Source organism: Paucibacter sp. KBW04 (genome assembly GCF_003852425.1).
In the GTDB taxonomy this organism is placed as follows: domain Bacteria; phylum Pseudomonadota; class Gammaproteobacteria; order Burkholderiales; family Burkholderiaceae_C; genus Paucibacter_A.
Genome location: NZ_QAJN01000006.1, coordinates 368 through 115,710 on the forward strand (window position 1 = coordinate 368; position 115,343 = coordinate 115,710).

The 115,343-nt window shown below is 65.2% G+C and carries 87 protein-coding genes (1 of these 87 cut by a window edge); 39 read left to right on the forward strand and 48 right to left on the reverse strand.

Going from position 1 to position 115,343, the window contains the following annotated elements; translation table 11 throughout:
- A partial coding sequence (locus DBR47_RS07540) for a YDG domain-containing protein (RefSeq protein WP_124448813.1) occupies nt 1–4,857 on the reverse strand: 4,857 nt, incomplete at its 3' end.
- Between the two features lie 55 nt (nt 4,858–4,912).
- Nucleotides 4,913–6,685 (reverse strand): ShlB/FhaC/HecB family hemolysin secretion/activation protein, encoded by a 1,773-nt coding sequence (locus tag DBR47_RS07545; RefSeq protein ID WP_124448595.1) that lies wholly within the window; start codon nt 6,683–6,685, stop codon nt 4,913–4,915.
- Between the two features lie 194 nt (nt 6,686–6,879).
- Between DBR47_RS07545 and DBR47_RS07550 the strand changes: the two genes are divergently transcribed.
- Entirely contained in the window at nt 6,880–7,731 is an 852-nt protein-coding gene (locus DBR47_RS07550; protein ID WP_231512190.1) for a DNA-binding response regulator, read from the forward strand.
- 8 nt (nt 7,732–7,739) lie between these two features.
- A complete protein-coding gene (locus tag DBR47_RS07555) occupies nt 7,740–10,049 on the forward strand; it encodes a 7TM-DISM domain-containing protein (RefSeq protein WP_197046925.1) in 2,310 nt (769 codons plus the stop codon).
- 106 nt (nt 10,050–10,155) lie between these two features.
- Here the strand turns inward: DBR47_RS07555 and DBR47_RS07560 are convergent, their stop codons facing one another.
- Entirely contained in the window at nt 10,156–10,581 is a 426-nt protein-coding gene (locus DBR47_RS07560) for a MerR family DNA-binding transcriptional regulator (RefSeq protein ID WP_124448601.1), read from the reverse strand.
- Between the two features lie 109 nt (nt 10,582–10,690).
- Here DBR47_RS07560 and DBR47_RS07565 point away from each other — a divergent pair, with 109 nt between their 5' ends.
- Entirely contained in the window at nt 10,691–11,749 is a 1,059-nt protein-coding gene (locus DBR47_RS07565) for an MBL fold metallo-hydrolase (RefSeq protein ID WP_124448603.1), read from the forward strand.
- A gap of 297 nt (nt 11,750–12,046) precedes the next feature.
- Here DBR47_RS07565 and DBR47_RS07570 read toward each other — a convergent pair whose 3' ends face one another.
- From DBR47_RS07570 to DBR47_RS07600, 7 genes are all read right to left on the reverse strand, one after another.
- The gene (locus tag DBR47_RS07570) at nt 12,047–12,952 is read right to left on the reverse strand and encodes a M48 family metallopeptidase (protein WP_231512191.1); all 906 of its coding nucleotides are present in this window, start codon (nt 12,950–12,952) and stop codon (nt 12,047–12,049) included.
- Between the two features lie 13 nt (nt 12,953–12,965).
- On the reverse strand, nt 12,966–13,745 hold the full coding sequence (locus tag DBR47_RS07575) for a 1-acyl-sn-glycerol-3-phosphate acyltransferase (protein ID WP_124448815.1): 780 nt from the start codon (nt 13,743–13,745) through the stop codon (nt 12,966–12,968).
- Entirely contained in the window at nt 13,745–14,401 is a 657-nt protein-coding gene (gene gmhB / locus DBR47_RS07580) for a D-glycero-beta-D-manno-heptose 1,7-bisphosphate 7-phosphatase (protein WP_231512192.1), read from the reverse strand. Before gmhB ends, DBR47_RS07575 begins: the two co-directional genes overlap by 1 nt.
- 37 nt (nt 14,402–14,438) lie before the next feature.
- Complete coding sequence (glyS, locus tag DBR47_RS07585) at nt 14,439–16,547, reverse strand: glycine--tRNA ligase subunit beta (protein ID WP_124448607.1); 2,109 nt, start codon at nt 16,545–16,547, stop codon at nt 14,439–14,441.
- 5 nt (nt 16,548–16,552) lie between these two features.
- Complete coding sequence (gene glyQ, locus DBR47_RS07590) at nt 16,553–17,494, reverse strand: glycine--tRNA ligase subunit alpha (protein WP_124448609.1); 942 nt, start codon at nt 17,492–17,494, stop codon at nt 16,553–16,555.
- A 96-nt stretch (nt 17,495–17,590) separates the two neighbouring features.
- Nucleotides 17,591–19,084, reverse strand: a complete 1,494-nt coding sequence (gene lnt, locus DBR47_RS07595; protein ID WP_124448611.1) for an apolipoprotein N-acyltransferase — start codon at nt 19,082–19,084, stop codon at nt 17,591–17,593.
- Nucleotides 19,084–19,989, reverse strand: a complete 906-nt coding sequence (locus DBR47_RS07600; protein ID WP_124448613.1) for an HlyC/CorC family transporter — start codon at nt 19,987–19,989, stop codon at nt 19,084–19,086. Before DBR47_RS07600 ends, lnt begins: the two co-directional genes overlap by 1 nt.
- A gap of 166 nt (nt 19,990–20,155) precedes the next feature.
- On the opposite strand from DBR47_RS07600, the gene DBR47_RS07605 reads away from it, so the two are divergent.
- The 6 genes from DBR47_RS07605 (at nt 20,156) to DBR47_RS07630 (ending at nt 27,119) form a co-directional block, all read left to right on the forward strand.
- Nucleotides 20,156–21,211: a GTP-binding protein gene (locus tag DBR47_RS07605; protein WP_124448615.1), complete on the forward strand. Its 1,056-nt coding sequence runs from the start codon at nt 20,156–20,158 to the stop codon at nt 21,209–21,211.
- 232 nt (nt 21,212–21,443) lie between these two features.
- Nucleotides 21,444–22,235: an RNA polymerase-binding protein DksA gene (gene dksA, locus DBR47_RS07610; RefSeq protein WP_124448617.1), complete on the forward strand. Its 792-nt coding sequence runs from the start codon at nt 21,444–21,446 to the stop codon at nt 22,233–22,235.
- A gap of 147 nt (nt 22,236–22,382) precedes the next feature.
- Nucleotides 22,383–24,167 carry a hypothetical protein gene (locus tag DBR47_RS07615; RefSeq protein WP_124448619.1) on the forward strand — a complete coding sequence of 595 codons (1,785 nt, stop codon included), beginning with the start codon at nt 22,383–22,385 and terminating at the stop codon, nt 24,165–24,167.
- Nucleotides 24,168–24,249: 82 nt separating this feature from the next.
- On the forward strand, nt 24,250–24,825 hold the full coding sequence (hslV, locus tag DBR47_RS07620) for an ATP-dependent protease subunit HslV (RefSeq protein WP_124448621.1): 576 nt from the start codon (nt 24,250–24,252) through the stop codon (nt 24,823–24,825).
- A 59-nt stretch (nt 24,826–24,884) separates the two neighbouring features.
- Nucleotides 24,885–26,231 carry an ATP-dependent protease ATPase subunit HslU gene (gene hslU, locus DBR47_RS07625; protein ID WP_124448623.1) on the forward strand — a complete coding sequence of 449 codons (1,347 nt, stop codon included), beginning with the start codon at nt 24,885–24,887 and terminating at the stop codon, nt 26,229–26,231.
- A 72-nt stretch (nt 26,232–26,303) separates the two neighbouring features.
- Nucleotides 26,304–27,119 carry a potassium channel family protein gene (locus DBR47_RS07630; protein WP_124448625.1) on the forward strand — a complete coding sequence of 272 codons (816 nt, stop codon included), beginning with the start codon at nt 26,304–26,306 and terminating at the stop codon, nt 27,117–27,119.
- A gap of 1 nt (nt 27,120) precedes the next feature.
- Here DBR47_RS07630 and DBR47_RS07635 read toward each other — a convergent pair whose 3' ends face one another.
- On the reverse strand, nt 27,121–27,912 hold the full coding sequence (locus tag DBR47_RS07635; RefSeq protein ID WP_124448627.1) for a type III pantothenate kinase: 792 nt from the start codon (nt 27,910–27,912) through the stop codon (nt 27,121–27,123).
- Between the two features lie 217 nt (nt 27,913–28,129).
- Here DBR47_RS07635 and DBR47_RS07640 point away from each other — a divergent pair, with 217 nt between their 5' ends.
- The gene (locus DBR47_RS07640; protein ID WP_124448629.1) at nt 28,130–29,920 is read left to right on the forward strand and encodes a methyl-accepting chemotaxis protein; all 1,791 of its coding nucleotides are present in this window, start codon (nt 28,130–28,132) and stop codon (nt 29,918–29,920) included.
- Nucleotides 29,921–29,957: 37 nt separating this feature from the next.
- Here DBR47_RS07640 and DBR47_RS07645 read toward each other — a convergent pair whose 3' ends face one another.
- Nucleotides 29,958–31,625 (reverse strand): SulP family inorganic anion transporter, encoded by a 1,668-nt coding sequence (locus DBR47_RS07645; RefSeq protein WP_197046926.1) that lies wholly within the window; start codon nt 31,623–31,625, stop codon nt 29,958–29,960.
- Between the two features lie 351 nt (nt 31,626–31,976).
- On the opposite strand from DBR47_RS07645, the gene DBR47_RS07650 reads away from it, so the two are divergent.
- From DBR47_RS07650 to DBR47_RS07675, 6 genes are all read left to right on the forward strand, one after another.
- Nucleotides 31,977–33,773, forward strand: coding sequence for a DUF885 family protein (locus tag DBR47_RS07650; protein WP_124448633.1), 1,797 nt, complete (start codon nt 31,977–31,979; stop codon nt 33,771–33,773).
- Nucleotides 33,774–33,889: 116 nt separating this feature from the next.
- Nucleotides 33,890–34,780: an ABC transporter ATP-binding protein gene (locus tag DBR47_RS07655; protein ID WP_124448635.1), complete on the forward strand. Its 891-nt coding sequence runs from the start codon at nt 33,890–33,892 to the stop codon at nt 34,778–34,780.
- Nucleotides 34,781–34,789: 9 nt separating this feature from the next.
- Entirely contained in the window at nt 34,790–38,401 is a 3,612-nt protein-coding gene (locus DBR47_RS07660) for a M1 family aminopeptidase (protein ID WP_124448637.1), read from the forward strand.
- A gap of 409 nt (nt 38,402–38,810) precedes the next feature.
- The gene (locus tag DBR47_RS07665; RefSeq protein WP_231512193.1) at nt 38,811–39,440 is read left to right on the forward strand and encodes a cupin domain-containing protein; all 630 of its coding nucleotides are present in this window, start codon (nt 38,811–38,813) and stop codon (nt 39,438–39,440) included.
- A 143-nt stretch (nt 39,441–39,583) separates the two neighbouring features.
- Entirely contained in the window at nt 39,584–39,979 is a 396-nt protein-coding gene (locus DBR47_RS07670; protein WP_197046927.1) for a zf-TFIIB domain-containing protein, read from the forward strand.
- Between the two features lie 133 nt (nt 39,980–40,112).
- On the forward strand, nt 40,113–40,601 hold the full coding sequence (locus tag DBR47_RS07675) for a hypothetical protein (RefSeq protein WP_124448641.1): 489 nt from the start codon (nt 40,113–40,115) through the stop codon (nt 40,599–40,601).
- A 9-nt stretch (nt 40,602–40,610) separates the two neighbouring features.
- Here the strand turns inward: DBR47_RS07675 and DBR47_RS07680 are convergent, their stop codons facing one another.
- The 4 genes from DBR47_RS07680 to DBR47_RS07695 form a co-directional block, all read right to left on the reverse strand.
- Entirely contained in the window at nt 40,611–41,138 is a 528-nt protein-coding gene (locus DBR47_RS07680; RefSeq protein WP_124448643.1) for an FKBP-type peptidyl-prolyl cis-trans isomerase, read from the reverse strand.
- A gap of 141 nt (nt 41,139–41,279) precedes the next feature.
- Complete coding sequence (locus DBR47_RS07685) at nt 41,280–42,560, reverse strand: TRAP transporter large permease (RefSeq protein WP_124448645.1); 1,281 nt, start codon at nt 42,558–42,560, stop codon at nt 41,280–41,282.
- A 14-nt stretch (nt 42,561–42,574) separates the two neighbouring features.
- Nucleotides 42,575–43,171 carry a TRAP transporter small permease gene (locus tag DBR47_RS07690; RefSeq protein WP_124448647.1) on the reverse strand — a complete coding sequence of 199 codons (597 nt, stop codon included), beginning with the start codon at nt 43,169–43,171 and terminating at the stop codon, nt 42,575–42,577.
- A gap of 101 nt (nt 43,172–43,272) precedes the next feature.
- Nucleotides 43,273–44,319, reverse strand: coding sequence for a TRAP transporter substrate-binding protein (locus DBR47_RS07695; RefSeq protein WP_197046928.1), 1,047 nt, complete (start codon nt 44,317–44,319; stop codon nt 43,273–43,275).
- Between the two features lie 138 nt (nt 44,320–44,457).
- On the opposite strand from DBR47_RS07695, the gene DBR47_RS07700 reads away from it, so the two are divergent.
- On the forward strand, nt 44,458–46,500 hold the full coding sequence (locus DBR47_RS07700) for a nitrogen regulation protein NR(II) (RefSeq protein ID WP_124448649.1): 2,043 nt from the start codon (nt 44,458–44,460) through the stop codon (nt 46,498–46,500).
- Nucleotides 46,497–47,114: a response regulator transcription factor gene (locus DBR47_RS07705; RefSeq protein WP_124448651.1), complete on the forward strand. Its 618-nt coding sequence runs from the start codon at nt 46,497–46,499 to the stop codon at nt 47,112–47,114. Before DBR47_RS07700 ends, DBR47_RS07705 begins: the two co-directional genes overlap by 4 nt.
- A gap of 9 nt (nt 47,115–47,123) precedes the next feature.
- On the opposite strand, the gene DBR47_RS07710 is transcribed toward DBR47_RS07705, so the two are convergent.
- The 9 genes from DBR47_RS07710 to DBR47_RS07745 all read right to left on the reverse strand — a co-directional run bounded on the left by DBR47_RS07710 (nt 47,124) and on the right by DBR47_RS07745 (nt 55,453).
- On the reverse strand, nt 47,124–48,002 hold the full coding sequence (locus DBR47_RS07710; protein ID WP_124448653.1) for a LysR family transcriptional regulator: 879 nt from the start codon (nt 48,000–48,002) through the stop codon (nt 47,124–47,126).
- A gap of 23 nt (nt 48,003–48,025) precedes the next feature.
- Nucleotides 48,026–49,111, reverse strand: coding sequence for an ABC transporter ATP-binding protein (locus DBR47_RS07715; RefSeq protein WP_124448655.1), 1,086 nt, complete (start codon nt 49,109–49,111; stop codon nt 48,026–48,028).
- Entirely contained in the window at nt 49,108–50,916 is a 1,809-nt protein-coding gene (locus DBR47_RS07720) for an iron ABC transporter permease (protein ID WP_124448657.1), read from the reverse strand. Before DBR47_RS07720 ends, DBR47_RS07715 begins: the two co-directional genes overlap by 4 nt.
- Before the next feature lie 27 nt (nt 50,917–50,943).
- Nucleotides 50,944–52,314 (reverse strand): ABC transporter substrate-binding protein, encoded by a 1,371-nt coding sequence (locus tag DBR47_RS07725; RefSeq protein WP_124448659.1) that lies wholly within the window; start codon nt 52,312–52,314, stop codon nt 50,944–50,946.
- A 40-nt stretch (nt 52,315–52,354) separates the two neighbouring features.
- A complete protein-coding gene (locus DBR47_RS07730) occupies nt 52,355–53,032 on the reverse strand; it encodes a histidine phosphatase family protein (RefSeq protein WP_231512194.1) in 678 nt (225 codons plus the stop codon).
- A gap of 401 nt (nt 53,033–53,433) precedes the next feature.
- Nucleotides 53,434–53,574: a hypothetical protein gene (locus DBR47_RS24550; RefSeq protein ID WP_156089038.1), complete on the reverse strand. Its 141-nt coding sequence runs from the start codon at nt 53,572–53,574 to the stop codon at nt 53,434–53,436.
- On the reverse strand, nt 53,571–54,305 hold the full coding sequence (locus DBR47_RS07735; RefSeq protein WP_197046929.1) for a MerR family transcriptional regulator: 735 nt from the start codon (nt 54,303–54,305) through the stop codon (nt 53,571–53,573). The genes DBR47_RS24550 and DBR47_RS07735 overlap by 4 nt, the downstream gene beginning before the upstream one ends.
- An 80-nt stretch (nt 54,306–54,385) precedes the next feature.
- The gene (locus tag DBR47_RS07740; RefSeq protein ID WP_124448664.1) at nt 54,386–54,874 is read right to left on the reverse strand and encodes a VOC family protein; all 489 of its coding nucleotides are present in this window, start codon (nt 54,872–54,874) and stop codon (nt 54,386–54,388) included.
- A 99-nt stretch (nt 54,875–54,973) separates the two neighbouring features.
- Nucleotides 54,974–55,453, reverse strand: coding sequence for a hypothetical protein (locus tag DBR47_RS07745; protein ID WP_124448666.1), 480 nt, complete (start codon nt 55,451–55,453; stop codon nt 54,974–54,976).
- A gap of 204 nt (nt 55,454–55,657) precedes the next feature.
- Between DBR47_RS07745 and icmF the strand changes: the two genes are divergently transcribed.
- Together icmF and DBR47_RS07765 are read left to right on the forward strand one after the other, a co-directional pair.
- Complete coding sequence (gene icmF / locus DBR47_RS07750; RefSeq protein WP_124448668.1) at nt 55,658–58,948, forward strand: fused isobutyryl-CoA mutase/GTPase IcmF; 3,291 nt, start codon at nt 55,658–55,660, stop codon at nt 58,946–58,948.
- Nucleotides 58,949–59,088: 140 nt separating this feature from the next.
- Nucleotides 59,089–61,203 carry a hypothetical protein gene (locus DBR47_RS07765; protein ID WP_156089039.1) on the forward strand — a complete coding sequence of 705 codons (2,115 nt, stop codon included), beginning with the start codon at nt 59,089–59,091 and terminating at the stop codon, nt 61,201–61,203.
- A 95-nt stretch (nt 61,204–61,298) separates the two neighbouring features.
- On the opposite strand, the gene DBR47_RS07770 is transcribed toward DBR47_RS07765, so the two are convergent.
- On the reverse strand, nt 61,299–62,393 hold the full coding sequence (locus DBR47_RS07770) for a porin (RefSeq protein WP_124448674.1): 1,095 nt from the start codon (nt 62,391–62,393) through the stop codon (nt 61,299–61,301).
- 209 nt (nt 62,394–62,602) lie between these two features.
- On the opposite strand from DBR47_RS07770, the gene DBR47_RS07775 reads away from it, so the two are divergent.
- The 3 genes from DBR47_RS07775 (at nt 62,603) to DBR47_RS07785 (ending at nt 65,389) form a co-directional block, all read left to right on the forward strand.
- The gene (locus DBR47_RS07775; RefSeq protein WP_124448823.1) at nt 62,603–63,187 is read left to right on the forward strand and encodes a TMEM175 family protein; all 585 of its coding nucleotides are present in this window, start codon (nt 62,603–62,605) and stop codon (nt 63,185–63,187) included.
- A gap of 79 nt (nt 63,188–63,266) precedes the next feature.
- A complete protein-coding gene (locus DBR47_RS07780; protein ID WP_124448676.1) occupies nt 63,267–64,406 on the forward strand; it encodes a PQQ-binding-like beta-propeller repeat protein in 1,140 nt (379 codons plus the stop codon).
- Between the two features lie 5 nt (nt 64,407–64,411).
- On the forward strand, nt 64,412–65,389 hold the full coding sequence (locus DBR47_RS07785) for a sugar kinase (RefSeq protein ID WP_124448678.1): 978 nt from the start codon (nt 64,412–64,414) through the stop codon (nt 65,387–65,389).
- A gap of 27 nt (nt 65,390–65,416) precedes the next feature.
- Here DBR47_RS07785 and DBR47_RS07790 read toward each other — a convergent pair whose 3' ends face one another.
- The 6 genes from DBR47_RS07790 to DBR47_RS07815 all read right to left on the reverse strand — a co-directional run bounded on the left by DBR47_RS07790 (nt 65,417) and on the right by DBR47_RS07815 (nt 72,317).
- On the reverse strand, nt 65,417–66,556 hold the full coding sequence (locus DBR47_RS07790; RefSeq protein WP_231512195.1) for an ABC transporter ATP-binding protein: 1,140 nt from the start codon (nt 66,554–66,556) through the stop codon (nt 65,417–65,419).
- A gap of 2 nt (nt 66,557–66,558) precedes the next feature.
- Entirely contained in the window at nt 66,559–67,371 is an 813-nt protein-coding gene (locus DBR47_RS07795; protein WP_124448680.1) for a carbohydrate ABC transporter permease, read from the reverse strand.
- Nucleotides 67,368–68,270: a carbohydrate ABC transporter permease gene (locus DBR47_RS07800; RefSeq protein ID WP_124448682.1), complete on the reverse strand. Its 903-nt coding sequence runs from the start codon at nt 68,268–68,270 to the stop codon at nt 67,368–67,370. Before DBR47_RS07800 ends, DBR47_RS07795 begins: the two co-directional genes overlap by 4 nt.
- An 8-nt stretch (nt 68,271–68,278) precedes the next feature.
- Nucleotides 68,279–69,508 (reverse strand): ABC transporter substrate-binding protein, encoded by a 1,230-nt coding sequence (locus tag DBR47_RS07805; protein WP_124448684.1) that lies wholly within the window; start codon nt 69,506–69,508, stop codon nt 68,279–68,281.
- Nucleotides 69,505–71,808, reverse strand: a complete 2,304-nt coding sequence (locus tag DBR47_RS07810) for a family 20 glycosylhydrolase (RefSeq protein WP_197046930.1) — start codon at nt 71,806–71,808, stop codon at nt 69,505–69,507. Before DBR47_RS07810 ends, DBR47_RS07805 begins: the two co-directional genes overlap by 4 nt.
- Before the next feature lie 71 nt (nt 71,809–71,879).
- Nucleotides 71,880–72,317, reverse strand: a complete 438-nt coding sequence (locus tag DBR47_RS07815; RefSeq protein WP_124448688.1) for a RidA family protein — start codon at nt 72,315–72,317, stop codon at nt 71,880–71,882.
- Between the two features lie 85 nt (nt 72,318–72,402).
- On the opposite strand from DBR47_RS07815, the gene DBR47_RS07820 reads away from it, so the two are divergent.
- Both DBR47_RS07820 and DBR47_RS07825 read left to right on the forward strand, forming a co-directional pair.
- Nucleotides 72,403–73,779, forward strand: coding sequence for an alanine racemase (locus DBR47_RS07820; RefSeq protein WP_124448690.1), 1,377 nt, complete (start codon nt 72,403–72,405; stop codon nt 73,777–73,779).
- Between the two features lie 2 nt (nt 73,780–73,781).
- Nucleotides 73,782–75,215 carry an amidohydrolase family protein gene (locus DBR47_RS07825; RefSeq protein WP_124448692.1) on the forward strand — a complete coding sequence of 478 codons (1,434 nt, stop codon included), beginning with the start codon at nt 73,782–73,784 and terminating at the stop codon, nt 75,213–75,215.
- An 18-nt stretch (nt 75,216–75,233) separates the two neighbouring features.
- Here DBR47_RS07825 and DBR47_RS07830 read toward each other — a convergent pair whose 3' ends face one another.
- The 3 genes from DBR47_RS07830 to DBR47_RS07835 form a co-directional block, all read right to left on the reverse strand.
- Entirely contained in the window at nt 75,234–76,622 is a 1,389-nt protein-coding gene (locus tag DBR47_RS07830; protein ID WP_124448694.1) for a HAMP domain-containing sensor histidine kinase, read from the reverse strand.
- Nucleotides 76,619–76,777: a hypothetical protein gene (locus DBR47_RS24555; protein ID WP_156089040.1), complete on the reverse strand. Its 159-nt coding sequence runs from the start codon at nt 76,775–76,777 to the stop codon at nt 76,619–76,621. Before DBR47_RS24555 ends, DBR47_RS07830 begins: the two co-directional genes overlap by 4 nt.
- A 163-nt stretch (nt 76,778–76,940) precedes the next feature.
- Entirely contained in the window at nt 76,941–79,754 is a 2,814-nt protein-coding gene (locus tag DBR47_RS07835; protein ID WP_124448696.1) for a TonB-dependent receptor, read from the reverse strand.
- A gap of 124 nt (nt 79,755–79,878) precedes the next feature.
- Here DBR47_RS07835 and DBR47_RS07840 point away from each other — a divergent pair, with 124 nt between their 5' ends.
- The gene (locus DBR47_RS07840; RefSeq protein WP_124448698.1) at nt 79,879–80,541 is read left to right on the forward strand and encodes a response regulator transcription factor; all 663 of its coding nucleotides are present in this window, start codon (nt 79,879–79,881) and stop codon (nt 80,539–80,541) included.
- Nucleotides 80,538–82,025, forward strand: coding sequence for a HAMP domain-containing sensor histidine kinase (locus tag DBR47_RS07845; RefSeq protein WP_124448700.1), 1,488 nt, complete (start codon nt 80,538–80,540; stop codon nt 82,023–82,025). Before DBR47_RS07840 ends, DBR47_RS07845 begins: the two co-directional genes overlap by 4 nt.
- On the opposite strand, the gene DBR47_RS07850 is transcribed toward DBR47_RS07845, so the two are convergent.
- The 4 genes from DBR47_RS07850 to DBR47_RS07865 form a co-directional block, all read right to left on the reverse strand.
- Nucleotides 81,989–82,771 (reverse strand): GntR family transcriptional regulator, encoded by a 783-nt coding sequence (locus DBR47_RS07850; RefSeq protein WP_124448702.1) that lies wholly within the window; start codon nt 82,769–82,771, stop codon nt 81,989–81,991. The genes DBR47_RS07845 and DBR47_RS07850 overlap by 37 nt on opposite strands.
- A 102-nt stretch (nt 82,772–82,873) precedes the next feature.
- Nucleotides 82,874–84,127: a lactonase family protein gene (locus DBR47_RS07855; RefSeq protein WP_197046931.1), complete on the reverse strand. Its 1,254-nt coding sequence runs from the start codon at nt 84,125–84,127 to the stop codon at nt 82,874–82,876.
- A gap of 68 nt (nt 84,128–84,195) precedes the next feature.
- Nucleotides 84,196–86,958, reverse strand: coding sequence for a TonB-dependent receptor (locus DBR47_RS07860; RefSeq protein WP_124448706.1), 2,763 nt, complete (start codon nt 86,956–86,958; stop codon nt 84,196–84,198).
- A gap of 77 nt (nt 86,959–87,035) precedes the next feature.
- Nucleotides 87,036–87,812 (reverse strand): chitinase, encoded by a 777-nt coding sequence (locus DBR47_RS07865; protein WP_124448708.1) that lies wholly within the window; start codon nt 87,810–87,812, stop codon nt 87,036–87,038.
- 153 nt (nt 87,813–87,965) lie between these two features.
- Here DBR47_RS07865 and DBR47_RS07870 point away from each other — a divergent pair, with 153 nt between their 5' ends.
- Entirely contained in the window at nt 87,966–88,622 is a 657-nt protein-coding gene (locus tag DBR47_RS07870; RefSeq protein WP_124448710.1) for a response regulator transcription factor, read from the forward strand.
- A gap of 10 nt (nt 88,623–88,632) precedes the next feature.
- Here the strand turns inward: DBR47_RS07870 and DBR47_RS07875 are convergent, their stop codons facing one another.
- The gene (locus tag DBR47_RS07875) at nt 88,633–89,568 is read right to left on the reverse strand and encodes a LysR family transcriptional regulator (protein ID WP_124448712.1); all 936 of its coding nucleotides are present in this window, start codon (nt 89,566–89,568) and stop codon (nt 88,633–88,635) included.
- Nucleotides 89,569–89,668: 100 nt separating this feature from the next.
- Here DBR47_RS07875 and DBR47_RS24690 point away from each other — a divergent pair, with 100 nt between their 5' ends.
- The 4 genes from DBR47_RS24690 to DBR47_RS07895 all read left to right on the forward strand — a co-directional run bounded on the left by DBR47_RS24690 (nt 89,669) and on the right by DBR47_RS07895 (nt 93,563).
- Entirely contained in the window at nt 89,669–89,905 is a 237-nt protein-coding gene (locus DBR47_RS24690) for a DUF1127 domain-containing protein (RefSeq protein WP_197046932.1), read from the forward strand.
- 68 nt (nt 89,906–89,973) lie between these two features.
- Nucleotides 89,974–91,494, forward strand: coding sequence for an AMP nucleosidase (locus tag DBR47_RS07885; RefSeq protein ID WP_124448716.1), 1,521 nt, complete (start codon nt 89,974–89,976; stop codon nt 91,492–91,494).
- Nucleotides 91,495–91,539: 45 nt separating this feature from the next.
- Nucleotides 91,540–92,742 (forward strand): GGDEF domain-containing protein, encoded by a 1,203-nt coding sequence (locus DBR47_RS07890; protein ID WP_124448718.1) that lies wholly within the window; start codon nt 91,540–91,542, stop codon nt 92,740–92,742.
- Nucleotides 92,743–92,849: 107 nt separating this feature from the next.
- Nucleotides 92,850–93,563 (forward strand): GNAT family N-acetyltransferase, encoded by a 714-nt coding sequence (locus DBR47_RS07895; RefSeq protein ID WP_124448720.1) that lies wholly within the window; start codon nt 92,850–92,852, stop codon nt 93,561–93,563.
- Nucleotides 93,564–93,570: 7 nt separating this feature from the next.
- Here DBR47_RS07895 and DBR47_RS07900 read toward each other — a convergent pair whose 3' ends face one another.
- The 7 genes from DBR47_RS07900 to DBR47_RS07930 all read right to left on the reverse strand — a co-directional run bounded on the left by DBR47_RS07900 (nt 93,571) and on the right by DBR47_RS07930 (nt 106,867).
- A complete protein-coding gene (locus DBR47_RS07900; protein ID WP_124448722.1) occupies nt 93,571–94,533 on the reverse strand; it encodes a diguanylate cyclase in 963 nt (320 codons plus the stop codon).
- Nucleotides 94,530–99,752 carry a PAS-domain containing protein gene (locus tag DBR47_RS07905; protein WP_124448724.1) on the reverse strand — a complete coding sequence of 1,741 codons (5,223 nt, stop codon included), beginning with the start codon at nt 99,750–99,752 and terminating at the stop codon, nt 94,530–94,532. The genes DBR47_RS07900 and DBR47_RS07905 overlap by 4 nt, the downstream gene beginning before the upstream one ends.
- 295 nt (nt 99,753–100,047) lie before the next feature.
- The gene (locus tag DBR47_RS07910) at nt 100,048–103,218 is read right to left on the reverse strand and encodes an efflux RND transporter permease subunit (protein ID WP_124448726.1); all 3,171 of its coding nucleotides are present in this window, start codon (nt 103,216–103,218) and stop codon (nt 100,048–100,050) included.
- Nucleotides 103,219–103,229: 11 nt separating this feature from the next.
- Nucleotides 103,230–104,363, reverse strand: coding sequence for an efflux RND transporter periplasmic adaptor subunit (locus tag DBR47_RS07915; protein WP_124448827.1), 1,134 nt, complete (start codon nt 104,361–104,363; stop codon nt 103,230–103,232).
- Nucleotides 104,364–104,410: 47 nt separating this feature from the next.
- Nucleotides 104,411–104,995: a hypothetical protein gene (locus tag DBR47_RS07920; protein ID WP_124448727.1), complete on the reverse strand. Its 585-nt coding sequence runs from the start codon at nt 104,993–104,995 to the stop codon at nt 104,411–104,413.
- A gap of 101 nt (nt 104,996–105,096) precedes the next feature.
- On the reverse strand, nt 105,097–106,383 hold the full coding sequence (locus DBR47_RS07925) for a TolC family protein (RefSeq protein WP_197046933.1): 1,287 nt from the start codon (nt 106,381–106,383) through the stop codon (nt 105,097–105,099).
- A gap of 106 nt (nt 106,384–106,489) precedes the next feature.
- Entirely contained in the window at nt 106,490–106,867 is a 378-nt protein-coding gene (locus DBR47_RS07930; protein ID WP_124448731.1) for a hypothetical protein, read from the reverse strand.
- A gap of 223 nt (nt 106,868–107,090) precedes the next feature.
- Between DBR47_RS07930 and DBR47_RS07935 the strand changes: the two genes are divergently transcribed.
- The 7 genes from DBR47_RS07935 (at nt 107,091) to DBR47_RS07965 (ending at nt 112,153) form a co-directional block, all read left to right on the forward strand.
- Entirely contained in the window at nt 107,091–107,363 is a 273-nt protein-coding gene (locus tag DBR47_RS07935; protein ID WP_197046934.1) for a hypothetical protein, read from the forward strand.
- A 63-nt stretch (nt 107,364–107,426) separates the two neighbouring features.
- Nucleotides 107,427–107,795, forward strand: a complete 369-nt coding sequence (locus tag DBR47_RS07940) for a hypothetical protein (RefSeq protein ID WP_124448735.1) — start codon at nt 107,427–107,429, stop codon at nt 107,793–107,795.
- A gap of 14 nt (nt 107,796–107,809) precedes the next feature.
- Nucleotides 107,810–109,237 carry a TolC family protein gene (locus DBR47_RS07945; RefSeq protein WP_124448829.1) on the forward strand — a complete coding sequence of 476 codons (1,428 nt, stop codon included), beginning with the start codon at nt 107,810–107,812 and terminating at the stop codon, nt 109,235–109,237.
- Nucleotides 109,238–109,258: 21 nt separating this feature from the next.
- Nucleotides 109,259–110,677 (forward strand): multicopper oxidase family protein, encoded by a 1,419-nt coding sequence (locus tag DBR47_RS07950; RefSeq protein ID WP_124448737.1) that lies wholly within the window; start codon nt 109,259–109,261, stop codon nt 110,675–110,677.
- A 16-nt stretch (nt 110,678–110,693) separates the two neighbouring features.
- Nucleotides 110,694–111,227, forward strand: coding sequence for a cupredoxin domain-containing protein (locus DBR47_RS07955; protein WP_124448739.1), 534 nt, complete (start codon nt 110,694–110,696; stop codon nt 111,225–111,227).
- A gap of 62 nt (nt 111,228–111,289) precedes the next feature.
- Nucleotides 111,290–111,772: a DUF411 domain-containing protein gene (locus tag DBR47_RS07960; protein WP_124448741.1), complete on the forward strand. Its 483-nt coding sequence runs from the start codon at nt 111,290–111,292 to the stop codon at nt 111,770–111,772.
- Between the two features lie 27 nt (nt 111,773–111,799).
- Complete coding sequence (locus tag DBR47_RS07965; RefSeq protein ID WP_124448743.1) at nt 111,800–112,153, forward strand: copper-binding protein; 354 nt, start codon at nt 111,800–111,802, stop codon at nt 112,151–112,153.
- A gap of 543 nt (nt 112,154–112,696) precedes the next feature.
- On the opposite strand, the gene DBR47_RS07970 is transcribed toward DBR47_RS07965, so the two are convergent.
- A protein-coding gene (locus tag DBR47_RS07970) for a hypothetical protein (protein ID WP_124448745.1) crosses the window boundary here: on the reverse strand, nt 112,697–115,343 show its 3' portion. Its footprint extends 1,625 nt past the window's final position; 2,647 of the gene's 4,272 nt are visible here — the last part of the coding sequence; its start codon lies beyond the right edge, outside the window — the gene reads right to left on this strand; its stop codon occupies nt 112,697–112,699.

Sequence of the window (115,343 nt, forward strand, 5' to 3'; positions counted from 1 at the left end):
CAAGCCATTCAGCTTGCCGCCACTGACCTCGGCCTTGCGATGGCCGTCGTAGACCTTGGCGGCCACCGCCACATCGCCGGCCGTCAGGGTCTTGGGCGTGATATCGCCCTTGGCGATCAAGGCATCGCTGGCCAGTTGGTAATTGCCGACGTCGGCACCGCTCAAAGCCAGCTTGACCTTGACGTCCTTGGCCTTGCCAGCGTTTTTGTCGGCGAACTCAGCCGCCAGACCCAAGCTCAGCGCATCGCCCTCAACACCGCCTTCGAGCTTGCCGCCGCTGACTTGTGCGTCCGTCTTACCGTCGTAGACCTTGCCGGCCACCAGCACATCCGCGACCGACAAGGTCTTGGGCGTGATGCTGGCCTGAGCTGTGCCGTCAAAGCTGTAATTGCCGGCGTCGGCGCCGCTCAAGCTCAGGCCACTGATGCTGACCGATTTGTCCTTGCCCACATTCTTGTCGGCAAAGCTGGCGCTGCCGCCACTGGTTTGAACATCGTCACCGGCCACCAGACCTTGCAGGCTGACGCGACCCAACTCGGCGCCCAGCTTGCCGTCGTAGACCTTGTCCTTGACCGAGCCCGTCGCCGCGCCCACGCTCTTGGGCGTGATCTCGCCGATGGCGCCGCTGGCCGTGTCGTTCATCAAGCTGTAGCCGTAAACCTCTACAGCGCCCTGCTTGGCCTGGGCAATCGCGATGCCATCGGCACTGACCCCCTTCTCACGCCCCACATTCTTGTCGGCGTAATGCGCTTGGCCAGCCGCCTTGATGTCGACCTTGTCGCCATCGATTGCGCCGCTGACTGCGAAGTTATCCGCAGCCAAACTCGCCTCGGTTTTGCCGTCATAGACCTTGCTGGTCTTGCCCTGCAGGCTCACGCTGATCTGGGGCGCCACGGTGTAGAGGAAGCCATCACCCGTGCCGAGCACGGTGCTGCTGGTGTCCGCCTGATACTGTTTGAACTGATACTCCAGCCCGCCCCGCTCATCGGCCGTGGGCGTGGTCGAGTAGACATGCCAGTCGCCGGCCGTGGCTTGCAAGGCTTGCGCCCCCGCCTCGTTGCGGAAGTTGCGGCCGGCCGCCAGCAGCAGCGGGGTGGCCACGGCACCGACGTTGTCTGCCTTGACGGCCTGCTTCAGCACGATGTCCGAAGCCGCACCTTGGGCACGCACATCGACCGTGCGGGCGGCATGGATACCGTCCAGGCCGTCGGCACTGCCCACGGTCAGGCTGCGATCGGTCTTGAATCCAAAACTACCCACTTCAGCGGCAATCTCGCCCACCTGATGCGTGCTGCTGTTCAGCGTCACATCGCCGCTGCTGCGCAGGGCCAGTTTGCTGGCCTTGATCTGGCCATTGCCCTTGATACCGAGGCCTGCCTTGTCGTTCAAGGACACCGTGCCGCTGCTGGCCGCCAAGCCCTGGTCCAGCTGCAAGCCACCCTGCTCGGCGGTGATGAACAGGCTGCCCTTGTCCAGCTGCACCGAGCCCTGCTGCTGCACCAACAAGCCCGTCACTTCCAAGCGCTCGCCCACCTCGACCTTCAAGGTGTCGATGAACACATGGTCATCGGGCGCATTGATGCGCATCACCTTCACCCCGTTGAAAGCTTGGGCGCTTTTCTCGCTGAGTTCGCTGCTCAAGCCGCCCAAACCGAAGTAGTTGTTCGCCCCCGGCAAGCTGAACTCCACCGTGGCCTTGGACTGACCACTCACCGTGGCCTTGTTCGCGGGATCAAAGAAATCGGCTGCGTTGACGCCATTGGGCGCTTGCAGCTTGAGGGTGCTGGCGGTGTCGTTGAAGGCAATCGGTGCCCTCAGGTCCAGCTGCCCATTGGCATTCAAGATGACCGTGACGTCCTTGCCTGTATTGATGTTCAGGCCGTCCAGGCCGTCCACCGCGCCCAGGCCCCAGCTGCGTGTGCTGCTGCGCACCTCGGTATCGCCACCGACCTTCAAGGCCAGCTTGCTGAAGTTGAAAGTGCTGTCGCTCAGGTCCGCACCGCCCCCGGCAGTGACGGCCAGATTGGCGGCAGCCACGCCGCCGTCCTTGCCAATCACCTTGTTGCCACTCATCAGATGGACGCTCGTGGCCGAGGTGCTGATATCGCTATCGAACACCAGATTGCCGCCATCCGCCCGTCCCACGACCAGGGTCGCCGCTTGGACTTGACCGATGACCGAGTTGTCCAAGCCCGTGCCCAGATGCAACTCATTGGAGGCCGTCATCTGACGCAGCGTGACCTTGCCCGCACCGCCCTTGGCCTCCACCGCCTGGCTGATGCGGATGGTGTCGCCGGTCAGGGTGATATTGCCCGCGGTATTGCTCAACTTGCCGGCGGTGATGTCCACCGTTTTGTTGACCATCTCGAAGTGCCCGCTGGCCTGGAAGCTGAAGTCGCTGGGCACGCTGATCGTGCCAGTGCCGTCTTCACGCCCGATGGTCAGATTCTTAACGCCGGGCAATTTGTCCAAGGTCGCCTTAGAGGCAAAACCGTTGGCATCCCCCATCACCATGTCGGTGCTGGCCGTGGCCGGTTCCAGGCGCAGCGAAGCGGTGCTGAGATTGGATAGCGTCGCCGTGCCCCAGTCGATCTTGCTACCGCGCAGAGTGAGCACACCGTCGCCGGTGTCCATCTGCACATTGACCGCGCCAAACTTGATCTGACCGTCGGTCAAGATGCTGGCGCCGCCCTTCATGGTGAAGTTGGTGTTGACGTCCACATCACCGTTGACGGAGATCACCCCCGACAGGATTTTTGGACCGTTGGGAGGGCGGCCAGGAGCGTAGCGTCCATTTTCATTGTCAAAAGACAGGCGGCCGGTATCCAGCGTGATATTCGAGCGCAAGTCGATGCCGCCATTGCCGGAGGCGATATAGAGATTGCCCCCATTCGTTGTCACCGGCGCGTTGAGGACAAATCCACCGCCTGAGCCTGAATCGGCATCCGCCCACAAACGCACATAGCCGCCCTGGGTGGTGATACTGCCTCCCACGGTAATGCCGTTGGCGCCAAAAAGCGTGACGGTGCCAGGATCGACTGCACCAGGTGCGGCCGTCTTCAACTCATACTCAGGCAAGGCGCCGAGCGGATTCGCCCCCGCGCCGGTGGCGACAAGCTTGGGTACATTGACGATGCTGGCGCTACCGCCGTTGAGAGGATCGCTAACCCCGCTATTCCAGTTGGACGCGATCAGCAAAATGCCGCCCCGGCCATTGACACGGATCTCGTCATTCTTCTGTTCGAAGACGATCACCCCGACCTTGTCGTTTGGATCCGACCACTTCTGCCCCCCTCGCCCGGCCACCACAGTCAAGCTGACATCCGGCTGCAGATTCAGCACACCGTCCACACTGCCCGTCGCCTTCAAATCCTTGAAGGTCACATTGGTCGTGGCCTCCAGAATGATGTTGGCCGTCTGAGCCTCCAGCTGGGTTTCATAGACCACGCTGCCATCGGCCGGGGCCGTGCCGCTGCCGCCTCGGATCGTCAAGGTCGCCGGATCCAAGAGCAAATCGCCCGTCCGCCCCTTGGGCGCCCGCGCATCGGTCACACCGCTGTACTGCAAGACCTGCTTGCCCGACACCTCGGCGCGCCCGCCGTCGCCGCCTTGCGCGCCACCGCGCACCGAGATCTGGCCGGCGAATTGGGTCTTGTCATCGGACCAGAACACGACCTCACCGCCCTTGCCTTGTTCACCGGCATCGGCCACGGCCCGCACGCTGGCGTCGGCCTGCACCTGCTGGGCATTGCGCACGCCAGCGTCCTGGCCTTGCCAGCCACCGCCGACCTGAACTTGACCACCACCGCTGGCGCCGCTGGCATTCAACTGGGCGCCGCCGTCCAGGCGGATCTGCTCGCCCTGCACCGTGATCTTGCCGCCCTGGGCCGCGGCCGAACTGGCATCCAGACGCCCGCTGACATGCACCTCGCCGCGCTCACCGCCGTCCAGCCAGATGCGGCCGCCGCGCTCGACCAGGCTGCTGGCCTCGATCACGCCGCTGTTATTGACCACGCTGGCGTGCAAGGCGTTGGCACTGCGAGCGCTCAAGACCACGGCACCGGCCTCGATCTGGCCGCTGTTGTCCACCAAGGCATCCAAGGCGGCACGGTCGATGTTCAAGGACACCAGGCCGTCACGGCCAAAGTCCAGCGCCAGCTTGTCTCCTGCCCCCATCAACACCTGCTCGGCCTTGATGCTGCCTTCATTGCGCACCACGGGTGCCAGCAAGGCGACCACGCCGCCCTGGGCGCGGATTTGGCCTTGGTTGACGACGCTGCCGGCCAAGCCCTCTGCGGCAAAGTGTGCCTTGCCGCCTGCCATGAAGTCGGCATCCTTGATGTTCAGGCTGCTGGCGACCAGGCCGCCCACATTGACCTGTGCGCCCTTGCCGAAGACCACGCCGTTGGCGTTGATCAGCCAAACCTGGCCGTTAGCGGTCAGCTCGCCCTGGATTTGCGTCGGTGCGCCGCCGGTGATGCGGTTCAGCGCGATCGCTTCGGCATTCGGCTGAGCGAAGGTGACCTTGGACTTGTCACCGATATTGAACTCTTGCCAGTTCAGGATGGCGCGTTGGCTGTGCTGCTGCACGGTCAGCTGATTGCCGTTTTGGGTCACGCTGGCCTGGCCACCGGCCACTTGAGCACCCTTGGGCAGGGCGCTGGAGAGCAGCGTCGGGTCAGGCCCTATCAAGGCCCCACCTGCGGCATGAGCAGCACCCGCCAGCAAAATGCTGGCCAGCAAGCCGCTGCTGGCGCGCTTGCCACGGCCCTTGCAGGTTTCTGCGACGGCCACATACATGCCGGTGACTTCATTCCAAACCAGGCGATAGGCGTGGTTCATGGAGGCTTTTTTCATTGCTTTGTTTCCTCAGAATTCTTTGTTTGATTGGCTTTGACGTGAGTGTCAAAAATCAGAAGCGGGCCTGCACCTGCACCCACAGGCGGTAGCGCTCTTGGCGGCCATCGGCCTCCAGGCCGGTGACCGGGTTGCGGCCGGCGTTCTCACCCAGGGCACGGGCCACGCCGCTGCGCACACTCCAGGACTGGGCGAACAGATTCAGGCCCAGGCCCACGCCATGCAGCGAGTAGCGATTGGGCTGGCCCAGCAGCGAGCCGGCCCAGGGGCGGGCGTGCTGGGTGATCGTGCCGCTGTCCACAAAGCCCAGGGCCTGGGCACGCAGATCGCCGTTCAGCATGAAGTCCTGACGCAGCTCGCCGTTGAAGACCCAGCCGCTATCGCCCACCGCCTCGCCCACGGCGTAGGAACGCACCCCGCTGGGGCCGCCCAGCATGAACTTCTCCGAGGAGTCCAAATTGCGTGAAGCCTGCTGGCCGTTGAAGGCCGCATACACGCTCAGGCCACTGGGGGCCCAATCCGCCGCCACGCTCTGGCTGCGCGCTAGGCGCCAGCTCAGCTTGTGGAAGCCGCCCTGGGTGCGGGCGCTCAAGGCATCGGCAGCTTGGTCGCCCGCATTGCCGGCCAGGTTGACCTGACCCACGCTCAGGCCGGCGCTGAACTCGTTCAGGCCGCCGCCCAGCACGGCGTCCCAGCCAGAACCGCTCAGGCCCGCGCCCAGGCGGTGCAGGCGGCGCTCACGCAGCGACAAGCCCAGAGCCTGGTCGCTCAGCTGCTTGCGCTCGGCGTCCAGGCTGGCCCACAGATTCTGTTCACGGCCGCGCAGCAAGGGGTAGCTGAGGCCAGCCACCAAGGACTGGGCGGAGCCGCTCAAGTCCAGGCGTTTGAGTTCCTGGCCCACGTTGTAGCGCAGATAGGAGCCCGCCAGATTGGCCCGCAAGCCGGCCGGGTTGAGGGCAAAGCCATAGCTCAGCGCCGCCTGCTTGGTGCCTTCGCTGGCACTCAGGCTCAGGCTGGCCACGTCCTCCAGGCCCAGCGGGCGATTCCAGAAACCCTGGGCGCCCACGCGCAGGGCGCCGGTGTAGCGATTGCTGAAATTGTCGGCAAACACGCTGCCCCCCAGGGCCGGCAGTTCCTCGGCCTTGACGATGACGCGGCTGCTGCCGGGCTCCTGGCCCTTGTCCAGGCTGGCGCGGGCGCTGACGCCCGGCACATCGTTGATCAGCAAGATCGCGCGCTCGATCTGCTCGCCGCGCACCGCGCCAGGCGGCAGGGCCGCGTTGGCGATGGCGCTCAGGCGGGTGTTCAGGCCGGTGTCCTTGCCCAGCACCTGCACCCGGCCCGCGTCCGACTCCAAACGCCCCACCAGCACGGCAATCTCCAGCAGGCCTTCGCTGAGGTCTTGCGGCGGCAGATAGGCCCGCGCCAGCATATAGCCGCGCGCCTGCAGCTGGGCCGTTACTCGCGCGGCCAGGGCCTGCAGCTCGGCATGGTTGAGGGAGCGGCCCAGGCGGTCCGCCACCCAGGATTGCAGCTCGGCCTCGCTGGCCAAGCCCTCGGCGCCGCTGAAGCGCACCTGCTTGAGTTGGGCCTTGAAGCCGCCGGACTGCGCCGCTTGGGCGGCCTCGCTTTCCAGCAAGGCCGGCTTGTTGGCGGGCTGCTGGCCGGGCTTGTTCAGGCGCTGCTGCTCGTTCAGCAACTGGCCAGCGTCGGGGGCGGCCAGCGCCAGCGGCGCCGCGGCCAAGAGCCCCAGGGTGGCGCCCAAGGTCGCGCCCAAGGTCGCGCCCAGGTTGGCGTTCCATCGCTTCTTGCTCTTTGTGGTCTTCATGGGATTCCCTCCATCTCGGTGTTAGCAGTCCGCTTTATCGGCGCAGGCTTGGGGCCCGACCTTTGGCAAATTGCTCGTCACTCTTGGCAAAAGGAATAGCGGCGGGAAAGCGGCTCTCAAGCAAGGAAGCAGTCCGCCTAACGCACAAAACAGCCGCCCAAGCCCCCACTCACGGGCTGGCAAGACCTGACCCCTTGCCCGACAATCCGGCTCCTATGTACGCGCCCCTCAGCACTGCCAACCCGCCCGAGCGTCTTGCCGCCGCCGAGGCCGCTGCGGCCTCGGTGCCGCCCCTGATCCTGCTGGTGGACGACAAACCCGAGGAGTTGCGCTGGCTGAACCAGCTCTTGCAGCCCGACTTCCGCCTCGCCCTGGCGCACAGCGGCCAGGCGGGCCTGCAGCGCGCCCAGGCCTTGCAGCCCGATCTGGTGCTGCTGGACATCGGCCTGCCGGATATGGACGGCTATGCCCTGTGCCGCCTGCTCAAGTCCGACCCGCTGACCCGCAGCATCCCGGTCTTGTTTCTGAGTGCGCATAACGCACCCGAGCGCCGCATCCAGGGCCTGAGCCTGGGCGCGGTGGACTTCATCGCCAAGCCCTTCCATCCCGAGGAGGTGCTGGCCCGGGTCCATGTGCATCTGCGCCTGGCCGCACAAATTCGCCAGCCCAAGGCCAGCGAGGCGGCCACCGCGCCGCCCGCCCGCAACCCCGATGAGTTGCTGGTGCAGGCCGCCGCCCAATACATACGCGCCCATCTGAGCGAGATGCCCTCGGTGGCCCAGATCGCCCGCCAGGTCGGCCTGCATGAGAAACGCCTGCTGGCCTTGTTCCGCGAGCACCTGGGCCAGACCATCTCGGGCTTTATCCGCGATGAGCGGGTCAGCACCGGCCAGCGGCTCCTGGCGGACACCGCCATGTCGGTGCAAGACATTGCCTTCACCGTCGGCTTTGGCAACCCTGGCAACTTCGCCACCTCGTTTCGTGAGCGCACCGGCATGAGCCCCCAGGCCTATCGCCAGGCCTTGCGAGAGCCGGGTCCGACTTGAGCGGCCTCTTGGCCCGTTTCCTCATCGGGCTGCTGTTCGCCACGCTGTTCAGCGGCAGCGCCCAGGCGCAGGCCGAGCCCCTGCTGCGGCTGCAGGCGCAAGGGCAGGAGCGCCTGAGTCTGCAGCCCTATCTGCAGATCTGGGTGGACGCCAGCGCCAGCCAGGGCCCCGAAGAGGCCCAGCGCCAAGTCTTCAGGCCCATGCAGATGGGCGACCAGCACCCGGGCTATAGCGGCTCGGCCTTTTGGCTGCGCCTGCAAGTGCACAACCCCGGCCCGCAGCCCCTCGTTCGCCACTTGCTGATGGAACCGGCCCGGCTGGAAGAGGTGGCGCTGTACCGCCCGCAGGCCGAGGGCGGCTGGCGGGTGGCCAGGGCTGGCACCAGCCGCCCCTTTGACGAGCGCGAACTGGCTTTGCGAGAGAGCGCCTTCATCATCGCGCTGGCGCCGGGCCAGACGCAGACCTTGCTGCTGCGTGTGGCCAGCCGCAGCTCGGTGGCGCTGGAGCCCACGCTTTGGGACCCACACGCGCTTCAAAACCATCAACCCGGCGGCCTGTGGCTGGACGGGCTCTTGGTCGGCGTCGCCTTGATCCTGATGCTCTTGACCCTGATGATGAGCCGGGTGCTGCGCGAGCCGGCCGCCCTCTACATCGCCGCCCATGTGCTGCTGGCGATTCTGTATGAATCGAGCATGCGCGGCACCAGCTTCATGATTCTGTGGCCCACAGCCACCGACTGGGCCACCCGCAGCCTGGGCAGCCTGGGTGGCCTGGCCGTGCTCTGCCAGTGGCTGGCGGTACGCCGCCTGCTGCATCTGCGCCGGCGCCAGCCCCGCCTGCATCTGGTTCTGGGCCTGCTCGCCTTCTTCAGCCTACTCAGCCTGGGCCTGTGCCTGTTCGGCGACTACCGCCTGGGCACCGTCAGCAACTCCGTGCTCAACAGCGCCATGCTGCTGGGCCTGCTGCTGGCCTGCGTCCAGGCAGCCCGCTCAGGCCAGCGCCTGGCCTGGGCCTGGCTGCTGGCCCTGGCCACCCAGGCCCTGGGCATGCTGCCGCGCTATCTGGGCTTGCTGGGCCTGCGGCCCCACGGGCTCTTGAGCGACTACGCGCCGCCGCTGATGATGGAGCTGGGCTGCTTGCTGGTGCTGATCGCCCTGATGCGCCGCTTTCACGAACAACACCAGCGCTACGAGCGCGGCCTGGAGGCCGCCGTGGCCGAACGCACCCAGGCCCTGGCCCAAGCCACCCGCCACGCCCAGGCCAGCGATGCGGCCAAGGGCCGGCTGCTGGGCTATATCGGCCACGATCTGCGCGCCCCCCTGGCCTCGGTCGTACATGTGGCGCGTGAGATGCAGGCCGGCGAGGACTTGGAAGGCGACCGCCGCGCCATCGAGCGCAGCGGCCTGCTGCTGCTGGACATGATCGACGAGCTGCAGCGCTTCGCCAAAGCGCCGGAGAGCAGCGCCGCGCTGGAGATCCTGCCCGCCCCCGTCTATCTGCACGGGCTGCTGCACGAGACGGTGGAGCAGGCCCGTGGCTTGGCGCGCAGTGCCGGCTGCCATATCGAGCTGCGCCTGGCCGAGGAGCTGCCCTGCGTGCTTGAGCTGGACGCCAAACGCCTGCGCCAGGTCTTGTTCAATCTGCTCTCCAATGCCACCAAATTCAGCCGCGACAGCGCCATCGTCTTGAACGCCGAATGCTTGGGCAAAGACCGCTTGCAGATTCGCGTCAGCGACCAGGGCCGCGGCATCGCGCCCGAAGACCTGCCCTGGTTGTTCGAGCCCTTTGTGCGCGCCCAAAGCAGCGCCCATCTGCCCGGCCAGGGCCTGGGCTTGAGCATCGCCCGCCAAATGGTGCAGGCCATGGGCGGCGACATCCGCGTGCATAGCCAGTTAGGCCTGGGCAGCGAGTTCACCTTTGATCTGCCCCTGCTGCCGGCCAGCGAGGACGAGGTGCTGTGGCCGCCGCTGCTGCGCCAAGCCCCCATCGCCGAGGGCCAGACCGCCCTGGTGCTCGACCCCTGCGACGCCGCACGCGAGGCCCTGGTGGAGCGCCTGAGCCTGGCCGGCTTCGACTGCCTGCAGGCAGCCGATCTACAAGAAGCCCTGGCGTTTGAAGAGGCCGTGGATCTGCTGATCGTCGAGCCCGAAGCCCTGCCCGGCGCCACGGTTCAGGCCCTGAGCAAGCTGCGCCACCGCCACAGCCGCATGCGCGTGCTCTGCTGCAGCCGTCGCCTCCCGCCCTACCCCGACGCCTTCTGGCTGTGCAAGCCGGTGCAGGAGCAGGACTGGTGGGCGGCGCTGGCCCAGAGCGGCTAACAAAACTCTCCTGGCTGCGTTGAATTGCTTGGCCTTAGGTCTTGTACTGTCTGCGGCAATACGCCTTGCCAGGGCCGCTTCGCTGAGTTTTGTTAGCCGCGCTTCATCAGCCCGCCTCGCTGACCTTTAACAAGCCCACGCAGCGCTCCTCATGCTGGGCGATCTCGGCTAGGGTGACTTCGATGTCATCGAGCTGCTGCTCCAGCTGGCGGCGGTGCTGGCGCAGCACCTCCAAAAAAGCCTTGAGCTGGGGGGCGGCGCCGGTCTTGGCGTCGTACATATCGACCAGCTGCTTGATCTCCTGCAGGGTCAGGCCCAGGCGCTTGCCGCGCAGGGTCAGCTTGAGGCGGGTGCGGTCTCGGTGGGTGTAGACCCGGTTGCGGCCGGCGCGGGCCGGCTCCAGCAAGCCCATGTCTTCGTAGAAGCGGATGGCGCGGGGCGTGATGTCAAACTCGGCCGCCAACTCGGTGATCGTGAACAGGCGCGCTTGGCTTTCGGCACTGGGTGCGAGGGGTGAAGCTTTGGCTGTCATGATGAGGGTGGCTAAACTGGCTGAACTGACGTTAACGTAAACGGCAGTTTAACTGTCGCACAGCGGCCTGCCCCGGCCCTTCTCATCCCCGCCCCAACAGATCCCGACCATGGCCAATCCGCGCGAATCCGAACTCCACTACCCCCTGGGCGACGCCCTGCCCGCCCCCGGCGGCGTGCTGGAGATAGCGCCCGGCCTGCGCTGGGTTCGCATGGGCCTGCCCTTTGCGCTGGACCACATCAATCTCTGGCTCTTGCGCGATGAGATCGATGGCCGCCCGGGCTGGAGCATCGTCGACTGCGGCGTCGCGAACGAGGCGACCCAGGCCCTGTGGGAGCAGGTGTTTGCCGAGCACCTGGACGGCCTGCCCGTGCTGCGCGTCATCGTCACCCACTTCCACCCCGACCATATCGGCCTGGCCGCCTGGCTGGTGGACAAATGGCAATGCCGCTTTTCCATCAGCGCCACCGACTTCAATCTGGCACGCCTGGCCAGCGGCTCTACCGTGGGCATGGGCGGGCAAACGGCGGCGGCCTTCTTCGCCAGCCATGGGCTCACAGACGAAGACTCGCTGGCCAAGATTCGCGCCCGCAGCAGCTATTACCCCAGCATGGTGCCGGCCGTGCCCAGCCGCTTTCATCGCCTGATGAATGGCAACACCCTGCGCATTGGTGAGCATGACTGGGTCTGCATCGCCGGTTACGGCCATGCGCCCGAGCATATAAGCTTGCATTGCCCCGGCCTGGGCGTTTTGATTTCTGGGGATATGGTGCTGCCACGCATCTCCACCAATGTCAGCGTGGTCGATGTGGAGCCCGAAGCCGACCCTCTGAAGCTGTACCTGAACTCGATCGCCGAGATGCTCAAGCTGCCGGGCGAGACCCTGGTCCTGCCCTCGCATGGCAAGCCCTTCACCGGCCTGCACGCCCGGGTCGACCAGTTGCAGGAACACCATCGCGAGCGCCTGGACGATGTGCTGGCCGCCTGCGCGACCAAGCCCTGCCATGCGGCCGAGCTGCTGGAGCTGCTGTTCAAGCGCAAGCTGGACCTGCACCAGACCACCTTTGCCATGGGCGAGTCGGTCGCGCATCTGAACGCCTTGTGGCTGGCGGGGCAGCTCAAGCGAAAGCTGGATGCGGACGGCATTTATCGCTTCAGCGCGGTTTAAACAGGCGCCGCGCAAAAAATAATGCCACCGTCCGAAACCGGACGGTGGCATTGCAGCCCTTCTTTTTGGGATCCATCTCCGAGCAGGCTTGACTGCTGGGCCTGCAAAACTCGGAGTGAAGGCGCCGGACAGGCCGGGCAGCTTCGGGATCTGCGCGATGACAGCGTTGGGGCGAAGTCTGCGCGTCTTGGCGCAAAGCGGCAAACCCCCCATTGGTGGGAAGGGCTTTGCGCACAAAGCTAACGCCAAATTAAAGCGGCGCCGAACAATTCATGCATGCGCCGCGGCATGCCGGACTTACTGGGCGATGATGGACTCGGCGCGCAGCTGCTCGCGAGCGACTTCAAAATCAGGCAGGACCGAGCGCACCTGGGCCCAGAAGCGTGGGCTGTGATTCATCTCGCGCAGATGGGCCAGCTCATGGGCCACCACATAGTCGATGATGCTGGGGCCGAAATGGATCAGACGCCAGTTCAGGCGGATGCTGCCATCCGCGCTGGCGCTGCCCCAGCGGGTCTGGGCCGAGCTCAGGCGCAGCTGCTTCATTTGAACGCCCAGGGCGGCGGCAAAGTGCTGGCAGCGCGGCTCGAAGAAGGCCCGCGCTTGTTTTTGCAGCCAAGCCTGCACCTTTTCGCGCACCAGCTCTTCCTCGGCGTTGACGGGCAGGCCCAGGCTCAGCACGCGCTGGGCTTCGTCCCAATGCAGGCCGACCTGCGCCGGGTCCAGCTTGAGTCGCAGGGGCTGGCCCAGAAAAGCCAGGCTGGCGCCGTCGCGCCATTCGATGCGAGCGGCCTGCACGCGGCGGGCGCGCTCGGTCTGCTCGACCAGCTTGCGCAGAATCCAGTCGGACTTTTGCTGCAGGGCACGCTCGATATCGGCTTGCGGCAGCCAGCGCGGCGCGCTGACCCGCAGGCCTTCGGAGCCCACGACAAAACCGATGCTGCGCCGACGCGCACGCTTCAATTCATAAGCCACCGAATGGCCGCCCAAGCTCATCTCACGCTGGGCGCGCGGATTGGCCAGGGGCGAAGGCTGCCCGGCTGGGGGCAGCTGCGGCGACATGGGCGGCGGACTGGCCGCAGGCGGCAAGGGCACGGCTGCGCCCGCCACACTTTGCAGCAAGGACTGCTCGGGCCCGAACAAACTCAGCTGCGCCTCTTGCAAAAGATTGGCGAGCCGTTTGCCCATGGGTGTCTTGGCCAAAACTTGGCGCTCCTCAGGGGCGGGCCGCCGCCAGGGCCGGGGGATAGGCGTCCGGGTCCAAGCGACGCATCTCGGCCTCGATCCAGGCCTCGACTTCACTCATCAACTCGCCCGGCTCACGGCCGACCGAGGGGATGGGCTTACCAATGGAGATGTCCACCACGCCGGGGCGCAGCAAAAAGCTCTTGCGCGGCCAGCAGCGTGCGGCCGTGGCGGCGATGGGCACAACGGGCACGCCGCTGCCAATCGCCAAGCGGGTGCCGCCGGTCTTGTACTCGCCCTTGGCGCCGCGGGCGACGCGGGTGCCTTCGGGGAACATGATGATCCAGTGGCCCTGCTCCGCCAGGCGTTTGCCCTGGGCCGCCACCTGACGCCAGGCTTCGCTGCGCTTGGCGCGGTTGATGTGGATCATGTCCATGCGGGCCATGGACCAGCCGAAGAAGGGGATGTAGAGCAGCTCACGCTTGAACACGTAGGCGAGCGGATTGGGCATCAGGGCGGGGTAGGCCAGGGCCTCCCAGGTGCTCTGGTGCTTGGACAGCAGCACGGCGCCCACATACTCGCCCTGCTCGTTCTTGGGCAGGTTTTCCATGCCCTGGATACGCCACTTGACGCCGCAGATATAGCGCGCGCCCAGGATGGACACATGCAGCCAGTTGGCGCAGGCCCAGTAGACCGGGTTGCCACGCGCGACCAGGCCGATCAGCTGCACCGCGATGCCCCAGGGGATGACGGTGACGATCAGGAACAGAACGTAGAGAAAAGAACGCAGAGCGGCAAACAGAGTGGCAATCAAGTCAGGTCTCCAGCCCCGGTGGCGGGGCTCATGTTTTCACCGCGCGCGTCCGCTTTGACGCGGCGGTCTTTTTGAATCAAGGTTTCGGCAAAAGCACTCAGGCTGGCATGCACCCGGGTGCCGGGCACCTGGGCCGCCACGGCCGCCAGCTGGGCATCGTCCAGCGCGCCCAAGCGTTCGCTGCGCACCAGATGCGGGATGCAGCCGGCCGCATGCGCCGTCTGCAAATCCCCCAGGCTGGCGCCCACCATATGCACGGTGGACAGATCCACGCCAAAACGATCGCCGATCTGCTGCACCAGGCCGGGCAGAGGCTTGCGGCAGTCGCAGCCTTCTTCCGGCGTGTGCGGGCAGAAGAAGGCGGCGGCCAGGCGCCCGCCCTTCTCGGCCAGCATCTGGTTGAGCCGGATGTGGATGGCGTTCAAGGAGGCCATGTCCAGCAAGCCACGACCGATGCCGGGCTGGTTGGTCGCCATCACCGTGTGCCAACCGGCATGATTGAGCCGCGCAACGGCCTCCAGCGCACCGGGCAGGGGCTGGAGCTCGTCGATGGACTTCACATGGTCGTCCCGGTACTGGTTCAGCGTGCCATCCCGACCCAGGATGACCAACTTCATGGGATGGTTGGCGTGGTGCTCGGTACGGATGGGCATGGTGGTTTGAGGCTCGCGTGTGAGTGGACGTTCGCTGTTATGAGGCCAGGCGGGCCAGATCGGCCACCCGGTTCATCGCTTCATGCAGGCTCTTGAGCAGGCCCAGGCGATTGGCGCGCAGGGCCGCGTCTTCAGCATTGACCATCACGCCGTCGAAGAAAGCATCGACCGGGTTCTTCAAGGAGGCCAGCTCGCGCAGCGAGGCGGCGTACTCGCCCTGGTTGAACAAGTCGTCTGCAATCGGCTGCACATTCTTCAGCGCGGTGGCCAGATGCTGTTCGGCGGGCTCTTGCAGCAGGGCATCGTTGATAGCGGCTTGCACCGTCTCGTCACTCTTCTTCAAGATATTGCCGATGCGCTTGTTGGCGGCGGCCAGTGAGGCGGCCTCGGGCAGGGCCGCGAAGGCGCGCACGGCCGCCAGGCGCTGGCTGACATCACCCAGACGCTGCGGGCGCAGGGCCAGCACGGCATCCACTTCCTGGGCGCTGAAGCCTTGATCGCGCAGCGCGCCAGACAGGCGGTCGAAGATGAAGTCCGCCAGGGGCGCAGCCGGGTTCTGGATCAGGTCGCCAAAAGCCGGTACGGCGGCGGCGATCAAGGCGTCCAGGCTCAAGCTGCCGGCGCGTTCGCTGAGCATGCGCACCAGGCCCAGGGCATGGCGGCGCAGGGCGAAGGGGTCTTTGTCGCCGGTGGGCAGCTGGCCGATGCCAAACATGCCGACCAGGGTCTCCAGCTTGTCGGCCATGGCCACCACCAGGCCAACCTGGTTGCGAGGCAACTCGTCACCGGCAAAGCGGGGCTTGTAATGGTCTTCGATGGCATGGGCGACGGCTTCGCTCAAGCCATCATGGCGGGCGTAATAGCCGCCCATGATGCCTTGCAGCTCGGGGAACTCACCCACCATATCGGTCAGCAGATCGGCCTTGGCCAGATGGGCCGCCTGATCCACCTGGGCGCTCAGCTCAGGCCCGCCCAGCAGGGCCGCGATGGCGCGGGCAATCGCGCGCACGCGCTCCACCCGATCGCCTTGCGTGCCCAGCTTGCCGTGGTAAACCACCTTGGCAAGACCTGGCACCCGCTCGGCCAGGGTCTTTTTGCGATCCTGGTCGAAGAAGAATTTGGCGTCCGAGAGACGCGGGCGCACCACCCGCTCATTGCCGCCAATGACGGCCGAGGCATCGATGGGGCTGATATTGCTGACCACCAGGAAATGGTTGGTCAGCTTGCCCTCGGCGTCCAGCAGGGGGAAGTACTTCTGATTGGCCTTCATGGTCAGAATCAGGCATTCCTGCGGCACGGCCAGGAACTCGGGCTCGAACTGGCAGCTCAGCACATTCGGGCGCTCGACCAGGGCCGTCACCTCGTCCAGCAAGGCTTCGTCCTGGATGGGCTTGAGGCCCAGCTTGGCCGCAGCGGCGTCCAGCTGGCGCACGATGTCGGCGCGGCGCTCGGCAAAACCGGCGATCACGGCGCCCTGCTCGCGCAGCTGGGTGGCATAGCTGTCGGCGCTGTCCACGCTAATGCGCTCGACCTGGGCTTCAAAACGGTGGCCACGGGTTTCGCGGCCGGCCGTCAGGCCCAGGGCGCGCACGGGCAGCAAGTCATTGCCATGCAAGGCCAGCAGACCATGGGCGGGGCGCACAAACTTCACATCGCTCCAGCCATCGGCCAGCTGGTAGGTCATGACCTTGGGGATGGGCAGCTTGGCCAGCGTCTCGTCCAGGGCTTTTTGCAAACCCTGCTCCAGCGTGGCGCCGGCCTGCACGGAATCCAGGAACAAGGCCTCGGCCTTGCCGTCCGGGGCGCGCTTGAGTTGGGCGACGACGCTGGCGTCAAAACCCAGGGCGGCCAGTTTCTTCAGCAGGGCCGGCGTGGCATTGCCGTCCTTGTCCAGAGCCACGGCCACGGGCATCAGCTTTTGCTGCACGGCGCGGTCGGCGGCCTTGGGCGCCACATCGCTTAGATGCAGGCCCAGGCGGCGGGGCGAGGCGAAGGCGGTGGCGGCCGAGTCGGCACCAGCCAGGCCTTGGGCCTTGAGGCTGTCCACCAGCACTTGGGCGAAGGCATCGCCCAGCTTCTTCAAGGCCTTGGGTGGCAGCTCTTCGACGAAGAGTTCGATCAGCAGGTTTTTGTTATTGGCAGTCATGGTGTTCAGGCGGCCTTGGTTTTCTTTTCGATCTGAGCCAGCACTTCCTCACCCCAGGCCTTGGGGGCCATGGGGAAGCCCAGGCGGGCGCGGCTTTCCAGATAGCTTTGCGCCACGGCGCGGGCCAGATTGCGGATGCGGCCGATATAGGCAGCACGCTCGGTGACGCTGATGGCGCCACGCGCGTCCAGCAGATTGAAGCTGTGGCCGGCCTTGAGCAATTGCTCGTAAGCCGGCAGGGCCAGGGCCTGCTCCATCAAGTGCTTGCTTTGCTTCTCGTGCGCGGCAAAAGCCGTCAGCAGGAAGTCCACATCGCTGTGCTCGAAGTTATAGGTCGACTGCTCGACCTCGTTCTGGTGGAACACATCGCCGTACTTGATGTCCGGCGCGCCGTCCTTGCCTTCCACATAGACCAGGTCGTAGACCGACTCCACGCCTTGCAGATACATGGCCAGGCGCTCCAGGCCGTAGGTGATCTCGCCGGTGATGGGCTTGCAGTCGATGCCGCCAACCTGCTGGAAGTAGGTGAACTGGGTCACCTCCATGCCGTTCAGCCACACCTCCCAGCCCAGACCCCAGCAACCCAGGGTGGGGTTTTCCCAATCGTCCTCGACGAAGCGCACATCGTTCTTCTTCAGATCGAAGCCCAGGGCCTCCAGCGAGCCCAGGTACAACTCCAGGATATTGGCCGGTGCGGGCTTGAGCACGACCTGGTACTGGTAGTAATGCTGCAGGCGGTTGGGGTTCTCGCCGTAGCGGCCGTCCTTGGGGCGGCGGCTGGGCTGAACGTAGGCGGCCTTCCAGGGCTCGGGGCCCAAGGCGCGCAGAAAGGTGGCGGTGTGGCTGGTGCCGGCGCCGACTTCCATGTCATAGGGCTGGAGTAGCGCGCAGCCTTGCTTGGACCAGTAGTCCTGCAGGGTCAGAATGATTTGCTGGAAACTCAGCATGTGATGTCGTGGCGCAGGGCCGGTAAAAAAGCAAAAAAGGAAGGGCTGGCGCCGCACAAACAAGCGCTCACCCTCAGACTCAAACTGGGGCAGATTCTACGAGGCTCGCCCAGAGGCTCTGCGCCGCCAGGCCGCCAGGCCCAGGATCGCTAGGAACAGAGCCCACAAAGGCAGCAATCCCCAGGCCTGCAGCCAGCGGGCATAAGGCGTGCTGCCGCTGCGGCCCTCAACCGTGACTTCCAGCACCCCACGCTGCGCAGCGGGCAGACGGGCCGTGATCTCGCCCCGGTAATTCAGTGCGGCGGTGGCGCCGGTATTGGTGGATCGAACAAAAGGCCGCTGGAACTCCAGCGCCCGCATCTGCGAGAACTGCAGATGCTGGTCCTGCACCATCAGCGTCCCGAACCAAGCCAGATTGCTGACATTGAGCAGCACGGTCGCGGCCTCGGGCCCGACCATGCTGTCCACAAAGTCCTCGCCAAACAAATCCTCGTAACAGATCAGCGGCCGCAGGCGCTGACCCGCCACCGCGAGGGCTTGTTGATGCTGGCCACGCTGCTGGTCGTCCATGGGGATGCCCATCAGCTTGACGAACCAGCGGAAGCCAAAGGGGATGAACTCACCAAAAGGCAGCAGATGGCGCTTGCCGTAGTCATAGCGTGGGCTCAGGCCAAAGCTGACCAAGGAGTTGGTATAGCCCTTCTCGTCATCGCCCAAAAACGTGCCCAAGAGCAGCGGGCGCTGGGCGGCGGCCTCTTGCAGGCGCTGCAAATAGTCGGCATCCAGATAAGCCAGCGGGACCGGTGCCACCGACTCAGGAGTTAGCACCAGCTGACCTCGCGCCGATTCGATCTGCTGGGCCAGGCCGTCCAGATTGGCGTCTATCAGGGCCCGATCAAACTTTTGATCCTGCGGCACATTGGGCTGCAGCAAGCTAACCTGGATCTCACCCGTGCTGCGGGTGAAATCCTGCGGCAAGCCCAGCGCCGCCAGGCCTAGCAGCAGGCCCAGGGCCAAGGCCGGTCGCCAATGCCGGCGGCTGGCGGCGGCCAGGGCAAAGGCGGCGGCGGCCGCCAGAGCGCTGATGCCGTAGACGCCGATCCAGGGCGCCCAGGCGGCCAGTGGCCCGCTGCTATGGGCATAGCCGCTGGCAATCCAGGGGAAGCCGCCGAAAAAGGTGGCCCGCGCCAATTCGGCCAGTGCCCAGCAAGCACTCCAGATCAAGCCACGCCAGGCCCAGCCGGTGCCCCGGCTCAGCCAAGCAGCCAGGGCCAGACCCGCGGCGTAGTAGCTGGCCAAAAACGCGGCCAGCAACAAAACGGCCAAGGCGGCCAAGAGCCAGGGGATCTGGCCGAACTGATGCATGCTGATGTGCAACCACCACAGGCCCGCGCTCAACCAAGCCAGGCCGAAGGCGGCGCCCAGGGCGGCGGCACGGCGTGGCGTGGCCTCCCAACTCAGACGCGCCAGGCCGGCCAGGGCCAGGATTTGCAGCCACCAGGCAAAGCTGGGCGCGAAAGACGCCGTGTGGGCCAGGCCCAAACCCAGGGCGGCCAGCAGTGAAAGGGCCCCTGCCCCGCGCCACCGCATCAGGCTTTGTGCGGCTTGGCGGGCTTGCTGCCGGCCTCGGGCTCGGCCAAGCGAGTCACCTTGAACCAGCGCACCGAGCCACCGCGGGTCAGCATCACCGAGAACAGCAAGCCGCCCAACTCCACCGATTCGCCCCGGCGCGGCACCCGGCCATGCTCATGGGCGACCAAGCCACCAATGGTGTCGAAATCGTCCTCGGGCAAGTCCAGCCCGAAGCTGGTGTTGACGGCCGAGATATCGGTGTCGCCCGCCACCCGCTGGCTGCCATCGGCCAGGGTGTAGATGCTGGATTCACCGTCCTTGTCGTCGAACTCGTCCTCGATCTCGCCGACGATTTCCTCCAGCACGTCTTCGATGGTGATCAAGCCGGCCGTATTGCCAAACTCGTCGATCACGATGGCCAGATGGTTGCGGTTGGAGCGGAAGTCACGCAGCAACTCGTTCAAGCCCTTGCTCTCGGGCACGAAAACGCAGGGGCGCAGCAAGGCGCGCAGGCTCAGCTCGGGCGCACGCTGGATCTTCAGCAAGTCCTTGGCCAGCAAGATGCCGATGATGTTGTCGCGGTTGTCTTCATAGACCGGGAAACGGGAATGGCCGGTGGAGATCACCACGCGCAGCAAGTCGTCGTAGGGCGCGTCAATGTCCAACAAGTCCATATGAGGCGTGGCCACCAAGACATCGCCGGCGCTCAGCTCGGCCATGCGCAGCACGCCTTCCAGCATCTGGCGCGACTCAGGTTCGATCAGCTCGCGCTTCTCGGCGTCGGCCAGGGACGCCATGAGCTCGCTCTTGGAATCGGGGCCGGGATGGAGAAATTCCAGCAAGCGCTCCAGAAAACCACGGGGCTCGGCAAGGTTTTTTTGGCCCCCTCGATGAGAGGGCCGACTAGACTGAGGTTCAGACACTGTAGGACTGCGTGTCGTAGTTGCAATGGGTCACAGAATAACCCATTGACATGGCGCGCCTCTTGCAACACAGTCGGCCGCCCCCATCTCCAGGCCTGTTTATTGACAGGGTTTGCCAGCCGAGCGCGGCAACAAATCCCCCATTTTTGAAGATTGCGCATTCATCATGACGAGCACCGCCAAAGGGCTGATCCCCGCCACCATCCTGACCGGCTTCCTGGGTTCCGGAAAAACAACGCTGCTCAAGCGCGTCTTGTCCGAAGCCCATGGTCAGAAGATCGCCGTGATCGAAAACGAGTTCGGTGAAGAAACCATCGATACCGACATCCTGCGGGTCGACTCCGAAGAGCAGATCATCCAGATGAACAACGGCTGCGTCTGCTGCACCATCCGTGAAGACCTGCGCACCACCTTGTCCGATCTGGCCGCCAAGCGCCGCAAGGGCGAGTTGCAGTTCGACCGCGTCATCATCGAAACCACCGGCCTGGCCGACCCCGGCCCGGTGGCGCAAACCTTCTTCATGGACGACGAAATCGCCGAGAGCTATCTGCTGGACTCCATCCTGACCCTGGTCGACGCCAAGCACGCCGAAACCCAGCTGGACACCCGCCAGGAAGCACGCCGCCAGATCGGCTTTGCCGACCAGATCTTCATCAGCAAGAGCGATCTGGTGGACGCCGCCGCCGTCGAGGCCCTGACCCACCGCATCAAGCATATGAACCCGCGTGCGCCGGTGCAAAAAGCCCATTTCGGCGAGGCACCGCTGAGCCAGATCTTCGATCTGCGCGGCTTCAATCTGAATGCCAAGCTGGAGATCGACCCCGACTTCCTGAAGGCCGACGACCATGATCATCACGACCATCACCATGATCACGACCACGAGCATGGCGAGCACTGCGATCACCCCCACCACCACTCGCACGACGACGATGTGAAGTCCTTTGTGTTCCGCTCGGAGCGTGCCTTCAACCCCGCCAAACTGGAAGACTTCCTGGGCGCCATCGTGCAGGTTTATGGCCCCAAAATGCTGCGTTACAAGGGCGTGCTCTATATGAAGGGCTCGGACAAGAAAGTCATCTTCCAGGGCGTGCACCAGTTGATGGGTTCGGACCTGGGTCCGAAATGGATGCCGGGCGAGAAAAAGGCGAGCAAAATGGTTTTCATCGGCATCGATTTGCCCAAGGAAATCCTCTTGCAAGGCATGGAGGGTTGCCTGGTCTGATGCTCGGAGCGAAATAAACCAAAAATTCCACATTTCGGACGCCGCCGTGGCATGGCTACAATCCGCGGCGCCCAAAATGCGTAGATTGAAATAGGACTTGCGCAGAATTGGCCCAGCCATGCACGCCGCCAAGCCGCACCCCCAGGTGCGATGGCCGTGCGAATACTGGGTCGGTTGTGCGGGAGGCCTAACAAGCAAAGCTGGTCCCGATTGATATCTAGCCTGACAGAGCATGGATGCTTGTCAGAGCGAGGAGAGAAACGTGAGCAAGACCCAGGCCCCGAAAACCGCCGCCCCCGTTGCCAACACAACGGCCGCGGTCGCAGAAGCTGCCAGCCGACCCGCTGCCAAAACAGCCAAGTCGGCCAGTACCAAGCCGCCCACCAAAGCGCAGGCCAAGGCCGCTGCATCCGAGGGCACGGGCTCGCCCAGTGTTGCCTTGCTAGAACCCAGCCCGCCGCCGACCGGCAACAGCCGTTTCGCCGACCGATTCGCCCCACCCAAGCCGCCCACGCGACAAATGAATTCACCTGTGATCGAAAGCCCCCTGAACACCAACCGCAATGCCAAGGCCGACCCCAAGCTGGCCAATGCCTGGAAGACCAAGTCCGGCGCCGAACTGAGCGATGCCGAAGTGCTGGCCATGCCCGAAGACGAGTACATGGGGCCTAAGCAAATCGAGTTCTTCCGCGCCAAGCTGACCGCGCTGAAGGATGGCGTGCTGTCCAATGCCGGTGAGACCACCGAGCATCTGCGTGAAGACACTTCCATCGTCCCCGATCCGGCCGACCGCGCCACCATCGAGGAAGAGCACGCCCTGGAACTGCGCACCCGCGACCGCGAGCGCAAGCTGCTGAAGAAGATCATTCAATCGCTGGCCCGCCTGGACACCGGCGAGTACGGCTACTGCGACGAAACCGGTGAACCCATCGGCCTGGGCCGCTTGATCGCCCGCCCCACCGCCTCGCTGTCGCTGGAAGCCCAGCAACGCCGCGAGATGAAGCAAAAGATGTTCGGAGATTGATGCAAGGCAGGGGCGGAAACTTCGCAGGACTGCATAGAAGATGACGAGGCCACGCGAATTCGTCACAAGCGTCGCGTAGAACATGTCCCCCGTTTTGAGGCGGCCCACCGGCCGCCCTAGCCACAGAAAAGAACAGGTCCAAGGCGCATGACAGAACCGAAAGACGGCGAGAGCTTCTTCCGCAAGGTTGCGCGCTTTGTGGCCAACCCCACCACGGACTGGGCCGAAATCAACTCGCGCCAGGACGACCCCGAGGGCGACCAGGCCAAGGCCGAGTTGCGCGCCATGGTGGACCGCAAGCGCCGCAATGACTTTGTGCGCAAGCGCGAACTGGACATGCTGCGCCGCATCCGCCGCGAGGGCTTGAGCCCCGAGCAGTTGGCCGCCCTGGGCTCCTCCTCCTCGCGCATCGACGAGATCGAGCGCAGCAGCGAAATCAATTCCAAGATCGATCTGGGCGTCAAGGCCAAGATCGACCAGATCGAACAGCAAATGGTGGGCGAAAGCTTTGCCCCCACCCTGAACCAGCCGCTGCAGGCCACGGTGGCCCAGCCGCCGGCCTATTTTGAAACCACCACCCGGCCGGTGAATTTCGCCCCCACCGTCCCGGCAGGCGCCGAGCACGCCCATGCCACGCTGAACTTGGCGCCCAGCTTCGCGCGGGTCAGCGAATACGCTAGCGCGGACGAGAGAGAACGCCTGGAGCTGCAGCCCCCGCATGCGGCCGTGGTGATGGGGGCGGCGCTGTCGCCGCTGTCCGACGCCAAGTCCAGCCGCCTGCCTGATTTGCCCCTGCTGGATATGCCGCTGACCTTCTCCTTCAGCGAAGCCGCCCCGGTCGAGCCCCAGGAGCTGGCCCACGATGCCGAGTTGGACGAGGCCGTCATCGCCTTTGCCAATGCCGACAACGACAGCTGCGAACGCATACTGGCCGAGTTGATCCGCCCCGGCGGCGCGCGCAATCTGCAAGGCAGCACCTGGCTGGTGCTGTTCGACCTCTACCGCGCCACCGGCCAGCAAGCCAAGTTCGAGACCCTGGCGCTGGAGTTCGCGCAGATCTTCGGCCGCTCTGCCCCGCAATGGTTCTCCATGCCCAAGCTGGTGGCCGAGGCCCAGCGCAAGGTACGCCCGCCCATGGCCAAGAGCGGCGGCGTCAGCTGGACCGCCCCCGAGGTGATGACGCTGGAGGCCGTGCAGCAACTGCGCAGCCGCAGCCTGCTGATGCCCATGCCCTGGGTGATGGATTGGGCCGCCCTGCACCGCCTGGAACTCGATGCGGCCCCGGCGCTGCGCGAGCTGTTCCGCGAATGGGCAACCCAGGCCCTGGACATGCGCTGGCTGTCCGGCGACCACCTGCTGCAACTGCTGCGCAGCCTGACGCCGGTCTCGGCCCGCGAGATCGACACCTCGCTGTGGATGCTGCGCCTGGAGGCTCTGCGCCTGGCCAACCGGCCCGATCAATTTGACGAAGCCGCCATCGACTACTGCGTCACCTACGAAGTCTCGCCCCCGTCCTGGGAGCGCTGTGCCTGCCGCGTGCGCGTCAGCGGCAGCAGCGTCAGCACCCAGGGCCCGCTCACCAGCACCGCGCCCACCGAGGCCGGCAGCAGTTTTATGGACTCCCAGGTGGCCGAGCTGGGCGGCCAGCCCGGCAATGTCGAGCTGGAGCTATGCGGCCAGCTCAGCGGCGACATCTCGCCCCTGCTGAACCAGATGACCGAGGCCCTGGGCAATTCGGCCCAGGCCAAGGTGCTGTGCGGCAAACTCATCCGCCTGGACTTCATGGCCGCCGGTGATCTGCTCAACTGGGTGCTGGCCCGCCAGAGCGAGAACCGCGCCGTCAGCTTCACCGACACCCACCGCCTTGTCGCCCTCTTCTTCGCGGCCATGGGCATCAACGAGCACGCCAAGATCAAGGTGAGACAAACCTAAGCTGAGGCGGCGCTTTCGTCCAAACGGTATCAATGGGTGAGCAAAGGATTGAAAATCCAGCCCTCACATCCATCTGAGCGCCATGGACTCCTCACAACAACAATCCTCCCCCCTTTTCCACGGCACCACCATCGTCAGCGTGCGCCGTGCCTTGCCGGACGGCCGCATGCAGGTCGCCATCGGGGGCGATGGCCAGGTCACCCTGGGCCATATCGTCGTCAAGGCCAGCGCGCGCAAGGTGCGCAAGCTGCACCGCGACCAGGTGCTGGCCGGTTTTGCCGGCGCCACCGCCGACGCCTTCACCTTGTTTGAGCGCTTTGAAGCCAAGCTGGAAAAGCACCAAGGCCATCTGGTGCGCGCCGCCGTCGAGCTGACGCGCGATTGGCGCACCGACCGGGTACTGCGCAGGCTCGAAGCCATGCTGGCCGTGGCCGACCGCACGGCCTCCCTCATCATCACCGGCAACGGCGATGTGCTGGAACCCGAGCACGGCATCATCGCCATCGGCTCGGGCGGCGCCTATGCCCAGGCCGCTGCGCGCGCCCTGCTCAAGCACAGCGAGCTGAGCGCGGCCGACATCGTCAAGCAGTCGCTCGAGATTGCCGGTGATCTGTGCATCTACACCAATCAAAACCACACGCTAGAAATCCTGGAATGAGAGAACACCGCCGCCGCCACCGCGCGCCCCGCCCTCTCTCCATCTGAAAGCCCGCCCCGATGAGCAGCATGACCCCCCAAGAAATCGTATCCGAACTGGACCGTCACATCGTCGGCCAAAACCCGGCCAAGCGCGCCGTGGCCATCGCCATGCGCAACCGCTGGCGCCGCGCCCAGGTGGACGAGAAACTGCGTGGCGAGATCACGCCCAAAAACATTCTGATGATTGGCCCCACCGGTGTGGGCAAGACCGAGATCGCCCGCCGCCTGGCCAAGCTGGCGGGTGCGCCCTTCATCAAGGTCGAGGCCACCAAATTCACCGAGGTGGGCTATGTGGGCAAGGATGTGGACTCCATCATCCGCGACCTGATCGAGATGGCCATCAAGCAAGAGCGCGAGCTGCAGATGAAGCGCCAGCGCCTGCGCGCCGAAGACGCCGCCGAAGACCGGGTGCTGGACATCCTGGTGCCGCCCCCGCGCTCCGAGGTTGGCTTTGCCGCCGCCAGCGCCAGCAGCAGCCCGCCGGCCGACAACACCGCCCGGCAAATCATGCGCAAACGCCTGCGCGAAGGCGCGCTGGACGACAAGGAGATCGAGGTCGAACTGCTGGAAGCCAAGCCCAGCATGGAGATCCTGGGCCCCCAAGGCATGGAGGAGATGGCCGAACAGCTCAAGGGCATGTTCTCCCAACTCGGTGCCGGCAAGCGCAAGACCCGCAAGCTCAAGATCCAGGAGGCCTTGAAGCATCTGGTGGAAGAAGAAGCCGCCAAGCTGCTCAACGAGGACGAGATCAAGACCGCCGCCCTGGCCGCGGCGCAGGAGATGGGCATCGTCTTCATCGACGAGATCGACAAAGTCACCTCGCGCTCGGACTCCGGCTCCGCCGAAGTGTCGCGTCAGGGCGTGCAGCGCGACCTGCTGCCCTTGGTGGAAGGCACCACCGTCAACACCAAGTACGGCATGGTGAAAACGGATCACATCCTCTTCATCGCCTCGGGCGCCTTCCATCTGAGCAAACCCAGCGATCTGATCCCCGAGCTGCAAGGCCGCTTCCCCATCCGGGTGGAGCTGAGCTCGCTGTCGGTGGATGACTTTGAGGCCATCCTCAGCAGCACCCATGCCAGCCTGGTCAAGCAATACCAGGCCTTGCTGGCCACCGAGGGTGTCACGCTGGAGCTGGACGCATCCGGCATTCGCCGCCTGGCCGAGATCGCCTTCGAGGTGAACGAGCGCACCGAGAACATCGGCGCCCGCCGCTTGGCCACGGTGATGGAACGCCTGCTGGACGAGATCAGCTTTGACGCGCCCAAGTTGAATGGCCAAACCGTCAAGCTCAGCGCAGAGGATGTCAACACCAAGCTGGGCGAGCTGGCCAAGAACGAAGACCTGTCGCGCTTCATTCTTTAACTGCAAACAGCGGCCACGCGCTCTTGATTCATCTCAAGAGCGCGGCGAGACTGAACCCTTAAAGTCAGATCTATGCCGCAGCCACGCAAAGCCCCCCACTTCACCACTCGCAGCTGGGGGCTGGCCCGCCCCTCGGCCTTGAACGCTGCGGCCGACCGGGCGGAAAGAGCCTGGCGCTGGCCGGTGCTGGTCGCCCTGTTCTGCACCATCCCGGCCTTTTACATCGAGCTGCTGGAGAACCTGCCCACGCCGCTGGCCGTGGCCATTTATCTGATCGCGGCCTTGATGACCGCCACCTCGCTGTGGCGGGTCGCGCGCAAGGTCAGCCATCCACGCCAATACCTGCGCAGCAATGCGCTGGATGTGACGCTTGTCGTCGGCCTGCTGACCGCGGCCCTGATCTCGCCCAGCGCCTCCTCCACCGTCTCCCTGGCAATACGCTTGTTCGTGGCCATGCTGACCCTGGTGCGCATGGTCTGGGCCATCAAGTCCTGGGTGACGCGGGGCGGGCTTGGCTATCTGCTGACCCTGGCCTTGCTGGTGCTGGGTTTCTGCGGTGTAGGCTTTTGGGCCCTGGAGCCGCGCGCCCATAGCTTGGGCGATGGGCTCTGGCTGGCCTTCACCACCGCCGCCACCGTGGGTTATGGCGATATCGTGCCGACCACGCCGGCAGCCAAGATCTTCTCCGTCTTCGTCGTGCTCTTGGGTTATGCCGTGTTGTCCCTGGTCACGGCGGCCATCGCCGCCATGTGGGTGGAGAACGCCGAGCGCCATCTGGAACAAGACATCCTGCGCGATATGCATGCACAGCTGCGCAGCGTGCATGAGGAGTTAGCCTCCATCAAGGACGAGCTGGCGGCCGCCCGCAAGGCACAGCGCCCCGACTGATTCAGAGCGCCAGCTTGTGTGACTGCAGGGCCAGCATGCCGTCGAAGATCAGCGACTCGACCAGCTCGTGCGGGATCTCCAGCGTCGGTGACACCTTCCAGCCCGCGCCACCCGTCATCAAGGTCAGCGGCCGGTGACCCACACGCTTTTCCAGGTGGCGATGCATGCGCTCGATGGCGCCGGTGATGGCATAAGTGCCGCCGCTGGTCAGCGCATCCGAGGTGTTGGTGGGGAACTCGCTGACCTCACCAGTGGGCACACGCAGGCCGGCCGTGCCGCCCTCTAGCGCGCGCAGCATGATGCCGTGGCCGGGCAGGATCAAGCCACCCAAAAAGCGCCCGCTGGCGTCCAGCGCATCCACCGTCACCGCCGTGCCTATCATCACCACCAGGGCGGCGCAGGGCGCACTCTCGGCCTCGGTCTTGGCGCCAAAGCGGTTCAGCACATGCCAGCGCGCGCCGATCTGGGCCACAAAACGGTCCACACCCAGGCGGCCGGGCACGTCATAGCCATTGGTGACACCGCCGGCATGGCTGCTCGCCACCACCCAGCGCGGCTCCACCTCCCAGAGCTCCAGCTGCTCCTCGACCCGGCGGCGCATCGCGTCGCCCGCCACATTGCAGCCCAGCACGCTATGGGGCGCGGGCAGATCGCGCCAATCGCCGTCGGCCAGGGTTTCGATGTTTTCCAGGAACACCGCCCCATGGGCCAGCAAGCTCGCGCCGGGTTGCGGCGAGGCATAAAGCGCCCATTTCAGGCGGGTGTTTCCGATGTCTATGGCCAAAAAGCTCATGGTGAGGCGGGGAAAAGCTGGCAAAAGTCACCCAGCCTAACAGCTTGGCAAGCCCGCCCGCCCCAGGAACCCCGCCCATGCACGCAGCGAGCAAAAGCGCGAAGCACTGCCTAAATGCCCCGATTTTCGGATTTGACGCGCACACTTGGCTCGTTATGCTTGGCAGCTGCCGCCCATCGCTGCGGGTAGTTCACTCAAAAACAAGGCAAGGAGCACCATGAAATCTCTTTCCATTGCGACCAAGCTTTGGCTCCCCATCATCGTGCTGGCATTTTTTGTCACGCTGATGGCGGGCGGCACCTACTTCCGCACCCAGGCCTTGCTGGCCAAAAGCATGGTGGCCCAGCAGCAGCAGCAAGACATCTACGAGCTGGCCCTGCGCTGGCGCGGCCTGACCGAGGCCAACTCGGCCCGCGCTATCGCCGGCGTGCTCAGCAGCGACCCGGTGGTGGCCGCGACCTTCAAGCCCGAGATCGAGGCGGCCTCGACCCAGGTGGCCGAGATCCAGAAGCGCCTGGAGTCCCTGGCCGTCAGCGAGGGCGAGAAGAACACCATGGCCAAGATCGCCAAACTACGCGAAGCCTATATCGCGGCACGCGGCGCGGCCATCAAGCTCAAAGAAACCGGCAATGCCGAGGCCGCCGTGGCGGCGCTGAAGGACCAGACCCAACCGGCCCTGAATGCCTATCTGGCGGCGCAGCAAGAGTTTGTCGGCATCGAGCATGAGCGCGCCCAAGCGGCCCGCGAGGCCGCCGGTGCCGAACGCATGCGCACCGTCTGGACGGCGGCCGGCGTGATGTTCACCATCGTCGCCTGCCTGGCTGTGTCCACCTTCTTCCTGACCCGCTCCATCACCACCCCGCTGGCCCGCCTGGTGCGCCAGGCCGAACGCATAGGGCGCAACGATTTGAGCGGCCATATCGAGGTGGACCGCGCCGACGAGATCGGCGAGGTGCAACGCGCCCTCAGCGCCATGCAGGATTCGCTCAATCGCATCGTCAGCGAGGTGCGCCACAGCGCCGACAGCATCCAGACCGCCAGCAGCGAAATCGCCAGCGGCAATCTGGACTTGAGCCAGCGCACCGAGCAGACCGCCTCCAATCTGCAGCAGACTGCCACCGCAATGAGCCAGCTCACCGGCACAGTCAAGCAAAGCGCCGACAGCGCCGCCACCGCCAATCAGCTGGCCGGCAGCGCCGCCCAGGTGGCGCAGCGCGGCGGCGAGGTGGTGGGTCAGGTGGTCTCCACCATGGACGAGATCAACGCCAGCTCCAAGCGCATCAACGACATCATCGGCGTCATCGACGGCATCGCCTTCCAGACCAATATCCTGGCCCTCAATGCGGCGGTGGAAGCCGCCCGCGCCGGCGAGCAAGGTCGGGGTTTTGCGGTGGTGGCCAGCGAGGTGCGCAGCCTGGCCCAGCGCAGCGCCGAGGCCGCGCGTGAGATCAAGACCTTGATCGGTGCCAGCGTGGACCGGGTCGAGGCCGGTGCCCGCCTGGTGCAGGACGCGGGCAGCACCATGACCGAGATCGTCGGCAGCGTGGGCAAGGTCAGCGACATCATCGGCGAGATCCGCGCCAGCACGGTGGAGCAAAGCGAGGGCATTGGCGCCGTCAACGGCTCGGTCGGCCAGTTGGACCATATGACCCAGCAAAACGCCGCCCTGGTGGAGCAAAGCGCCGCCGCGGCCGAGTCCTTGCGCGAGCAGGCCGGCAAACTGGCCGAGCTGGTCAGCGGCTTCAAGCTGCAAGGTGGGCTGGCACGCGAGGCCGCGCCGCCAGCCAGCAACGGATTCAAGCCCAGCCCCGTCTCACCCAAGCCGGCAGCCAGCCCTGCCATCAGCGCTGCCCCCAAGGCGGTGCCCAAGGCTGCGGCAAGGCCATCAGCCAAGAGCACCCCGCCCAAGCCCAACCCACCCGCCAGCAGCCCCGCAACCAGCGCTGGCGCGGCCCCAAGCCCGGCCCCCAAGCCCGCCGCCGATGACGGCGATTGGGAGACCTTCTAAACCTGGTGTGGTGTTTCACACTGTGTGGAACACCGCACTAGGAGCCTCGGCTGGCCTGCACCGCGTCCGCCACGCTCCAGAACATACGCTCCGGCGTGCCCAGGCCTTGCGGGTCCCAGGCTTGCAACAACTCCCGCACCTGTTCCTTGACCCGCGAGAGCAGCAGGACCTGGCCGGTTTCGCGCAGGCGCTGAGCCAGCTCTTGCAGGCATTCCACGGCCGTGCTGTCCAGGTCCGAGCTTTCCTCCAGGCTCAGCACCACGCAGCGCAGGTCCGGCCGCTGGGCCACGCGGTTCAAGACCTCGGCCACCACCCGCTCGGCACTGGCAAAAAACAAGGGCTCCTCGGGCCGCAAGACCAGCAGGCCAGGGCTGGCTTGGGCGCCGTTGCCCTGGTTGATCACAATGAAATTACGGCTCTGCTCCAGTTCACCCAGCTCATGCACCACCGGCTGGCTGAAGCGCTTGAGTGCGGCCACCAATGAAAGGGCGATCGCCGCCAGCATGCCGTGCAGCACGCCGAACAAAAGCACGGCGGCGATGGCAGCCAGCAGCAGCCAGCGATCCCGGTTCATGCGCCAGAGCGCCAGCAAGGGCTTGGGATGCAGGGCATGGGCCAGGGCGCCGATAACGGCGACGGCCAGCACCGGCCGCGGCAGCAGATGCAGGGCCGGCAGGGCCAGGAGCAGGACCAGCACGATCACCCCCAAGGCCACCGCACCGGCGGCGCGGCTGACCGCACCCGCCGCCGCATTGGCCGCCGTGGCCGAAAAGCCCGCCCCCACCGGCATGCCTTGCAACAGCCCCGAGCCTAGATTGCAAACACCCAGCACCAGCAACTCTCGATTGGGGTTGAGGCGATCGCCATGGGCCAGGGCCAGGGTGCGCATGCTGCCCCAGGACTCGGCAAAGATCAGCACCACCAGGCCAAAGGCCAGCTCGGCCAGCGGCAGCCAATCGGCCAGGGGCAGCTGAGGCAGGCCGGGCGCGAAGCGCAGGGGCGGCACGGCGCCAACCTCGGCCACGCCTTGGGCTGCCAGGTTCAGCGCCCCCGCCGCCGCGATGGCCAAGACCATCGCCACCATGGTTCCCGGCACCCTCGGCCAGCGCCGCAGAAGCCAGATGCACAGGCCAGCGAGCAACGCCACGGCCACGCTGGCCCCATGCCATTGCTGGGGGTGGCCAAGGGCATAAAACAGGATGGGCAAGGGATCATGGGCCACACCGGGCGGTAAGACCAAGCCTAAGGCATCGGGCAGTTGCTTGATCACGATGGACAGGGCCAGGGCAAAGGCGAAGCCGCGCAGCACCGGCCGCGAGACAAAGGCCGACAGCTGCCCCTGACCCGCCCAGGCCAGCAGGCACAAGATGAGGCCGGCCAGCAGCACCAGGGCCAACAAAGCCTGGCCGTAAAAAAGCCCTTCACTGGCCCCGGGCAGGCTCAGCACCGCCGCCGCCGACAAGATGGCGGTGGATGAAGTGGGCGAAACGATGGCGAAGCGGCTGCCCCCAAACAAAGCGTAGACCGCCAGGCCGACCAGCACGGCCGTCAAGGCATAGCTGACCGGCAGCCGAGCCAGGCCCGCATAGGCCACGGCCTCGGGCAAGAGAATGCCGGCCACGCAAAAGCCCGCCACCCAGTCGCCCGCCCGCACCGGGCGGGGCGCGGCGGCGCGGCGGGGCAGGTTGTCAAACAGACCGAACATGGGCGAACACTCCAGCGTCAAACACAGCCGGGCAAGCTGGGCCAAGAGCCGCCGTAGGCCCCCGATCCTGAACGAGCGCAAGGTGCCGGGGCCTAGGCCCTGCCTTGATCTTGAAAATGAGCTCGACTGCATCCATGCCTGTACCCGCTGTGTCCGAATCCGGAGAGTCTGCCGCAGATCTGGCGCCATCAACAGCTTGGCGTTTGCCCCGCGTCAAGCTCGCTCAGCGCGCGGGGTAAGCCCTAGGGCTAGGCAGCTGCGCGCCCACCTACATTGCCTTCTCGTAGAGGCCTCGCGCATCGGTTTTGTGCCGGTGCTGCGCCACTGCTACAAAGCCGGGAGACTCGCCCTATGCCCCTCATCTTGTCGCGCCGCCACCTGCTGCAACTGGCAGGCATGACCTTGCCCTGCATGGCCCTTGCCGAAGCTCCCTCGGCGCCAACAAACCTAGGTCAGCGCCTCGACGCGATCGGCAGCCGCTATTTTGAAGACAGCCTCAGGCTCAGCCCCTTGATGGGCAGCGAGTTGATGGGCGGCGAGCGCTTCGAAGACAAGCTGGAAATCGAGATTGCTCCGGCCCACCAGCGCCAGCAAAAAGCCTTGCAGCGGCGTCTGTTGCGTGAGCTGGCAAGCCTGCCCCAGGCCCAGCTCGATGCCCAGCAAACGCTCTCGCTGCAAGTGCTGCGGCAGCAGGCACAGCAGCGGCTGGAGGAGCAGGCCTTCCCCGCTGCGCTGCTGCCCATCGATCACTATGGCGGCATGCCCGTCACCCTGGCGCAGATGGCCTCGGGCCAGGGCACGCAGGCCTTGAACACCCCGCGCCAGTACCGCCACTTTTTGCAGCGCCTGGCCCGCTTGCCGGCCTGGAACGCGCAGGCCATGGTGAATATGCGGGAGGGCATGCGCAGCGGCGTCGTGCAGTCACGCGCCTTGATCGAACAAGCTTTGCTCACCTTGCAGCCCCTGGCCTCCGCGCCCCTGGATCAACACCCCTATGCCCAGCCCCTGCGCCAGTTTCCGGCCAGCTTCAGCGCCGCCGAGCGGGCGGACCTGAGCCGCCGCTATGAGCGCGAAATTCGCAGCCGCCTGCTGCCCTCGATGCAAAGCCTGCTGCGCTTTTTGCGCGAGGACTATCTGCCCCGTACCCGCGCCAGCGCCGGCCTGGGCGGCCTGCCCAATGGCGCGGCCTGGTACGCCCAGCGCATACGCGCCGCCACCAGCACCCGCATGGATGCGCAAAGCATCCATGCCTTGGGCTTGCGTGAGGTGGCGCGCATCCGGGCCGAGATGGGCAAGATCCACGCAGGGTTCGGCGGCAAGGGCAGCTTGACCGAGTTCTTGCGCGAGCAGCCCATGCGGCCCGAGTACCGGCCCTTCAAAAGCGATCAAGAGGTGCTGGACGCCTACGCCCGCATCAACGCACAGGTGCTCGCTGCCCTGCCCCGCCTCTTTCATCGCGGTCCCAAGGCAGCCCTGGAGATTCGCGCCGAACCCGAGATCAGCAAGGCCACGGCCAGCGCGCATTACATGAGCCCGGCCGTCGACGGCTCGCGCCCCGGCGTCTTCTTCGAGGTCATCATGGACCCGCGTGAAATCTCCACCTCGGGCATGACTAGCTTGTTCCTGCATGAAGGCCAACCCGGCCACCACTTCCAGATCGCCCTGCAGCAGGAGCTGCCACTGCCGGACTACCGCCGCTACAGCTCAAACGAAGCCTATGTCGAGGGCTGGGCCTTGTACGCCGAGACTCTGGGTTATGAGATGGGCTTGTACGAGGACCCCATGGTGAGGCTGGGCCATCTGAGCGCCGATCTGCACCGCGCCGTGCGCTTGGTCACCGACACCGGCCTGCACGCCCTGGGCTGGACGCGCGAGCAAAGCATGCAGTACATGCAGGAGACCGAGGGCCTGGACGCGGCCGAGGCCCGTCGTGCCACCGAGAGATACATGGCATGGCCCGCCCAAGCCCTGGCCTACAAGATCGGGCAGCTGAAGATTCTTGAGCTGCGCGAACGCGCTCGCAAGCGCCTGGGCGAGCGCTTCAGCTATGCCGACTTCCACGCCCTGGTGCTGGAGGACGGGGCGCTGCCCTTGGACCTGCTGGAAGCCAAGATCGACAGCTGGCTGCAGGCGCGCGCCCCTGCCTGAGCGGATTGCGCAGTTCGTCCTGCGAAATCTCCCGTTCCTCGCACGCGGATGGCGGCCAAAGGCTGGGCTGAGCACACTGCGCCCTTCTCTTACTTCCAAGAAGAAGCGGCACCGCCATGCTCACCATCCAGGCCCTGAGCCACACCTATCCCAACGGCACCCAAGCGCTTGCCGACGTCAATCTGCAAATCCCCAAGGGCATGTTCGGCCTGCTGGGCCCCAACGGCGCGGGCAAGTCCAGCCTGATGCGCTGCATCGCCAGCTTGCAGACACCCACGCAGGGCAGCATCCACTTCGGCGATATCGATGTGCTGAAGGCTCCCGAGCGCCTGCGCGCAACGCTGGGATATCTGCCGCAGGACTTTGGCGTCTACCCGCGCGTCTCGGCCTACGATTTGCTGGACCATCTGGCCGTGCTCAAGGGCGTGGTCGACCGGGGTGAGCGGCGTGACACGGTGGAGACCCTGCTGGCCCAGGTCAATCTCTGGGAGGTGCGCAAAAAAGCGGTGGCCGGCTACTCGGGCGGCATGCGCCAGCGCTTTGGCGTGGCCCAGGCCTTGATCGGCAAGCCCCAACTCATCATCGTGGACGAGCCCACCGCCGGCCTGGACCCGGAGGAGCGCAACCGCTTCAACAATCTGCTGGCCGCCATCGGCGAGCAGGTGGTGGTGATTCTGTCCACCCATATCGTCGAGGATGTGGCCGATTTGTGCCCGCGCATGGCCATCCTGGCGGGCGGCCGCATTCTGCAGACCGGTGCCCCGCAAGACCTGACCCTGGCCCTGGCCGGGCGCGTCTGGCGCCGCAGCATCGCCAGCGCCGACTTGCCGCGCTATCAGCAAGATCACCAAGTGATTTCCAACCGCCTGCGCGGCGGCCAGACCCGCATCCATGTGCTGGCCGATCAATCGCCCGGCGAGGGCTTCGAAGCCGTCAGCGCTGATCTGGAAGACCTCTACTTCGCCACCCTGGCCCAGGCACGCCGGGCCCAGGCGGCCACGGTTTAAGAGGCCGCCATGCTGACGAAAATCGCCGCCTTCGAGGCGCGCTACCAACTGCGCTCGCCGCTCTTTGTGCTGAGCTTTGTGATCTTTTTTCTGCTGACCTTTGGCGCGGTCACCTCGCCCGATATCCAGATCGGCGGGCCCAAGGGTGCCACCCATCTGAACGCCCCCTTTGCCCTGCTGCAGACCATGGCCGCCATGCATGTGATGGCCATCTTCATCGTCACCGCCTTTGTCGCCAATGTGGTGGTGCGCGATGAAGAAAGCGGCTTCGCCCCGCTCTTGCGTGCCACCCGCATCCGCAAGTTCGACTATCTCCTGGGCCGCTTCATCGGCGCCATGGCCGTGGCCTTTCTCGTCACCCTGGCCGTGCCCCTGGCTTTTGCCATCGGCTCCCTGATGCCCTGGTTAGACGCCGAGCAGATCGGGCCCCTGGTGCTCAGCCACTACCTCTACGCCAGCCTGGTGATGGGCTTGCCCACGCTCCTGGTGCTGGGCGCGGGCTTCTTCGCCCTGGCCACCGTGACCCGCTCGATGATGTGGAGCTATGTGGGCGCCGTGGCCTTTCTGGTGCTGTTCGGTGCCTCGCGCGCGCTGCTGCGCGACCCGGCGTTTAGCATCTTGTCCGCGCTGAGCGACCCCTTCGGTGTCGGCGCCCTGGGCCAGGCCACCAAGTACTGGACCACGGCCGAGCGCAACAGCCTCCTGCCCCCGCTGCAAGGCCTGTTGCTGCAAAACCGATTGATCTGGTTGGCGGCCGCAGCGGCCCTCTTTGCCCTGGCCTACCGCCTGTTCAGCTTCGAGGCCAAGAGCGCACGCCTGAGCCCAAAGAAGGCAAAGACCAAGGACGAGGCGCCGCCCCAACTCAAGCCCCTGGCCTCGCCCACGCAGGGCCGCGGCACCGGCCTGGCCCAGTTCCTGGCCCTGGCTCGCTTTGACATGGCCTTTGTGTTTCGCAGCCCGGCCTTCTTCGTCCTGCTGGCACTAGGCCTGTTCAATGCGCTGGCTTCCTTGCTGATCAGCGGCACGGAGCGTGGCGTCAGCTATCTCCCCGTCACCCGCTCGGTGGTCGAGGTGCTGGAGGGCAGCTTCAGCTTCATCCTCGTGCTGATCGCCGTCTACTATGCGGGCGAGTTGGTCTGGCGTGACCGCGAGCGCCGCATGCATGAGATCGTCGATGCCAGCGCCGCGCCCAACTGGGCTTTCCTCGCGCCCAAGGTCCTGGCCATCAGCGGCGTGCTGCTGGCCTGCTATCTCGTGGCCACGGCCACCGGCATGGCTTTGCAATTGGCCAAAGGCTACTTCGAGCTGCAGCCCCAGGCCTATCTGCTGTGGCTTGTGCTGCCGGGCTTGATCTCGGCCTTGTTGCTGGCGATTCTGTCGGTCTTTGTCCAAGCCCTGTCGCCGCACAAATATGTGGGCTGGGCCCTGATGCTGGTCTTCACGGTCGCCACCCTGGTGATGGCGACGCTGGGTTTTGAAGACAAGCTCTACAACTTTGCCGACACGCCCGCCGTGCCCTTGTCGGACATGAATGCCATGGGCCGCTTCTGGATAGGCCGCGCCTGGCTGCAAGCCTATTGGCTGGCCTTTGGCGCGGTGCTGCTGGTGTTGGCGCATCTGCTCTGGCGGCGTGGGGTGGAGACGAGTCTGCAACCCCGTTTGCAAGCCCTGGGGCACCGCCTCAAGGGGGCGCCTGGCTGGCTGCTGGGGGCGAGCAGCCTGGCCTGGTTGGGCTGCGGCGGCTATGTGTTCTACAACACCCATGTGCTGAACGAGTTTGAGTCCGCTCCGGCCGCCGAGCAAAGACAGGCCGACTACGAAAAGACCTTGTCGCCCTACGCCCAGCTGCCCCAGCCCACCATCACCGAGTTGGAGCTGAAGGTCGATCTCTTCCCGCGCCAGACCCGCGCCGAAACCCAGGGCAGCTATGTGCTGGAGAACCGCAGCGGCCAGCCCATCAGCCAGGTGCATATCGCCTGGACCCGCGGTCTGCAGATGCAGGCCCTGGAACTGGAGGGCGCCACGCTGGAGCAAGAGCTGAAGCGCTTCGACTACCGCATCTACCGCCTGGCCACGCCCATGCTGCCGGGCGAGCGGCGCAACCTGCGCTTTCGCACCCTGGCGGAGGAAAAGGGCTTCGTCAACAACCGCCCGCTGACGCAGATCGTGGCCAATGGCAGCTTCATCAACCACGCCATGCTCACCCCAAGTTTGGGCGTGCAGCGCCGCTACTTTATGGACGACCGGGTCAAGCGCAAAAAGTACGGCCTGCCGCCCGAACAGCGGGTGGCCAAGCTGGAAGACGAGAGCGCCCGCGCCCACAACTATCTGCGCCACGACAGCGACTGGGTGAAGGCCCACATCACCCTCAGCACCGACGCGGATCAAACCCCGGTGGTGCCTGGCGTGGTCGTCTCAGACCGCGTGAGCGGCAGCGGAGCGAGCGCCCGCCGCACGCTGGAGACGCGCAGCGAGGCGCCGGTGGCCAATTTCTTCTCCTTCCAATCGGCGCGCTACAAGATCCAGCAAGAGGCTTGGACGAGCCCACAAGGCAAGCCGGTGGCTCTGCAGGTCTACTACCACCCGCCGCATGAGCACAATGTGCGCCGCATGCTGGACGCGATGAAGAGCTCGCTGGAGGTCTACACCCGCGCCTTCGGGCCCTACCAGTTCAGCCACGCGCGCATCCTGGAGTTCCCTGCTTACGAGCGCTTTGCCCAGGCCTTCTCGGGCACCATGCCCTACTCCGAGGCCATTGGCTTCATCCAGGACTTCAAGGACGAGGACCGCGACGAAAAAGTGGACCTGGTCACCATGGTCACCGCCCATGAGATCGCCCATCAGTGGTGGGCGCATCAGATGAACGGAGCCGACAAGCAGGGCATGACCCTACTGAGCGAAACCTTCGCCCAGTACTCCGCCATGCTGGTGATGGAAAAGCTCTACGGCAAGGCGCAGATCCGCAAGTTCCTGAAGTACGAGCTGGACCGCTATCTGCGCTCGCGCTCCGGCGAGCTGGTGGAAGAGCTGCCCCTGGGCCGGGTGGAGAACCAGCCCTACATCCACTACCGCAAGGGCGCCGTGGCCATGTACGCGCTCAAGGACGCGTTAGGGGAGGAAGTCGTCAACCGCGCCCTGCGCAAGCTGCTGGCCGAGTTCGCCTTCAAGCCCGCGCCCTACGCCGACACCCGCGACTTCCTGCGCCTGCTGCGCGCCGAGGCCGGCCCCCAGCATGAACAGCTGATTGCCGACCTGTTTGAGCGCATCACCCTCTACGACATCAAGGCCAGCGAGGCCTGGGCCAAGCAGCGCGCCGACGGCAAGTTCGACGTCCACTTCACGGTCGAAGCCAAGAAGTTCTATGCCGATGGCAAGGGCCGCGAGACCGAAACACCGCTGCAAAACGAGACGGTGGACATCGGCGCCTTGCAAATAGAGCCGGGCAAGAAAGGCTTTAGCCAAAGCGCTGTTGTGCGGATGGAAAAACAGGCGCTGAAGACCGGCAAACAAGAGATCCATTTGCTGCTGGACCAGGCGCCGGTTTTTGTGGGCGCCGACCCCTACAACATGCGCATCGACCGAAATTCGGACGACAACGTGATCAAGGTCGAGATGCGCTGAAGACTCTGCATAAAAAGGATGTCGGAAAGTAAGGAAGGCTGGATTTCAGAAATAAAGACTTTCCGACTCTGCGACAAATGCCAAGCAAAAAGGCCCGCCGGCTGAAAAACCGGCGGGCCTTTTGCTTCGCCCAAAAACTGCTCAGAAACAGGGCAAACAAGGCCAAAAAACGCGTTCAAAACCATTGAGTCCAGGGCGAGAAAGAGCCTCGGAAAGCCCCAAAAAGCCGGCAAAACCATCGAGACCCCAAAAGTCATCCGGCCAGAAAAAAGGCGGCCCGAAAAAACGCGCCCAAAAAAACGTGTCAGGAAAAAAGTGGCGCCCGCCCCCAAAAAAGCCGCTCAAAACCATTGAGCCCACAAAACTCGCGAGAGCAAAGAAAAAACACGGGGGGCGCCAAGGCCAAAAAATGGGCGGCAAAACCATTGAGTCCAACAAGGGATTCATCAAACGCACGCCCAGCCCGACCCAGGACCCTGACGCCACCCGCGCCGGCCGAGAATCGCCAGCCCCACCCACCCGCAAGAAAAAACACATGAGCGATCGCGCCCTCCACTTGGCCTCGACCCTGATCCGAAATTTCAATGAAGTGCCCTTGGAACGCCTGCTCCGCGCCCCGCTCTACGACACCCAGAGCGCCCGCCTGGCCGGCGGCACCGCCGCCCGCAAGCTGGGCGCATCGATTGATGTGATCGCTCCCGGCATGCGGGCCTGCCCCTATCACCTGCACCGGGCGCAGGAGGAGATGTTTGTCATCCTCGAAGGCAGTGGCAGCCTGCGGGTGGACGGCGAGACCTTGCCGCTCAAGGCGGGTGATGTGGTCTTCATCCCACCCGGCCCCGAGTACCCACACCAGATCATCAACAGCTCCGACGCCCCGCTCAAATACCTCTCCATCAGCACACGCGAAACGCCGGAGATCGTCGAGTACCCTGATTCCGGCAAGTTCCTGGCCGACGCCAGCGCGCCCGGCGGGCGCAGCTTCGAAACCATCCAAACCCTGGGCCCCAGCCTGGACTACTGGTCGCAAGAGCCCTGAGCCAAGGCCTGAGTCGGCGCCGCACGCTGCTCGCCCAGCCGAGCCGCCTCGGCTCTTGCAGGGCCTGAGGCGAGCCCCATCTGCGCCCTGCCATGCCTTGCACGGCGCTCCGCGTTCACGCACCGACTCGCCCTTTCACACCCATGAACTGCCCCAACTGCTATCACGTCTCCCTGCGTTTCTTCGAGCGCCAAGGCGCACGCCTGAACTCCTGCCTGCAATGCGGCGGCCATTGGCTGGCCAAGGGGGAGCTGGAACGCTTGTTGGCCGGCCGACAGCAGCAACAGCAGCAACAGCAGCAGGCGTATGGGCAGGGCGGCTACGGCCCCAGCCAGGGCCAGCAGCAGTACGGTGAGGGGCCCTTCGGCCAGTTCGAGGCCCCGCACAAGCAGCATCGCAGCGCGGGAAAAGGCCTGGCCGGCTGGCTGCTGGAGCGCTTGCTCCAACTGGCGATGAACAAAATGCAGCGGCCCTACGCTTCCCAGCGCGGGCATTACAAACGCAAGAAAAGCTCCTGGCTGCACAAGTTCTTCAAATAGCGCGCTGACCAAGGCCGGGGTCAGGTCTTGCCATCACCCTCTTTATGAGGATGGACGCGACGTGGAGTAACTCGCAAACTCCGCGTCCTCTGACGCGCATTCCGCGCTGCATCCTATTGATGGAAAAAAGAAGATGGCTTTGGTGATCAAGAAGTGGTACGCCTCTGAGGTGCCGAATGAGGAGGGCAACTACGTCCACCTGGTGGGTCGTGAAGCAGGCTTGTTTGCCTGGCTGTTGTCGGTCATTGGCCTGGACCCAACAACCGAGATTCAGATCAAGGACAAGCTGATCATCTTCAGCGCCGCCTCTTTGTCGGGCCGCAGCACCCGCGTGATCCCCATGCAGTCCATCACCTCGGCCTACTACGGCTATGAAAAGCCCTGGAAAGAAGCCTTGCTCATCGCCGTGCTGTTGAGCCCGGTGTTCTTCATTGGCCTCTTGCTCGGCCCTCTGTACTACTTCCTCAACAAGACGCTGGCCATTGGTGTGGTGGAAGCGTCCTCCTGGTCGGGTGGCTTTGCCTTCAAGCGCTCCGTGATCGAAGGTCAGAACATCGACGAGAAGCAGGCTTACCGGGTGATCGAGGTCGTCCGCAAGCTGATCGAAAAGCAGACGACCTGAGCTCGCCCATCAAGGCGTGCTGATGCCCAACAACTCCACCTCAAACACCAGCGCTGTATTGGGCGGGATCTCACCGCCGCCCGCGCCGCGCTCACCGTAGGCCAGGGCCGAGGGGCAATGCAGGCGTGCCTTGCCGCCGACCTGCATCAGCTGCACGCCCTCGGTCCAGCATTTGATGACCCGGCCCAGAGGGAACTCGGCGGGCACGCCGCGCTTGATGGAGCTGTCGAACTCGCGCCCGTCGAGAAAGCGGCCCACGTAATGCACCTTGACCTTGTCGGCCGCCGTGGGGTGAGCGCCCGTGCCTGCGCGCAAGACCTCGTAGACGATGCCCGAGGCGGTGGTGATGGAGCCGGTATTGCCAGCATTGGCCGAAGATGCTGCGGCGGCAGGGGCAACAGGGCTTGAGGCCGCCGCGCTGGCCGGCTTGGCTGCGGCCTTGGCGGCAGTGGGCTTGCTGGCGGCCCAGGCCGTGCCTTGCAAGGCCAAGGCGGTGAACAGAATGCTGAGGGTGTGGATGCTGCGCTTCTGGATCATGGTGTGAGCTGGCTTTGACGAGAAGAGATGCGCACCATCATCGCAGGGCCGCCCTGCGGATCCAGAAGTGATAGCCCGAATGAAGAAAACCCGGAGCCTGAGCCCCGGGTTTTCAAGCAAATCAAACCAAGCTGAAGAGCATCACTTCATCAAAAGATGCGGCAGCCACAGCGAGATCGCAGGCACATAGGTGACCACCAGAAGGATCACCAACATGGTCGCCAACCAGGGCCAAACAGCTACCGTCAGCTCAGAGATGCCCATCTTGGTGATGCCCGAGGCCACGTAGAGGTTCAGGCCCACCGGCGGATGGCACATGCCCACTTCCATATTCACCACGATCAGGATGCCGAAGTGGATGGGGTCGATGCCTAATTTGACGGCCACCGGGAACAGAATCGGCGCCAGGATCAGAATGATGGAGGAAGGCTCCATCACATTGCCGGCCAGCAGCAGCAAGATATTGACCACCAAGAGGAAGGCCACCGGGCCGAAGCCTTGGTTGATCATCCAGTCGGCCATGGCCTGGGGCACGCCCTCGCTGGTCATCAGGAAGCTGAACAGCACCGCATTGGTGATGATGTAGAGCAACATGGCGCTCATGCTGGCCGAGTCCAGCAAGACCTTAGGCAGGCGCTTGAGCGGCAGGTCTTTGTAGATGAACACGGCCACGACGAAGGCGTACACCGCCGCCATAGCTGCCGCCTCGGTGGGGGTGAAGATGCCGGAGTAGATACCGCCCATCACCACCACGATCAGCAACAAGCCCCAGACGCTTTCACGGAAGGCCGTCCAGCGCTCGCCCCAGGAGGCTTTGGGCAGGCGCGGATAGTTGTTCTTGCGGGCGATGAACCAGGTGGTGAAGCCCAGGGCCGCGGCCAGCAGCAGGCCTGGCACCACACCGGCGATGAACATGGCGCCCACCGAGGTGTTGGTGGAGACCGAGTACATCACCATGGCGATGGAGGGCGGGATCAAGATGCCCAGCGAGCCCGAGGTGGTCAAGATGCCGGCGCCGAATTTGTTGGGGAAGCCTTGCTTGACCATGGCGGGCAGGATCACCGAGCCGATGGCCACCACGGTGGCGGGCGAGGAACCCGACACGGCGGCGAACAAAGCGCAGGCCATCACACCGGCCAGACCCAGACCGCCATGCCAGTGGCCGATCATGCTGGAGGCAAAGCGGATCATGCGCCGCGCCACCCCGCCGTGGGTGAGGAAGTTGCCGGCCAGGATGAAGAAGGGGATCGCCATGATCTCGAACTTCTCGATGCCGGTGAACAGCTTCAGGGCCACCGATTCGATGGGCACCTGGGTCATGGTGAAGAGGAAGGTCAGGACGGTCAGACCCAGCGAGATGCTGATCGGCATGCCGGTCAGCATGAGCACGATGAGCAGGATGAAGATGATGGAGGCATTCATGGCAGCGGTGCTCCTCAGGCCTTGTTAGTCTTATTGGCCGCGGCGCCGGCGGCGATCGCTGCTTCCAGCGCGTCGTCCTCCACCCCTTCCACATGTGCGTGGTCGTGATGCGGCAACTCACCGGTCTTGAGGAAGCTCCAAGCCACCTGCAGGAAGCGATAACTCATCAGCGAAGAGCCCAGCGGCACGCAGGCATACACCCACCACATCGGAATCTCCAGATCGGCCGAGGTCTGGTCGGTCTGCGCGATATGCCAAACAAAGTTAGCGCCCAGGGCCGCCACCGTGCCGGTGAACAAGGCACCGGCCAGCAGGCCGAAGATCACCAAGGCCTTGTAGGGCCGGCCCTTGAGCTTGCGCAGCACCACGTCCACGCCCACATGAATGCCGGTGCGAACGCCGTAGGCGGCGCCGAACTTGGCCATCCAGACAAACATAAAGATGCACAACTCCTGGGCCCAGCTCATATTGATCTGGACGGTGTAGTCCTGGATCACGGGGATGCCCGAGGCGTAGCGATGCACCACGGCCAGAAAGATCACAAACGTGGCCGCGCCGATGAGGAAGGCAATCAGCCATTCCTCCAGATGATTGAGGATGCGATTGATCATGTGGGGTCAGGTCTTGCCTGTCCTGTTTTTGTTGTTGTCACGCAAGGGCCCCGGCCAGCAGCTAGCCAAGGCCACTTGCGTTCTTCAAGCCCGTGGCTCGATTACTTCGGCAGGGAGAAACCGGCGGCCTTGTAGGTGGCCTCGATGGTGGCCTTGCCCACGCGCGACTCCATCTCTTTGTGCACGGGGATCAGGGCCTTCTTCCACTCGTTCAGCTCGGCGGCGGTCGGGGTGTAGATGGTGGTCTTGCCGGCGGCCTTGATCTTGTCCAGGGCGGTGGCGTTCTCGGCCGAGGCGATGGCGTTGGCGTAGGTGGTGGAATCCTTCATCGCGCCTTCCAGCTGCGAGCGGATATCGGCCGGCAGGCCGTCCCAGAACTTCTTGTTGACGATCACCGCATAGGCCAGATGGCCGTGGTTGGAGAGGGTGATGTGCTTTTGCACTTCATAGATGCGCTGGGTGTAGAAGTTGCTCGGCACGCCTTCGGTGCCGTCGACCACGCCGGACTGCAGGGCTTGATACAGCTCGCTAAAGGCCATCACCTGCGGGATCGCACCCAGGGCACGCATCTGCGCGTCCAGCACCTTGCTGGACTGGATGCGCATCTTCATGCCTTTGAAGTCGGCCACGGTGTGCAGAGGCTTGTTGGCGCTCATGATGTGGAAGCCGTTGTCCCAGTAGGCCAGGCCCTTGATGCCCTTGGGCTCCAGCTTCTTGAACAGCTCGGCGCCCACGGCGCCATCGGTCACGGCGCGGAATGCCGCATCGTCCTTGAAGATAAAGGGCAGGTCAAAGACCTCGAACTCCTTGGCGCCCAGGGGGCCGAACTTGGCCAGCGAGGGGGCCAGCATCTGCACCGAACCGAGCTGCAGCGCCTCCAGCTCTTCCTTGTCCTTGTAGAGCTGGCTATTGGGGTAGAGCTCCACCTTGACCTTGCCGGCCGTGCGTTGCTCGGCCAGTTCCTTGAAGCGCTGCGCGCCCTTGCCCTTGGGGGTGTCGGGCGCCACCACATGGCTGAACTTGATGACGATGGGGGCTTGGGCCTGGGCCGTCAGCGGCGCGGCCATCATCAGCAGAGAGCCGGTGGCCGCGGCCACCAGGGCGGACAGGCTCAGACGACGTGCCGACTTCGAAACATTCTTGCGCATGGTTTTGTCTCCGGTCTTGTGGGGGAACTTGTTGTGGGCACATTTTGGAAGCGGCCGCGCGCGGCCGGTAGTTGTGGACTTCCACATACTCCCCAAACCGCGGGGCCTGCAGCCTGGCCCCGCCGCTAGACTGAAGCCATGTCCCTGCCCCCGCCCCCGCTGAATCAAGCGCCCAGCCCGCTGCGTCGCCCCGAGGCTTGGTGGCGGCGCGCGCTGTGGAGCCTGCCCCTGGTACTTTCCCTGATCTTCGTGGCCGGCGTGCTGGCCTGGGCCCGCAGCAACGAGATCGAGGAGCGCGAGCTGCAGCGCCAGACCCTGATCTCCGATGCGCTCAGCACCGAGGCCCAGCTGCGGGCCAAGCTGAAGGAGGAGAGCGAACATCTGCGCGATCTGGCGGAGGCCTTGCAAAATGAGCCGGCCACAGTCGAGTCCCTGGCCCGCCACCCGGAGATGAATGCCGGCCTGCGCAGGCTTTGGCTCTCGGTCACCTGGCTAGACAAGCACAACCGCGTTCTGGCCCAGGTGCCCGACCCTCATGAGGCCAAGGTAGAGGGCGACGACGAGGGCTTGTCCTTGCATCTCAGCGCGCCGGTCGGGGCTCATGCAGCGGGCGGCACCCTGGTGCTGCGCTATGCCCCGGCCTTGCTGCTCAAACGCGGCGTGCCCTGGTGGCTGGCGCGCAAATACGATGTGCAGATGGTGGACAGCGCCGATCAGGTGATCGCCTCCATCACCGAAACCCCTATTCGCGCGGCCCAGGGCGAACAACCAAGCTACCGGGTCAACTTCGTCGGCCCCTTCCGTACCAGCCCCTTGACCGAGCTGCCCGACACGGCCGAGGCGGCTTTAAGTGACGCCGCACTTGAGCTGACCCTGCGTGACCCCCAGCCCACCACCATCAAGCCCCTGGCAATGATCCTGATCGCCGGCTTCTTGCCCCTGATCGCGGTGGCCAGCTGGCTCTTGCGCCGCCAGCTGCGCCAGACCTCGCGCGCCGAAACCGCCTGGCGCGAGCAAGCCGCCTGGCGCCAGGCCATGGAAGACTCGGCCCTGGTGGGCCTGCGCGCCCGCGATGGCCAGGGCCGCCTGCTCTACGTCAACCGCACCTTCTGTGAGATGGTGGGCTTGAGCGCCGAGGAGTTGGTGGGCCTGGCTCCGCCCATGCCTTACTGGCCGCCCGAGGCCATCGATGAGGTGATGCAGCGCAACCGCCGCAATCTGGCCGGCCATGCGCCGCGCGAGGGCTATGAGGCGCGCTGGCATCACCGCGACGGCCGGGTGCTGGATGTGATGGTGTTCGAGTCGCCCCTGGTGGATGCGCGCGGCGTGCAGATCGGCTGGATGGGTTCCATCATCGACATCAGCGCCCACAAGCGCCTGGAAGAACGCGAACGCCGGAGAATCGACACCCTGGCCCACCACGCCCGCCTCACCATGCTGGGCGAAGTGGCCTCCACCCTGGCGCATGAGTTGAACCAGCCGCTGACGGCGATTGCCAGCTACAACGCCGGCATCATCAACTCCCTGGCCAAGCTGGGCGTGGACGATGCCGTCGTCCTGGGTGCCCTGCAACGCCTGGGCGCACAGGCCGCTCAGGCCGGCAGGGTGGTGCAGCGCATCCGCGAATTCTTGACCCGGCGCGAGCCCCAGCACGAGGCCTGCTCGCTCAACCAGATCATCAGCGACGCCCTGGCCTTGCTGCGCAAGGAGCAGCAGCGTGCGCAGATCGAGCTACGACTGGACCTGGCTCCCCATCTGCCGCCCCTGCTGGCCGATGCGGTGTTGGTGGAACAGGTGGTGATCAATCTGGTGCGCAATGCAGGCGACTCCCTGCAGGCACGCGCCCATGACCGGCGCATCCAGGTGCGCAGCCGCTTGGTCAGCCGGGCCGAATCCGGCCTTGCAGACTCAGCCCCTGCCAGCGGCCCCGACTTTCTGCGGGTGGACGTGATCGACAACGGCCCTGGCCTGCAAGGCCTCAAGGCGGAGGCCTTGTGCGCGCCCTTCTTCAGCACCAAGGGCGATGGCATGGGCATGGGCTTGGCCATCTGCCGCTCCATCATCGAGGCCCACCACGGCGTACTCGACGCGCAAGAAGCCCCCGAGGGTGGCGCCATGTTCTCCTTCACCCTGCCCCTGCGCCCCTTGCTGGCAAGCGGTAGCCAAGACCCTAACCCATGAACACCAGCCCTGTTTTTCTGGTCGATGACGACCCCGATGTGCGCGATGCCCTGAGCTTTTTGCTGGGCTCACGCGGCCTGAATGTGCAGGCCTTTGACAGCGGCCCCGCCCTGCTGGCCATGCTGGACGCCAGACCCGCTGGTGCGGGCGCTCCGCGAGGCATCTTCATGCTGGATGTGCGCATGGAGCCCATGTCCGGCACCCGCTTGCACGACGAGTTATTGGCCCGCCGCCTGCGCAACCCGGTGCTGTTCTTGACCGGACATGGCGACATCCCCATGGTGGTCGATGCCTTGAAGAAAGGCGCTTTCGACTTTCTTGAAAAGCCCTACAGCGACAACGCCCTGGCCGACCGCATCGAGCAAGCCCTGGCCGTGGACGCCGCCATGCACGCCGACGGCACCCAGGCGGCCGAACGCCAGGCCCGCCTGGCCAGCCTGACCGAGCGCGAGACCGAGGTCATGCAGCGCGTGGCCGCCGGCAAGCTCAACAAGGTCATTGCCGACGAGCTGCACGTTTCGGTGCGCACCATCGAGGTCCACCGAGCCCGTGTGTTTGCCAAGTTAGGCGTTCGCTCGGCGGCGGAGGTGGCGACGCTGTTGGCGCAAGGCTAGCGCCGCGACCTAAGCCCAAACCGACTGCACCGCAGAGTTCAAGGCCACCACCAGGGGATCACTGGCGCGCTCGGAGGCGCTGCAGAAAAAGAGTTTGGCGTCCACCCGCGCGTGACCCCAGACCATCCAGTCCTCGTGCTGCACCCCAAGTACGGCCACCTCCTCGCGCAGCAAGGCGCAGGCACTGCCGGCCCGCACATAGCTGTCCAGGGCGCTGGTGTCGTCGCTGCGCATCACCACATTGGGGGCCAGGCCCTGCTGCTCGAACAAGGCGCGCAGCATCTGGTGAATATGGGAGTCCACACTGCCGTCCACCCAGGGCAGGCCCGCCAGCACCCGCCAGCCGCCGCGCAGCATCTCATGGGCCCACTGATTGGGAATGGCGATACGAAAATTGACGGAACGAAGCGCAAGCCATTGCAGATCGCGCGGCGGATGGACGCCAATCGTGAAAGCGGCGGCCAAGCCGCCGCCGCGCACCTGATCAAGCAAATGCCCGGCCGCCTGGGTATGCGTATGAAACTCCACCAAGGGCAGGTCACGCTGCACCGCCACCGACAGTGCGCCGGTGCGCAAGAACTCCGCCGATTCGCCAGGCAGGCCCAGATCGATCCGGCCGCTCAACTCGCCTTGCATATTGCGCGCCGACCCTTTCAGCTCGGCCGCCGCTGCCAACAATAGCTCGGCTTGGGGCAGCAACTTTTCACCGGCGCGGGTCAAGCTCATACGCCCCGCACTGCGATCAAACAAGGCCACGCCCAGGCTGGACTCCAGACCTTTGATCTGGGCCGTCACCGCAGGCTGGGTGACACACAACACCTCCGCTGCCTTGGTCACATTGCCCACTCGGGCCACCGCGACAAAGGCGCGAATCTGATGCAGTTCCATAAACCGGAGGGCCTCGCCTGAACTCAGGCGCCAAACATGCGCACTTGCGAGGGCTCAATGCCCAGGCTCACCGCGCCACCGACCGGGAACTTGGACAAGCCCATATGGTGAGCCTGGTCGACCGCCAGGCTTTGGCGCCCTACGCGTACCCGGTAACGGGTGAACTCACCCAGGAACTCGCTGGCCTCCACCGTACCCGGCACCCACACATAACGCGCATCCGGCGCAGCATCTGCCACCTCAACTCGCAAGGTATGCGGACGGAAACTGACCTGGATGGTGGCCGCCTCGGGCGTGTCTGAATTCAGGGGGAAGTTCAAGTCGCCCACACCGTCGACATCCAAGGTCAGACTATCGCCGCGCCGCGAACGCACCTTGCCCGTGAGCAGATTCATGGTTCCGACAAAGTTGGCAACAAAAGGGTTCACCGGGTAATCGTACAAGGTGGCCGGCGCGCCGACCTGTTGCACGACGCCCTTGTCCAGCACCGCCATGCGATCTGCGGTCGTCATCGCTTCCTCCTGGTCATGCGTGACGAAAATCGTGGTCAAGCCCAGGCGGCGCTGCATGGCCAAGAGTTCCTGACGCATCTGCACGCGCAAGGTCTTGTCCAGATTTGAAAGCGGCTCATCCAGCAACAGCACCTGGGGTTCGATCACGATGGTGCGGGCCAAGGCCACGCGTTGCTGCTGGCCACCGGAGAGTTGGCTGGGCCGACGATCCGCGTACTGCGACAGCCCCACCAGCTCGAGCGCGGCACCGACCTTTTCCTGAATCACCGCCTTGGGCGCGCGGCGCTCCACTAGGCCAAAGGCCACGTTGTCCCATACCGAGAGATGGGGCCACAGGGCATAGCTTTGAAACACCATGCCAACATTGCGCTCCCAGGGGGCTTTGGCACTGACGTCCTGACCGTCGATCAGCAACTCGCCATGCTGGTGACGATTGAAACCGGCGATCAGACGCAAGAGGGTGGACTTGCCCGAACCCGAGGGGCCCAGCAAGGCGAAGAACTCACCCGGCTCGATGTCCAGATTGACGTCCTTCAGCACCTCGGTCGTGCCGTAGGACAGGCGGATATTGCGGCATTGAACGGGAACTTTTTTCATGAGGGCACTCGCTTCAAGGCAGAGGGGCTGGAGGTGGCGGAGGAGGCTTCAAGCGGCGGCACAGACTCGTCCACCGGCCGGGCGGCCAGGCGCTTGCCGGTGCGCTCCACCACCAAATGAGAGAGATAGGTGCCCAGGGCCACGACCACAATGGCCAATACGCCCAGAGCCGCACCGGGCCCGCGCCCGGCAATGCTTTGCATATAGAGGTAGATGCCGTAACTCATCGGCGCCTGTGACTCGGCCGAAGACAGCAAGAGCGTCGCCGACAACTCCACCGCCGCCGTGATGAAACTGGTGACGAAACCCGCCAAAATGCCGCCCGCCATCAGCGGCACCAGGACGCGCTGAATGGTGCGCAGCTTGGTGGCCCCCAGGCTCTCGGCCGCCTCCTCTAGCGACACATGCACCTGCTGCAAGGCCGCCACGCAGGAACGCAGGGCATAGGGCAGGCGACGCACCGCGTAGGCCAGCATGATGACGACCCAGGTGCTGGTCAACAAGGTGTCGGTTCCAGGCGCGGTCACGCCCTTGAAGAGGCGCAGATAGCCGATGGCCAGCACGATGCCAGGCACCGCCAAGGAGGCCGTGGCGATCCAGTCCAGCCACTTGCGCGCGGGCAAGTTGGTGCGCAGCATCAAGTAAGCGATGGTGACACCCAAGACCACGTCCAAGGTGGCCGCCAAGCCGCAATACAGCAAGGTGTTCTTCATCATGCCGCCGGCATCCTGAAACACGGTCTGGTAGTGGGCCAGGGTGTAGGCATCGGGCAAAGGCGAGAAGCTCCACACCTGGGCCAGCGACAGCAGAAGCACGCCCAGATGGGGGCTGAGCACGATCAGCAAGACCAACAAGATCCAGGCATAGGCGGCCAGGGCGGACCAGGGGCTCAACTCCCGCTTGGCAATGCTTGCGCCGCCCTTTTGCAGGGTGGAATAGTCCTTGCCCGCCAGCACCTTGGCCGAGAGCGCCATGGCGGTAATGGAGAACACGATCATGATGACGCTAATCACATAACCCAGCGGATCCTCCAGACCGACCTGGGTGATGCGCAGATAGGCTTGCGGCGCCAGCAGATTGGTCTGGCCCAGCACCAGGGGCGTGCCCAGATCGTCAAACACCTTGACGAAGACCAGGGAGGCTCCAGCCACAAAACCCGGCATGGCCAGCGGGAAGATGACGCGGCGGAACAAACGCAGGCCGGTGCAACCCAGGTTCAATGCGGCCTCTTCCATGGCCCCGTCGATATTGCGCAGCGCCACGGTGAGGTTCATCAGGATGAAGGGGAAGTAGTGAATCGCCTCCACAAAAATGACCCCGCTCAAGCCTTCCATGATGGGAACGCTGATACCGAAGTGCTCCATCAACAGCAGATTCACCGTGCCCGAGCGCCCGAAGATCAGCTGCATGGCGGCCGCTCCCACAAAGGGCGGCATGATCAGCGGCAGCACGCCCAGGGTTTGAATCAGCAAGGCGCCACGGAACTGAAAGCGCACCGTGAAATAGGCCAGGGGCACGGCGATCAAGGCCGCGAACACGGCCGACATGCTGGCCACATAGAGGCTATTGAAGAAGGCCTCCCGCATCAGGCCCTGGCTGAAGAAGTTGCCGAAGTGGCCCAGGGTGAGGCCGCCCTCGCCATCAACGAAGGCGGTGTGAAACACCTTGCCCACCGGCAGCACCAAGAAGAGCAGCAAAAAGCTCAGCACCAGGCCACCGGCCAGCAGGGCGCCGGGTCTGAGCTGATCACCAAACAAACGAAAGCGCAGGCCGCTAGGGGCGCTGCTTGCGGACAGGGTGGACATGGCTTTGCCTCGCTACAAAGTGGCCGCTCAGCGCGCCAAGGCGCGGGCTTGCTCGGCGAAGTCCTTGGCGCGGGCATAGTTGTCGCGCGCCTGGCTGCTCCAGCGGTCTTCCAGGCCGGTGACTTGCTTGGCCACGGCAGCGTCCTTCTTATTGGCGGTGAACAGGGCGAGGAAGGCCTTGTCGCCCGCCAGGCCGCTGCCCACGATGGGGGTGAAGGCCAGATCACGCGCCTGCTTGAGCAGGGCTTGGCCCTGGGCATTGGGCTTTTTGGCCAGCGCCGCCGTTGCTTCGTGGATGGCTTGGGTGGCGGCCTTCAACTCCTTGTGGCGGAAGGTGATGGTCTGGTCAAACATCGAGGACACCACGTTGTAGCGCGCCTCCGAAAGGTCGGAGTCAAACCGCACCTTGGCTTTTTTGGCGATCTCAAAGGGGTTGGGATAGCCGGCCGGCACTTTGCCGCCCAGTGCCGCGGGCGGCAGCACGGGCAGGCGCGAGATCTTCGGGTCCAGCAGCAAGAGTTGGCCTTCGGCGGAGACGCTGTAGGCGATGAATTTGCGCGCCTCCTCGGGGTTCTTGCTGCCCTTGATCAGGGCGATATTGGCGGGCACCACGGCCGTCACATCGGGGTAGATGAACTCGACCGGGAAGCCCGAGTATTTGCCCGCCAGGCCGAAGAAGTCGATCACCAGGCCGATGCCGAACTGCCCGTTGTTGACCCCATCGGGCACGCCGAAGCTGCGCTCGGTGATGGCCGCGCTATTGCCGGAGATTTGCAGCAGCTGATGCCAGCCCTTGTCCCAGCCCTCGCCCTGCAGCAAGGTCTCCACGGTCAGATGCGTCGTCCCCGAACGCGAGGGCGCACTCATGGCCGCATGACCGAAGTAAACCGGCTTGATCAGATCGGCCCATTGCGCCGGCGCGGGCAGCTTGTTGGCGGCCATGTAACGGGTATTCCACATCAGGCCATAGCCGGCCAAGGCCTGCCCCAGGTAGAGGCCTTGCGGGTCATTGATGGGATAGTTGCCGACCTTCTCGGGTACGGCTTTATTGGCCTGGGCGCTGACGTTCTCCAGCAGCTGCTGACCGGACAGAACCTCGAATGCATCCGGTGCCGAGGCCCAGAACACATCCGGGCGCTGGCCCAGGGGCAGCTCGCGTACATAGGCCAAACCTTGCACGGTGCTCTTGTTGAGAATCTCCAGCTTGATGCCAGGATTCGCTTTCTCAAACGCCTGCTTGTAAGCCTGGGTCAGCTCTTTCGGAAAGGAGGTGACGATGGACACCGTGCCGGCCTGCGCACCTGCGGCAAGCAGAGAACTCAAGCCCAGTGCGGCAAGGCCGGCCAACCAGGTCTTGCGGCTGCCAAAGGCCTGCACTGCTAGGGGAAATTTGCTCATGTTTGTCTCCTCTTCGGGTGGTGGGTGTCGATCAGGGCGATCAGGGCGCAGGGAACAGCTCGGGCAGCTCGTCGCGCTGCGCCCCGCTTAAATGCTCGGTGAGGCCCCAGGCCAGGATGGCAAAGCCGCTCGCGTCATAGCGGAGTCGGCTGATGGCAGCGTTCTCCAGCGCCCAGCTGCGGGGCGCATCCAGGGCTAAGCCGGTGGCGGCGCGATAAAGGCAATCCAAGACGCCGCCGTGGCAGACGATGGCGATGGTCTGGCCGGGATGCTGAGCGGCCTGGCGCTCGATGGCGGTCAGACAGCGACGATGGAAGGCGCGACGGCTCTCGCCTCCCTCCGGGCCAAAGTCCGGCTCGCGGCGATGCCAACAGGCATGGGCCTCGGGCCAGCGCAGCGCAATCTCGTCCGCACGCAGGCCCTGGAACACACCGAAATGCTGCTCCCGCAGAGCCGGTTCGATCTGCAAGGGCAGGCATTTCACATCGGCCAGCCGCTGCGCCGTCTGCTGGGCCCGCGCCAGATCGCTGGTGTAGATGGCGGCCAAGTCCTCATCGGCCAGGGCTTGTGCCGTTTGCAAGGCCTGCGCCAGACCCTGGGCGTTCAGGGCGATATCGGTTTGGCCCTGGTAGCGGCCCGAGCAATTCCAATCGGTTTCGCCATGGCGGATGGCAAGAATTTGAGTCGGGGCATTCACCGGGGCTGCCTTTGTCTGCATGCTGGAATGCCCGCATCGTGCATCAGCCGACCCGGTCCGGCCAATCAGAAAACTTGATGCGGGCCATCAGGGCCGAGGGTTGTCCCGGAGCCAAGCGGGCCGACACCGCTCAGCGCAAGGGATAGGCGATGCCCCGCATCGGGGTGAACAGCGCACGCATCAAAACAATGATGCGCCCAGGCAAGATCTGAGCCGCCAACCAAGCCGAATGCTGATCCAGGCCATGCCCATGAGAGTGCCCAGCCCGTGGCTGGCCAGCAGGAAGCCCAGCCAGGCGGCACCACCCGGCAACTGCCTCTGTAACATCTCCGGCAAGGCGACCGGATGGGGCCGCCGACAAAGACGGCGAAGGCGGCAAAGTAGGCGAACAGGCAAAGACGAGGAAGCTCAAGGCATCAAAGTCAAAAAGCCTGGGCGAGCTGGGTGAACTGATCACCCAACATGGACAGCAGGCCGCCGCCCAAGAGCCAGCGCAGATTGCGATTGCCCAGCAGCACTCCCCGTGGCGGCGTGGGCAGGGCCGCTGTCAATGCCTCGCTCATGGCGCGCTTGCTGGACTTGGCTGCAGCAAGGCCTGCCGCAAGAAGGCCAGCAATGCAGGCGTCACCCCGGTGCTGCGCTGCAGCTCGGGCTCTTTGGCATACATCTCGCGGACCTTGCTTTGGATGCCGGCGTCCTCGCCGACGAACTGTCGCGTTAAGTCCTGCCATCTCCGCGCCAATGCCAAGACCTGGGGGCTGGCCGGGTCCACGCCCGCCGCCATGGCCGCTTGCACTTCTTGGATCAAGAGCGGCCAAGCCGTTTCGCTGGCTCGCAAGGCCTCTTCACCCAGGGCGTCGCGGCGGCCGGCCAGCAGCTTCAACTGCGCGGCGTCAAAGTATTTTTGATGCACCCGCATCATGGACATGGCACGCATCAGCTGGCTGATCAGGTCCTCAGACGAGGCGCTCGCCGAGTCCTGCACCTGCCTGAGGGCTCGCAGCAAATGCTGCTGCTCTTGCACCTGCTGTTCCAGGGCCTCGATCTGCCGCGCCAGCACTTCACGCAGCGGCGGATGCTCCGCGTCCAGCAAGGCGCCCACCTGCTTCAAAGCCAGCCCAGACTGGCGCAGCGCCATCAACCGATGCAGGCGCAGCACATCCGCCTCGCCATATTGCCGATAGCCCGCCTCCGTACGCCCTGTGGGCTTGAGCAGGCCCAGCTTCTCGTAATGATGCAAGGCCCGCACGGTCAAGCCGCATCGCTTGGCCAAATCTCCAACGCTGTAGTCCACAAACGCCTCCATGTCTTGTTAGCTGGGGGCGAATGATCGAGCCTGACCCTAGGTCAGGGTCAAGTGTTGCGGCTAAGTTCTTAGCGCGACCCGCGTCGCGCGGCTTCAATGGTCGCGATATCGATCTTGCCCATCTCCATCATGGCCTCGAAGGCGCGCTTGGCCGCGGCCGGGTCCGGGTCGGTGATGGCCGCGACCAGCTGCACCGGGGTGATCTGCCAGGAGAGGCCCCATTTGTCCTTGCACCAACCGCAGGCGCTGGCCACGCCGCCGTTGCCGAGGATGGCGTCCCACAAGCGATCGGTTTCCGCCTGATCCTCGGTCGCCACCTGGAATGAAAAGGCCTCGCTGTGCTTGATGCCGGGTCCGCCGTTGAGGCCCAGGCAAGGAATCCCCATGACGGTGAACTCCACCGTCAGCACATCGCCCTGCTTGCCTGCAGGGTAGTCGCCCGGCGCGCGGTGAATCGCATCGACAGAGGAGTCGGGAAAGGTCTGAGCGTAAAAATTCGCAGCCTCTTCGGCGGCGCCGTCGAACCAGAGGCAGATGGTGTTCTTGGCGGGCTTCATGGCTTGCAGGCTCCGGGCTGATGAGGGGTCAAGACCAAGGGATTCTGGGCCTGGGACCCGGCCACGCCAAGCTGGTTTCCCCGGACTCAATCGCTGAACTCAAACAAACCCGGCCTCGGCGTGCAAACAGCGCTGCACCAGCTGCATAAACTGCCCCGCGCGCGCCGCCCCGCCCTCGGTCAGGGCAATATGCCCCGACGCCTCGGCCAACCAGGCCTGCAAGCTGGCCTCGCTGTCCACCTCGCGCACGCTGGCGCGCAAGGCCTCGTCCTTGCCGAGCAGAAAACGCTCCGCCAGGTCCATGGCGAAGAACTTGGCGCGCACCAGCGTCTGGGCTCGGCGACTGGCCTCGGCCAGTTCGCGTTCACAGCGCCAGGTGATGAGACCCGCGGCGCGCAGCTGCTGGGGGGCGTCTTCGGGCAGGCCCAAGCCTCTCGCCAAGCTGGACAAGGCCTGCACATCGCGCTGCCCGTCCACGGTAATCAGCAGCGCGCGCAGCGCCGGTGAGAGCCGGCGGCGCTCGTGCAACAAGACATGGCGGGCGGCCTCGGTTTTCTGGGGTTTAAGCGGCATCTCCATCCGCCCATCTTGCTGACCCAGGGTTGCGCGCCTGTGACAAGCCAGGCTGGCGCCGAATGACGCTTGATTGACGTTTACGTTAACGTCAATCAAGCCCTAGAATCGGGCCAGTCTTGCTGCTACAAAGGGCGGAGCACGCCTGCCCCACTTGTTTGAGCAAACAACACAAAGCACTGCCGCCGCGCCCCTTCCTGGAGACAAGCCATGACCGATCTGTCCGCCGAGTACAAAGCCCTGGCCGAGTACCGCCCCACGCACAAAGTGCGTTTCGTCACCGCCGCCAGCCTGTTCGACGGACATGACGCGGCCATCAACATCATGCGGCGCATCTTGCAAGGCATGGGCGCCGAGGTGATCCATCTGGGCCATAACCGCTCGGTGGACGAGGTCGTCACCGCTGCGCTGCAAGAAGACGCCCAAGGCATCGCCATCAGCTCCTACCAGGGCGGCCATGTGGAGTACTTCAAATACATGGTGGACCTGCTGCGCGCGCGCGGCGGCGAAAAAATTCAGGTCTTTGGCGGCGGCGGCGGCGTGATCGTGCCGGCCGAGATCCGCGACCTGTCGGACCATGGCGTGCGCATCTTCAGCCCCGAGGACGGCCAACGCATGGGCCTGGCCGGCATGATCGGCGAGATGATGATGAAGGCCGACCAGGACTTCTCTCCCCTCGCCCCCAAGACCCTGGACGCGATCCAAGGCCATAGCGAAGCCGCTTGGCGCGCCCTGGCCCAGCTGATCACGGCGCTGGAGAACGGCAAGGCCGACCCCGGCTTGGTCGCGAGCCTGCAAGCCTCGGCCAAAGACATCAAGACCCCTGTGCTGGGCATCACCGGCACCGGCGGCGCGGGCAAGAGCAGCCTGACGGACGAGCTGATCCGCCGCATCCGCCTGGACCAGAACGATGCGCTGCGCGTGGCCGTCATCTCCATCGACCCCTCGCGCCGCAAGAGCGGTGGCGCCTTGCTGGGCGACCGCATCCGCATGAATGCCATCGGCCCCTGGTCGCAGGGCTCGCGCGTGTTCATGCGCAGCCTCGCCACCCGCGACTTCGGCAGCGAAATCTCCAAGGCCCTGCCCGATGTGATCGCCGCCGCCAAGCTGGCGGGCTTTGATCTGATCGTGGTGGAGACCTCGGGCATAGGCCAGGGCGATGCGGCCATCGTCCCCCATGTGGACGTGCCCATGTATGTGATGACGCCCGAGTTCGGCGCCGCCAGCCAGCTCGAGAAGATCGACATGCTGGACTTCGCCGAGTTCGTCGCCATCAACAAATTCGACCGCAAGGGTTCGCTGGACGCCTTGCGCGATGTGGCCAAGCAGGTACAGCGCAATAAGGAAGCCTTCACCACCCGGCCCGAAGAAATGCCGGTGTTTGGCACCATGGCCAGCCGCTTCAACGACGACGGCGTCACCGCGCTTTACCAAGCCCTCAAGCCGCGCCTAGCCGCTTTGGGCCTGCAGCTGACTGAAGGCCGCCTGCCCATCGTCAACACCCGCCACAGCACCCATCAAACCCCGGTCGTGCCCGCTGCGCGTGTGCGTTATCTGGCCGAGATTTCCGACACCGTGCGCGGCTACAAAAAGCGCGCCCGCCATCAAGCCACCCTGGCCCGCGAGATCCAGCAGCTGACTGCCAGCTCGCGCATGCTGCAAGAGGCCAATGCCGAGAAGACCCGCGCCCGCGAAGCCCTGGCCGAGCTGGTGGAATGCCGCGAAGCGCAGATGGACGGCGCCGCCCGCAAGCTGCTGGCCCAATGGCCCGATATGCAAAAGGCCTATGCCGGCGACGAGTATGTGGTGAAGATCCGCGACAAGGAGATACGCACCAACCTCGTCCACACCAGCCTCTCCGGCACCAAGATCAAGAAGGTGGTCTTGCCCGGCTATGAGTGCCACGGCGAGCTGCTGAAATGGCTGCTGCTGGAGAACGTGCCCGGCAGCTTCCCCTACACCGCCGGTGTGTTCGCCTTCAAGCGCGAGGGCGAGGACCCCACCCGCATGTTCGCCGGCGAGGGCGATGCCTTCCGCACCAACCGCCGCTTCAAGCTGGTCAGCGAAGGCATGCCGGCCAAGCGCCTGTCCACCGCATTCGACTCCGTCACGCTGTACGGCGCCGACCCCGCGCCCCGGCCCGATATCTACGGCAAGGTGGGTAACTCCGGCGTTAGCATCGCGACGCTGGACGATATGAAGGTGCTGTACGACGGCTTCGACCTCTGCAGCCCGACGACCAGCGTGTCCATGACCATCAATGGCCCGGCGCCCTCTATCTTGGCCATGTTCATGAACACGGCCATCGACCAGAACCTCGCCAAGTTCAAGACGGACAACGGCCGCGAGCCGACGGCTGACGAGGCCGCCAAGATCAAGGACTGGGTGCTGGCCAATGTGCGCGGCACGGTGCAGGCCGACATCCTGAAGGAAGACCAGGGCCAGAACACCTGCATCTTCTCCACCGAGTTCAGCCTCAAGGTGATGGGCGATATCGCCGAGTACTTTGTGCACCACAATGTGCGCAATTTCTACTCCGTCTCGATCAGCGGTTATCACATCGCCGAGGCCGGTGCCAACCCTCTCTCGCAGCTGGCGCTCACGCTGTCCAACGGCTTCACCTTTGTGGAAGCCTACCTGGCGCGCGGCATGCACATCGATGACTTCGCGCCGAACTTAAGCTTCTTCTTCAGCAACGGCATGGACCCGGAGTACACCGTGCTGGGCCGCGTGGCCCGCCGCATCTGGGCCGTGGCCATGCGCGACAAGTACGGTGCGAATGAACGCAGCCAAAAGCTGAAATATCACATCCAGACTTCGGGCCGCTCACTGCACGCCCAGGAGATCCAGTTCAACGACATCCGCACCACCTTGCAGGCCTTGATCGCCATCTACGACAACTGCAACAGCCTGCACACCAATGCCTTCGACGAGGCCATCACCACGCCGACCGAAGAAAGCGTTAGGCGTGCGATGGCCATTCAGCTCATCATCAACCGCGAGTGGGGTCTGGCCAAGAACGAGAACCCCTCACAAGGCGCCTTCATCATCGAGGAGCTGACCGAGCTGGTGGAAGAAGCCGTGCTGAGCGAGTTCGAGAAAATCGCCGAGCGCGGCGGCGTGCTGGGTGCCATGGAAACCGGCTACCAGCGCAGCAAGATCCAGGAAGAGAGCATGCACTACGAGATGCTCAAGCACACCGGCGAGTACCCCATCATCGGCGTCAACACCTTCCGCAATCCGCATGGCGATCAGGTGATGGAGAGCATCGAGTTGGCTCGCTCCACCGAGGAAGAAAAGCAGTCGCAACTCACACGCCTGGCCGAGTTCCACACCGCCCACGCGGCCGAAAGCGGCCCCATGCTGGCGCGCCTGCAACAGGCCGTGATCGACAACGACAACGTCTTCAATGTGCTGATGGACGCGGTGCGCGTCTGCTCCTTGGGCCAGATCACCTCGGCGCTGTTCGAAGTGGGTGGGCAGTATCGGCGCAGCATGTAAGTGACAAGCACCTTGGGCTCGGTAGGCTGAAATCGCCGCCGAGACCAACTGGTGAATAGTCACGCGGGCTAGCCTAGACGCCCGCGTCTTCCGTCGCATTCCCTGGCTATGCTGCTCGCTCCGAGGAGGGCCTAGCCAAAATGCAGAAGACACCATTGATCCAGTCGACCCGCTGCTTCAGCGCTGAGTCAGTCAGTTTGCCAAGCTCGGCAAAGCCGAAGTACGACATCCGGAGCGTTTCCGCCGCCCTCACGCTGGCTCTTTTGCTCGCGGCGTGCGGCGGTGGTGGCGGTGGCGGCTCTAGCAGCGCACCGGCGCCTGCCCCCACGCCCGCCCCGGCACCTCCTCCACCGCCTAGCCTGATTCCGCCGGCGCCAACACCTGCCGAAGTCTTATCCACGGAGGCCATTCAGCTACGGCCTCTGCAGGTCGATGCGAGCTGGAACTACCAAGGGGAAAGTGTTCAGGTGCGCGCTGACGGCAGCAGTTTTGGCCCCATCGTCGCTTACCAGAACACGGTCAAACACCTGCTGCGCAGCGGCGGCGGCGTGGTCGAGCAGTCCAGCAATGCGGGCAATGAAGGCAGCAGTAGCAGCAAAGAGCTGCTGCTCAGCGGCCAAGAGATTCGCAGCATTGAGCAAGTCGACCTGGCGGGCACCGGCAAACTGCAATCGATCCAGTGGCCCGAGCTGCGCTCGCCTGTTCGCGCAGGCGATCAATACACCTTGCTGGACTCGACCCTGATCGAGCTCACCCAAGACCTCGACGGAGACGGCAAGAACGACGCCGTGGAAGTGGCTGGCTATGCCCGAGTGATCGGACCTGAAGTGTTGCAATCGCAACGCCTCGGCACCATCAACAGCGTGCGCGTCGACTCCTTCATCCGCGCCCGCGCCAAGCTCACCTTGAGCAAGATTGAGGCGCCGGTGGTCGAGGCCAGGGCCAAGGTCTGGTATGCGCAGGGCTTGGGCATCGTGCGTCAGACCATCGAAGAGGTGCCCGACACCAATGGGCTGAGGCGGGTCTACACCGAGCAGCTCCGCAGTTTCCAAGCAGGAGACCGAGGCCTGGGGTTTACCGACCTGGTTCCGCTGCGCTTGCCCGCCGACTTCCCGAGTACGCCCGGCCAGGCTCTGAGTTCGACTTCGAATTTCGTCATTCAGGCAGGCGGCGGTGCGTTCCTCTTCAATGCGAACTACAACTACTCCTACGACAAAGCGCTGCTAGTTCACCTTAGCCCACAAGGTTCAATGGACGCCGCTCTCCTATCGAGTGAATTGCAGCAAGCAGGCGGCTCATTGCTGGGGCACGCAGAGGGGCTGCTGAGCATTCGAGAAAGCGGATTCGATCCGATTCAGCTTCGCAACTTCGATCTGCAAGGACGCGCCGTCGATAGCACCCCTCCGCAAGCCATAGACCGTCGTTTGGGTGACCCCACGGCCGTCGAGGGCTTCAAACTTGAGAAGGCAATCGAAGGGCGGCAGCTGTGGTTGGTTTGGACTCTCGTCAGCAGAACAGCCGACAGCAAACCCGGTGACTTCCGCTATGAGTCTCGTTTGTGGCTGCGCGGTTTTGATCGCGTGACCGGCCAGCCGCTGGGCGATGCGGTCCAGCTCTACATTGAACCGGGCATCAACTATCAGGGCTTCTTTGCCCGCCTAGCGGTCTTCGAAGGGCGTCCCTACGTCGTTTGGCAAAAGCCAAGTTCGGGGGACGTGGTCAGTGATTTGCAGGTTTCCGTGCTGAATCCCGCGCTGGGGCCGAGCGGCTTGATAACGCGCACCCTGGTCAGCAACTATTCCGATCCAAATCTCAAATTCACGGCCATGCGCGGCGGCCCCTTGTTCATCGGCGCGATCTACAAGCCCACAGGCAAGCCAGGAAAATTCCTGTTCCAGCTGGACTCACAAGGTGCGCCGATACTGGCCAGCGGCGAAACGGTACTGCAAGCAGGCCCGCCTCTCTACCTTGCCGCCGACGACTACCAGCTGAGGCTGGCAGGCACTGAGCACCTCATGCTGAGCCGCGCGAGCACCATCAATTTGACCCCGAGCGAAAGCCAGATCGGCTCGACCGAAGTTTTGATCTACTCGCTGGACGGTCGCCCCTTGAGTGCCTTGCAGCCGCAGGTCTTCCGCACCGACGTCTTTTGTTCAAGTAACGACTGGCCTATCTTGGATGCGGGCAACAAGCTGAGCTTTATGTGCGAAGACATCGCCCGTCAGATCAATCTCAGATCGCTTTGGCTGCGCTGAAGGTCGATCAGCGATAGCCCCTCGACCTGAGATCCACGCCAAAAAGGCTGGTGCAATTATCCTGCCCCAGCCTTTTTTTGCTCAAAGCTCAGGCCTCAGAACTTATGCCGAATCCCCAGCAAAGCCGAAGCCACCTGGTCGCGGCGGCCGCTGGGGGACATGGCGGCAATCATGCCGTCCTTGAGCCAGCTGTTCTGCAGCGAGAAGTAGACATCGCTGCGCTTGGAGAGGGTGTAGTCCGCGAGGAAGGACAGGGTCTGTGCCTTGCCGTCGGCTGTGGGCTGGGCAACACCAGCGGCGGTCGTCGTGTCGCTCTGCTTCTGGTCGTAATAGCCCAGGTGCAGGGCCAAGGCCGGCAGCACGGCGTAGCGCGCGCCCAACCACCAGACGGTATTGGTCTGGCCAAAACCGCCGGCGGACTGGAACTCGTTCTTAACCCTCACATAACCCACAAAGCCGGTGACATCGCCCAAGGTGTAGGTGGCACCGAGGGTGCTACCCAGAGCCTTGGCGTCCTTGGCATCCTTGACCTGGTCGACCGAGGCCAAGACCTTGAAGCCCGCGCTCGCATAGCCCAGCTTGCCGCCCAGGCTGCTGTTGGCGCTGGTATTGCCGGCGACTTCGCCGAAGGCGTACATCAAGCCTGCACTCAGGCCGCCGCTGCTGAAGTTGTACTTGACGGAGTTGTCACGGCGGGCATTGACGACTTGATAGTCGGCAAACTTGGTCACCGGCGCGTCGCCGCTATTGCCCAGGGGCGTGAAGTTGGCGAACTGGACCGGGTCCAACTCGTCCTGCACATCGTAGGAAAAAATGGTGTGGCGGCCCACGGTCAGGCGGCCAAAGTCGCCGCTGATGCCTACATCGGCCTTGCGGGAGAAGGCCTGGGCGCTGCTCTTGTTCTGACCGGTGCTGACGTCGAATTGGTTCTCTAGGTCGAACACGGCTTTCAAACCGCCACCCAGATCCTCGCTGCCCTTGAAGCCGTAGCGGCTGCCCTGGATGCCGCCGGAAGTCAGGCGATGCTGAGTGCCGCTGACGCCGGGCGAGACGGCCGCGCCATTGGTGGATTGCAGGGCCGCGTCGATCAGGCCGTAGACGATCACGCTGGATTGCTGCGCTTGGGCCAGGCCGGAGGCCATCAACAGGGTGGACAGAAGCGAGATCGAAACAAGAGTCTTGTTGTTCATGGGGAGTTTTTGGCAGGGGGTGGAAACTCGCTCCAATGTAGAAAGCGCATATGTAGTGCGCTTGTCAGAGTCCCCAGCTTTGCCAAAGCCGGTATTTGTTTTTTTGCGTCCCCAGGCCCTGTCCCCCACAGCGGCTTCAAAGTGGGCCCTGGCCTGGTCTAAAGTGCGCGCATTGCGAACAAACGAGAGCAGAGCAACTCATGGCAACAATGGGCAAGGGCCGGCTGGAAGCCTTCAGCGACGGCGTCATCGCCATCATCATCACCATCATGGTGTTGGAGATCAAAGTTCCGCACGGCGAAGACTTTGCCGCCCTGCAGCCCCTGCTGCCGGTGTTCCTCAGCTATGTGCTGAGCTTTATCTATGTGGGCATTTACTGGAACAACCATCACCATCTGCTGCACGCGGCCAAGAACGTTTCGGGCGGCGCGCTCTGGGCCAATCTGCATCTGCTGTTTTGGCTCTCGCTGATCCCCTTTGTCACCGGCTGGATGGGCGAGAACCATTGGCAGCCCCTGCCGGTGGCCCTGTACGGCTTTGTCCTGCTGATGGCGGGCCTGGCCTATTACATGCTGGTGCGGGTGCTGCTGCGCATTCACAGCGCCGACTCCGCCCTGGCCAAGGCCTTGGGGAAGGATGTCAAGGGACGGCTCTCGCTGGTGTTCTATGCGCTGGCGATTGCCCTGGCCTATGTGCATGTGGGCCTGGCCATAGGCTTGTATGCCTGTGTGGCGGCCATGTGGCTGATCCCGGATCGCCGCATCGAACGGCATCTGCAGGAAAGCCAAGGCTAAGACGCTATTAAGTTTTCCTGAAGGCACAGGGGCCTAGAGTGAGGACCGAACACCTGCCCCCCACTCAGGAGCGTCTTCCATGCCCACGCTGCGCCCCCGCCTTGCCCTGGCCTTGATCGTTTTGCTCACCCTGCCCGGCCTGTGTGAGCCCAAGCCAGGGGAGCTGCTGAGCAGCAGTAGCCGCCAAGGAAGCAGCGCCGGCCCAAGTCCCATTCGTGCGGCCGTGGCCGCCCTGCCCGGCGGCGGCTGGTGCGCCGGCAATCTGGCGGGCGAGGTCTTCTGCCGCCCGCCAGGCGGCGCGGCGGTCCAGGCCCTGGCTCAACTGCCCGGGCCTGTTCTGAGCGCACCGCTGGTGTTGGATGATTTTCTGATCGTTGCCAGCAGCACAAGCCTGCAGGCCTTTGCGCTCAAGCAGGGCCGCCCCAGCGCGCCCGCCGTTTGGCAACGCGAGCTGGCCGACCTCGGCCTGAGTGCCCAGAGCCCGCGCTGGGACGCCTATCTGCCCGACCCCATCGCCCTGGCCCAGGGCCAGGAGCTGCTGCTGGCCCATGGGCGCGACGTCATGCGCCTGCGCGCCACAGATGGCCGCCCGATCTGGCGCCAGACCCTGCCCCAAGCCGTGCAAGCCACGCCGCGCGTCGACGAGGCAGGGCAAGCGGCCTGGCTGGCCGATCAGAGCGGCAAGCTGCACAAGCTGGACCTGCGCGACGGAAGCCTGCTGCAAAGCTGGCAGCTGGCTCAGGGTCTGATCCAGGGCCAGCCCGCTCAGCAAGGCGACACCGTCTGGGTGGGCGGGCGCGACGCCCATCTGCGCGCCTACTCGCTAAGCCAGGCGCGCGAGCTCTGGGCCGAGGACAGGCAGGGCAACTGGATCATGGCCGGGCCCGTGTTGACGAAGCAGGGGCTGATCGTCAGCGCCGAGTCCGACGGCTTTCGCATCCGCGGCCAGGACGCCAGCAGCGGCGCGCTGCGCTGGCAGTACCAGCTCGATCAAAACGTGTTTCAAGGCCCCGCCATGGATGGCGACACCCTGATCTTCGCCAGCGGCGCGGCCTATCAAACAACCGGCCCGGGCCGCCTGACCGCCTTGAACAGCCAAGGCCGGCTGCTGTGGCAAATCGCCCTACCCGCCGCCAGCTTCGCACGCCCGCAGCTGCAGGGCCGCCGGCTGCTGCTAGGCGATGAGAGCGGCCAGGTGCATGAGCTGGGCCTGGACTGAAACTCATGCGCGGCCAAGATTCCAAGCCCGCGCCTCAGGCCACGGCCACTCTGTCGCAAGAGGTCATCGTCTTCGGCGAGTGCATGGTCGAGCTCAGGCCCGAGGGGCCGGGCAGGCTGCGGGTCGGCTTTGGCGGCGACACCCTCAATCTGGCCATCTATCTGGCGCGCAGCGGCAGCGCCCGCGGCATCCGGGTCAGCTATGCCACGGCCCTGGGGACCGAGGCCTTCAGCGATGCCATGGTCCAGGCCTGGCAGGCCGAGCAGATCGACTGCCGCCTGGTGCAACGCCTCAGCCAGCGCCAGCCCGGGCTCTACACCATCAGCACCGATGCCCGTGGTGAGCGCAGCTTTGCCTACTGGCGCGGCGAGAGTGCGGCACGGGCCTACTTCGAGCCGCCTGACACGGCCCTGGAGCAGGCCTGCCGCCGCCACAACATCGGCGCCATCGTCATCAGCGGCATCAGCTTGGCCATACTGCCGGCGCCGGCCCGCGACCGCCTGCTGGCGCTGCTGCGCGGCGTGCGCCAGCGAGGCGGCCTGGTGGTCTTTGACAGCAACTACCGCCCCGCCCTCTGGCCCGACGCCGCCAGCGCCGCCGCCGTGCATGCCCAAGCTCTGGCCCTGGCCGATATCGCCTTGCTGACCCTGGACGACGAGCGCGCGCTCCACCCCGGCCTGGCGACGGAGGCGCTGCTGCGGCGCTTGTTCACGCTGCCCTGCTCCGACGTGGTGATCAAACGCGGCCGCGAGCCCACCCTCTTGCGGGTCGCCGGCCAGCCGATCCGCGAGATTCCCACCGAGCCGGTGGTCCAGGTGATAGACAGCACGGCGGCCGGCGATGCCTTTGGCGGCGCCTATCTCGCCGAGCGCCTGTGCGGCGCCACGGCGGCCCAGGCCGCGGCGGCCGGCAACCGCCTGGCCGCCCAGGTGATCCAGCATGCCGGGGCCATCATGCCGCGCCAGGCCATGCCCGCGGCCTGAGTCCTGGTGGCAGCAACGCTGCCCCCATCAATCCAGCCGCTCCCCCGTCTCGGCGTCAAACACCCACATCGCCTCGCAGGGGAACTCCAGCCTCAGCTCGGCCCCCGCACTCAAGGCCGGCCAACCGGGCAGGCGCAGCTGCAGCCTGTGCTCGCCCAGCTGCAGCTGCAAGAGGCAGTCTGGGCCCAGTGGCTCGACCAGGCGCAGGGGCGCTTGCAGGCGCAGCCAGCCGGGCTCGCTGACCCGGCTTTCGCTCAGCCTGAGCGTCTCGGTGCGCCAACCCAGCAGCAGGGAGCGGCCCACCAGGCGCGCCGGTGGCGGCAGCCTTGCACCATCGGCCATCCAGTCCTGCGACTCCGCGCCGCGCGGCAGCAGGCGCAGCGCGCCGTCGGTGGCCAGCCGGGCGGGCAAGAGATTCAAGCCAGGGCAAGACAGAAACTGGGCAACAAAAAGATTGGCCGGCTGCAGGTAAACCTGCTGCGGCGTGCCCAGCTGCTGCAGCCGCCCTTGCTTGAGCACGGCGATGCGATGGCCCAGGGTCATGGCCTCGGTCTGGTCATGGGTCACATAGATGGCCGTGCGGCCCAGGCGCTGGTGCAGCAGCTTGATCTCACCGCGCATCTCGGCACGCAGCTGGGCATCGAGATTGGACAGGGGCTCGTCGAACAAAAACAGCTTGGGCTGACGCGCCAGCGCCCGCCCCATCGCCACTCTTTGGCGCTGGCCGCCCGAGAGCTGGGCCGGCCGCCGCGTCAGCAAGGCCTGCAGCTGCAGCATCTGCGCCACCTCGGCCACCCGCGCCTCGCGCCGTGCGCGGGGCCAGCCCTGCATTTCCAGCGCGAAGCCCAGGTTCTCGGCCACGCTCATATGCGGGTAGAGCGCATAGTTCTGGAACACCATGGCGATGTCTCGCTCGCGCGGGCTCAGGCCATCGATGCGCCGGCCCTCCAGCTCGATCTCGCCGGCATCGGCCGTCTGCAAGCCCGCCACCAGGCTCAGCAGCGAGGACTTGCCGCAACCCGAGGGCCCGACCAGGATCAGCATCTCGCCCGCCGCCAGCTCCAGGTGGATGTCCTCCAAAATGGCCTGGCCGCCCAAGCGCTTGTGCAGACCGCGGATCTGCAAGCCCTGGTCGGGCGCCGCATCCATTTCTTTTGTCTCACTCATCATCATCCCTTGACCGCGCCGGCAATCAGGCCGCGCGTGAAATGCCGGCCCGCCAGCAGATAAACCAGGAGCGTGGGCGCCGCCGCCAGCAAGGCCGCCGCCATCTCCAGCGGATAGGCGCGCGCGCCGGTTTCGGTCTGGGCCGAGAGCTGGGCCAGGGCCGCCGTGATGGGCCGGGCCGAGTCGGGGCCAAACACCAGGCCGAACAGATACTCATTCCAGATCGTGGTGAACTGCAGAATCAGCACGACCACAAAAATCGGCCGGGACAGGGGCAGCACAATGCGCCAGAGCAGGCGCCAGAAGCTCGCGCCGTCCAGCCGCGCCGCATGCAAAAGCTCGTCCGGGAAGGACAGAAAGTGGTTGCGGAAGAACAAGGCCAGGGGCAGGCTGTAGATCACATGGATGGCGATCAAAAGCAGCAGCGAGCGGTCCAGGCCCAGGCGCGCCATCGTGATGGCCAGAGGCAGCAGATAGACCTTGATGGGCAGGAAGAAGGCCAGCACCAGCAGCAGGCCCAGCCAGCGCTCCCCACGGAAGCGGTATTTGCACAAAACAAAGCCATTCAGCGCCGCCAGCAGGGCCGACAAAAGCACGGCCGGCATGGCCAACATCAGGCTGGCCGCAAAACTGCTGGCCAGCAGACGCCAGGCTTGGCGCCAGGCGGCAAAGCTGGGCTGAGTGGGCCAAGCGAGGAAGTTGCCCTGCTGTACTTCGGCGCCGGATTTCAGGCTATTGCCCATCATCAAGAGCAGGGGCAGTGCGATGACCAGAGCCGCCAACAGGGCCAGCAGATAAAGCAGCAAGCGCCTCATGCCTGCGCCCCCCGCGCCTGGCTGCGCGCCCGCCCCAGGGCATAGGGCAGGGCGATGGACAGCACCATCATCACCATCACCATGGCGCTGGCCGCTCCCAGGCCCAGGCGGCTGCGCTCAAACGCCATCTGGAACATATAGAAGGCCGGCAGCTCGCTGCTCTGGCCGGGCCCGCCCTCGGTCAGCACGGCCACCAGATCAAAGGTCTTGATCGCCGCCGGCAGCAGCACCAGCAGGGCCGAGAACAAGCTGGGCGCCAGCTGAGGCAGGAGCACCCGGCGGTACAGGGTCCAGCCGGCCGCACCGTCCAGGCGCGCCGCCTGCACCAAGGACTCGTCGATGCCGCGCAGGCCGGCCAAGAAGATGGCCATCACAAAGCCGCTGATCTGCCAGACGGCCGCCACCACCAGGGCATAGACGGCCATCTCCTCCTGCGCCAGCCAGTCCCAGCGAAAACTGCTCCAGCCCAGGCGGCGCAGGCCCTCGGCCAGGCCTTGCTCCGGGTCCATCAGCCAGCGCCAGGCGCTGCCCGTCACCACCATGGACAGGGCCATGGGATGCAGATAGACCCAACGCAAAAATCCCTCTGCACGCAGGCGCTGGTCCAGCAACACCGCCAGGCCCAGGCCCAGGGCCAGCGGCAGCAGCACGAAGAAGAAGCCGAAGCGCAGCAGATTCCAGAGCGAGGCCTGCCAGCGCGGGTCCTCCAGCAAGCGGCGGTACTGCAGGAGGCCGACGAACTCGTCGCTGGGCAGCAGGGCCGAGCGGGTCAGGGACAGCCAGCCGGTCCAGAGCAGAAAGCCGTAGAAGAACAGCGCCCCCAGCAAGAGCAGGGGCAAGAGGCAGCTCAAAGCCGTTCGGCGCTCGGCGCCGAGAGAAGTCGTGGAAAACAATCGCATGCCCTGTTTCAATCGCGCGCCGTCAAGGCCTGCGCCAAACGCTTTTGTGCCTGCTCGGCCGTCATGCGCTCGCTGGCCCAGAAGGCCGAGAGCACATCGCGCATGCCGCCGTAAGCACTCTCTCCCAAGCGAGCGCTCAGGGCCAACACCAGCTGGCCACGCGCATCGCCGGCGCGGAAGTCCTCGGCCGACTGCTGGGCGCAGGCGTTGAAGCCCTCCAGGCCCGCGTCGCGCCGCACCGGAATGCCGCCCTTGAGCTGGGCCAGGCGGCTGGAGGCCTGGGGCTGCAAGAGCAGGCTCGCCAGGCGCCGCTGCTGCTCGGCCTGCGCCGGCTCGGGCGTGGCGAAGAAGATCAGCCGGTCGAACTCGAAGTAATGCAGGCGGCCATGGCCGGGCGCGGGGCTGCAGTCATAGTCCTGCCCGACCTGCCAGCCGGCTTTCTGGAACTCGCCGTTGACCCAGTCGCCGCTCAGCTGAAACGCCGCCTTGCCCTGCAGCAGCAGGGCGGTAGCTCCGGCCCAGTCGCGGCTGACCTGGCCGCTGTCGGTATAGCGTTTGAGGCGGCGGAACTCGGCCAGCAGGCCACGCATCTGCTCACCTTGCAGCAGGCGCGGATCGGCCTGGACGAGGGCACGCTCAAAAAAATCTCGCCCGGCTCGACCCAGCACCACCCCGACGAAGAGGCTGAGCTTCTGCCCCGCCGAACTGCCGATGGCCAGGGGCAGCACGCCGCGCTGCTGCAGAGCCGCAGCCGTGCGGTGGAAGGCGTCCCAATCGCTGGGCACGGCCAGGCCTTGCTCACGCAGCAGGCGCAGATTGCTCCACAGCATATTGAGCCGGTGCACATTCAGGGGCACGGCCACCGGGCGCTTTTCGTAGCGCAGCTCAGCCGCCACCGCATGAGGCAGATCGGCAAAAGCGAGCGCCACCGCCGGCCCCAGATCGGCCAGGGGCACGGCCTCGCCCCAGACCCGCACGGACTTGTCGGTCTGGGCCAGCGCGGGCGGCTGGCCGGAGAGAAAGCGGGTCTTCAAAACCGTGTTCGCGTTCGAGGCCCCGGCCACCGCCGAGGCCTTCAAGGGCAGGCCGGCCTTGAGGGCACGCTGGCGCAACTCGCCCACCATGGCGGCCTCGCTGCCCGCGGTCCACCAATGCAACAGCTCCAGCTCCCGCTCCTGGGCTTGGCTGCTTGCGCTGGCGGCAGCCAGGCTCAAGATCAAGGCGCGGCAAGCCCTCATAGCCCGGCCCCCGGTTCGCGGCGAGCATCCAAACGGCGCTGCAACGGGTTCACCAAGGCGGGCACCATTTCATCGACCAGGGCCGCGCCCTCGTGCAGACAGGCTTGCGCGGCGATGGCATGGCCTTTTAACATCGGCCCGGCCTCGGCCCACAGGGCTTGGACCAGCCGGGCCAGGCCGTCCAGCCGCGCCAACAAGCGCGGTGCCACCGGCAGGCTTTGCCAGCCCGGCAAGGCCTGGCGCAGCTGCTGCAAGGCGGCCAACCAGGCGCTGGGGGAATCGCCCAGCTGGGCCATCAGCGGGCTCTCACTGGGCAAGGCGTCGGCCAAGCGGTTCAAGGGTTCGTCCAGCGAGTAGGCGTCGCGCAGCTTCTTGGCGTGCTGGCGCGCATAGCCCGCGCCGGGCTCCAGCCACAGGGCCAGGGCGCGCAGGGCTGCAGGCTCGGCAGGGGCCAGGATTTGAAATAGATCGGCGGCGGGCTCGGCAGCCAGGCGCCCGCAGGCTTGCAACCAAGACTGGGCCGCCGCCAGGCGGGTGGGCAAGGCGGCCAGGCTGGCCTCCTCCACCACCGGGTCGCGCCACAGCCGTTCGGCCACGGCCAGCAGACCGCTGCCGCAGCGCAGGTCCAGCTGCGGGGCCTCGATCAGCTCGGACCACAGGGCCGCCTCGCCGCCCAGCACCGGCAAATCGCCGGGCTGCAAGAGGGCACTCGGCCAGTCCTCGGCCGCCTGCTCGCCCAGGGCGCGCCAGACGCAGGGCAGGCGCAGATTGCCCAGGCGCAGCCAGGCGCCCGCCTCGTCCTTGCCCAGCGCCTCCAGGCCCGGGCCCCAAAGCTCCAGCTCGCCCAGATCGCTATCGCAAAGCAGACGCCATTGGCAGGCCGGGTCCCTGACTCGCTGCGGCGCCAGGCCCTCGATCAAGGTGCCGCTGCTGCGCAGCCACAGGCGCGGCCCGTGGCGGCCTTCGGGCCAGCAGCGGCCTTGCAACTGCCAGGCGCCCAGCTGGGCTTGCAGGGCCCAGGCCGTGCCGGGCTCGGGCGGGCGAGCTTGAGCGGGCGCTTGCGGGCGACGGCGCCAGTGATAGGCCGCGGCATGGGCCTGGTCCAGGTAATAGCCGGCGCTGCGCAGCCGCCCCTGCGCACCGCGCACGACTTGACGCAAAGCGCCCTCCCCCCGCCAGGCTTGCAAGACGCTGCCAGCCGGCAGGGGCGCTTGGGCCTCACCCAGCTCGTCCCAGGCCACCAAGCGGCGGCCGTGGCGCTGCAGCAGGGCGCCCACGCGGCCCAGATAGTGCGACTGCAGCTGCGCCAGGCTCAGGCCCCGCGACGCCGCCAGGGCCTCCCAGGCCTGCGGCGCCAGCTCATCGCCGCCCAGGTGCAGATAGCGATCGGGGAACACCGTCGCCCACTCGCCCAGCAAGCCATCGAGAAAGGCATAGAGCGCCTCGTTCAAAGGATCGACCGCGCAGGGGAAGACGCCAAAGCCGCGCTGCGGCCGCGTCGGCGCGGGCGGGCATAGCAGCTCGGGATAGGCCAGGCCCAGGGCCCAGCAATGGCCCGGCAGGTCCAGCTCCGGCAGCACACGAATGCCACGCGCGGCCGCCTCGCTGACCAAGTGGCGGGCCTGCGCCAAGCTGTAGTGGAAGCCGCCGTCGGCGCAGGCCTGCAAACGCGGGAAGCGCTCGGAGGCCAGGCGCCAGGCCTGGTCATCACACAGATGCCAGTGCAAGACATTCAGGCGCGCCGCGGCCATGGTGTCGAGCAGGCGCAAGAGCGCGTCCATGGGCAGGGGCCGCCGCGCCACATCGACCAAGAGGCCGCGCCAGGGGTAGAGCGGCGCGTCCTCGATCAAGAGCGCCGGCAAGCCCGTGGCACCGGCGCTGCGGGCCGCATGCCAGAGCTGAGACAAGGCATGCAGACCATGGCGGGCGCCGGCCGCTGTCTCGGCCCGCAGCTGCACCACGCGCTCGCTCAGGCGCAGGCGCAGGCGAAAGGATTCCTTATCACCCAGGGCGGGCCAAGAGGGGCCCGCCTGCGCCCCCAGGCTGAGCGACAGCCGGGCCGCCCGCCCAGCGCCTGGGCCGTAGCGATCGGCCTCGGGCAGCAGGGCCTGGGCCAAATCGCGCAAGCCCAGGGGCTGCTCGGGCAGCTCGGCCAGGCCTTGCAAGCCCAGCAAGGCCGGGCCGGGCCCGGGCCTAACATCCAGGGCCAGCGGCAAAGGCCACAGGGTCGAAGAAAGAAACGAGGGCAGCACAGCGGGCTGGGTGGCGAGATCGGCCGCAAGATCAAGGGAGAAAGACATGCGGCTCATCTTGTCCCGGCTCAGCTTGGGCGAACCTCAAGCCCAGCTTAAGGCCGGCTCAAGACGGGGCCTCAGAGGCGAGCTGCCAGGGGCCGGTAGGCCACCACATCGATCTCCACCTTGGCCGGGATCATCAGGCGCGCCTCCACCGTGGAGCGAGCCGGCTTGCCCTGCGGGAAGTAGCCCATATAGACCCGGTTGAAGGCGCCGAAGTCGCGCGCGTCCTCCAGCCAAACGGTGGTCTTGCAAACATCGTCCAGCGTGGCGCCGGCCAGCGCCAAGATGGACTGGATCTGGGCCATGACCTGGCGCGTCTGGGCCTCGATGCCGCCGGGGACGATCTGCCCCTCGGCATCCACCGGCACCTGGCCGGAGACATAGATGAAATCCCCGGCCCGCACCGCGGGCGATAGAGGACGGGGCTGCTGGTCACTGGCCGTGGGCGGGACGCCGAGCTGGACCAGCAGCGAGGGCTGCTTGGGGGGCTGGGTGGGGGGCTGTGTATTCATGGGCGCGCAGTCTCTGGCCGGGCCGGCGTTTGCGCAAGCCCTGGCCTTTAGACAGTCTTCAGATTGGCTTTGCGATGATGGCGGCATGAGCGACCCCAACTCCCCTCGCCCCGGCTATCTGGGCCCCTGGTTGAAAGGCTTTCCGGCCTTGCATGCCCCCCTGCCCTTGGCCGAAGTTGGCCAGCAGGCCTGGACCCTGCGCGGGCAAGACCTGCCCCTGCCCCTGGCCGTGCTGAGGCAGTCCGCCTTGAGCCACAACATCGCCTGGATGCAGAGCTTTGCCCACAGCCAGGGTGTGCATCTGGCGCCGCATGGCAAGACGACGATGAGCCCGCAGCTCTTTCAGCGCCAGCTGGCGGCCGGCGCCTGGGGCCTGAGCTTTGCCAATGTGCACCAGCTGCGCCTGGGCCTGTCCATGCCCGGCGAGCCCGGCCTGCGCCGCGCCCTGCTGGCCAACCAGTTGCTGAGCCGGACCGATCTGGCCGAGTTGCTGGACCTGCGGCATCGCCACCCGGGCCTGGAGCTGGCCTTCTTCGTGGACTCCCTGGCCCAGCTCGATCTGCTGGCCGGCCATTGGCAGCGGCTGGGTGCGGCGGCGGCCGGTGAGGCGAGGCTGGATGTGCTGATCGAGCTGGGCAGCTCGCGCTGCGGCGTGCGCGAGCACGGCCCGGCGCTGGCGCTGGCGCGGCGCCTGCAAAAACACCCGGCCTTGCGCCTGCGCGGCCTGGCTTTTTACGAGGGCCTGGAGCTGCAAGGTGAGATTGCTGCGGACCAGGCCCTGATGCAGCATTGGCAGGCGCGGGTTGAGACCTTGCTGGCCGCCATCGAGGCCGAGCAATTGCTGGAAGCGGAGGCCCAGCCACTTTGGCTCAGCGCCGGCGGCTCCGCCCTGTTTGATCTGGTGGCGCCGGTCTTGGCGGGTGAGCATGAGGATGAGGACGAGGGCGAGGGCGAAACCCAGGCAGGCCGGCCGCTGCGCCTGGGCCTGCTGCGCTCCGGCTGCTATATCTGCCACGACCATGGCTTGTACGCGCGCATGGGCCAGGCGATCGATGCGCGCATGCGCCACACCCTCTTGGGCGGGCCGCAGCTGCAGGCGGCGCTGGAGGTCTGGACCGAGGTGCTGTCCTGCCCCGAACCCGGTTTGGCACTTTTGAACGCGGGCCGCCGCGATGTCTCGTTTGATCAAGGCTGGCCCTTGCCCGTCTGGCACTTGCCCAGACCTTTGGACGATGAGCAGGCCGCACGCTTGCCCGCACCTGCGGGCTGGGCCATCACCGGCCTGAACGATCAACACGCGTATCTGCGCTGGGACCCGGCCGCCTGCGCGGGCCCGGCCGTGGGCGAGCGCGTGGTCCTGGGGCCTTCGCACCCCTGCACCACTTTTGACAAATGGGCTTGGATGGCGGTGGTCGACGATGAGGACCGGGTGGTCGAGGCCATTACCACCCAGTTCAGCTGAGCATGCCTGAGCTGCTGCTGCACCAGGCCTTGATCGTCGATGGCAGCGGGGCCACACCGGCCTGGCGCGGCGACCTGCTGCTGCGCGGTGATCGCATCGCGGCCCTGGGCACCGAGCTGCACCGCGAGTTGGATGCGAGCCTCCCCCGGCGCGACTGCACAGGCATGGTGCTGGCGCCGGGATTTATCGATGCACACAGCCACGACGACGCGGCCCTGATCACCACGCCTGAAATGCGCCCCAAGCTGAGCCAGGGCGTCTGCACCGTGGTCACCGGCAATTGCGGCATCTCGCTGCTGCCCTTGCTCAGCTCCGAGCCGCCGCCGCCCCTGAATCTGCTGGCGCGCGAGCAGTTCCGCTACCCCAGCTTCACCGCCTGGCGGGCCGCCGTGCAGGCGGCCCAACCCGCCGTCAATGCCCTGGCCCTGGTGGGCCACACGGCGCTGCGCCTGCGCTGCGTGAGCGAGCTTGGGCGTGCGGCCACGGCGGCCGAACGTGCGACCATGTGTGCCCTCTTGGACCAGGCCCTGGCGGAGGGCGCGATGGGGCTTTCCTCGGGCACGTTTTACGCGCCGGCCGCGGCGGCCGATGCGACCGAGCTGCTGGCGCTGGCGCGGGTGGCGGCCCGGCATGGCGGGGTCTACGCCGTGCATCTGCGCGACGAGATGGCCGGCGTCATGGCCGCCATCCAGGAGGCCGCCGACTGCGCCCACAAGGCCGGCCTGCCCCTGGTGATCTCGCATCACAAATGCGCCGGCCGCAAGCAATGGGGCCACAGCCTGCAAACCCTGGCCTTGATCGAGCGCCTGGCCGAGCGCCAGGCCTTGGGTCTGGATGTCTATCCCTATCTGGCCGGCTCCACGGTGCTGCGCGAAGACCTGGCCGATGGGCTCACGCCCATACGCCTGACCTGGTCCGAGGCCCATCCCGAGCTGGCAGGCCGCTGGCTGCAAGACATCGCCAGCGACTGGGCCTGCAGCGAGCCCGAGGCGGTGGCGCGGCTGCAGCCCGGCGGTGCCTGCTACTTCCAGATGCAGGAGGAGGATGTCAGCCGCATCCTCGCCCACCCCCTGACCATGATCGGATCGGACGGCCTGCCGCATGACCGCTTCCCCCACCCGCGGCTGTGGGGCGCCTTCCCGCGCGTCTGGGCCCACTACGGGCGCGAACGCGGCCTGCTCAGCCTGGAGCAGGCGGTGCACAAAATGAGCGGCCTGACGGCGCAACGCTTTGGTTTGAAGGACCGCGGTGTCTTGCGCGCCGGGGCGGCCGCCGATCTCGTGCTCTTCGACCCCGAACGCTTCACCGACCGTGCCGACTATGCCCAGCCCACCCTGCCCGCCATCGGCCTGGAGGCGGTGTGGGTGAATGGCCAAGCCGCCTGGGAGCGCGGCCGCCCGCTTGCGCGTGCCGGGCGGGTGCTGAGTCGGGAATGAGCAGCGGGTGGGCCGCCCTCAGCCGCCCATGCGTTCGGGAAAGCTCACCACCACGCTCAGGCCCCGGCCGCCCGGCCCGTCCATCAAGCGCACCTCGGCCCCATGCTGGCCGGCCGCACGCTCGACGATGGTCAGGCCCAGGCCGCTGCCGTGGCAGCGCGCGGCGTCCAGGCGCACAAAGCGCTCGAACACCCGCGCCCTCAGCTCGGCCGGGATGCCCGCGCCCTGGTCGCTGACCCGCAGCACAAATGCCCCGGGCTCCTGGCTCAGGCTGATGAAGACATGGCCACCATCGGGCGAGTACTTGATGGCGTTGTCCACTAGGTTGTCGATCAAGCTGCCCATGGACTCGCGGTTCAGCCACATCAGCAGATGCTCGGGTGAGTCCAGCTCCAGCTCGATATGGCGACGCACGGCCAAGCCGCTGGACAGGGCGATGCGGTCCCGCAGCAGCTCGACCAGATCGTGCGGGTACTTGCTCAGCTCCAGCGCGTCCGCGCCGGAACGGGCCAGGGCCAGCAACTGGTGCACCGTGTGGGTGGCGCGCTGCACGCCCTGGCGCAGGCGCTCACAAGCCTCCTGGCGGGAGCCGGCGTCGCCCCGCTCCAGGGCCTCGGCGCCCAGCTGCACAACGGCCAGCGGCGTCTTCAACTCATGCGCCGCATCCACCAAAAACTCATGCTCGCGCTCCATGCGCTGCTGCAAGCGCAGCATCAAGGAATTCACCGCGTTGACCAGGGGCGCCAGCTCTTGATATGGCGTGGGCGGCAAGGGGGTCAGGTCTTGCGCCGAGCGCTGCGAGATCAGGCTGCCCATGCGCTGCAAGGGCGCAAAGCCGAGGCGAAACAGCAGCCACAGCGGCAGCACCAGCAGGGGCAAGGCATAGAGCAAGGGGCGGGCGAAATAGCTCAGGCCAGCCAGGCTGAAATGCCAGTCGCCCGGGCGCTCCTGCCAACGCCGCACCACCAGCTCGCGCGCATCATCGCGCAGCTCCACATACAACCAATGCGAGTCCTCGCCAGCGCGGTCCTCCTGCGGCAGGACGCGGTCGCGCCCGGCCAGATCGGGCTGCAACTCGGCCAGCAACTGATCGCGCCGCAGCACCTGCAGCAGACGAAAGGGCGGGCGGTAGCCTTTTTGCCGCCACTCCTGGTCACGCAAGCCGTCCAAGCGCTCCAGCGCCTGCCGCAAGGCCTCGGGCTGCTCGGCCGTCTCGCGCGCCCGGTCCAGGGAGAGCCCGGCCCAAAGCGCGTTCTCGGCCTGGCCGTTACGCACCTGCAAGAGGCTGATGTCGATCAGCTCGCGCGCCACCAGGGCCAGCCAGGTGAGGAACAAAACGCCGAACACCGCGCCCATGCTGCGGCGAAACAGCGAGCGCTGAGCCGGTGCCGACGCTTGGGTGCTCAATGCCGCTCGACCAGAAAAGCCACGCCACACACGGTGCGGATATCGCCTTCGCCGATCTTGCGGCGCAAACACGTCGCCTCATGTGCGATGTTGAGCAACAAGGCCTGCAGCGAGCGGCCCAGCGCCAGATCTTTTTCAAGCAAGCAAATTCGCATGGCAGGACTCTAACGATTGACGCGTTAAGAATGTCTTAACAAGCCATTGAAGCGGCTTGTGGAAGCCTGGCCAGAGAGGCCTGCCCCAAAGCAAACGGCGCGGTTGCCCGCGCCGTTTCTTTTGCTTGCCCGCAAGCGGGCCTAGCGGGCTAAGCGCCTGCGATCAGTACTTGATCCTTGCGGTCAGATAGAACTGGCGGCCGTTCTTGTAGATGGAGCGCGGCTGCTGGTCGTTCAGGGCGTAGTACTTGAGCACCGGGTCGTTGAGGTTCTGCCCATCCAGGCTGAAGGAGAAGTTCTCGTTCAGCTTGTAGCCCAGCGAGGCCGACCAGACCCCGCCGGCTTGCTGATTGAAGTCCAGCCCGCGGTCCTGACCCACATACATTTCCGAACGGTGCGCGTAGTTGCTGCGCAAGCTCCAGCTCTCGGTCTCGAAATAGCCACCGATACCGAAGGTGTGCTTGGCCGCACCGCGCAAGGCATGGCCTTTCTCGTCGGCGGCATCGGTATAGGTGTAGTTGGCGTTGATACCGAAGTTGCCAAACAAGGGCATCTCAAAGGCCGTCTCCAAGCCCTTCACCTTGGCCTTCATATTGACCGGGATGGTCAGCAGATAGTCGTTGAGGCCGGTGCCCAAGAGCTTGCCGTCGGCATCCCGGTACTCGGTCTGGTACTTGCGGGTGCTGCTACCCAGGCCGATATAGCTGTCCATATTCATATAGAACAAGCCGGCCGAGGCAACAGCACGGGGCGCAAAGTACCACTCCAAGTTGGCATCCAGATTGGTGGAACGCACCGGGTCCAGATAGGGGTTGCCGCCCGAGCCACTGCCCACATCGCCCGCCTTGCTGGGCCGGCTGAGGCTGACCGCGCCGGACAAGGCGCTGTAGTCCGCCCGGGTCATGGTGCGCGCCAGCGAGAAGCGCGCCACCAGCTCGCGGCTCAGGTCCAGCTTGAGGCTGGCGCTGGGCAGAAAGTCGGTGTAGCTGCGATCGCTGGTGGTAGGCAGGAAGGGGCCGAAGGCGGAGCTGGTGTCGGCGCCCGGTGTGCTGGCCAGGGCCGCATCGGCATAGCTGGCACTGGACTGCGTGCGAACCGCGCGCAGACCCAGCACGCTGGACCAACCCTTGCCTTCCAGATGGCCTTGCAGATAGGCGGCCGTCGTGCTTTCCTCGACCTTATACTCCTTGGTCCAGTCACGGCGGAGGGGCAGCTCGCGGCGTGCGAACTTGGCCAGGCTGGCCAGCTGCTCGGGGGTGAAGTAGGCGACCTGAGTCGGGAAACCCGTGCCCAAGCCAGAGCCATAGTTGCCGGGGTAGAACTGGCCTTGCGCCGGAATATTCGCCGGGTTCTTCGGCGACAGCTTGGCATCGGAGCAGCCATAGCTGTTCGGATACTTGTCCGTATCGAAGGACGAGCCATCCGAGCACTGCGGGCCCTGGCCGACGATGCGGCCGGAGTCGCGCTCATGCTGGGCATGGCGAACGCCGAACTTGAGCAAGGTCAGCGGGCCGCTCTCGAAAGCGTACTCGCCATCCACTTGGCCCCAGCTCTCGCTGTCCTTGACGACCATCTTCTGCTCGCCCCAGATCCAGCCGAACTGCCAACCTTCGTTCTTGCTCGGGTTGTAGCCAATATTGAACTCGGGCGCGGTGTCGGCACCCTTGAGCTTCCAGGCCGCACCGCCGCCGATAGAGTCCAGCTGGAATACATTCTGGGACACGGTCTCGCCCTGGCCCTTGGAGCTGCCCAGCTTGCCGCTCAGGCTTAGGGCCTGGTTGACCCGCCACTTGCCGTCCAGGTTGACGAAGTTGGCGCTGGCCTTGGAGTCGGGGCGCGAGATGGGGTCCACCTCGCCATACTTCTTTCCGGCCACCGGCGCAAACTTGGCCTCGACCAAGGTCTTGATGCCGCCGGCTTGCTGAATGACATAGCCCGGCAGTGGCGCCTGGCCGCTGCCCTGACCAAGGATGTCATTGCCCATCACCAGATAGTTGTTGTTGTAGTTTTTGGCGTCCATCTGCGAGGTGAAGGCCGAGAGCCCCAGCTCCACATCCTGGCTGGGCCGCAGCTGCAGCTCCAGCAAGCCGCCGACGCGCTTGCGCTCCTGCTGGAACAAGCTGGTGCCGATGGAGCGTGGGTAGTAGACGCCCGCCAGATCGGGATTGGTCAGCGCGATGGCGCTGCCCGGCTTGATCTGTTCATAACTCAGCGTTTCGACGCCATCACGGCGCAGATGGCGCTCCTCGCTGAAGGCCTGCAGCAGCGCGCCAAAGGTCTTGGCCTCGTTCTTGAAAGCGAACAGACCGCTGAGCTGCGGGTCGGTCTTGCCGGCCAGCTGAGAATGCACCGCACCGATAGAGGCCTCGACCGTCATGGACTTGCTGAAGTCCAGCGGCTTGCGGGTGATGATGTTGACCGAGCCTGTGGTGCCGCCCTCGACCTGGGCGGCTTCAGGCGCCTTGCTCACCACCAGCTGGCTCACCAGCGAGGAGGGCAGCAAGGCGAAGCTGACGCTGCGGCCGGCGGCCGAGCCGAACTGGCTCAAGACAAACCAGTCGCCATTGGCCACGCTATGGCCGTTGATCAAGGTCTGGGTCAGGCTGGGGTCGGTGCCGCGCAGGCCGACGCGATCGCTCTCGTCAAAGCCACCCTCACCGGAGACCGCATTGCTGACGTTGACGCCCGGAATGCGGGCCAGGGAGTCGGCCACGTTTTTGTCCGGCATCTTGCCGATGTCTTCGGCGCTGATGACGTCCACATGATGATCGGCATTGCGCTTGACCTTGAGCGACTTCTCCTGCGAGGCGCGGATGCCGGTGACCACCACGGTCTCCAGCTGTTGCGCCTCAGAGGCCTTGGGCGGCGTGCTGGCCGCCGGCGCGGTCTGCGCCTGTGCCGCGGCAGCCGCTGCAAGACTGAGGATGGCGATGGTCGTTTTACTAACTGCGAAGTTTGACGGATAGGAACGATTCATAGTTTTTGTCTCCGGGTCGTTTCACTGGTGTTGAACTGGTAGCTACTGTCTCGCCGGTGGATTCAGAACCCTTAAAGGCTTTCTTAATCTTTCTTTAAGAGCCTCTCACGTAGACTGCGCAGCCATGAAGGTATGCATAGTGGAAGATGACCTGGCGCTGGGGCGCTCCCTGCAATCCGCCCTGCAGGATGCCGGTCATGAAGTGGTCTGGGTACGACGCCTGATCGACGCCCGACATTGGCTGCGCGAGGACAGCTTTGACGCCTTGCTGCTGGACCTCAGCCTGCCCGACGGCGATGGGCTCAATGCCTTGCGGCATTGGCGGGCGGAAGGTTTGCGTCTGCCCATCCTCGTCATCACCGCCAGGGATAGCATCGAAGATCGACTGACCGGGCTGGACCTGGGGGCGGACGACTATGTGCTCAAACCCTTCATCACGGCCGAGCTGTTGGCGCGCCTGCGTGCGGTGGCGCGACGGGCGGGCCGCTGGTCGGAAGACGCCGGCAGCAATCGCTGGACCTGCAAAGACCTGCTGCTGGACGACGCGCGCATGACGCTGAGCCGCAAGGGGCAGCAGATTCATCTGTCTAAAACCGAGTTCGCCTTGATGCGCACCTTGATGCGCTATGCAGAACGGGTGCTGACGCGCAGCGAGCTGGAAGCACGCGCCCTGCCCCATAGCGAAGGCCAGGCGCTTGATGTGCACATCTTCAATCTGCGCAAGAAAATCGGTGAGGGCTATGTGCGCACCGTGCGCGGCATTGGCTACACGCTGGAGAGCGAATGAACGTGTTCATCAACTGGCGCCAACGCAGCTTGCTGCGGCGACTGCTGCTGGGTTTCTCCGGCGTCATGCTGGTGGCCTGGCTGGGCCTGCTGGCCTACGAGGTCTACAACCTGCGCCACAACCATGCCAGGGGCGCCGAGGTGTGGAACCGCCGTATCAATGAAAAAACCTTGCTCACCTTGCAGCATCTGGACCTGCAGAAAGTGAACCTGCCCGCCTATCTCAATGGCACGGAGGCGATCACACGCGAGGCCTACAAAGACACCCATGACCTGCCGCCCGGCGTGCATCTGCAGATTTGGTTGGACGGCCGGCAGATCTTCAGCAGCGAGGCCGGCAAAGGCCTGGACAGCCCGACGCCGGAAGGCTGGGTCAGCCACCGGCTCAGCGGGCCGGCCCGCCTGGACGATGCCAGCGGCGGCCGCCTGGAGCTGCGGCGCGACCAAGAAATTTGGGGCGGCTGGTTCCTCTCTCTGGGTGGCCTGGCCTATTTCTTACGCCCCCTGCTTTACTGCCTGCCCTTTCTGCTGCTGCCGGCCCTGCTGCTGGTGCGCCGCGGCCTGGCGCCGCTGCGCGATATCGGCGCGCAGATCGAGCACCGCTCGGTGCAAGACCTGACCCCCTTGCCCGAATCGCCCTATGCCGAGTTGAGCCCGGTGGTGCGCGCCGTCAACCGCCTGATGCAGCGCCTGCAGGAAGGCCTGGACCGCGAGCGAGAATTTTTGCAGGACGCCGCCCATGAGTTGAAAACGCCGCTGGCCGTGGTGCAGATGAATGGCGAGAGCCTGCTGGGCTGCAGCAGCCCCGAGGCCCGCGTTGCCATCCAGCAGCGCCTGCGCGAAGGCGTGGAGCGGGCCACCCATATGGCCGCTCAGTTGCTGGCCCTGGCCCGTTCGCGCGCCGACCTGCTGGAGCAGCAGCTGCGCGAGCAAGACCTCAGCGCCCTCTTGCGCCAGCGTCTGGCCCTGCTGGAGCCGCTGGCCCATAAGCAGGGCATGGAGCTGGAGCTGGACGCGCCCGAGCACTGCCCGCTGCTGCTGCACCGCGAAACCCTGTGCTCCCTGATCGACAACCTGGTCGACAACGCCATCCAGTACGCCCGCGAAGGCGGCTGGGTGAAGATCAGCCTGAGAGCTGACACAGAAGGCGAGGAACCTGGCTGGTTGCTATGCGTCAGCGACCAGGGGCCGGGCATCCCGCCCGAGCAAAGACAGCGGGTGTTTGAGCGCTTTTACCGCCTGGCCGGGCAGGAACAACCGGGCAGTGGCCTGGGCTTGTCCATCGCGGAGCGGGCGGCGGCCCAGCATGGCGGCACCGTCACACTGGACTCGGGTCCGCAGGGTCGCGGCCTGACGGTGACGGTGCGACTGCCTTGCCAGGCAGAGCAGGGCATCGTCGCGCAAGGCTCGCAGGCTGCGCACCCAGCCCGAAGCCTGCGGCGCGGGATTCAGGGTTTCAGGTTCCGGCGAAGCTCGGCGCTGTAGATCGCCGCCTCACCGCAGCGATAGCGCTGGCACAGCTCCAAGGCCTGACCGGCGGCGCTGTAGCGAATCTGCAGAATGTGCAAGAGCGCCGTGCCCGGCGGCACAGCCAAGGCCTCGGCTTGCTCGGCGCTGGCGGCCTGCACCCCCACTCTTTGCAGCAGGCGGGTGGGGCCCAGGCCCTGCGCCTCAAACCAAGCACCCAGGTCACTCAGCTCAGCCAAGGCCGGCGGCAACATCGGGCCGTCGGGCCTGAAGGGCAAGCTGCTGAGACACAGCTCCGACATGGCATGCGGGCCTTGGAGATGCAGAAGGCGGCGGCGTATCACCTGGCTGCCTGCGCTCAGCCCCAGGGCGAGGAGCTCGTCCGCCTGGGCCCTGTGCAAGACCTGGGGCAAGGCGGGCGCTGCCTGGGTGAGCAGCGGCGCTTGCGCGCCCAAGGCGGCGGCCGTCACATAACTGCCCGAACCCTGGCGTCGCGTCAGCAAGCCGCGTTCGCGCAAGACGTTCAAGGCCTTGCAAGCCGTCTCTCGCGAGACGGCCATCATGCAAGACAGCGCTCGCTCCGAGGGCAAGGCGTCCAGGCCAGACCAGCGGCCCTGGCGCAAGTCCTGATTGAGGCGTTGCGCCAAACTCAGATAGAGCGGCATGCGCGGCTCACGCACCGCGGCTTCGGCCCGCGCCCCAAAAGATTTCGGCGCGCCACTCAAGCCGCTGCCCGTGCTTGCAAAACCGCTGCTGGACGCCATCGCCACACTCCCCTCTGATCACTGGCCCTGACTATGCAGGGCGAGTTTCAAGCCGAGAAAAAGATTGGCTTAAGAATGGCTAAAGCCCCGAACGCCCCAAGCTCACAGAGGCGGCGGCACAAGCACGATGCAAGCCGGGCTGGGCGTGGCGATGAACTGCCCGCCAAAGCGCAGCCCACCATCGCGGGCATCGCGCTCAAACACGGCCACATGGTCGCTGCGCTGATTGCAGACGAACAGCCGCCGCTGCGCAGCGTCAAACGCAAAGCTGCGCGGGTAAGAGCCCTGCGCCCACACCTCAGCCTGCCAACGCGGGCGGCCATCGGCCTCCAAGGCAAAGATGGCGATGGAGTCGTGCAGGCGATTGAGCGCATAAAGCTGCCGGCCGTCGCGGCTGAGCAGGAGGTCGGAGGCATAGCTGCGGCCGGCAAAACCCGGCGGCAAACTGCTCAGGCTGGCCCGTGGCTGCAGCCGCCCACTGTCCGCATCCAGACTCAGCCATTGCAGGGTCGAACTTTGTTCATTGAGCAAATAAAGCTGCCCAGCCAGCCGCGGGTGGAAGGCCAGATGCCGGGGCCCGCTGCCGGCCGCCAGTTGCAGACGCTGTGCCAGCAGCAAGCGCCCGCTCGCAGCATCAAAACGCCAGCAGCTGAGGAGATTCAGGCCCAGATCGGTTGCCAGCACAAAGTGCCCGCTGGGGTCGGCCAAGGCCATATGCGCATGCGGCGCCGGCCCGGCCGCCACTCCAGGCGCAGCCTCAATCTGGCTGGCTGCCGCCAAGCGGCCATCGCCCGCCAAGGGCAGCACCGCGATATGGCCCGAGCCATAGTTCGCCACAAATGCATGGCGGCCGCCCGGATGCAGGCTCAGATGCACCGGCCCCGCACCGCCCGAGGCCACGGTGGACAAATGCCGCAAGGGTGCTTCAGCATCGGCTTCGATCGCATAGCTGCTGATCGAGCCACTGCGTCGCCCCTCAAAGTTCTCATGCTCGTTGACGGCGTACAGGCGCCGCCCGTCGGGCGAGAGCGTTAGCCAGCTGGGGCTGTGGGCGTTGGCCGCGGCGAGGCGCGCAGGGCCTAGCAAGCCCAAGCCTCCCTGCGCCTCATCGATTGAATAGCGAAGGCTTTGAATGCCCTGCGCCTCGGGCGCATAGCCGCCGATCAAGGCCAAGCCCAACGAGCCGCTCACAGCGGCGAGCGGCACCGAAGCCTCGGCCATGGCGCCGCCCCCCAAACAAGGCAAGGCCGCCGCGCCTTGCAGCAATCGGCGTCGATTCAACACCTCGATCTCCTTTTGATGGCTGCCTTCAGGCACGGCGGGCAAGCCACCATCGCCACTCTTCACGTTCTTCATCCCAGCGCTTGATTGAACCCAAGGTGGGCGAGCGTAGCAGCCCGGGCGTGAATGCGCGGCGAGCCGGCTCAGTAGTTGACGGTGGCGCGCAGACCAAACATACGCGGCGCCGCAAATCCAGCGCGAACACCACGTCCAGATGAGATCGGTTCCACCCAAGTCTTGACCAGGTTGTCGGTCAGATTGGTGCCCCACAGCTCCACATCCCATTTGCCGCTATTGCCCGCCAGCTTCAGCGCCGCATTCAGATTGCCATAGGCCTTCTGGAAAGCGCCGAAGTTGGGATCCTCCAGATTGCGCGGCGTGAAGTACATCTTGCTCTGCCAGCGGTAGCCAAAGGAAGGCGTCAGGGTCAGGTCTTGCCCCAGACCAAAGTCGTGGGCGTAGTTCAGGGCAAAGGAGAACTTGGGGGACCTGGGGAGAGACTTCCCCTTCAAATCCGCTTGCCGTAAACCTACCCAACGAACATCAACACCAGGTGTGTTTGCCACTATGTTCGGGCAAGCGAACTCTCCAACTCGGTCATTGCAAAGCCAGTCATCGTCATAGGTGTCCCACTGTTTAATCTTGGCGTCCAAGAATGAGGCGAACCCTGACAGCTGGCCACCGCTCCAAGGGAGCGATTTGAACTCCAGTTCCAAGCCCCGAATTGTCGATTCGCCGATATTCTGAGTCATCCACCCCCGCACTACGCAATCATCCTGACCTACCAAGGCACCACAATATCCGTCTTTATATTTCCTAACTCCATAGGTGTGCATATTGGTGTAATGCATATCAGTGAAATCCGTATTGAACGCCACCAAGCTTATGTCCAGGGTCCGATCGAGCAATCTCCCTTTGTAGCCCAGCTCGAAATTCTTCGTGTGCTCAGGCTTGTACTCACGATAGAAAATTCGATTTGCTTCGTCCTTTGCAAATGTGCAGGTTTGCGATGCACCGCCACATCTATCCGTACGATCAGAAAATCCACCCGGCCTGTACGCCGTGGCGAGGGAGCCAAAGATCATTTGGTTCTGATCTATGTCGAATTGAAGACCCAGTCGATAGCTGGTGTTTTTGTAGCTTTCTGACTTCGTGTTCAAGTCATCCATGGCAGGAAACGCGCTGGCGCCTGCGAACGGCCCCATCTCGAAAGTGAGATCTGTCCCGTCATGCGGCATACCTTGGCTGAGAGGATAAGGCTTGAACTTGCCGTTGTAGTACCAAGGGACCTCGCTGTTGTCCATGTAGATCGACTTCCCCGCGACATCGCTCCGGCTGTCGCGGGTCATTCGAATGCCTGCAGTCGCCGTCCAACGATCAAATATTCTCAGGTCGCCCTGGGCAAACAAGGCCTTGGACTCGTTGCGTCGATCCGTCTGATCCCAGTAATGCGCACGTGGAAATGCATTGTTAGGCCACCCAACAGTTACCAGTTGATCCTGCCCCATCTCAATCGCATTTCGCTCCCCCATGTAAAAGGCTCCAACAACGGTTCGCCAATTCTTGGCTTCATGTTTGAGTTGCAGTTCATGCACGGTCGTCTTGTAGCGCGAGTCAAAGACATATGCGGCTTCATCGGTGACGTTTGGAATAGGCCCCGATAGCGCCCCATTTGCGAGTACAAAAATGTCCCTTTCAACGGCATGTAAGCCGCCGTCATTGTCCTGATGCTGGCTGCGGCTTTGCACCGAATAGCCGGTGCGCAGCTGCACATCGGTACCCGGATTAACGCGCCAGGTCAGCAGGCTGCGCACGCTGTCCATGGTCATGTCTAGCTTGCCAGGCACATTGATCTTGGCATGCCACTGCCCCTCGGGGCCACAAGCGCGCGCCGTGCCAGCGGCCATCTCGCAGTCGCGCATCAAGACCTCGCCCGCACCATTGTTCTGGAACCGGTCGAAGGAGGCTTGCCACTCCAGCTCGGGCGCGATGGCCCAGCGCGCGGCCAGGCGGCCGGCCCATTGATTGGAGTTGTAGTAGTACTCGCTGGGCTTGAGCACACGGTTGAGACGCTGATCCACATCGGGCTTGCCGTTGGGGGTAAGCACAAAGCCGCCCTTGCCGTCGGACACGCGATAGCCGCGATCCGTCATATCCCGCTCCTGGGTGATGAAGCCGTCACGGGTGTCGCGGACAAAAGCGCCCCGCAGCGCGAACTTGTCACCAAAGGACTTGTTGTAGACGGTGCGCAGCTGGCGGGCGTTGTAGTTACCCAGCTGCACCGAAGTCCAGCCGTAGTCGGACTTGAAGTCGGGCTTGGCCAGATTGATGTTGATGACGCCGGCGGTGGAGTTGCGGCCAAACAGTGTGCCTTGGGCGCCGCGCAGGACTTCGATGCCGTCCAGATCAAACATCAGGGCCAGGGCGCCCTGCGGCCGGGGCGAATAAATGCCATCGACGTGGATGCCCACGGCCGGGTCGCCAATCTCGGTGAAATTGGTGGAACTCACACCACGAATCGACATCACCACGCCCGAGTCGGCCGGCGAGAGCCCGAACTGCACATTGGGCACCATGCCGCTGAGGTTGCGCACTTCCTTGACGTTGTCGCGCAGCAATTCGTCGGCGCTGATCGCGGTGACGGCGATCGGCGTTTTCATCAAGCTGGTCTTGCTGCGGGTGGCCGTCACCGTCACCTGGGGCAGTTCCTTGAGCTCATGCTTGCCATCGTGCTTGCTGCCCTGTTTGGGCTTGTCGGTCTCCTCGGCAGGCTCGGCGGCATTCTGGGCCCAAGCCGCAGGGGCCAGGCCCAGCAGGGCCGCGGCGGCCAGGCTGATGGCGCTGGGCATGAAGGCCGGGCGCGGGCTCGCTTGCTGCGAGGGCTTGCTTCTCTTCAGGATCTTCATCTCGGGTCTCCAATGGCTCTTGTCGGTTTTGACGGGAAGGAAAAACTGCAGTGATGAAACTTCGGGGGGCGCCTGACTCAGCAGCGCAAAGACTCACTCGGCGGAACGCCCAGCACCGCGCTCGCGCGCAGGTACAAATCAATGCGACGCTGCAGCAGCCGCTGGACATTGGCATCAGCGGGCTTGTCGCATTCCAGAACACCGTTGATGCTGCGGGTGGTTTCGCCGAAACCACCGCCATTCACAAAGGCCGCATGGGCCGAGCGAATATTGGGGCCCGGCTGGGTCATCCAGTACCAGAGGGCGGTCTGCCAGGCCACCTTGGCATCGCGGGCCACGCGGTCGGGATCGGCCCAGAGGTCCAGCCCCAGGGCCTCGCCGGCTTTTTTGTACTGATAGTTCCAGGACAGCTGGATAGGCCCGCGACCGTAGTACTGCTGGCCGGGCGCGCAGCGCTCGCCGGGCTCCTGCTCGCGGCAGTACTTGTCATGGTTTTCGACCCGGTACTCGCGCTGGGCCTTGAGCTCATCCGACTCATGCCCGATCTGCGCCAAAAAAGCCGCCATCTCTTGCCTCCGTAGTAACTCGCTACCCGTGCCGGCGAAGCCAGGCATGCTGCGCTGGGCGGCGATGAACTCCTCGTAGCGGTAGAAGGCTAGGCGCTGCGGGAATAGCTGATCAAATTGCGCCTCGCTCAGATGGAATTGGGCGCTATGGCTAGACTCGGCGCCGGACTGGGGTTTGGCCTCGGCTTCGGCCTCGCCCTGGCCCCAAGGGCTGCCGCATGCCTGCAAGAGGAGCGCGGAGACAAGCCCTCCCAATGCCAGCGTGATGCCCTTGAACTTGAATCCCATACCTCGTCCCTCGCTTGCTTGGTTTCTCTGCCGACCAGCCCTTGCGGAACGCTGGTACTCAACTGGCAGCAACTGTCGAGGCAAGGCACTTCAGGGCGACTCAAGACCGTCTTAAGGCATCCTTAATTGCGCTCTCGATACAGTCCGCAGCCTATGAAGATCTGCTTGGTCGAAGATGATTTGGTGCTCGGGCGCTCCCTGCAGTCCTTGCTGCAAGACGGTGGCCACGAGGTGGTCTGGGTTCGCCGCGTGAGCGATGCGCGCTACTGGACCGAGGAGCAGAGCTTTGACGCCGTCTTGCTGGACCTGGGCCTGCCAGATGGCAATGGCCTGGACCTGCTGCGCCAGCTGCGCACGGCCCAGAAGCAGCTGCCCATCCTCGTCATCACGGCACGCGACAGCATCGAGGATCGCCTGCACGGCCTGGACAGCGGCGCCGACGACTATCTGATCAAGCCCTTTGTCGGCGCCGAGATGCTGGCACGCCTGCGCGCGGTACTCAGACGCAGCCATGGCGAGAGCGGCGAGGTGGCTTTGTGGACGGCCAAGGACCTGGCCCTGGACGAGCGCCGCATGGTGCTGACGCGGGCGGGCGAAACGCTCAGCCTTTCACGCACCGAATTTGCCCTGCTGCTGACGCTGATGAAGTTCTCCGACCGGGTGATGACCCGGCGGGAGCTGGAAAGCCGCGCCCTGCCGCATAGCGACGGCCATGCCCTGGACGTGCATATGTTCAATCTGCGCAAGAAGATCGGCGAAGGCTATATCCGCACCGTCCGGGGTGTGGGTTATGTGCTGGAGCGGCAATGAGCCCGCGGGGTCAGGTCGGGTCCACACGCCCGAACAGGGCCAGCACCTCCAGCACCGGCATGGCGCCGGGCGGCAGCAGGGCCTGGTCGCGATGCACCAGGGCCAGCTCGCGGGTCAAGGGCGGGTCCAGCGGCAAGATGCGCAAGCCCTCGTGCAGAGGCTGGGCATGCGGGGCCTCGGCCTGCTCCAGCGGCAGGATGGCCGCGCCATAGCCGGCCACCACCAGGCTCTTCATCGCCTCGGTGTAGTTGAGCTCGATGCGGGCCGCCGGGCTGTGTCCGGCCTGGCCAAACCAGGCCATGGTGTGGCGGAACATCTGCGTGCCACTTTCGTTGAAGATCAGTGGCTTGTCGGCCAACCAGGCCGGGGTGGCGTGCGCCGGCGCCGACCAGTCCAGCGGCACAAAAGCCATCATCGGGTCGCTGCGCCAGGGCCGGCATTGCAGAACACCGCCGGCCGGGATGGGCAGGGTCACGATGCCGAAGTCCAGCTTGCCCGCCTCCACCCGCGCCAGAGTCTCATGCGTGCCCAGCACATGGACCTCCACCTCGATATCGGGATGCTGCTGGCTCAAGGCCTCCAACACCTGGGGCAGCAGATAGACGACCACGCCGGTCGCCGTGCCCAGGCGTATCTTGCCGGCCCGGCCTTGGGCATGGCGCTGTAGCTGGGCGATCAAATCATCGGCCTCGCGCAAGAGGGCGCGGCCGCGTTGCACCAGCAACTCGCCCGCTGAGCTGAGTTGCACGCCCCGACCCGCCGCCCCCGAGCCCCTGCCCCGCTTGGCCCGCAGCATCAGCGCGGCGCCCAGCCGCGCCTCCAACTCGCTGATATGCAGGCTGATGGTGGGCGGCGCCAGGTGCAAGGCCTGGGCGGCGGCAGCAAAGCTGCCCAGATCGGCAATCGCCACCAGGCTGCGCACCTGGTCGAGGTTGAGGCTTCGCATCAGAATTCCTGAATTAATCAGTCAGATGATTCAACTTTCCAAACCTTACCCCAAAACCCAAGATGCGGGCACTGCCGATTCACCCACTCAGAAAGCGCCCATGCCCTCCCCTCACCTCAGTCAGCCGAGCAGCAGCCCTGTGTTTTCATTCGCCGCCGCTCGCAGGGTATTGCGGCGCCTGCTACAGACTTGGCAAGCCGGCCGCCAAGCCCGGCAGGAACGCAGGCGCCAGCGCGAGGAATTGGCCTTGATGAGCGCGCCCGAGCTGAGCGATCTGGGCCTGAGCCGCGCCCAAATTCAGTTCGATCTGAGCGAGTGGAAAAGCTCGGCCGACTGAGGCCCGCCCCCTCAGCGCCGGGCCACAAAAGCCCCGCACAATGCAGACAGATTGAGGAGACCGTCTGCATGCCTTTGACACCACCTTTTTTTGCCCCGCAGAGCTTTGTCGATGCCGATGCGGCCTTGGCCCAGGCCCAGCTGATCTACACCAGCAGCATCCAGCATCTGCGCCAGGCCTTGCAGCGTTTTGTGGCCGGTGAGGACCTAGGTCGGGTGCGCGCCTGCTACCCCTTTGTGCGCCTGCGCACCAGCACGGTGGGGCCCGCCGACTCGCGCCTGGCCTTCGGCTTTGTGGCCGGCGCCGGCACGTTTGAGACCACCCTGACCCGGCCCGATCTGTTTGCCGACTACGACCGCGCCCAGTTCAAGCTGCTGCTGGCCAACCACGGCCAGGCGCTGGAGATTGGCACCAGCCACCAGCCCATCCCCCTGCACTTCGCGCTCAGCGAGCACGAACATATCGAGGGTCATCTGACGCCCGAACGGCGCCGCATGCTGCGCGATGTCTTCGACCTGCCCGACCTCGCCGCCATGGACGATGGCATCGCCAACGGCACCCACGAGCCCAAGCCCGGCGAGCCCCAGCCCCTGGCCCTGTTCACCGCCCCAAGAGTGGACTATTCCCTGCACCGCCTGCGCCACTACACCGGCACGGCGGCCGAGCATTTTCAGAACTTTGTGCTCTTCACCAACTACCAGTTTTATATCGACGAGTTCGTCAGCATGGGCCGTGGGCTGATGCTGCAGGCGGCCGATCCGGCGCGGCCCGATGCACTCGATGACTGCATCGCCTTTGTCGAGCCCGGCAATGTCATCACGCCACGCGCCGGCTTGAGCGCCGCCGATCTGGCCCTGTTGGGCGCCACCGGCCAGCCACCGGCTCGCCTGCCGCAGATGCCGGCCTACCACCTGCTGCGCCGCGACCACAGCGGCATCAGCATGATCAATATCGGCGTCGGCCCCGCCAATGCCAAGACCATGAGCGACCACGTCGCCGTGCTGCGCCCCCATGCCTGGCTGATGCTGGGCCATTGCGCCGGCCTGCGCAATAGCCAGCAATTAGGCGATTACGTGCTGGCCCACGCCTATGTGCGCGAAGACCATGTGCTGGACGAAGAGCTGCCGCTGTGGGTGCCCATCCCGCCCCTGGCCGAGGTACAGCAGGCGCTGGAGCAGGCGGTGGCCGATGTGACCCAGCTCAGCGGCTTCGAGCTCAAACGCATCTTGCGCACCGGCACCGTGGCCAGCACCGACAACCGCAACTGGGAGCTGCTGCCCAATGAGCGCCATGGCGGGCCGGAGCGCCGCTTCAGCCAAAGCCGCGCCATTGCGCTGGACATGGAGAGCGCAACCATAGCCGCCAATGGCTTTCGCTTCCGCGTGCCCTACGGCACCCTGCTCTGCGTCAGCGACAAACCCCTGCATGGCGAGATCAAGCTGCCCGGCATGGCCGACCAGTTCTACCGCGCCCGGGTCGACCAGCATCTGCGCATAGGCCTGCGAGCCCTGGAGTTGCTGCGCGCCAACCCCCTGGGCCAGTTGCACAGCCGCAAGCTCAGAAGCTTTGCCGAAGTGGCCTTCCAGTAGCCGAGAATCAGTCCGACGCTGCCCTTGCCACTCCGCCGGATCACCATGAGCTTCGACAACCCCACCCTGTTCAATCTGCTGCTGATCCAGGCCCTGGCCTCGGCCGGCCTGATGCTGGCCCTGACCGGCTGGCAGACCAGTGCGGGCAGCCGACGCGCCCTCGGCTTCTGGGGCTTGCAAGCCCTTGCCTGGCTGCTGCTGGGCGCCTCCGAGTTCGGTCATGAGCGCCTGCTGCTGAGCCTGGCCATGCTGGGCTTCAGCGCCAGCCTGAGTCTGCTGTGGTGGGCCCTGCGCCTGTGGCTGCGGCCCTTGCCCGGCCGCGCCCTCTTGCTGCTGGCGCCGCTGCTGATGCCTCTGGTCTACGCCCTGCAGTTCGAGGACAGCACGTTTCGCGTGGCCTGGGCCCATGGCTGGCTGGCGCTGCAGCTGGTGATGATTGGCCTGGCCCTGGCCTTGCCCGAACGCAGCCGCCTGGAGCCCGGCATGGTGCTGCAAGCCCGCCCCCATGTGGCGCCGGGCCTGGACAACCGCCGCTGGCGCCTGCTCTTGCTGGCGGCCCTGCTGCCGGTTTTTTTGCTCAGCTTGTTGCGCGCCGGGCAGGGCCTGGTGAATCCGCAACTGCTCAGCCCGCTAGGGCCTGCCATCATCAACAGCGCCCTGGCCCTGTCCATGCACTGGGCCTTGCTGGCCGGCCTGCTGGCCCTGGTGCTGGCCTGGCGCAATGAGATCGAGACCGAGCTGGCCCGCCTGGCCCAGACCGATGGCCTGACCGGCTTGATCGACGCGCGCGCCTTCGCGGCCCGCTCGGTGGACATGATCTCCATGGCCCGGCGCCACCAGGAACCCCTGGCCCTGATGGTGCTGGACATCGACCGCCTGAAGGAGATCAATGCCTTGCAAGGCACCGAGGCCGGCGACCGCGCCCTGGCCTTGTTCGGCAGCTGCTTGCAGGCGCAGATGCGCTTGGGCGATCTGGCCGGCCGGGTCGGCGGCGAGGAGTTCGGTGTGCTGATGGCGCGCTGCGAGGCCTTGGGCCCACAAGCCCTGGACCTGCGCCTGCGCAATGCCCTGGCGGCACGGGCCAAGAGCGAGCTGGGTTTTGAGCTGAACTTCAGCGCCGGCTGGGCCAAGCTACGCCACGGCGATCGCAATGTGGACGATCTCATGCGACGCGCCGAGATTGCGCTCTACGAAGCCAAGCACGCGGGTCGCGGCCTGCTGGTGGCCGAGCCCGGCCTGGACTCCTGAGCCCCGGCACAAGGCTGGCACGCGGTTTGCAATAGCTTGAAGGCCAGGGCTTCCACAAGAAGCCCACCCCAAGCCGATTGCAGCCCAAGCCCACGCCATCCGCCGCCATGTTCAGATTCAAATTCCGCAGCCCCGTCGCCAGCTCTGCCTCGACCCCTACCTTCTCCCTGCCCCTGGGCCTGCCCTTTCTGTCGGGCTCCGGCGCCAGCGCCCAACCCGGCCCAGGCTGCGCCACCTTGCGCGAAGCGCCTGCCCCGCTGGCCGCCAGGCCCTTGCCAGCCCTGCAAATCCGCCGCCTCAACGCGGCTGAGGCGCAATGGCTACCCGGATTGTGCGAGCTGCTGATCGACAGCGTGCACCGGGGCGCCTGCCTGGGCTTTCTGGCCCCGCTCTCGCTCGGCGCGGCGCAAGACTACTGGCGCTCCGTGCTGGCCCGCCTGGGCCCCCAGCATGAGCTGTGGATTGCCTGCGATGCCGAGGCGCCCGAGGGCACAAGCCCCAAGCTGCACGGCGCCGTCCAACTAGCCTTGTGCAGCAGCGCCAACGCGCACCATCGTGGCGAGGTGCAACGCTTGATGGTGCACAGCCAGTCCCGCAGTCGGGGCATTGCCAGCCGCTTGATGAGCCGGCTGGAATGCGCGGCCCTGAGCCGGGGGCGTCAGTTGCTGGTACTGGAGACGCCCTCGGGCTCGCAAGCCGAGGCGGTCTACGTCCATCTGGGCTGGCAACGTGCCGGTGAAATACCGGCTTATGCCAGCTGCGCCGAAGGCCGCTTGCGCGACACCGTCTTCTACTTCAAGCGCCTGCAAGCGCCCGCCTGAGACCCTCTCAGAGCTGCACACAGCTGACGCAGCCGCGGCCCTTGGACTTGGCCAGATAGAGCTGCTCGTCGGCCGCACTGATCAGCTCGGCCGCCGCCCGCCCGGTCTGCGGCCGCATCACCGCACAGCCCACGCTGACGGTCAGGAAGGGCCCGACATCGGAGTAGGCATGGGCGATATGGGCCATGCGCACAGCGTCCAGAACATCTTGCGCCAGGCCGCGGGCGCCCTCCAGATCGGTCTCGGGCAGCACGCAGGCGAACTCCTCGCCGCCAAAGCGGCTGACGAAGTCACCGGGGCGCTTGAGCTGCATATTCAGAATCGCCGCCACCTGGCGCAAGGCCTCGTCACCGGCCAAATGGCCGTAGTGATCGTTGTAGCGCTTGAAGAAGTCCACATCGATGATCAGCAGGCCGATCTCATTGGCATTGCGCATGGCGCGCTGGAACTCCTGCTCGCAGCACTCGTCGAAATAACGCCGGTTGTAAACCCCGGTCAGACCGTCGATGAAGGAGAGGTGGCGCAGCAGATCGCCCTGCAGCTTGAGCTGCAAATGGGCTTTGACCCGGGCCCGCACCACGGCCGGATTGAAAGGCTTGGCGATGTAGTCCACCGCGCCCAACTCCAGGCCAAAGGTTTCTTCCTTGGCATCGCTGTGCACGGTGACGAAGATCACCGGCAGATCCCGCAGCATGGGGTCGGCCTTGATCTGGCGGCAGACCTCGTAGCCGTTCATGCCCGGCATCTGCACATCGAGCAGGATCAGGTCGGGATTCTTGTCGCGACACATATCCAGGGCCTGCTGGCCCGAGGTGGCCACCATCACCTGATACTCCGAGGCGAAGACTTGGTAGAGCACCTGAATATTGATGGGCTGATCGTCCACGATCAGCAGGCGCGCGCGGCGCGTGGGCGGGCCCAGCAAACTCAGGTCAGGGCCGCCAGACGGTCGAAAGCTTGTGTTCGTCATGCTGGTACGCGCGCCAGGCAAGCCTGGCAGAGGGCGAGCGCCTGCTCGAAGTTGAGGGCCGAAAGCGCCTGTTCAATGGCAGGCATTTCGGGTTGAAGCCGGTCGGCATGCTGCTCGCGCAAGGCGTTGAAGGCATCGGTCGCGCCCATATCCCAGTCCTGCAAGAGCGTGAGCAAACTCGTCATCGCAGCCCTGAATTCTGCCGCGTCGCTCAGGCCCGTGGTAGTCGCCTTGGGCACGCTCTTGGGCTTGAGGTCCACCAAGTCCTGGGCCAGCTGCACCAGCAAGGCGCAGGCAGGCACGACCAGCTTTTCCAGCGCGGCAATCCATTCGGCGCTGAGCGTTTCGCCTCTCTTCAGAGCGGCCTCGCCCTCGGCGCCCACCTCGGCCAACTCATTCGCGCCCAGCGTCGCTGCCAGGCCCTTGAAGCTATGCGTCAGCAGCACCGCCTCGTCGAGGTCCTGGTCCGCCATCTTGACGCTCAACTGCTGGGGCAGTTGCAGGGCAGATTTGGCGAAGGACAGGGTCATGCGCTGGAACAACTCGGCCTTGCCCATGAAGCGGTCCATGGCGGACTGGGCATCAAATCCTTGGGACAGGGCCTTGGCTTGCAAGTCCTCAGGCACCGCCAGCGTGGCAAAGCGATGCTCCTGCACGACCGGCTCGGGTCGGTCCTGGCTGTGCAATATCACGCCCACCAATTTATCCATGTCAAACGGTTTCCCCACATGTTCATTCATGCCTGCGGCCAGGCATTCCTCCCGGTCCGAGGCCATCACATTGGCGGTCATCGCGATGATGGGCAGGCTTGTCAGCTGCAAGTCCTGCCGTATCGCACGACTTGCACTGTAACCGTCCATCACCGGCATTTGCACATCCATCAGCACCAGGTCAAAAGCTTCGGGGCTGGCCCGCAAGATGTCAACCGCCACCTGCCCGTTGCCCGCCAGCTGCACGCTGGCGCCAGCGTCCTCCAGCAATTCCTGGGCAACCTGCTGGTTGTTGAGGTTGTCCTCCACCACCAGGATGCGCAGCTTGTGCAAGGGCTTGCTGAGGCCTTGCTGCAGCGCGGGTGAAGGCTCGCCGCCCTGCTCGGCGCGGCGCGCCTCCTGCACCGCGTCCAGCAACATCTGCGGCGTGATCGGCTTGACCAGATAGCCATCGAGCAAGCCTTGCTCTTCCTCGCTACGGCGAAGCAGCTCTTCGCGCCCCTGTGCCGTCACCATGATGATCTGGGGCTGTGGCAGGCCCGGCGCCATGCCGCGCAGACGCTGGATCATCTCAAAGCCATCCAGGCCCGAGCCCATGCGCCAGTCACTCAGCAGCAGCTCATAGGGCTCGCCCTGGGTGGCCCGCTCTTGCAAGAGGCGCAAGGCCTCATCGCCCGAGTCCACCAGCTCCATGCGCAGGCCCAGGGCCCGGCCGCTGCGCCCCAGCAGCTCGCGCGCCACCGGGTTGTCGTCCACCACCAGGGTGCGCAAGGCCGGCAGCTGGGCTTGCACCAGACGGGTGTCGCTGGCCTGGGCGGGAGCTTCCAGGCCCAGATTGAGGGTGAAATAGAAGCGGCTGCCTCGGCCCAGCTCGCTGTCCAGCTGCAAGGTGCCGCCCATCAAATGCACCAGGCGCTGGCTGATCGCAAGGCCGAGGCCGGTGCCCCCATAACGGCGGGTGGTGGAGGCCTCGGCCTGAGAGAAACCGGTGAAAATCTTTTCCTGATTCTCGGGCGCGATGCCGATGCCGGAGTCGCTGACCGAGAACTGCACCGCCGCCGAAATATCCCCCGGCTGCAAGGGCCGCAAAAGCTTCAGCGACAGCACCACCTCGCCTTCCTGGGTGAACTTGGTGGCATTGCCGCCCAGATTGATCAAGACCTGCTGCAGGCGCATGGAGTCGGCCACCAGCAGAGGCGGCAGCTCGGCATCCAGATCGAACAAGATGTCGATATTCTTTTGGCCCACATTGGCCGAGAGAATGACGGAGAGATCGCGGAAGAGCTGGTCGACCCGGAAGGGCTGCATGTCCAGCGCCATCTTGCCGGCCTCGACCTTGGAGAAGTCCAGGATATCGTTCAGCAAGCCCAGCAGGGAGCGGGCCGCGCCCTCGGTCTTGCTGGCGTAGTCCTTCTGGCGCGGGGTCAGCTCGGTTTTTTGCAGCAGGCGCAGCAGGCCCAGAATGGCGTTCATGGGCGTACGGATCTCATGGCTCATATTGGCCAGGAACTGGCCCTTGGAGCGCGCCGCTTCTTCGGCCGCTTCCATGGCCAACATCATGTCGGTGATGTCGATGCGGAAGCCCACGATATGGCCGTCATCCATGCGGCGCTCGATCACCCGGTTCCAGCGCCCATTGCCCAGCTTTTGCACCAGCTGGGTTTCGCCGCTGCGGTGCGCCGTCAGGCGATTCTGAATCCAGCTTTCCTCCTGCCCCTCGCCCACCACATACTGGCCCAGATTGACGCCCAGCCGGATCACATCCTCAAACCGGGCGCCGGGCACGATCTGGTCTTCGGCGCCCTCATAAACCTGGCGGTACTTTTCATTGCAGAAGACCAGCTTGTCCTGCGGGTCGAACAGCACAAAGGCCTCGTTGACCGCGTCGATGGAGCCGCGCAGCAAGGCCTCGGCCTTGCGCACCTCGGCCTCGGCCCGCTTGCGCGCACCGATATCGGTATAGGTGGTGACGAAGCCGCCGCTGGGCACCGGCTTGCTGCGCATCTCCATCACCAGGCCATCGGGCCGCTCACGCTCCCACTGGTGGGGCGCCAACATGCTGGCGCGTGCCACTTCCATGCTGTGCTTCATCGCCGCGTCCAGATCCAGCGTTCCGTTTTCGCCCCGGGTCCAGATCAGGCGCAAGACGTCTTCGATCGGCGACTCTTTGTCCTGAACCTCGTCCTCGCGCAGGCCATAGAGATCCATGAACATGGTGTTGTGCAGGGCCAGGCGGAAGTCCGCGTCGACAAAGGTCAGGCCGCAGGGCAGGCTGTCCAGCACCACGCGGATCAACTCATTGCTGCGCCGCTGCTCTTCGGCCAAGCGCTTGGCCTCGCTGATGTCGTAATAGGTGGTGACAAAGCCACCGCCCAGCATGGGCGCGCCACGCACCTCGATGACCTTGCCGCTGCGGTGATGCTGCTCGAAGTGATGGACTTTTGGATTGAGCCCGCGCTGGATCAGGTCCTGGATATGGGCCTCCATGGCCTCGCCCTCGCCATAGTCGCCAAAGCTGGCGTTGTAGCGGATGAAGGACTCAAAGCGCGGCGGCATCTCCTCGAATAGATGCTCGGGGAACTCGAACATCTCGACGAATTTGCGGTTGTAGGCGCGCAGATTGAGCTCGCTGTCGAACACGCTCAGCGCGCAAGGCAGGCTTTCCATCACGCTCAGCAAGACCTGGTGGTTGCGCTTGCTCTCCACCTCCAGCTCACGCTGGGCGGTAATGTCCTGGTAGGTGCCGACGATGCGCATGGCGCCGTTGTCGTCAAACGAGGCCTCGCCCACCGATCTCACCCAAAGGAAACGCCCCAGATCGGTATTCAGCGCCAACTCCATATCCCAGGACTCGCTGGGATCCTTGGCCTTGTCCATGGCCTCTTGCAGCTTCATCCGGTCCTCGGCGGAGAAGTAAGACAGGGCCTGCTCCAGCGTCACCGGCGTACCGGGCGCGATGTCATGCAAACGGCAGGTCTGCTCTGACCAAATCAGCTCGCGTGTCTGCAGGTCGTATTCCCAGCCGCCCAGGCCGGCCAGCAGCTCCGAGCGGTCCAGGGCGGCCTGCTTGCGCAGCAGCCCTTCCTCGCTGCGCTTGCGGGCGTTGATGTCCATCAAAGTGCCGGCAATCCAGCGCGGCGCGCCGCTGGCATCGCGCTCGTAGAGCTTGCCGCGCATCAGGCACCAGATCCAGGCGCCCGACTCATGCAAAAGGCGCAGCTCGCATTCAAAGAACTCGGTATCGCCACGGCAATGGCGGGCCAACATATCGGAGGCCATCGCCATATCGTCGGGGTGGATGTAGCGCAGCCAGGTGCGCGCGTTCAGCGGCACCATATCGGCCAATTTGCGGCCGGTGATATTGGCCCAGCGCTCGTTGAAGCGGGCCTCGCCGGTCTGTTCGTTCCACTCCCAGGTGCCGACATGGGTGCCGTCGATGATGCGGGCCAGGCGTTCGCGCTGCTCGGCCAGATCGCTGCGGGCGCGCCGCGCCGCAGTGATGTCGGTGCGGATGGAGATGTACTTCTGCACCCGCCCGTTTTCATCCAGGATGGGCGCGATGATGCTGTTGACCCAGTAGATCTCGCCATTCTTGGCGCGATTGCAGATCTCGCCCTGCCAGGATCTGCCCACCGAGATATCGGCCCATAGCTTGCGCCAGAACTCCGGCGGATGCTGGCCGGAATTGACGATGCGGTGGTTGTGGCCCAGCAACTCCTCGCGGCTGTAACCGCTGATGCGGCTGAAGGCCTCGTTGGCGTCGATGATGGTGCCGGCCGCATCGGCCACCGAGACGATGGCGTGCTGGTGAATGGTGTCCAGCAAGGACTTGTTGATGCCCATGGAGCGCGCCAGCTCCAGCTGCACCTGTTTGCTGTCCGAGGTATCGCGGGCGATCTCGATAAAGCCGGTGTGGCGGTCCTTGTCGTCCTTCAGCGCCTGCAGCTCGGCAGACACCCAAAATCTATGCCCGTCCTTGTGCTTGTTCTGCCGCTCCCGGCGCATCAGCTGCTTGGCGACCAGCAGCTCACCCAGCTGCTGCGCTGTCAAATCGACCTCGGCGGGATCGACGGCCAGAAATTCCGGCGCCCGACGGCCCAGCACCTCGGCCTCGGCATAGCCCGTCATGCGGGTGAAGCCCTCGTTCACCCAGGTGATACGCATCTCGGTATCCAGCAGCATCAGCGCACTGCTGGTGCCGCGCATGGCAAAAGAGTACTGCTGCAGACGCACGCCCATCTCGCTCATCTGCGCCTGCAGGCGGCGTTCGCGCCGCAGCAAGCCCAGGCCCAGCAAGACCAAAGCCAGCAGCAGACCGATGAAAAGCAAGGCCAGGGCGGGCAGGGAGACCATCACCCTATCCTCGGGCTGACTCGCCACAGCAGCGGCACCGGCGGCGGCAAGGGCCGGCGCGGCCAGCAGCAGGTTCAGGCTCAGGCTCAGACTCAATCCCAGGCCCAGGACCTGGGCAGAAAGAAACCGGTTCCAAGACACCCAGGGTGTCCGCATGTTCTCCGCTTTCTTCCGGCCTTGAGCTTGCATTGCAAATCCCGTGCCGAGCTGGCACACAAAGGGTTCAGGGGCTTCGCTTAGTTTAGAGACAAGCCGAGAGATTCAGCAAAAGCTTTTGCGCTCTCTCTTGGTACTTGTGCCACGACTTTATGAGTTAGCCCTTGCTCTGCGTTGACTTGGCCTAGTCTCAGTCCTCAGCGGCATGCGAAAAACGTCGCTTGGATGACTTTTGCCACAGAAACGACAAGGGGCGGCCCGCCAAGGCCGCCCCCGAAGCTATCAGTTCAAGCGATCAGATCGCCTCGCCCGGCGCGCCCTCCTGCAAGAGCCGCTCCGCCTCGCGGCGGCCGAAGAGCCAGAACAGCACCGGGGTCAAAAAGGTGTCCAGCAAGGTCGAGCTGATCAGGCCCGAGAAGATCACCACCGCCACCGGATGCAGGATCTCGGTGCCCGGCCGCTCGGCCTCGAACAAGAGCGGCGCCAGCGCAAACGCCGTCACCAGCGCCGTCATCAGCACCGGGCTGAGCCGCTCCACCGAGCCACGCAGAATCATCTTCAGGTCGAAGTTCTCGCCCTCGAAGCGCATCAGATTGATGTAGTGGCTGACCTTCAAAATGCCGTTGCGCACCGAGATGCCCGCCAGCGTGATAAAGCCCACCAGGGCCGCCACCGACAGGGGCTGACCCGAGATCCACAGGCCCAGCACCGCCCCCACCAGAGCAAGGGGAATATTGGCCATGATCATCAAGGCCAGACGGGTGCTTTTGTAGCGCCCGAACAAGACCACGAACATCAGCGTTGCCGACACCAGGGACAGCAGACCCACCAGGCGTGAGGCTTCCTCTTGCGCCTTGAACTGCCCACCCAAAGTGATGAAGTAACCCTCGGGCAGAGGCGTGGCCGCTACCGCCGCGCGGATGTCCACCACGATGTCAGACAGCGCCCGGCCCTGGGCATTGGCCGAGAGCACGATGCGGCGCTTGCCCTCGTCGCGGCTGATCTGATTGGGGCCGTCGCCCTCCTCGATGCTGGCCAGCAGAGACAGCGGCACAGGGCCGGTGGGCGTGTCCATCATCAGGCGGGCCAGGCCGTCCATGGCCCGCTCGCCCTCGGGCAGGCGCAGCACCAGGGGGAAGCGCCGGCCGCCCTCGATGATTTGCGCCATCTGCTCGCCCTGCACCAGGGTTTGCAGCGTGGCCAAGAGCTGCGGCACCGGCACGCCATAACGAGCGGCCGCAGCGTAGTCGATGCGCAGCTTGATCTGCGGCGCCAGCACCATCTTCTCCACCTCCAGATCGGCCAGGCCGGGGATTTGGGCCAGGCGAGCGCGCAGGCTTTCGGCCTGGCCACGCAACTGGTCTAGGTCCTCGCCAAAGATCTTGATGGCGATCTGCGAGCGCACGCCCGAGAGCATGTGGTCGATGCGGTGCGAGATCGGCTGCCCCAGGCTGACGGCCACCGGCAACAAGCTCAGACGCGCCCGCATATCGGCCTTGATCTCGTCCATGCTGCGCGTGATCTGCGCCTGCGGCAGCAGGCCCACATCCAACTCGCTGACATGCACGCCCTCGGCATGCTCGTCCAACTCCGCCCGGCCGCTGCGCCGCCCCACATGGCTGACCTCGGGCACCTGGGCCAGCAACTGCTCGGCCTGGCGCGCCACGGCCGAGCTGGCTTCCAGCGTCACGCCGGGGTTGAGTCGCAAGCCCACCAACAAGCTGCCCTCATTGAAGGGTGGCAAAAAAGTGGTGGCGAAAAAAGGCACGGCCGCCAGCGCCGCCAGCACCGCCAACACCGCAGCCGCGATGGCCGTGCGCGGCCGCGCGAGCGTCGCGCTCAGAGCAATGCGGTAGCGCGTCTTCAACCAGGCCAGCAACCGGGTATCGCCATGGTCCAGCGACTTCATGCGTGGCAGCAGATACAGGCTCAGCACCGGCGTCACCGTCACCGAAACCAGCAAGCTGGCCAGGGTGGAGACGATGAAGGCAATGCCCAGGGGGACGAACAAGCGCCCCTCCATGCCGGGCAAGGCGAACAGCGGCAGGAAGACCAGCACGATGATGAGGGTGGCATACAGAATTGCCGACCGCACCTCCAAGCTGGCCTGCGCTACCAGGCGCAGGGCCGGGGTGCGTTGCTCGGGGGGCAGCAGGCGGTCCTGCTTGAGGCGGCGCAAGATGTTCTCGATGTCCACCACCGCATCGTCCACCAGGCCGCCGACGGCGATGGCCAGGCCGCCCAGCGTCATCGTGTTGATCGAGAGCCCGAAGTACTTGAACACCAGGGCGGTGATGAAGATGGAGACCGGAATCGCCACCAGGGCGATCACCGTGATGCGCACATTGCCCAGGAAGAGCAAAAGAATCAGCGCCACAAACACCGAGGCGCCGATCAGCTTGCCCTGCAGCGTATTGATGGAGGCCTCGATAAAGCTGGCTTGGCGGAAGGTGACGCGCGGCTGGGCCATGCCGGCGGGCAGGCCCGCCTTCATCTGCGTCAGCGCCTCCTCGATGGTGCGGCTCACCACCAAGGTGTCGGCCGTGGGCTGTTTCTGAATGCCCAGAATCACGGCCGGCGCGCCCTCAAAGCCGGCATCCCCGCGCTTGAGCGCCGCGGCAAATTTGACCTCGGCCACCTGGCGCAAGAGAATCGGCCGGCCCTCGCGGGCGCCCACGGCCAGCTGCTGCAGATCAGCCAGATCGCTGCTGCGCCCCAGATGGCGGATCAAATACTCGCGCCCGTGCTGAGACAAAAATCCGCCCGAGCTATTGGCGGCATAGCCGCGCAAGGCATTGGAGAGTTGCTCCACCGTCACGCCTAACTGAGCCATGCGGGCCGTGTCCGGCTGCACCTGGAACTGGCGCAACTCCCCACCGATGGGGATGACCTGGGCCACACCAGGGATGGCCATCAGGCGCGGACGCAAGACCCAGTCGGCGTACTCGCGCACGGCCATGGCTTGAGTGGGCGCGGCCGAGTTGCTGGGCGCTGATGCGGCTGATGGGGCTGAGGCCGCCGCTTGGATGGGAATCGCAATCTGCATGATCTCGCCCATGATGGAGCTGACCGGCCCCATGCGCGGCATGATGCCCGGGGGGAGGCTGCCATCGTCCAGGCTGCCCAGTCGCTCCGTCACCATCTGGCGGGCGCGGAAGATCTCGGTGCTCCAGTCAAAGGTGACGTAAACAAAGGACAGGCCGGCGCTGGAGCTCGAGCGCACCGACTCCACCCCAGGCAGGCCGTTCATCACCGTCTCCAGCGGCATGCTGATCAGCTGCTCCACCTCCTCGGCGGCCATGCCGCCGGCCTCGGTCATCAGCGTGACCGTGGGCTTGTTGAGATCGGGGAAGACATCGACCGGCGTGCGCGAGAGGGTGAAGGCGCCGTAGGCCATCAAGACCGCCGCGGCGATCAAGACCAGCAAGCGGTTGCCCAGGCTGTTATCAAGAATCCACTTGAACATAGCGGCCCCTTTCAGCGGATCTGGTTGAGCAGGCTGGCGGCCTCACTCACCACCCGGTCGCCGTCTTGCAGACCGGCGGTCACCGCCACGCTGGCGCCGTCCAAGGGCTGCACCTGCACCACCCGGGGCTCGAAGCGCTCCGGCGCCGTCTTGACCCAGACCATGGCCTGATTGGCCGGGTTGCGCAGCAAGGCGGCGGCGGGCACGGCCAGGCCTTGAATCTGGCTGCGGGTCTGCACCCAAAGCTTGAGCGTCTGGCCCAGCACCAGAGGCGTGGCCTGCGGCCAGGACTTGGCGCTGGGCTTGAAGGACAGGGGCAGGGCCTGGTCGCGCAGGCTCAGGCCCGCGCCGACAAAGTCCAGCGCCAGGCGCTGGCCACCCTGGGCCAACGTAGCGCCGGCCACATCGCCGGCCAAGGCCGCATCAAAGGCCAGGGCCTCGACGCGCAGGCGCTGCGGGTCCACCACCTCGAACACCAGCTCCTTGGCCTCCACCACCTGGCCCGCATGGGCGTTGGCCGATGCGATCAGCCCGCTGGCCGGCGCCCGCAAGGCCTCACGCCCTTGCAAGCCACCGCTCAGCGCGCGGCTACGCGCCTGCAGGCTTTGCAGCTCGGCCTCCAAGGCCTCGATCTCCTTGCGCGGCACGGTGTCGCTGAGTTCGCGCAAGCGCTTCAAACGCTTTTCGCCCAGCTCGGCGGCGGCCTGCAACTCGGCCACTTGGGCGCTCTGGCTGGAGCGTTCCAGCGCACCGGCGGCCGGTTCCAACCAGGCCAATACCTGGCCCTTTTTCACCGCCTGGCCCAGGCTGGGGAAGCCCTGCGGCCCCGCCTCCAGCCGGCCCGCCACCATGGCTTGCACCCGGCCGCCGGCATTGGGGTCGGGCACCACCCGGGCATTCAGCTCCACGCTGCGTGGCAGCGCGGCCATGCGGACCGGCAAGGTGCGCAAACCCATCTGGCGCTGGGCCGGTTTGGGCAGAAACACCGCGCCGTCGGCCTGACGCTGCGGGCCCTGGCCGGGCAGGCTGGCGGCCGGTTCGTCATGGGAATGACCTTCACCGGCCAGAGCCGGGGCAGCGGGCCAGGCCAGCATGAGACCCAGGAGCAAGCCCATGCAAGGTGTTAAAGCAAAGTTCTTCTTCATCAGCGTCTTTCGATTCGGTGTTGCCACGGCGGGCTGCAGAGCGGGCTTCATGCGGCGGCTCCTGCCTTGCCCGCGCCGACGCGGCGGGCGCTGCGCCAAGCCAGCAAGGCCAGGGCCAGGATGCCCAGCGAAGCGGCGGCCCACCAAAGACGGGCGCGCGGCTTGGCTTGGGCCTCATCGGCGGCGGCTGGCTGGGGCAGCAGTTCCAGCTTTCCTTGCAGCTGCTCGCTGCGCCCCTCCAGCTGCACCACGGCGCTCAGGTCCAGGCTGCCGGGCTTGAGCGGCGCGGCCAGCGCCAGCTCAAACTCACCGGCTTCGCCATGCGCTTCTGGCTTGAGCATTTGCCCATCGATGCTCAGGCTCAGCTGGGCGCCTTGCACCGGGCGGTTGTCGTCCGCATGGTCCAGGTAGAGCGTCAGTTCCTGGCCGCTCAGCACGCCAACCAACTCGTAGTGGGCGGAGCTGAGGCTGAAGCGTTGCGGCAGGCCTTGGGCCGCAGGACTGGCTGCCGCGGGTTTGGCTTCGTCGTCGTGGCCTTCATGGGCCGATGGCGCGCTGGCGGGCAGCAGCAAGAGAAAGCTCAGGCACAGCAGGGGCCGGCGCAGCGAGCGGGAGAGGCTTGGAAATTTCATGGGGAAACTCTCGAATATTTGAAACAGATTGGGCGGACCCGACCCAGCCGCTTAACGAGCAGATCAAGCGGGCAGATCAAGCGGGTCCTTAGCAGCGGTCTTCAGCTCGGCAAAAAGCCCAAGGCCTGGCGCAAGGCCGAGCGGGCTTGCTGCAGGCGCAGGCCCGCTCGCTGGCTTTGGCGCTGGGCCTCGAAGGCCTCTTGCTCCACCCGCAAAAGCATGGGCAGATCGCTCTGACCCAGGGCGAAGGACTTGGCGAAAAAGCCCCGCGTCTGCTGGGCCAGCGCCGCTCTTCGCGCGGCCAAGTCGGCCTGGGCCTGGGCGCTTTGCAAGCCCAAGCGGGCCTGGGCCAGCTCGGCCCGCAGCTGCATTTCCTGCTGCTGCAACAAGGCGCGCGCTTCCAGTTGCTCGGCCTGGGCATTGGCCAGGCGTGAGCGCTGGGCCGGCGCCGAGCCCAGCGGAATGCTCAGCCCCAGGGTGAGGGTTTGATTGAAGGGCTCGCCAAAGCCGCCGCGCTCCCGCGTGGTGGCCAGGCGCAGGGCCGGATTGGCCCGGTCCTGGGTCTTGAGCAAGGCGCTGGCGCGCTCGCTTAGGCCCAGCTTGTCCCGCAACTCGGCCAAGGCCGGGTGCTCGGGCGGGACGGCCTCGCTGGGCTCTGGCGCAGTGCTGGCTTCAAGCGAGGCCTCACTCGGCTCAGCGAGCTCCGCCAGGCTTTGGCCCGGCTGCAGGCCCAAGGCCAGCAGCTGCTGATGCGCCGCTTGCGCGCCGAGCCGGGCTTGTTGCAAGTCCAGCTCGGCGGCCAAGCGGGCGGATTCGGCCTGGTGCTGATCGGCCAGGGCCAGCTCACCGGCGCTCACGCGCCGCGCCACATCGCGGTTCAGCTGCGTCGCGGCCTGCAAGCGCCCCGTCGCCAGGGCCAGGTCTTGCTGCTGCAACTGCCACTGCCACCAGGCCTCGCGCACCTGCGCCGCCAAGCGCCACCGGGCCGCCGCCAAGCGGCTGTCCAGCGCGCCTTGTTGGGCCTCGGCCAAGGCCTGGCTGCGGCCGCGCTCACCCGGCAACCACAAGGGGATCTGCATCCCCAGCTCGTACTCGCGGCTGCCTTGGGCCTGGCCGATGAAGCGGTCGGTCTTGGCCGCCAGCTCCACGCTTGGCGCATCGGCCGTCCAGGCCTGCGCCTGCTGGCGGCGCGCCGCCACGGCCTGCTGCCGGGCCGGCGCAGCGGCGGCCTCGGCTTGCAAGGTCCAGGCCTGCTCAAAGAGCTGGCTCAGGGTGATGGGCTGGGCCTCGGCCCGGCTCAGGCTAACGCCGAGCATCAAGCTCAGCGCGGCGCAGGCAAAGGCCTGCCTCCCGAGGCGCTTGCGCGCACAGCGGGACTTCAAATTCATCGAAAACATCCAAGCAACTCCTGCTTGCGGCGGACCTGCAGACGAGGTCCGACACAGCGGGCTCAAACCATGAGCCCGCCAGCGAAGGCGAGTTCAAACTCGCCGCTTAGGAGGCTTGGGCGTGCGGAGGGCGAATCAGGCGTTCGGGCACGCCGTGGGTGATGGAGCGCCGATACGGTGTCAACGCTGCATCCTGCATCAGCGCCGGTGCGAGTGCGTCACCGGGTGCGAGCAAGGCCAGCACACCGACATGGCAGGTCGCGCAGTCGGCGTCGAGCACGAAAAGGCTCTTGGCATCGGGCTGAGATGAATCGGCATCGCCCAGCTCAAGCAGGCTGCCGACCGCGCCTTCATGCTTGTGCTCGTGATGCCCGATATGGCGCGAGGCCTGGCCGGACTCATGCTGGCAGGCGCTCGCCACGGCCGCCCAAGTCCATTGGGTGGTCATGATCAGCATCAGCAAAATGAGCAGCAGGCGGCGCATGGGCGGCAGTGTAAGGGCAAAGCCAGAGGGCTCGCAGGGGGGGCGGCCTTTGCCTCGGCGCGAAAAACTTCTGGCGTACACTTTGCCCGTCATGACGAACCGATTCGTGCAATTTGCCTTGGCCTGCCTATTGGCGCTGGCGCTTCCCGTGCAAGGATTCGCGGCGCAAGCCATGCTTTTCTGCGCACCGGTTTCTTCCTCAGCGCCCCAAGATGACCGACACATGGGCTCGCACGATCACCACGCGCAAGCGGCTGACGCGCATCATGCGCAACAGGGTGATGCGCAGTCCTCGGACATGGACCCGGCCAAGAGCCAGGGTCACGGCAAATGCAGTGCCTGCGCCTCCTGCTGCAGCGCTGCCGCCCTGATGAGCGGCATGCCCTCGCTGGCTGTCATGCCCTTGCACCAAGCCCTCAGCTCCAGCCTTCCGCGCGGCCTGGAACGGGTGATGACCGGCGGCATCGACCGACCGCCTCGGCTGGCTCGCCTCTGATGTCCTGCCGTGCAGCCGAGTTTCGGTCTGCACGGTCTTGCCACTCTTTTTGCGAGTCTTGCCATGTCATCCGCCTTCCTGGAGCATCCGGGTCGGGCGCTGCACTCTGTGCTCATCGTCGTTGCTGTCGCAGCCCTTGCGAGCCCGACCTTGGCCAGCGCCTGCCCGCCTAACGCCCCCGAGCCTCTGAGCCCCGCCCAAGCCCTGAACCCGCAGGCCGCCGTGCCGGCCCTGCACTACCGCTCGGCCTTCAAAACCTACCGCCCCATGCGCGAGCAAACGCCTGCCGCCTGGCCCCTCGTCAACGAAGAGGTCAGGCGCGCCGGTGGCTGGCGGGCCTATGCCAGCGAGGCCGAAACCGCTTCGCCTCCGGCGCAAGCCCAGCAGCAGCAACATCACCATCACAAGCCCGACGCCGAGGTGAAGAAATGAGGCTCTCATCCCCCATGCGTTTCCCACAAGCCCTGGCCCGTGCGCCCCGCCTGCTCTTGATCGCCAGCCTGCCCCTGGCGCTGGGTGCCTGTGCCAGCCTCAGCGCCGACCGTGGCCTGGGCCCGGTGCAGCAAGCGGCCCGCCAACACCTGGGTCAGGACTTGACCGTGGCCAAGGACGCCGCCAGCCAGGACAGCATCGCCCGCCGCGTCAGCGACTTGCTGGCCGCGGAGCTGACGGCCGACAGCGCGGTGCAAATCGCCCTGCTCAACAACCCCGGCCTGCAAGCCAAATTTCAGGAACTGGGCCTGGCCGAGGCGGAGCTGGTGCAGGCCAGCCGCCTGCCCAATCCGGGCTTCAGCTTTGGCCGCAGCAAAAAAGGCGGCGAGCGTGAGATCGACCGCGCCATCTCCTTCGACCTGGGCCATCTGATCACCCTGCCCCTGAACCAGAAGCTGGAGCAGCGCCGCTTTGCCGCCCAGCAGCTGCACACCTCGCAGCAGATGCTGAGCCTGGCGGCCGAGACCCGCAAGGCCTTTTACCGCGCCGCCGCTGCCGAGCAGACGCTGCGTTATCTGGAGCAGGTCAGGGAAGCGGCCGATGCCGGCGCCGAGATGGCTCGCCGCCTGGCCAGGGCCGGCAACATCAACAAGCTGGAGCAAGCCCGCGAGCACGCCTTCTACGCCGAGGCGGTGCTGAATCTGGCGCGCGGCCAGCAGGCGTCCAACTCGGCGCGCGAGCGCCTGATCCGCCTGCTAGGCCTCTGGGGTGCGCAAACCCAGGCGCTCAAGCTGCCCGAGCGCCTGCCCGATCTGCCGGGCGACATTCGCGAGCAGCCCGAGATCGAGCAACAAGCCTTTGCTCAACGCCTGGACGTGCAGGCCGCCAAGCAGCAGAGCGAGGCGATGGCGCGCAATCTGGGGCTCAACAAGATCACCCGCTTCGTCAACGTGCTGGAGCTGGGCCTGATCAACAACAGCTCCAACGAGGCGCCCAATCAAACCGGCTATGAGCTGAGCATCGAGCTGCCGCTGTTCGACTGGGGCGACGCCCGTGTCGCGCGGGCCGAGAGCCTGTATATGCAAAGCCTGCACAGCGCCGCACAGGTGGCGGTCGATGCCCGCTCCGAGGTGCGCGAGGCCTATCTGGGCATGCGCAGCAGCTATGACATTGCCCGCCATTACCGCGACGACATCGTGCCCACGGCCAAGCGCATCTCGGACGAGAACCTGCTGCGCTACAACGGCATGTTCATCAGCGTGTTCGAGCTGCTGGCCGACGCGCGCAGCCAGATGGCCAGCGTGATGGGCGCCATCGCCGCCCAGCGCGACTACTGGACGGCGCGCGCCGACCTGGACATGGCCTTGATCGGCAAGCCCAGCCTCAGCGGCCCCGCTGAGGCCGCCGGCAGCGCCAGCACCGCCGCGCCCGCAGGCCACTAAGAAATTAGGAACAAACACCTTATGTTGAATCGACGCAATCTTCTGAAGGGCGCGGGCGCCGTCAGCGCCGCCGTGTCGGCCACCGCGGTCTCCAAGGTGGCCATGGCCGCCCTGCCCGAGCCGGTGCTGCAAGCCTCGCCCGACACCATGGCCCCGCTGCTGCCGCCCAATGGCCGGCCCTACAAACCGGTCGTGACGCTGAACGGCTGGACCCTGCCCTGGCGCATGAACCAAGGGGTGAAGGAATTCCATCTGGTGGCCGAGCCCGTGCTGCGTGAGCTGGCCCCGGGCATGAAGGCGCACCTCTGGGGCTATAACGGCCAATCCCCCGGCCCCACCATCGAGGTGGTTGAGGGGGACAAGGTGCGCATCTTCGTCACCAACAAGCTGCCCGAGCACACCAGCGTGCACTGGCATGGCCAGCGCCTGCCCAATGGCATGGACGGGGTCTCGGGCCTGACCCAGCCCTCCATCCAACCGGGCAAGACCTTTGTCTACGAGTTCACCGCGCGCCGGCCCGGCACCTTCATGTACCACCCGCATGCGGACGAGATGACGCAGATGGCCATGGGCATGATGGGCTTCTGGGTCACCCACCCCAAGAGCCGCCACCCGCTGATCGATGAGGTGGACCGCGACTTTTGCTTTTTGCTGAGCGCCTACGACATCGCCCCCGGTGCGGCCACACCCAAGATCATGACCATGACGGACTTCAACCTCTGGACCTGGAACAGCCGCGTCTTCCCCGGCATCGACTCGCTCAATGTGCGTCTGGGCGACAAGGTGCGCATACGGGTGGGCAATCTGACCATGACCAACCACCCCATCCATCTGCACGGCCATGAGTTCATGGTCACCGGCACCGATGGCGGCCCCGTGCCCAAGACGGCGCGCTGGCCCGAGGTGACCACCGATGTGGCGGTGGGCCAGATGCGGCAAGTCGAGTTTGTGGCCGATGAACTGGGCGACTGGGCTTTTCATTGCCACAAGAGCCACCACACCATGAATGCCATGGGCCACGACCTGCCCACCATGATTGGCGTGGACCACACGGGCCTGGCCCAGAAGATCAGCAAACTGGTGCCCGACTACATGGTGATGGGCGAGCGGGGCATGGCCGATATGGGCGAGATGAGCATGCCCCTGCCCGACAACACCTTGCCCATGATGACGGGCCAAGGCCCGTTTGGCGGGGTGGAGATGGGCGGCATGTTCTCGGTGCTCAAGGTCCGCAAGGATCAAAAGCCCGGCGACTACAGCAACCCCGCCTGGTATCAGCACCCACCCGGCCAGGTGGCTTATGAGTGGACAGGCGCTCTGCCCGACGCCACCCGCGCCAGAGCTAACAGCCAAAGCAAGCAGTCCATGCCCCAGCAAAACCCAGCGGCCAGCAGCACCGAACTGAAGGTGCGCAAGCCCAGTGGCCACGATCATCATTGACGAGAAGGAGCTGCCCATGAACACCTCATTCAAAGCCAAACGCCTGGCCGCGACCGCCCTGCTCGCCCTGCCCCTGCTGGCCCTGCCCTCGCTCTCACAAGCGCACGGTGAGGCGCACGCGCAAGACCAGCCGCTGCGCCTGGAGCAGACGGACTGGGGCATCGCCGCCCCGGCCCAGGCCGCCACCCGCACCGTCAACTTCCGCATGAACGACCAGATGCGCTTCAGCCCGGATCGCTTGGAAGTCAAACAGGGCGAGACCCTGCGCCTGCGCATCAAGAACGAGGGCGCGGTGATGCACGAATTCGTGCTGGGCACCAAGGCGCAACTGGACGCGCACGCGGCCATGATGCTCAAGCACCCCGGCATGGAGCACGACGAGCCCTATATGGCCCATGTCGCGCCCGGCCAGACGGGCGAGATCGTCTGGACCTTCAACCGCGCCGGCGAGTTCGACTTCGCCTGCCTGATCGCCGGCCACTACCAGGCGGGCATGGTGGGCAAGGTGATCGTCAAGGCCCAAGCCTCAGGCAAAACGCACTCACATTGATGCCTTGCTCTGCTTGCATGCAAGCGAGCAAGCAAGCCATCAAGCAAATGAAAGAAAACCCCATGTTCAAGCACACCCCCACCCGTCGCCGCCTGCTGCTGGCCGGCAGCGCCTTTTTGCTGGCCGCGCCCGCCCTGGCCAGCGAGTCCAAGAGCAAAGCCCTGGCCCCGCTGATCCAGGTCTGGAAAGGCCCCAGCTGCGGCTGCTGCAATGACTGGATCAAACATCTGGAGGCCAATGGCTTTCGGGTGCAGAGCCGCGACGAAGGCAATACCGACGCCCGCGCCCGCCTGGGCGTGGGCCTGCAGTACGGCTCCTGCCATACCGGCTTGATCGGTGGTTATGCCATCGAAGGCCATGTGCCGGCACGCGAGATCCACCGCCTGCTCAAGGAGCGCCCCAAGGCCGTGGGCCTGGCCGTGCCCGCCATGCCCATCGGATCACCCGGCATGGACGGCCCCGAGTACGGCAAGCAAAAAGACCCCTACGACGTGCTCCTGCTGGCCAAGGACGGCAGCGCCAGCGTGTACCAAAGCTATCGCTGAACACCCAACAAAATTCGGAGAACTGCCATGAAGACAAAGATGAAGAAATCGAGCTTGATCCTGGGCCTGGCCCTGACCATGATTTTCACCGGCTTGGCCCATGCCACCATGCCCGCGCCCCAGCCCGCTGTGGCCGCGTCGGCCACTGAAGCGCAAACGGCCGAGCTGGCCGATGGCGAGATCCGCCGCATCGATGTGGAGAACAAAAAACTCACCATCAAACACGGCCCCATCAAAAGCCTGGCCATGCCCGGCATGACCATGGTGTTTGTGCTGAAAGACGAGGCGCTGCTGAACTCGCTCAAGGTGGGCGACAAGATCCGCTTTGATGCGGCGCGCATCGAGGGCGTGTTTGTGGTGACGCAGTTGCAAAAGCCCTGAGGCGGGGCTCGACCCGTGTAAGGCACCTAGCTAGTCGCGGGTCGCGCCACAGTCCGACGAAGTTTCACCGGGCGTCGGCAGAAACACGTTGTGGCGAGTTCTGGAGGGTCTTGCCAATGTTTGGCGCCCTCCCAACGTCAAGCCGATACATGCATCAGCACCTTTTGCATGCGGGGACAACCTCGGCGTTCCCGCGCTACCCTTGAGTTGGATCGCGCCCTATCCTTGGAATATGTGCTGCTGAGGAGGGCTGCCCGTGGCGGTGCTCGAAGGTTCAGGTCGTTCGGGCGTCAAGAATGACCGGCAGCAAAATGCCCATAGCCGAAGCTCGAGGTCAACGGCGAAGGGCGGCAGCGCAGCGGCTGCAGTAGCTCGTACCCGCTAGCCCAACTAGCGCTGTCTGAGACCAAGCGGTCATCGGGGTCGGACGCCGCATGCTTATTCGGTCGGTCGCTTAACAAGGCGCCGCAGCCATTGTGCTCAAAATGTACATGGCCTCGCCTCGGGCGTCCCTGAGTGGTCCGTTCCGACCTGTTGCAATCACTATGTCTTCTTGTTGTTCTTAGTCAAAATGGTCTTTTTCGCACGGCTTTCCGTGCTGCCTGCCCTGAAATCTTCCGGCGTCGTCGCATCAATACCGATGACGCGTAGGTAGAGCGTTCGGTCCCTGGCCTCTAGCTGCTGCGCCTTATCCGTCAGGATCGCCAGGACCTGCTGGAAGTTCAGCTGCTTCTTCGAGCCCGGGATAGTCCACAAGCGCCCCTTGGTCTGCAAGACCAGCACCAGGAAGCCGGTGGTCGCCTTTCGGTGGCGCATGTACTGGCCAACCAACTGGCTTTCCAGCGCGACGAGGTAGTCGGCCAACGTCCAGCGCTCGGACATCTTCAGTTCGATAGAGGCTCGCCATTCATCCTTGCTGCACAGGATATCCCGGCGCTTCGCCTCGGCGGTGTGGGATTCGACGGTCACGGAGTACCGCGCGCGCGCATGATGGTTCAGCTCGCTGGCTAGGAGCTTCTGGAAGTGCGCTTCCAGCGCCAAGCCCGCCTTCTTGCCTTCCTCTCCCTTCTTGTTGACTCGCGTGAAGTCGACCTCGCTGAAGAAGCTGCGAAGGCTGTGCTCGCCGCGTTCGACGTCGTACTGAACGGCACGAAGGTCAGCATGCACGGCCATGGCGAACGCGGTCGTACCGGTGACATCTCCACGGAAGTTCTCCTCGAACTTCGCGTAGTTCACTTGCGCAAGGGGCTCCCGGGTGAGCTGCCGTTCACGAAGTTCGAACTGCTTCATTTTGATGTACTCAATGGTGAAGTCGTCGGCGGGCAGCGCCAGCCGGATTCGTTCCAGCGCGCTGTACGCCGCTTGAGAAGTAGCAGCAGCGATCCCATTGATGATTACGCCGCGGAATCGCTCTGCGTTGTCTCTGGGGCCAGGGCTGTAGGTAACACCAGCCGGTCTGTCCACATCATCCTTCGGGTCGACTGCCCACCTCGTCCATAGGTACAGGTCCTCCAGCGCCATGATGCCGTGGTCGCTCTCCATTGCAATTCGCCCCGCGATGCCCTCGCGGTCACGACCGAACGCAGCGGCAAGGTCAAAGATAAAGGTCTTGACGGCCAGCGGGTCCACCGGCCCCCAGGCGTTGACGGCATTGCGCCACCGCAACGGACGCTGAATTAACCAGCGGGTGGCCCAGGTCAGCGCATGTTTGCGCTGCGCGCGGAGGGGCTCGTCGACTGAGTCAGGCAGCGGCGAGCAGTAGGCGGCCTTCATCTTGTGAAGCGCCAAGCGCTCAAAGTCATCTTGCGGGACCTTGCCTCGCACCGACAGAGCCGCCTTCAGCAACCGATCCTCAACGTAGTCGGCGGATGGTTTCACGCGTATCAGGTGCTTCCATGCGAGGCCTGCGAGTGCTTCTTGGACCGGTGCAGGTGCGTCGGGAATGGATGCCAGCAGCTCTTCGGCGTGCTCCCTGGACGTAGCGCCGTTCCCTGCCTCGCCCGCGATTGATACCAACTCATGAACCGAAACGTCCGGATATGCCTTTACGAGGGCCCAAAACCACTTCGGATAGCCGTTGATTTCGAGGAGCGCGTAACGCAGGGCTCGGCGCACCTCAGATTCAGTGAGGACGGGAAGCACTGTCCCGTCCGCAAGTTCAAGCTTGAGACCCTGCAGACCGGCCGCAGTGATGTGGAAAGTAGAATTCGGCTCACTCTCTTTGAAGGTCGGGGCCTTGTCGCGCCACAGGCGACTCATGCCCTGTCGGGTAGCCGCAGCAATCTTCGCGCCGGCGGCCTTCTCGAACGCCTCGAAGTCGACCTCACCAATTCTTGAGGTGCTGCGATTCGTCTGAAGCAGCCACCCGGCGATCCACTCGAGTGCCCGAGTATCCGTCCCGTCAGCCAGTGCGCTCAGGCGCTCGGTAAGCTGCCGCTTCACCTTCGCGTCGACAGTGAGCTTCTCGCTCTTTGGCTTGACTGGCTTAGGCACCGGCTGCTGTGCGATGGCTCTCGCGCGTTGACCTTGCCATTCTGCGTACACGCGGCTGAGCTGCGCATCGTTCACCTGAACAACATCCTCGGGTGTGTAGGTACAGGGCCGGCGGAAGCCAATAACTGCCTGGAACAGGTCGTCGTCATTGAGCTGCCCTTGAACGGTCGACCGCAGCAACGCGAGGCGTACGGCGACATTCGCCTCTACTGCTGACCTCAGCTCTTCGATTGCGCTGCTCTCCAAGTAGCGATCGTAGATTCCTCGAGTCAAGACGCGGTAGAGGCGAGCGACCTTGACCGCCAGGGCGCCATCCGTCCTCGCCACTAAGGCTCCGAGAACCTTGGCAACGAGGTCGACGTACTGCTGATCCTCGCGATTTCGCCTTTGCTTCACCTCCCTTTTCACCATGCGCACAACGAGCCCACGCGCTAATTGATACAGCTGGCCATCCGTTGCATCGGCCAGCATGCTTCCCTTCTCGAGAGAGTAGGTAAGCTGGAAGCCGCGCGGTCCGGCCAAGAACTGGTTGTCGACCATCTCGGCGACATCACGGGGCGAGAAATGGCGCCATCCCAGCTCAAGCAACAGGAGGCTGACGACGCCCTCGCGCACAGTGGTACTAACCACCGCAGCGGACGCGAGTGCTGCAAGATCGACGGGCCTGCGCAATGCAAGGAAGTAGCCAACGTCTTTG

Excerpts from the sequence above, each read along its gene's own strand:
- DBR47_RS07885 (WP_124448716.1), top strand. The coding sequence starts at position 89,974 with ATGCCTTTGACACCACCTTTTTTTGCCCCGCAGAGCTTTGTCGATGCC.
- DBR47_RS07905 (WP_124448724.1), bottom strand. The coding sequence starts at position 99,752 with ATGCGGACACCCTGGGTGTCTTGGAACCGGTTTCTTTCTGCCCAGGTC.
- DBR47_RS07890 (WP_124448718.1), top strand. The coding sequence starts at position 91,540 with ATGAGCTTCGACAACCCCACCCTGTTCAATCTGCTGCTGATCCAGGCC.
- lnt (WP_124448611.1), bottom strand. The coding sequence starts at position 19,084 with ATGCGGTGGCGCGGGGCAGGGGCCCTTTCACTGCTGGCCGCCCTGGGT.
- DBR47_RS07670 (WP_197046927.1), top strand. The coding sequence starts at position 39,584 with ATGAACTGCCCCAACTGCTATCACGTCTCCCTGCGTTTCTTCGAGCGC.
- DBR47_RS07925 (WP_197046933.1), bottom strand. The coding sequence starts at position 106,383 with ATGAATTTGAAGTCCCGCTGTGCGCGCAAGCGCCTCGGGAGGCAGGCC.
- DBR47_RS07835 (WP_124448696.1), bottom strand. The coding sequence starts at position 79,754 with ATGAATCGTTCCTATCCGTCAAACTTCGCAGTTAGTAAAACGACCATC.
- DBR47_RS07675 (WP_124448641.1), top strand. The coding sequence starts at position 40,113 with ATGGCTTTGGTGATCAAGAAGTGGTACGCCTCTGAGGTGCCGAATGAG.
- DBR47_RS07825 (WP_124448692.1), top strand. The coding sequence starts at position 73,782 with ATGCCTGAGCTGCTGCTGCACCAGGCCTTGATCGTCGATGGCAGCGGG.
- DBR47_RS07565 (WP_124448603.1), top strand. The coding sequence starts at position 10,691 with ATGGCCAATCCGCGCGAATCCGAACTCCACTACCCCCTGGGCGACGCC.
- glyQ (WP_124448609.1), bottom strand. The coding sequence starts at position 17,494 with ATGCTGAGTTTCCAGCAAATCATTCTGACCCTGCAGGACTACTGGTCC.
- DBR47_RS07800 (WP_124448682.1), bottom strand. The coding sequence starts at position 68,270 with ATGCGATTGTTTTCCACGACTTCTCTCGGCGCCGAGCGCCGAACGGCT.
- DBR47_RS07560 (WP_124448601.1), bottom strand. The coding sequence starts at position 10,581 with ATGACAGCCAAAGCTTCACCCCTCGCACCCAGTGCCGAAAGCCAAGCG.
- DBR47_RS07630 (WP_124448625.1), top strand. The coding sequence starts at position 26,304 with ATGCCGCAGCCACGCAAAGCCCCCCACTTCACCACTCGCAGCTGGGGG.
- gmhB (WP_231512192.1), bottom strand. The coding sequence starts at position 14,401 with ATGCCCATCCGTACCGAGCACCACGCCAACCATCCCATGAAGTTGGTC.
- DBR47_RS07840 (WP_124448698.1), top strand. The coding sequence starts at position 79,879 with ATGAAGGTATGCATAGTGGAAGATGACCTGGCGCTGGGGCGCTCCCTG.
- DBR47_RS07705 (WP_124448651.1), top strand. The coding sequence starts at position 46,497 with ATGAACACCAGCCCTGTTTTTCTGGTCGATGACGACCCCGATGTGCGC.
- icmF (WP_124448668.1), top strand. The coding sequence starts at position 55,658 with ATGACCGATCTGTCCGCCGAGTACAAAGCCCTGGCCGAGTACCGCCCC.
- DBR47_RS07780 (WP_124448676.1), top strand. The coding sequence starts at position 63,267 with ATGCCCACGCTGCGCCCCCGCCTTGCCCTGGCCTTGATCGTTTTGCTC.
- DBR47_RS07715 (WP_124448655.1), bottom strand. The coding sequence starts at position 49,111 with ATGAAAAAAGTTCCCGTTCAATGCCGCAATATCCGCCTGTCCTACGGC.
- DBR47_RS07720 (WP_124448657.1), bottom strand. The coding sequence starts at position 50,916 with ATGTCCACCCTGTCCGCAAGCAGCGCCCCTAGCGGCCTGCGCTTTCGT.
- DBR47_RS07945 (WP_124448829.1), top strand. The coding sequence starts at position 107,810 with ATGCGTTTCCCACAAGCCCTGGCCCGTGCGCCCCGCCTGCTCTTGATC.
- DBR47_RS07950 (WP_124448737.1), top strand. The coding sequence starts at position 109,259 with ATGTTGAATCGACGCAATCTTCTGAAGGGCGCGGGCGCCGTCAGCGCC.
- DBR47_RS07805 (WP_124448684.1), bottom strand. The coding sequence starts at position 69,508 with ATGAGGGCTTGCCGCGCCTTGATCTTGAGCCTGGCTGCCGCCAGCGCA.
- DBR47_RS07710 (WP_124448653.1), bottom strand. The coding sequence starts at position 48,002 with ATGGAACTGCATCAGATTCGCGCCTTTGTCGCGGTGGCCCGAGTGGGC.
- DBR47_RS07700 (WP_124448649.1), top strand. The coding sequence starts at position 44,458 with ATGTCCCTGCCCCCGCCCCCGCTGAATCAAGCGCCCAGCCCGCTGCGT.
- DBR47_RS07920 (WP_124448727.1), bottom strand. The coding sequence starts at position 104,995 with ATGAAATTTCCAAGCCTCTCCCGCTCGCTGCGCCGGCCCCTGCTGTGC.
- DBR47_RS07815 (WP_124448688.1), bottom strand. The coding sequence starts at position 72,317 with ATGAATACACAGCCCCCCACCCAGCCCCCCAAGCAGCCCTCGCTGCTG.
- DBR47_RS07745 (WP_124448666.1), bottom strand. The coding sequence starts at position 55,453 with ATGGAGATGCCGCTTAAACCCCAGAAAACCGAGGCCGCCCGCCATGTC.
- DBR47_RS07955 (WP_124448739.1), top strand. The coding sequence starts at position 110,694 with ATGAACACCTCATTCAAAGCCAAACGCCTGGCCGCGACCGCCCTGCTC.
- glyS (WP_124448607.1), bottom strand. The coding sequence starts at position 16,547 with ATGACTGCCAATAACAAAAACCTGCTGATCGAACTCTTCGTCGAAGAG.
- DBR47_RS24550 (WP_156089038.1), bottom strand. The coding sequence starts at position 53,574 with ATGAGCGAGGCATTGACAGCGGCCCTGCCCACGCCGCCACGGGGAGTG.
- DBR47_RS07850 (WP_124448702.1), bottom strand. The coding sequence starts at position 82,771 with ATGGCGTCCAGCAGCGGTTTTGCAAGCACGGGCAGCGGCTTGAGTGGC.
- hslU (WP_124448623.1), top strand. The coding sequence starts at position 24,885 with ATGAGCAGCATGACCCCCCAAGAAATCGTATCCGAACTGGACCGTCAC.
- DBR47_RS07845 (WP_124448700.1), top strand. The coding sequence starts at position 80,538 with ATGAACGTGTTCATCAACTGGCGCCAACGCAGCTTGCTGCGGCGACTG.
- DBR47_RS07785 (WP_124448678.1), top strand. The coding sequence starts at position 64,412 with ATGCGCGGCCAAGATTCCAAGCCCGCGCCTCAGGCCACGGCCACTCTG.
- DBR47_RS07690 (WP_124448647.1), bottom strand. The coding sequence starts at position 43,171 with ATGATCAATCGCATCCTCAATCATCTGGAGGAATGGCTGATTGCCTTC.
- DBR47_RS07790 (WP_231512195.1), bottom strand. The coding sequence starts at position 66,556 with ATGAGTGAGACAAAAGAAATGGATGCGGCGCCCGACCAGGGCTTGCAG.
- DBR47_RS07910 (WP_124448726.1), bottom strand. The coding sequence starts at position 103,218 with ATGTTCAAGTGGATTCTTGATAACAGCCTGGGCAACCGCTTGCTGGTC.
- DBR47_RS07865 (WP_124448708.1), bottom strand. The coding sequence starts at position 87,812 with ATGGGATTCAAGTTCAAGGGCATCACGCTGGCATTGGGAGGGCTTGTC.
- DBR47_RS07775 (WP_124448823.1), top strand. The coding sequence starts at position 62,603 with ATGGGCAAGGGCCGGCTGGAAGCCTTCAGCGACGGCGTCATCGCCATC.
- DBR47_RS07660 (WP_124448637.1), top strand. The coding sequence starts at position 34,790 with ATGCTGACGAAAATCGCCGCCTTCGAGGCGCGCTACCAACTGCGCTCG.
- DBR47_RS07650 (WP_124448633.1), top strand. The coding sequence starts at position 31,977 with ATGCCCCTCATCTTGTCGCGCCGCCACCTGCTGCAACTGGCAGGCATG.
- DBR47_RS07665 (WP_231512193.1), top strand. The coding sequence starts at position 38,811 with ATGGGCGGCAAAACCATTGAGTCCAACAAGGGATTCATCAAACGCACG.
- DBR47_RS24690 (WP_197046932.1), top strand. The coding sequence starts at position 89,669 with ATGCCCTCCCCTCACCTCAGTCAGCCGAGCAGCAGCCCTGTGTTTTCA.
- DBR47_RS07915 (WP_124448827.1), bottom strand. The coding sequence starts at position 104,363 with ATGAAGAAGAACTTTGCTTTAACACCTTGCATGGGCTTGCTCCTGGGT.
- DBR47_RS07655 (WP_124448635.1), top strand. The coding sequence starts at position 33,890 with ATGCTCACCATCCAGGCCCTGAGCCACACCTATCCCAACGGCACCCAA.
- DBR47_RS07685 (WP_124448645.1), bottom strand. The coding sequence starts at position 42,560 with ATGAATGCCTCCATCATCTTCATCCTGCTCATCGTGCTCATGCTGACC.
- DBR47_RS07900 (WP_124448722.1), bottom strand. The coding sequence starts at position 94,533 with ATGACGAACACAAGCTTTCGACCGTCTGGCGGCCCTGACCTGAGTTTG.
- DBR47_RS07770 (WP_124448674.1), bottom strand. The coding sequence starts at position 62,393 with ATGAACAACAAGACTCTTGTTTCGATCTCGCTTCTGTCCACCCTGTTG.
- DBR47_RS07615 (WP_124448619.1), top strand. The coding sequence starts at position 22,383 with ATGACAGAACCGAAAGACGGCGAGAGCTTCTTCCGCAAGGTTGCGCGC.
- DBR47_RS07740 (WP_124448664.1), bottom strand. The coding sequence starts at position 54,874 with ATGAAGCCCGCCAAGAACACCATCTGCCTCTGGTTCGACGGCGCCGCC.
- DBR47_RS07725 (WP_124448659.1), bottom strand. The coding sequence starts at position 52,314 with ATGAGCAAATTTCCCCTAGCAGTGCAGGCCTTTGGCAGCCGCAAGACC.
- DBR47_RS07680 (WP_124448643.1), bottom strand. The coding sequence starts at position 41,138 with ATGATCCAGAAGCGCAGCATCCACACCCTCAGCATTCTGTTCACCGCC.
- DBR47_RS24555 (WP_156089040.1), bottom strand. The coding sequence starts at position 76,777 with ATGCGAATTTGCTTGCTTGAAAAAGATCTGGCGCTGGGCCGCTCGCTG.
- DBR47_RS07855 (WP_197046931.1), bottom strand. The coding sequence starts at position 84,127 with ATGAAGAACGTGAAGAGTGGCGATGGTGGCTTGCCCGCCGTGCCTGAA.
- DBR47_RS07935 (WP_197046934.1), top strand. The coding sequence starts at position 107,091 with ATGGGCTCGCACGATCACCACGCGCAAGCGGCTGACGCGCATCATGCG.
- DBR47_RS07695 (WP_197046928.1), bottom strand. The coding sequence starts at position 44,319 with ATGCGCAAGAATGTTTCGAAGTCGGCACGTCGTCTGAGCCTGTCCGCC.
- DBR47_RS07730 (WP_231512194.1), bottom strand. The coding sequence starts at position 53,032 with ATGCAGACAAAGGCAGCCCCGGTGAATGCCCCGACTCAAATTCTTGCC.
- DBR47_RS07870 (WP_124448710.1), top strand. The coding sequence starts at position 87,966 with ATGAAGATCTGCTTGGTCGAAGATGATTTGGTGCTCGGGCGCTCCCTG.
- DBR47_RS07765 (WP_156089039.1), top strand. The coding sequence starts at position 59,089 with ATGCAGAAGACACCATTGATCCAGTCGACCCGCTGCTTCAGCGCTGAG.
- DBR47_RS07605 (WP_124448615.1), top strand. The coding sequence starts at position 20,156 with ATGACGAGCACCGCCAAAGGGCTGATCCCCGCCACCATCCTGACCGGC.
- DBR47_RS07810 (WP_197046930.1), bottom strand. The coding sequence starts at position 71,808 with ATGTCTTTCTCCCTTGATCTTGCGGCCGATCTCGCCACCCAGCCCGCT.
- DBR47_RS07545 (WP_124448595.1), bottom strand. The coding sequence starts at position 6,685 with ATGAAGACCACAAAGAGCAAGAAGCGATGGAACGCCAACCTGGGCGCG.
- DBR47_RS07895 (WP_124448720.1), top strand. The coding sequence starts at position 92,850 with ATGTTCAGATTCAAATTCCGCAGCCCCGTCGCCAGCTCTGCCTCGACC.
- DBR47_RS07860 (WP_124448706.1), bottom strand. The coding sequence starts at position 86,958 with ATGAAGATCCTGAAGAGAAGCAAGCCCTCGCAGCAAGCGAGCCCGCGC.
- DBR47_RS07640 (WP_124448629.1), top strand. The coding sequence starts at position 28,130 with ATGAAATCTCTTTCCATTGCGACCAAGCTTTGGCTCCCCATCATCGTG.
- DBR47_RS07645 (WP_197046926.1), bottom strand. The coding sequence starts at position 31,625 with ATGTTCGGTCTGTTTGACAACCTGCCCCGCCGCGCCGCCGCGCCCCGC.
- DBR47_RS07875 (WP_124448712.1), bottom strand. The coding sequence starts at position 89,568 with ATGCGAAGCCTCAACCTCGACCAGGTGCGCAGCCTGGTGGCGATTGCC.
- DBR47_RS07960 (WP_124448741.1), top strand. The coding sequence starts at position 111,290 with ATGTTCAAGCACACCCCCACCCGTCGCCGCCTGCTGCTGGCCGGCAGC.
- DBR47_RS07795 (WP_124448680.1), bottom strand. The coding sequence starts at position 67,371 with ATGAGGCGCTTGCTGCTTTATCTGCTGGCCCTGTTGGCGGCTCTGGTC.
- hslV (WP_124448621.1), top strand. The coding sequence starts at position 24,250 with ATGGACTCCTCACAACAACAATCCTCCCCCCTTTTCCACGGCACCACC.
- dksA (WP_124448617.1), top strand. The coding sequence starts at position 21,444 with ATGGATGCTTGTCAGAGCGAGGAGAGAAACGTGAGCAAGACCCAGGCC.
- DBR47_RS07635 (WP_124448627.1), bottom strand. The coding sequence starts at position 27,912 with ATGAGCTTTTTGGCCATAGACATCGGAAACACCCGCCTGAAATGGGCG.
- DBR47_RS07930 (WP_124448731.1), bottom strand. The coding sequence starts at position 106,867 with ATGCGCCGCCTGCTGCTCATTTTGCTGATGCTGATCATGACCACCCAA.
- DBR47_RS07940 (WP_124448735.1), top strand. The coding sequence starts at position 107,427 with ATGTCATCCGCCTTCCTGGAGCATCCGGGTCGGGCGCTGCACTCTGTG.
- DBR47_RS07965 (WP_124448743.1), top strand. The coding sequence starts at position 111,800 with ATGAAGACAAAGATGAAGAAATCGAGCTTGATCCTGGGCCTGGCCCTG.
- DBR47_RS07820 (WP_124448690.1), top strand. The coding sequence starts at position 72,403 with ATGAGCGACCCCAACTCCCCTCGCCCCGGCTATCTGGGCCCCTGGTTG.